This window comes from Streptomyces sp. NPDC017991, from assembly GCF_044328075.1.
In the GTDB taxonomy this organism is placed as follows: domain Bacteria; phylum Actinomycetota; class Actinomycetes; order Streptomycetales; family Streptomycetaceae; genus Streptomyces.
Genome location: NZ_JBIRGP010000003.1, coordinates 146,097 through 261,439 on the forward strand (window position 1 = coordinate 146,097; position 115,343 = coordinate 261,439).

Sequence of the window (115,343 nt, forward strand, 5' to 3'; positions counted from 1 at the left end):
GCCGTCGTTCCCGGAACCGCCGTCCCCGTCGCCCGAGTTCGCCGACACCGCGCCGATGACGACGACGCTCACGACGATCCCCAGCGCGATCTTTCCCTTGGCGCCCATGGCAGTCCCCTCCCCAGAGGTTGACGACCGCCTTCACCCGGCGGCCGTTCATCCGATGGGTCAATCACAGCAGAGGTTGTGAACCGAGTCAACACGGTTCACAGGGATGGTTGTGTACACGGCCGTGAATGGGTAGACCTTGCCTACGTCGTTATGCTCGACGCCACACATGACGCCCCACACCAGACGGACGTCACACCGGACGAGGGGAGCCGAGCGGGTGCAGGAGAACGGGACAGAGGTCACCGCGGCCGGGATCGCCCGGCTCGCCGGAGTCGGCCGCGCCGCCGTCAGCAACTGGCGCCGCCGGCACGCCGACTTCCCCAGGCCCGTCGGCGGCACCGAGACCAGCCCCTCCTTCGCGCTCACCGAGATCGAGGACTGGCTGCGCGCCCAGGGCAAGCTGGCCGAGGTCCCCCTGCGCGAGCGCGTCTGGCAGCAGATCGCCGGACACCCGCAGGGCGCCGTCACCGCCCTGATCCACGTCGGCTGCGCTCTCCTGCTGGTCCACGACCGGCCGACGGTCTGGCTTGAGGTGAGCGCCGGCTCCGACGACCGCCTCGCCGACCTGCTGCCCGCGTCCCTCGACCAGGTCCTCACCCCGCGCTTCGGCGCCATCCGCGAACGGGCCGTCGCCACGCCGACCGCCGACCGACTGCGGCCGTCCGCACCCCTGTTGCGCGCGGCTGCCGAACTCGCCGCCGAACTGGACGCGCGCAAGGCGTACGAGTTCCTGCTCGGCAGGCACCTCGACGCGAACCCCCGCCAGTACACGCTCACGCCGACCGGCCTCGCCGCCCTGATGGCCGACCTCGCCGGACCGGCCACCACCGTCCTCGACCCGGCCTGCGGCACCGGCGCCCTGCTGCGCGCGGTGGCGGCCGCACAGAGCACGCCCCCCACCGGGGAGCAGCATCTCAACGGCCAGGACAGCGCACCCGAGCTGGCGGCCCTGACGGCACTGCGCCTCGCCCTCCACACCCGCGCCGTCGTGCGCACCGCCGCGGCCGACACCCTGCGCGAGGACGCGTACGGAAGCCTCAGGGCGGACGCCGTCGTGTGCCACCCGCCGTTCAACGAGCGCAACTGGGGGCACGACGAGCTGGCCTACGACCCCCGCTGGGAGTACGGCTTCCCGGCCCGCACCGAGTCGGAACTGGCGTGGGTGCAGCACGCGTTGGCCCGCCTCAGGGAAGGCGGTGTCGCCGTCCTCCTGATGCCGCCCGCCGCCGCGTCCCGCCGTTCCGGCCGCCGTATCCGCGCCGACCTGCTGCGCCGCGGCGCCCTGCGCGCGGTGATCGCCCTGCCGCCGGGCGCGGCACCCCCGTACAACCTGCCCCTGCACCTGTGGGTGCTGCGCAAGCCCGCCGTCGCCGCACAGGTCGCGCAGCCCGAGGTGCTCCTCGCCGACACGGGAGTGTTCACCGCGGACAGCCGCGGCGGCCTCGACTGGCAGGCCGTGCGCAGCGCCGTCCTCGACGCGTGGCGGCCCTTCGACCGGACCGGCACCGTGCCGGAGCAGCCGGGCCTCAGCCGCTGCGTGCCGGTCATCGAACTCCTCGACGACGACGTCGACCTGGCCCCGGCCCGACATCTGCCGCCCCTCGCGTCCGGCGGCGGCGCCGAACAGCTGGCCGACGTGCGCGACAGCCTGGGCGCGACCCTGCGTCTGACCGACCGCCTCACCCCGCCCCCCGCCGCTCCGCGCCTGCCCGTCCGCTGGCCGCTCACCACGATCGGCGAACTCGCGCGCGGGGGCGCGCTCCAACTGCGTACGGGAGGCAGCGGCGGGCACGCGCGCGTGCCCGTCCTCACCGACCATGACGTCCTGGCCGGTGCGGCGCCGTCCGGGACGCTGCCCGAGAGCGACGAGGAGGCCGTGCTCACCGAGGCGGGGGACGTCGTCGTGCCCGTGCTCGGCGGCGGCTCCATCGCGCGCGTGGTCGACGAGGCGACCGCGGGCGCCGCCCTCGGCCGCAACCTCGCGCTGCTGCGGCCCGACCCGGCCGCGCTCGACCCGTGGTTCCTCGCCGGTTTCCTGCGGGGCACCGCCAACAACCGCCAGGCCAGCAGCTATGCGTCCACCGCGACCCGGCTCGACGTGCGCCGGCTCCAACTGCCCCGGCTGCCCCTGGAACAACAGCGCGTCTACGGCGAACGGTTCCGCGCGCTCGCCGAGTTCGAGGAGACCCTGCGCCTCGCGGGGCGCCTTGGCGAGCAACTGGTCCGCGGCATGTACGACGGCCTGACGGACGGCACGGTCGAGCCCGGCTGAGGCCCCTGGGACGGACACGGTGACCAGCGCGACAACGGTTCGGTACAACCCTGGACCAGTTGTCCTTGTCGGCCTATACGCTCGGACTCCGCACTCGTACGTCCGTACCTCCGTCCGTCCTCATCAGGCCTCCAGGAGCAACCATGCAAGGCCACGGCCAGGCGCAGCCGGTGAAGCCGCCACCCCCGACCGGGCTGCTGGTCTTCCTGCGCGTGCTCTTCGTGGCGATCTCCGTGTGCAGCTTCGGCCTTCTCGGCTGGGTGATGATGCTGCGCCTGGCGCTCGTGACCCGCAGATCGCTCGACTGGGGCCTCCTGGTGGCCACGTTCGCGGCCGAGGCCCTCGGTCTCGTCCTGCTCGGCACCGAGCCCGGCGACGAGATCCACACGCCGGGCGGCTGGACCGGCCTGGCCCTGCTCGTGGGCTCCCTCGTCCCCGCGATCTCGTACTACCTCGCGGTGGAGGTCCGCCACTTCCACACCCTGGGGTACGCGCATCAGGCGTACGCCGGCGGCGGGCAGCCCCCGGCGCACTCCTACGGCTATCCGCAGCCCCCGTACGCCGCCGCGACCGGTCCGCACACGCCGGTCCCGCACACGCCGGTTCCGCAGATGGCTCCGATACCCCGGCCCCCGTCCTCCGCGCCGACCCCGCCGCCGCAGCGTCCCGCGCCCGCCCGTATCGACCAGGTGCGCGCCGAGCTCGACGAGCTGAGCGACTACCTCCGCAAGCACGAGGACGGCAGGTGAGCGTGGCGTCGGGACGGGTGATCACCGGCCGCTACGAACTGTCCACGCTCATCGGACAGGGCGGCATGGGCCAGGTGTGGACGGCGTACGACCAGCGCCTCGACCGGCGCGTCGCCGTCAAGCTGCTGCGGCCCGACAAGGTCGCGGGCCAGGAGGCCGACGAGCTGCGCCGCCGTTTCGTGCGCGAGTGCCGCGTCACCGCGCAGGTCGACCACCCCGGCCTGGTCACGGTCCACGACGCGGGCAGCGAGGGCGAGGAACTGTTCCTCGTCATGCAGTACGTCGACGGGGCCGACCTCTCCGACCACCTCGCCGAGCACGACCCCTACCCCTGGCAGTGGGCCGTCTCGGTCGCCGCGCAACTGTGCGCCGTGCTCTCCGCCGTGCACGCCGTGCCGATCGTCCACCGCGACCTCAAGCCGCGGAACGTGATGATCAAGCAGGACGGCACGGTCACCGTGCTCGACCTCGGTGTCGCGTCCGTGATGGACACCGACACCACCCGCCTCACGCACACCGGCTCACCCATCGGATCGCCCGCCTACATGGCCCCCGAGCAGGCGATGGGCGGCGCGGTCGGCCCGTACACCGACCTGTACGCGCTCGGGGTGCTGCTGCACGAACTCCTCAGCGGGGACGTGCCGTTCTCGGGTTCCACCGCCCTCGGAGTGCTGCACCGCCACCTCTACGAACCGCCGCTGCCGGTCCGCCGGCTGCGCCCCGAGGTGCCCGAGGCGCTCGAAGCCCTCGTACTGCGGCTGCTCTCCAAGGACCCGCAGCACCGCCCGGACTCCGCGCAGGAGACGTACGAGCAGTTGCTGCCGCTGCTTCCCGCGCGCGGGATCCCGTCCGGCGGGCCGCTCGACCCCACACGCCCCTTCCTGCGCCCGCACGCCCCCTGGCCGGACCGCGCCCGCACCCCCGCGGCGCAGCCGCAGGCCGCGCCCGCCGTCGACAAGCCCGATGTCGCGGGAGCGGTCGACGAGGTCAAGCGGCTCCTCGGCGAGGGCCGCATCACCCAGGCCGTCGACATCCTCGGCCAGATCCTCCCGGCCGCCGCCGCCCAGCACGGCGAGCACTCACCGGTCGTGCGCACCCTGCGCAAGCAGTACGCGGCCACGCTGATGGACGACGGCCAGTACCGCCGCGCCCTGCCCGAACTGCGCCGCCTCGCCGACGAACGGGCCACCGAGGCGGGCCAGGCCGACCCGCAGTCCCTGCGCTTCCGCTACGAGGCCGCCCAGTGCCTCGAACAGCTCGGCGAACCGGCGGCGGCACTCGCCGAGTACCGCGCGCTGCTGCCGTACTACGAGAACCAGTACGTCGCCCAGGACGCCGAACTGTCCTTCGAGGTGCGCCGCCGCATCGGCCATCTGCTCCTCGCGCTCGGCGACCGGGCCGCCGCCCACGACACGCTGGTCCGGCTCCGGTACGACGTCGAACGGCTGCGGGGCCCCGGCCATCCGCTGGTCGGCGACATCGGCCGGACGCTGCAGTGGCTGGGGCAGGTCCGCGGCTGAACCGGACACCCGAGGGACGGTGCCCGAAGTCCTGGCGAATCGTTGGGTCGAATGGGTGGCCGAGAGCCGGTCCCCTGCCTAACATCGATCACCGCAAGACTTTGTGCACCGTCGCACAATCTCCTACAGGAGGTCTTCCTTGCACCGCCGCCGTCGCACCGCGTTCCTCCTCACCGCCGCTCTCGTCACCGCGGCCCCCCTCCTGACCGCCTGTGGCAGCGACGCGCATCCCGGTGCCGCGGCCGTCGTCGGCGACGACCGCATCACGGTCTCCCAGCTGGAGAACCGGGTGAACGAGGTACGGACCGCACAGCGGGCCGCCACCACGGGCGAGGCGCAGTACGAGCAGGCCATCGCCAAGTCCGGCGGCCTCACCCGCGACACCCTGCACGGCATGGTCCTCGACCGGGTGCTGCACCGGGCCGCCGACGACGCGGGCGTGACCGTCACCCGCAAGGAGATCCAGCAGGCCCGCGCCGGCCTGGAACAGCAGGCCGGGGGCGCGAAGGCCCTGGAAGTGAGCTGGCTCCAGCAGTACGGAGTGCCGCCCGAGCGGCTCGACGACAACCTCCGCGTCCAGATCGAGGCCCAGAAGCTCGCCGCCGCACTCGGCACGGACACCAGCCAGCCGGCCTTCTGGAAGGCGCTGTCCGAGGCCTCGAAGAAGCTGGACGTCGACCTGAACCCCCGGTACGGCAACTGGGACGTCGAGAAGAGCAGCCGCGTCGACGCCAAGCTCCCGTGGGTACGCGACGTCACGTCGGCGGCAAGCCAGAAACCGGCGTAAGCGCCGGAAGTCTTTGAAGGCCCGTACCGTCCGGCGCACGTGACCTTGATGTCGGTGGCGTGGGTTACGTTCGAGGGGTGAACGCATCCAGCCCCGGGCGCATCGTCCTGCTCACCACCAGCCACCGGGTCGCGCCCGGACTCCTGTCCTGGCCCGCCTGGCAGGCGCTGCACGGCGCCGACCGCGTCCTGTGCGCGGACGGCGCCCACCCGCAGCTGCCGTACCTGCGCGAGGCGGGCATCCAGGTCGAGGAGGCCGCGCCCGGCGCCCAGGAGCTGATCGACGCCTGCGCCGGGGGACGCACGGTCACCGTCGTCGCCACCGGCGAGGGCGAACCGCACCTGACCGACGGGCTGTCCCGGCTGGCCGGCACGGGGCGCGTGCGGATGCCGGACCTCGAACTGCTCCCCGCCTCGTACGACCTCCCGGGCGCCCGCCTCCTCGACCTCGTCCAGGTGATGGACCGCATCCGCCTCGAATGCCCCTGGTCGTCGCAGCAGACCCACAAGGGCCTCGCCAAGTACGGCATCGAGGAGGCGTACGAACTCGTCGAGGCCATCGAGGAGGGCGACCGGCACGAACTGCGCGAGGAGCTCGGTGACGTCCTGCTCCAGGTCGTCTTCCACTCCCGGATCGCCGAGGAGGGCAGCCCTGAGGACGGGTCGGAGCCCTTCTCCATCGACGACGTCGCGGCCGGCATCGTCACCAAGCTGATCCACCGCCATCCGCACGTGTTCGGCGACGAGACGGCCTCCACACCCGAGGAGGTCAAGGAGCACTGGCTGCGCACCAAGGCCGAGGAGAAACAGCGGACGTCCGTCACGGAGGGCGTCCCCCTCGGCCAGCCCGCCCTGGCACTGGCCGCGAAACTGGCCTCCCGCGCGCGTACGGCGGGCCTGGACGCCCCCCTGCCCCAGGGCGAGGGCATCGGCTACGAACTCCTGGCCCTGGCCGCCCGGGCGGAGGAGTCCGGCGTGGACCCGGAAGCAGCCCTCAGAGCAGCCGCCCGCTCCTACCGCGACGCCATACGGGCAACGGAGTCCTGACAGCCCTTTTCCCACCCCGTCCAGGGCAGCGCCCCAAAGGGGCGCGGGGAACTGCGCGCCCGACCCCCACCGAACCCGCACCCGACGTATCAGGCCGGGGCGCAGCCCCGCCGTTCAGGGGCGCGGGGAACTACGCGACCAGCCACGACGAACCCGCAGACAACACACCACCACCCCCGGCGGAGCGTCACCGCGGCTGGGGCCGCCGCAGCAGCCAGGCCCCAGGCCCCGCCACCCGCTCCCGGCCCCGGTCCCGCCCCGTGCACGGGAGTTCGTCACAGAAGACCCGTTCCCGCTCCGCACCGAGCCCCGGAAGCACCGCGGAGATCTCCGCGACCAACCCCGGCGGCCCCGCCAGATAGACATCGTGCCGCGCCCAGTTCGCCCGGTTCCCCAGCGCCGTCAGCAGCCGCTCCGTGGCCTGGGCCTTCGGGCGCCCCGGCGCGGGCGTGAGCACGGTGACGTCCAGCCAGGGCAGCCGCGTGCGCAACCCGTCGAGCATGGCCCGGTCGTAGAGGTACGCGACATCGCGGGCGACGACGAAGAGCCGGGCCTCGTCGTACGCGCCGGGCGCCCGCCCCAGCTGCTCCAGCAGCGCCTTCACCGGGGCCCAGCCGGTACCGGCCGCGATGAAGGTGAGGGGCCGCTCCACGGGCGTACGCAGGGTCAGCCGGCCGCCCGGCGCGCCGAGCCGCAGGACATCGCCCTCCCGGGCGCGCCGGACCAGTTCGGGCGACAGGGCGCCGCCCCGGACGAGGCTGATGTGCAGATCGAGCGTGCCGTCGCAGCGGGGCGCGTTGCCGACGGAGTACGGGCGCCAGACCCCCGGGACCCGGGGGCTGCCGACGCTCACGTACTGGCCCGGCAGGTGGGGGAGGGGCCGGTCCGGACGGAGCGTCAGCACGGCGAGGTCGTCCCCGTGCCCGGTGCGGCCGACGACCTCGGCGTCCCACCAGGACGGCTGTCCCTGGCTCTCCGCCTCACCCGCGCCGTCCAGCATGGCGTCCGCGATCACCGCGTACGCCTCGTCCCAGGCCTTCTCCACCTCCGTGCTCCACGCCGACCCGGACACGGCGGCGAACGCGGCGATCAGGCTGTCCCCCACGGCCGTGTAGTGCTCGGGGCGCGCCAGATACTTCCGGTGGTCCCGCCCCAGCTCCCGGAGGTACTCGTGCAGTCCCGGCCCTTCCAGGCGGGCGACGACGAGCGCCAGAGCGGTGAACAGCCGGTCCCGCTGGCGTTCCTTGTCCGCCGGGGAGTCCAGCGGGAACAGGGCGCGGACATCGGGGTGGTGCCAGAACAGATGCGAGTAGAAGTACTTGAGCGCGAACTCGGCCCGCCTTTCGACGACCGCGAAACTGGTCCGGAGTATCTCGGGGTCCACGCTCGCGAATGTAGGTAGCCGGAGAGCCGCGCAGTCAAGAGGCGGCACCTTTCGGGACAGCCCGGGGTGAACACCGTAAGCCGGTCATTCTCGCGGTCGGCGCGGCAGGGCGACCGCGGGCCGCCAGGACGCCGGGCCGGCCCGGGCCGGCCCTCCCGATACCGTCGAGGAGTGACCGAAACACCTGCACAGCCGCCCGCGCCGGCCACGGGGCAGCCCGTCCCCGCCCTCTTCAACTGGGAGTTCGCCACCGATCCCTACCCGGCGTACGCCTGGCTCCGTGAGCACGCTCCCGTGCATCGGACGAAACTGCCCAGCGGAGTGGAGGCGTGGCTCGTCACCCGTTACGCGGACGCCAAGCAGGCCCTCGCCGACGGCCGGCTCAGCAAGAACTCCGCCCATCACGACGAGCCCGCGCACGCGAAGGGCAAGACCGGCATTCCGGGCGAGCGCAAGGCCGAGCTGATGACCCACCTGCTCAATATCGACCCGCCGGACCACACCCGGCTGCGGCGGCTCGTCAGCAAGGCGTTCACGCCCCGGCGGGTGGCCGAATTCTCCTCCCGGGTACAGGAGTTGACGGACCAGCTGATCGACGGGTTCGCCGAGAAGGGGGAGGCGGACCTCATCCACGACTTCGCCTTCCCGCTCCCCATCCACGCCATCTGCGATCTCCTCGGCGTCCCGCGCGAGGACCAGGACGACTTCCGCGACTGGGCCGGGATGATGATCCGGCACGGGGGCGGCCCCAGGGGCGGTGTCGCCCGGTCGGTCAAGAAGATGCGCGGCTACCTCGCCGAGCTGATCCACCGCAAGCGCCAGGAACTGACGGACGAGCCCGCCCCCGGCGAGGACCTGATCTCCGCTCTCATCCGGGCCTCCGACCACGGCGAGCACCTCAGTGAGAACGAGGCCGCGGCGATGGCCTTCATCCTCCTGTTCGCCGGTTTCGAGACAACCGTGAACCTCATCGGGAACGGCACCTACGCCCTGCTCACCCACCCGGGGCAACGGCGGCGGCTGCAGGACTCCCTCGCGGCCGGCCACACGGACCTGCTCGCGACCGGCGTGGAGGAACTGCTCCGCTACGACGGGCCCGTGGAGCTGGCCACCTGGCGGTTCGCCACCGAACCGCTCAGCGTCGGCGGGCAGGACATCGCCGCCGGTGACCCCGTACTCGTCGTGCTGGCGGCGGCCGACCGCGATCCCGACCGGTTCGAGAACCCGGACACGCTCGACCTCTCCCGCCGTGACAACCAACACCTCGGTTACGGCCACGGCATCCACTACTGCCTCGGCGCGCCCCTCGCCCGACTGGAGGGGCAGACCGCGCTGGCGACCCTGCTGACCCGCCTGCCCGACCTGCGACTCGCGGGAGATTCAGCCGATTTGAGGTGGCGCGGGGGGCTCATCATGCGTGGGTTGCGCACGCTTCCGGTGGAGTTCACCCCGGTCGCGAAGTCTTGACGGAAGTGCTGACGGCCGTAGCACCGAAGGCGGCGAAAGGTGAGACTCCGTCAACTCTGTGATCTTCACGTTATCTACGCTGCATCGACTTGTGACAAGAGTTCGAGTGCCGCTACGTTCACCCATCAATGCGGCAGGTCCGCCCGTCGCAGCAGTCACGAGCACGGCTTTCCGCTGTGTTCCGTGCGTATTCCTTGCTGTCACGCGAAAGGCAATCGCATGCTCTCCGGGAACGGCCGCCATCGTCGCCCCCGCCAGGCTCCGGCGCTCCTCGTCGCCGCCGGCGTGGCCGGATCGGCCATCGCGATCCCCCTGCTCGGTGCGAGCGGCGCGAGTGCCGCCAGCGGTACGACCTGGGACGCGGTCGCCGAGTGCGAGAGCGGTGGCTCATGGAGCGCCGACACCGGCAACGGGCTCTACGGCGGACTCCAGATGACCCAGGAGACCTGGGAGGAGCACGGCGGCCTCGACTACGCGCCGAGCGCCGACCAGGCCAGCCGTTCGCAGCAGATAGCCGTCGCCGAGAAGATCCTCGCGGACCAGGGGACGAGCGCCTGGGTGACCTGTGGCCTCGTCGCCGGTCTGACACAGGACTCCGACTCCGCCGACGTCGACACGGGCCTCGCCGAGGACTCTCCGAGCCCGTCGGCCGACGCGGACGCGGACGCGGACGCGACCAAGGGGAGCGACAGCGGGAAGTCCGACGAGTCCGCGGACGGCGGTTCGAAGTCCGCCGACGACTCCGCCCCGGAGTCACAGAGAACGGACAGCTCGGCCGCCGGCACCAAGGCGAAGAGTGACGACTCGGACAAGTCGTCCCAGAACGACGACGCTTCGGCCGACGCCGCCGCGGACAGCTCCGGCCGTCACCGGGGCGGCAGCGCCGAAGAGGTCGACATGGCCCCCCGCGCGGACGACTACGCCGGCCGGCACGCCTCGCGCAGCGACAGCACCTCACGCGTCCTCGCCGACGAGGGCTCGTACGCGGTCCGTTCCGGGGACAGTCTCTCCAGCATCGCCGACTCCCTTGGCATCGACGGCGGGTGGAGCGAGCTCTACGCCGCGAACAAGGACAGCATCGGCGCCGATCCGGACTTCATCATCCCCGGTCAGCGCATCGCCGTCGACGGCTGAGCGGCATCGAGCAAGTAGTGATCAAGGCGCCGAATCGGGCGAAAACCAGCGGTAGTTCGCGCTGAATGTCCGATTTGGCGAATTGAGACATGGATCTCAACACCCCTGATCGTCTTTGAAATTCGGCGCGGCCCGTGTCTACGGTCGTGACCGCTCGCCATTGGTGAGCCCCGACGGTCGCACGCCGAATCCTGCCAACGGCCGTACGGGAACAGTCGTCGCGTAAAGCGCCGTAGGCAGGAGCGGGGGACCCAAGGTAAGTGCCGGAACCGGTCTTCGAGACCGGGTACGGCTTGGGGTTAAGCCGCGTGACAGCAGTGTCGCGCGGCCGGGCAACTCACTCGGCCCGAACCCGACAGCTCACCTCGCAGGCGTCGGTGAGGGGATCACTTCATGCTGCTTTCGAGCAAGGGCAAGCACCGTCGCCCGTCCAAGGCCACCCGTATCGCCACGCTGGCCGGTGTCACCACCGCCGCCGTCGCCGTCCCGCTGATGGGCGCCACGGGCGCCTCCGCCGCCACCGCCTCCGAGTGGGACACCGTCGCCCAGTGCGAGTCCGGTGGCAACTGGTCGATCAACACCGGCAACGGCTACTACGGCGGCCTGCAGTTCTCGTCCTCCACCTGGGCCGCGTACGGCGGCAGCTCGTACGCCTCCACCGCCGACCAGGCGTCCAAGTCCCAGCAGATAGCCGTCGCCGAGAAGGTTCTCGCGAGCCAGGGCAAGGGTGCCTGGCCGAGCTGCGGCGTGGGCCTGTCCGGCGCCTCGACCGGTGGCTCCACCACCCCGTCGGGCTCCGGCAGCTCCGGCCAGAGCACCTCGCAGCCGCAGCAGCAGCAGAACTCGCAGTCCTCCGAGGAGCGCGCCTCGCGTTCGCAGGAGCGTCCGGCGGCGAAGAAGACCGTCGAGACCCCGACCGGCAAGAAGGTCGAGAAGGGCGACGGCGAGTACAAGGTCGTCAAGGGCGACACCCTCAGCGAGATCGCCGACAAGAAGAACGTCAAGGGCGGCTGGGCGAAGCTGTACAAGCTGAACGACGACATCGTCGACGACGCCGACTTCATCTTCCCCGGTCAGCAGCTGCACCTCAGCTGACCTCAGCTGACGGTGGCCGCTGGATGTCCGGTCGAGGCACTGGCCGCTCGGCCTCGACCGGAAGTCCGGCCCACATCGGAATCGTGACTGAACCACAGCGCTCTCACATCCGTGTCCTTCATAGTGGAGGCCTCGTGAGGGCCACCCCCGTCCCCCACGGGCTCCCCGCTCCGGTGCGTGTTCCCCCGTACGCACCGGAGCGGGGCTTTTTCTGTCCGGGCCTTTCCGCCCGCGTCTTTGTTCCGTTCGGAAACAATTTCCTCTCGGTTCTGTCCAGGAGGCGGTCGAGGGCTGGCCGATCCCCGGCAGCCGGTTAGGCTCATCCCGCGGGGCCACCACGGCCTGCGCGCAACCGGGCCTCCGGCCCGGCACAGCTTGTGTCACATCCCAGAAGGAGATGCTCGTGCCGTCCATCGACGTCGTCGTAGCCCGGGAAATCCTGGACTCCCGAGGCAACCCCACGGTCGAGGTCGAGGTCGGCCTTGACGACGGCAGCACGGGTCGTGCCGCCGTTCCGTCCGGCGCCTCCACCGGTGCCTTCGAAGCAGTCGAGCTCCGTGACGGAGACCCCAACCGCTACCTCGGCAAGGGTGTCGAGAAGGCCGTCCTCGCCGTCATCGAGCAGATCGGCCCGGAGCTCGTCGGCTACGACGCCACCGAGCAGCGCCTCATCGACCAGGCGATGATCGACCTGGACGCCACCGACAACAAGGGCTCGCTCGGCGCCAACGCCATCCTCGGCGTCTCCCTCGCCGTCGCGCACGCCGCCTCCGAGGCCAGCGACCTGCCGCTCTTCCGCTACCTGGGCGGACCGAACGCGCACCTGCTGCCCGTCCCGATGATGAACATCCTGAACGGCGGGTCGCACGCCGACTCCAACGTCGACATCCAGGAGTTCATGATCGCGCCCATCGGCGCGGAGTCCTTCTCCGAGGCCGTGCGCTGGGGCGCCGAGGTCTACCACACCCTCAAGAAGGTCCTGAAGAGCCGCGGTCTGTCCACCGGCCTCGGCGACGAGGGCGGCTTCGCCCCGAACCTCGGCTCCAACCGCGAGGCCCTCGACCTCATCGTCGAAGCCATCAAGGAAGCCGGCTACACCCCCGGCGAGCAGGTCGCCCTCGCGCTGGACGTCGCCGCGTCCGAGTTCTACAAGGACGGCAAGTACGAGTTCGAGGGCAAGTCCCGCTCGGCCGCCGAGATGACCGAGTACTACGAGGAGCTCGTCTCCGCGTACCCGCTGGTCTCCATCGAGGACCCGCTGTACGAGGACGACTGGGCCGGCTGGAACGTCATCACCGAGAAGCTGGGCGCCAAGGTCCAGATCGTCGGCGACGACCTCTTCGTCACCAACCCCGAGCGCCTCGCCCGCGGCATCGAGGAGGGCTCCGCCAACGCCCTGCTGGTCAAGGTCAACCAGATCGGTTCGCTGACCGAGACCCTGGACGCCGTCGAGATGGCCCAGCGCAACGGCTTCAAGTGCATGATGTCCCACCGCTCCGGCGAGACCGAGGACGTCACCATCGCCGACCTCGCGGTCGCGGTGAACTGCGGCCAGATCAAGACCGGCGCCCCGGCCCGCTCGGACCGCGTCGCCAAGTACAACCAGCTGCTGCGCATCGAGGAGATCCTCGACGACGCCGCGGTGTACGCGGGCCGCTCGGCCTTCCCCCGCTTCAAGGGCTGACCCCTTCAAGGGCTGACGCCCTCGTAGGCAGCGTCGTACGTACGTCCCCGTACCCGGTCCCGTACCGTGTGCGGGGACGTACGTACGTATCGGGGAGGCGGACAGATGGCTGTGAAGGACCGTGACCGGTTCTCCACCGCGACCAGGCTGCGGGCGCTCGGCGAGCAGACCGCCGCCCGTGTCTACCGCTCCCAGACCAAACGCCAGGCGCGCCGCTCGCGGCTGACCGGCCGTGCGGCGCTTCTCGCCCTCGTCCTGTGCTCGCTCGTCGTGGCCCTCGCCTATCCCATAAGGCAGTACGTCTCCCAGCGTGCCGAGGTCGCCGATCTGCAGCGTGAGCGCGAGCAGGCCCGTGAGCGCGTCGAGGAGCTGCGTGACCTGAAGGCGCGCTGGCAGGACGACGCGTACGCCGAGCAGCGCATCCGGGAACGGCTGCACTACGTGATGCCGGGCGAGACCGGCTTCATCGTGATCGACCCCGACGCGGCGAAGAAGACGCGTACGGACCGGACGGCCGCCGACCGGGCCTGGTACGTCAACGTCTGGGACGGCGTCGACAAGGCCGACGCCTCCGACCAGTGAACTGAACCAGAAGGACACAGAGCCAAGGCATGGAAACGCCCCCGCCGCCCACTGGGCGCACCGAGCCCACCGACGCCGACGTCGAGGCCTTCAAGCAGCAGCTCGGGCGCCCGCCGCGCGGGCTGCGCGCGATCGCGCACCGCTGTCCGTGCGGACAGCCGGACGTCGTCGAGACGGCCCCCCGGCTTCCCGACGGGACGCCGTTCCCGACGACGTACTACCTGACGTGCCCGCGTGCGGCCTCCGCCATCGGCACGCTGGAGGCGAACGGCGTCATGAAGGAGATGACGGACCGTCTCGCCACGGACCCCGAGCTGGCCGAGGCGTACCGGGCCGCGCACGAGGACTACATCGCGCGGCGTGACTCCATCGACGTGCTCGAAGGCTTTCCGAGCGCGGGCGGGATGCCGGACCGGGTGAAGTGCCTGCACGTCCTGGTCGCGCACTCGCTGGCCGCGGGGCCGGGGGTGAACCCCCTGGGCGACGAGGCGATCGCGATGCTGCCGCAGTGGTGGCGCAAGGGGGCGTGCGTCGTGCCGACGGCGGGGTGAACCGGGCGGCTCGGGGCGCGTTGTCGGCTGCGGGCCGGTGGGGGCCGATCGCGCAGTTCCCCGCGCCCCTGACGGGGCGCAGCTCCTCTTGGGGGCGCGGGGAACTGCGCGATCGGGGGTTCGGGGGCGGAGCCCCTGAGCGGGACGAACGACTGCAACAGGAGATCTCACCAAAATGACTCGCGTCGCCGCCGTCGACTGCGGCACCAACTCCATCCGCCTCCTCGTCGCGGACGCGGACCCCGGGACCGGCGAACTCGTCGACCTGGACCGCCGCATGACGATCGTGCGCCTGGGACAGGGCGTGGACCGCACGGGCCGCCTCGCCCCCGAGGCCCTGGAGCGCACCTTCGCGGCCTGCCGGGAGTACGCCGGGGTCATCAAGGAGCACGGCGCCGAACGTCTGCGCTTCGTGGCCACCTCCGCCTCCCGCGACGCCGAGAACCGGGACGACTTCGTCCGCGGTGTCCTCGACATCCTGGGGGTGGAGCCCGAGGTCATCTCCGGCGGCCAGGAGGCCGAGTTCTCGTTCACGGGCGCCACGAAGGAGCTGACGGGCCGTGACGACCTGGCCAAGCCCTATCTCGTGGTGGACATCGGCGGCGGCTCCACGGAGTTCGTCGTGGGCGACGACCACGTGCGGGGCGCCCGCTCGGTGGACATCGGCTGCGTACGGATGACGGAACGGCACCTCGTCCGGGACGGCGTGGTCACGGACCCGCCGACCGAGGAGCAGGTCCGGGCGATCCGCGCCGACATCGAGGCGGCCCTCAACCTCGCCGAGGAGTCCGTGCCCCTGCGGGAGGCGCGCACGCTCGTCGGGCTCGCCGGCTCCGTCACCACCGTCGCGGCGATCGCCCTGGACCTTCCGGAGTACGACTCCGAGGCCATCCACCACTCCCGGGTCTCCGTGGACCGGGTCCGCGGGATCACCGAGCGGCTGCTCGCCGCCACGCACGCGGAGCGGGCGGCGATCCCCTCCATGCATCCGGGGCGGGTCGACGTCATCGGCGCCGGCGCCCTCGTACTCCTCGCGATCATGGAGCGGACCGGCGCGCGGGAGGTCGTCGTGAGCGAGCACGACATCCTCGACGGCATCGCGTGGTCCGTGGCCTGAGCCGGCGTGGTCCGCGACCTGGACCGGGCCCGGTCCACCGGCCCCCTCTCACCGCGTTTCGGCGGCCTCGGCTGAGCAGGTCCGACACCGTATGAGCGCACTTGAGGGGCCCGGAGAGGGCTTGGAAACGACCTGCCCGGCAGCCCTGCGGAAAACTTCGTGAAGTTCTTCACAAGAGAATCGGCCCTGTTGAGGGAGGTTTTGCTCCCTCCGGGTACTCCTGGGCCTTCCACGGGGTCCTAAGCATGATCAACGGGCTGTTTCGCGCGTGCTGCGATCGTATGAAGCGGAGGACTGGTCCAGGAGGCCGGAGGGGCCGGAGTGGCAGCTCAGGCGGCATTGACAACGGGTCACGGCACGCGCTGGTTCCCCTGCCGGAACATGACCTGGGTCACGTGGGCCGCGCAGTGTAGCAGAGGGTGTGAAGAAGCTTGTGAAGGGGCGCACGAGCGACCCCCCTGGGACAGGTGGATACTCGATGGCATGAGCACCACGGAGCGTCCCAGGATCCTCGTAGTAGGCGGTGGGTACGTAGGCCTGTACGCAGCTCGGCGCATCCTCAAGAAGATGCGCTACGGCGAGGCGACCGTCACGGTCGTCGACCCCCGGTCGTACATGACCTACCAGCCCTTCCTCCCCGAAGCAGCCGCAGGCAGCATTTCGCCTCGGCACGTCGTCGTCCCGCTGCGACGCGTGCTGCCCAAGGCGGAAGTCCTCACCGGCCGGGTCACGACCATCGACCAGGACCGGAAGGCCGCCACGATCGCCCCCCTCGTGGGCGAGGCGTACGAGCTGCCCTTCGACTACCTCGTCATCGCGATGGGCGCGGTCTCCCGCACCTTCCCGATCCCCGGCCTCGCCGAGCAGGGCATCGGCATGAAGGGCATCGAGGAGGCCATCGGCCTGCGCAACCACGTCCTTGAGCAGCTCGACAAGGCCGACTCCACGACCGACGAGGATGTCCGCCGCAAGGCGCTGACCTTCGTCTTCGTCGGCGGTGGCTTCGCAGGCGCGGAGACCATCGGCGAGGTCGAGGACATGGCCCGGGACGCCTCGAAGTACTACACCAACGTGTCCCGCGAGGACATGCGCTTCATCCTCGTCGACGCCGCGGACAAGATCCTTCCCGAGGTCGGCCCCAAGCTCGGCCAGTACGGCAAGGAGCACCTCGAAGGACGTGGGGTCGAGGTCTACCTCTCCACCTCCATGGACTCCTGCGTCGACGGCCACGTGGTCCTGAAGAACGGCCTTGAGGTCGACTCCAGCACGATCGTGTGGACGGCCGGCGTCAAGCCCAACCCGGTGCTCTCCCGCTTCGGCCTGCCGCTCGGCCCCCGTGGTCACGTGGACACCGGGACCACCCTCCAGGTGCAGGGCACGGACTACATCTGGTCCGCCGGCGACAACGCCCAGGTGCCCGACCTCGTCGGCCGCAAGGCCGGCAACGAGAACGCCTGGTGCCCGCCGAACGCCCAGCACGCGCTGCGCCAGGCGCGGGTCCTCGGCGACAACGTGATCTCCGGTATGCGGGGCTTCCCGCAGAAGGAGTACAGCCACGCCAACAAGGGTGCGGTCGCCGGGCTCGGGCTGCACAAGGGCGTCGCGTTCATCGTCGTGGGCAAGATGAAGATCAAGCTCAAGGGGCGGCTGGCCTGGTACATGCACCGTGGGTACCACGGGCTGGCCATGCCGACCTGGAACCGGAAGATCCGGGTCTTCGCGGACTGGACGCTGGCCGTGTTCCTGAAGCGTGAGGTCGTCTCGCTCGGCGCGATGGAGACTCCTCGCGAGGAGTTCTACGAGGCGGCGAAGCCCGCGCCCGCGCCGGCCGCTGTCGCGAAGACGGAGGAGAAGGCGAAGGCCTCCTGACCTCCGGTCACCGCCGTACCCGCTTGCTCTGAAGGGGTCTTCCGCCATCCGTGGTGCGGGAGGCCCCTTCGGCGTTTCCCGGGGGCTCCGCCCCCGAACCCCCGGTCCTCAAACGCCGGACGGGCTGAAAGACATCTTTCAGCCCGTCCGGCGTTCGAGGACGAGCGCGTCAGCGCGACGGGGGTCTGAGGGCGCAGCCCCCAGGAATACGCCGGACACCCACCGCCTAGTACATGGTGTCTGCATGTATTTTGCTCGAACATGACGCTTTCGCGGGACTGCGCTCCGGCCCCGTTGGTGTTTACGTGGTGTTGGAGTTTGTGGAATTCCTCGTCACGGAGGTGTGCGTCATGCAGGACGCGGCGCTTCGGCTCAAGGCGCTGATGGAACAGCTGCTGGGAGCCCCGCTCCCGGTGCGGATTCGTGCCTGGGACGGTTCGGAAGCGGGACCGCCGGGCACACCCGTGCTCGTCGTACGGAACCGGCGGGCGCTGCGCCGACTCCTGTGGAAGCCGGGGGAATTGGGCCTGGCGAGGGCCTGGGTCGCCGGTGACCTCACGGTGGACGGCGACCTGTACGCCGTACTGGACGCGGTGGCCGAGATGGTCTGGGAGCGCGGGGAGGACGCCAGGACCCTGGCCCAGGCCCTGCGGGACCCCGACGTGCGGTCCGCCGTGCGCGGGCTCGTACGGATGGCGGGCTCGCCCCTGCCGCCCGCCCCGCCCCACGAGGAGGTGCGCAGACGGTCCCGGCTCTCCCATCTGCACACCAAGCGCAGCGACCGGCGGGCGATCAGCCACCACTACGACGTCGGCAACGACTTCTACGAGATCGTCCTCGGGCCGTCCATGGTCTACTCGTGCGCCTACTGGGAGGCCCCGGACGGCACTCTGGAGGACGCTCAGCGCGACAAGCTCGGGCTCATCGCCCGCAAGCTGGACCTGAAGCCGGGCATGCGGCTGCTCGACGTCGGCTGCGGCTGGGGCTCGATGGCCATCCACGCGGCCCGCGAGCACGGCGTGAGCGTCGTCGGCGTGACGCTGTCCCAGGAGCAGGCCGCGTACGCCCGTAAGCGCGTCGCGGAGGAAGGGCTCACCGACCGGATCGAGATCCGCGTCCAGGACTACCGGGACGTCGGCGACGGGCCGTACGACGCCATTTCCTCCATCGGGATGGCCGAACACGTCGGCAGCGAACGCTATCTGGAGTACGCGCAGGATCTGTTCGCCCTCCTCAAGCCGGGCGGACGGCTGCTGAACCACCAGATCGGGCGCCGGCCGTGGCGCGACGAGGCGGCGTACGAGATCGACGAGTTCATCGACGCGTACGTCTTCCCCGACGGCGAGCTCGCGCCGATCGGCGAGACCGTGACCCAGCTGGAGAGTGCCGGGTTCGAGGTGCGTGACGTCGAGTCGATCCGGGAGCACTACGCGCTCACCCTGCGCCGCTGGGTGGCCAACCTGGAGGCGGACTGGACCCGGGCCGTCAAGCTCACCAGCCCCGGCCGGGCCCGCGTCTGGCGCCTCTACATGGCCGCCTCGGCGCTCGCCTTCGAACGCAACCGCATCGGCGTCAACCAGGTGCTGGCGGTGCGCACGCCGGGCTCCGGCGCGTCGGGCATGCCGCTGCGGGCCCGTACCTGGAACTGAGCGGATCCTGGTGGGCCGATGGGGCCCGTTCCTGACGGAACGGGCCCCATCGGCCTACCGGCGGTCGTGCGGCGCCGGCTACTCGGACTTGATCGCCGACAGCATGTTCAGGCGCGCCGCCCGGCGGGCCGGCCACAGGGCCGCGAGGACACCGACGGCCGCCGCCAGGAGCAGGAAGACGGCCATCCGCTCCCAGGGCAGCACCAGCTCGTACGTCGGCATCTTGGCGCCCGCGAGTTCACCCGCGGCCCAGCCGAAGAACACGCCCAGGCTCACCCCGAGCACTCCGCCGAAGAGAGAGATGACCAGGGACTCCAGGCGGACCATCCGCTTGATCCCCTTGCGGTCGAGGCCGATCGCCCGGAGCATGCCGATCTCCTGCGAACGCTCGAAGACGGACATGGCGAGGGTGTTGATCACGCCGAGGACGGCGACGAGGACGGCCATCGCGAGCAGGCCGTAGAGCATGTTCAGCATCAGCGTGAACATCTGGGCGATCTCGTTGGAGACGTCCTGCTTGTCCTGGACCTTGACGGCCGGGTTGTTGCCGAGCGCCTTCTCCAGCCTGTCCTTGGTCGCGTCGGACGTGCCGCCGGAGGTCTTCAGCATGACCTGCGCGTCGCCCGGGTTCGTCTGGTTCGGGGCGAGGGTCGCGATGTCGACCATGATGCCCCGGATCATCTCGTTGCCCTCATAGACACCGGCGACCGTCAGCTGCCGCTTCTTGCCGTCCTCGTACGAGACGGAGAACGTCGAACCGGCCTTCCAGCCGTGGTTCTCGGCGGTGTCGTCGTCCACCACCGCCTGGGTGCCGCTGACCTCGAAGGAGCCGTTGTCGACCTTCAGATCGGTCAGTTCGCCGATCGCGGAGCCCTTCACACCGGTCACGTAATCGGTGTCGCCGTCGATACGCGCGGGCGCGTCGCGCAGGGCGCTGATGGTCGTGACGCCGTCGGTCTTCGCGAGCTTCTTCTCGACGTCCGGCGAGAGGTCGTTGAAGTTCGCCATCGAGACCACGTAGTCCGCCTTCAGCGCGGACGTGGCCATCTTGTCGATGCCCCTCTGGAGGCTGCCCGCCATCACCGTCATACCGGTGATGAGGGTCAGCCCGATCATCAGGGCGGAGGCGGTGGCGGCGGTGCGGCGGGGGTTGCGTACGGAGTTCTGGCGGGCCAGCTTGCCCGAGACGCCGAAGATCCGCAGGACCGGGGCCGCGCTCGCGATCAGCGGGCGGGAGAGGAGCGGCGTGAGGATGAAGACGCCGATGATCAGCAGGACAGCGCCGAAGCCCATCGGGGCCTGGCCGTCCGTGCCGTTCAGCGTCGTGGCGTAGAGGACGACGGTGACGCCCGCCGCCGCGATCAGGGCGCCGAGGGTGTTGCGCAGCACCAGTGACTTGGTGGTCGCCGTGGCGTGCACGCTGCTCATCGCCGCGACCGGCGGGATCTTCGCGGCGCGGCGGCCCGGGAGCCAGGCGGCCAGCATCGTGATCAGGATGCCGACGGCGAACGACGTGCCGACCGTGCCCGGGGTGATGACCAGCGGTCCGGCCGGGACCGTGGCGTCCAGCAGGCCCATGAGGGCGCGCAGGCCCGCGCCGATGCCGATACCGGCGAGCAGGCCCGTGACGGCGGCGACCGTGCCGACCAGGAAGGCTTCGAGGAGCACCGAGCGGGTGACCTGCTTGCGGGAGGCGCCCACCGCGCGCAGCAGCGCCAGTTCCTTGGTGCGCTGGGCGACCAGCATGGTGAAGGTGTTGGCGATGATGAACGTGCCGACGAACAGGGCGATGCCGGCGAAGACCAGCAGGCCGGTCTTGAGGCCGCTCATCTCGGCCTCGATCATCTCGGCCTGGTCGTCGGCGAGCTTCTGACCGGTCGTGGTGGAGGTGAGGTCCTGCGGGAGGACCTTTTCGAGGCTCGCCCGGAGCGCGGTCTGGCTGGTGCCCGGGGCCGCCTTCACGTCGATCTCGCCGTACGCGCCGGTCTTGTGGAAGAGCCGCTGCGCGGTGGCCGTGTCGAAGAGGGCGAGGCTGCCGCCGGCGGCGACGTTGCCGTCGTCCGTGGTGAAGACGGCGGTGACGGTGGGGGTGAGGACCGGGCCGTCGACCGAGAGCCGCACGGTGTCGCCGACCTTGTAGCCGGCCCGCTTCGCCGTCTCCGCGTCGATGGCGACCTCGTCCTCGCCGGACGGGGCCTTGCCGCTCTTCAGGGGGTAGCGGGGGTCCTTGTCGCCCCAGTAGTTGCCGCCCTGCGACTGGAAGCCGCCGCCGACGAGCTTGCCGTCCTTGCCGGCGATGGCGGTGAAGCCGGTGACCACGCCGATGGCGGACTCGGCGCCGGGGGCCTCGGCGGCCTTGTCCAGCAGCGCCTGGGGCAGGTCGGGCTCCTTGCCGAGGTCGTCGCTCCCGTCGTCCGGGTAGTCCGGCTCGACGGCCACGTCGACCTGGTCGAAGCCCTTCGCCGAACTCTTCTGGTACGCGTCCGAGATGGTGTTGGTGAAGACCAGGGTGCCGGAGACGAACGCCACGCCCAGCATTACGGCGAGCACGGTCATCAGGAGCCTGGCCTTGTGCGCTAGCACGTTGCGCAGGGCGGTACGGAGCATGTCTTCTCAGTCCAGGTGGGATGGGTGAATGCGTGATGTCGGCTGACGGCCGGTGGGGGCCTGTTGCGCCGTTCCCCGCGCCCCTGAAGGTGGGAGCCGGCGGGGGTGGTGTGTCGGGTGCGGCCCGGTGGGGGCTTGTCGCGCAGTTCCCCGCGCCCCTAAAAGCGGGCGGTGAGGGCTTGTTGCGCAGTTCCCCGCGCCCCTGAAGCCGGTTACGCGCTCCCGGAAACGTGCCCCGTCAGGGGCGCGGGGCCGGTCGGGCGTGCCCCTTCAGGGGCGCGGGGAACTGCGCGGCCCGCCCCCACCGGGCCGCGGGAGGGTGTCGGGCTCAGGCAGCCGCCCCCGCCGGGCCGCGGGAGGGGGCCGGGCTCAGGCACGGGGTTGTAGGGGGGCGCCCCAGTCAACTGGTGCGGCCCTTCGCGTCGAAGCGCTTCATGCGGTCCAGCACCGCGTCAGCCGTCGGCGCGTGCACCTCGTCCACCACCCGCCCGTCGGCCAGGAAGATCACCCGGTCCGCGTACGCCGCCGCCACCGGGTCATGGGTGACCATCACGACCGTCTGCCCCATCTCCCGGACGGAGTTGCGCAGGAAGCCCAGTACCTCCGCACCCGAGCGCGAGTCCAGGTTCCCGGTCGGCTCGTCGCCGAAGATGATGTCCGGGCGGGACGCCAGCGCACGCGCCACGGCCACACGCTGCTGCTGACCACCGGAGAGCTCCGAGGGCCGGTGGGAGAGCCGGTCGGCCAGACCCACCATCTCGATCACCTTGTGCAGCCACTCCTTGTCCGGCTTGCGGCCGGCGATGTCCATGGGGAGCGTGATGTTCTCCAGCGCGGTGAGGGTCGGCAGCAGGTTGAACGCCTGGAAGATGAAGCCGATCTTGTCCCGGCGCAACTTCGTCAGCTGCTTGTCCTTGAGGGAGCCCAGCTCGGTCTCCCCGATGCGGACCGAGCCGGAGGAGAAACTGTCCAGCCCCGCCACGCAGTGCATCAGCGTGGACTTGCCGGAGCCGGAGGGGCCCATGATCGCGGTGAACTCGGCCTGCCGGAAGTCGACGGAGACCCGGTCCAGAGCGACCACCTGGGTCTCCCCCTGTCCGTAGACCTTCGACAGTTCCGTGGCACGGGCGGCCACCGCGGTGGACCGTTCGGCGAGGGGAGTGGTGGTCACGGAAGGGTGCTCCTTGTCGGTACGACGACGAGTGGACGACCGTTCCATCGTCGGCGCCGGCCGCCGCCGTGTAGTCACCCCCTGTTCCGGTTCCGAGGGGGGACTCGGGTCGGACCCCGCGGCCCCGGGTCATACCTGGGGATGACACCCGCCCCCGAGAGGAAGCCGAGAGGAAGCCGGGAGCAAGCCGAGGAGCAACCCGATGAGCAAAACGGCGACGGTTCGTCAGGTTCCGCTCGTTCGGGCGGTGAAATCACGTCATTCCCCGGGCGCGGTCCCGTGCACGTCGAAAGGCACGTGGCATGTGCGGATGGCGCATACCGTGGGCTGATGCACCCTCAGACGCCAATAAAATAAGACAACATCGGGTCGCCCCACCGCTGTTCGGGGGATCTGTCCCGATAGGCTCGGGACACTCGAAGCGGAGTCCATGGCCTGCCCGGATGGTGGAATGCAGACACGGCGAGCTTAAACCTCGCTGCCCTTAACGGGCGTACCGGTTCAAGTCCGGTTCCGGGCACCACCGACACTTTCACCCTTCCCCGGTCTTCCCCGCCCTTCCCGGCGTATCGCGACGAAGGGTGCATCCTTCATTGAAGACTTCACCACTCGACCGTTGACAGCGGGTTGCGCCCGTCGGAGACTCTCATGAGCGGAAAGTGGTGAATAAAACTTCACCCAGCGAACAAAGGCTCACGACGGCGGACGGCGGCGAACTACGCTGACGGCGCTCACGGGAGTCGTCGGAGCGCGAAGGGGCGTGTCGATGCGTACCACCGTCGGGATCATCGGGGCCGGACCGGCCGGCCTGCTGCTGGCGAGGCTGCTGCACAACGCGGGGATCGACTCCGTCGTACTGGAGAGCCGGGACCGCGGTTACGTGGAGCAGCGCCAGCGCGCCGGAATCCTGGAGCAGGGGACCGTGGACGTGCTGCGGGCCGCGGGCGCCGGCGCCCGTATGGACCGCGAGGGGCTGCGCCACGACGGCATCGAGCTGCGGTTCGCGCGCAGGCGCCACCGGATCGACTTCCCCGCCCTCACCGGCGGGCGGTCCGTGACGGTCTACGCCCAGACCGAGGTGTGCAAGGACCTCATCGCGCTCCAGCTCAAGGAGGGCGGCCCGCTGCTCTTCGAGGCGGAGGCGCTGGCCGTGGAGGGGGCCGGCACCGACAGCCCCCGGGTGCGCTTCCGGCACGAGGGGCGGGAGGACGTCCTGGAGTGCGCGTACGTCGTCGGGTGCGACGGCTTCTGGGGCGTGGCCCGCAAGGCGATCCCCGAGGAACTCACCCAGGTCTTCGAGCGGACGTACCCCTTCGGATGGCTGGGGATCCTCGCCGACGTGCCCCCGTCGCACGACGAGCTCGTCTACGCCCGTCACGACCGCGGTTTCGCCCTGCTGTCCATGCGCTCGCCCGTCGTCTCCCGGCTCTACCTCCAGGTGCCAGAGGGCACGGACGCCGAGTCGTGGAGCGACGAGGAGATCTGGGACGAGCTGGAGCGCCGCTTCGAGACGGACGACGACTGGCGGCTGGCGAGGGGGCCCGTCACCGCCAAGTCCGTCACTCCCATGCGCAGCCATGTCCACGAGCCGATGCGCCACGGGCGGCTCTTCCTGGCCGGGGACGCCGCCCACATCGTGCCGCCGACCGGCGCCAAGGGCCTGAACCTCGCGGTCGGTGACGTCGTCACCTTCGCGCGGGCGCTGGCCCACCGCGAGGAGACCGGATCGGACGCACTGCTCGACGCCTACTCGGAGACCTGCCTGCGCCGCGTGTGGCAGGCCGAGCGGTTCTCGTACGAGATGACGACGCTGCTGCACCGCTCACCCGGGGCGACGCCCTTCGAGGACCGGATCCAGCTGGCCCGGCTGGAGCGGCTCGCCTCCGCGCGCGCCGCCGAGCAGGACCTCGCGGAGGGGTACACCGGCTTCGCCCTGGAGTGAAAGACCCCTGGCGGGGGAACCGGACGGGTACGTACCGGCGTTCTACCGGTACGGGGGAATGCGGGGGTGAGACCCGGTGTTCCCGGTCACAAGAGGGGAAAGATCCTCTCAGGCACTGGATGCATTCTTTTGCCTACCCATTACTCTTGAGCCAAGGCCGCGCAAGGTGGCCATGGAGGAGTGAAATGAGGAGCAGCAACCCGGTCTTCTCGCGACGGGGGTTCAGCCGCGACAACGGCTACGCGGGCTTCAACGCGGCGCCGCAGGCCGGGGGCCCCGCTGTCGGAACGCAGGGGAACCCGTACGCACAGGGTGCCCCCGGTGCCCCGCAGAGCGGCGACCCGTACGCGCAGAATCCTTACGCTCAGAACCCGTACGCACAGCAGGACCTGCAGCACGGCGCGCCGCCGCAGGCCCCGCCCGCCGCCGGCCGCATGACGATGGACGACGTCGTCGCGCGGACGGCCATGACCCTCGGTACCGTCACCGTCGGTGCCGTGCTCGCCTGGGTCCTGCTGCCGGTCACGTCGAGCAGCTTCGGCCTGGCCATCGGCTCGGCGCTCATCGCGATGGTCTTCGCGCTGGTCCAGGCCTTCAAGCGCAAGGCCTCACCCCTGCTGATCCTGGCGTACGCCGCCTTCGAGGGCGTGTTCCTCGGCGTGATCAGCGAGATGTACAACAGCAGGTGGTCCGGCGCGCCCTTCCAGGCCGTGCTCGGCACCATGGCCGTCTCCGGCGCCACCCTGCTGATCTACAAGGCGGGCTGGATCCGGGTCACCGCGAGGTACGCGCGCATCGGTATGGCCATCGCGATCGCCTTCGTGCTGGTCATGGCGGTCAACCTGCTGCTGGTCGTCTTCGGTGTCGCCGACGACGGCGGGCTGCGCAGCATGGGCCCGCTCGGCGCGATCGTCGGCATCCTGGCGATCGTCCTGGGCGCGTTCTTCCTGACGCTCGATTTCAAGCAGATCGAGGACGGCATCGCCTACGGCGCGCCGCGTGACGAGGCCTGGCTGGCCGCGTTCGGTCTGACCATGAGCCTCGTCTGGATCTACCTGGAGATGCTGCGGCTGGTGGCGATCTTCAGTGGCAACGACTAGCTCGGCCTAGGCGCCTGCGCTCCGCGTGAGCGAGGGACACGACGAAGGGCCCCGCGAACCTCGGTTCGCGGGGCCCTTCATTCTTTTTCGGCGCAGGGCCTTTTGGTGCGGGAGCGGAGTGAAGGCGCGCTCAACGCAGGTTGCGCGCGGCTCTCCTCAGGTCGTACTCGTGGATGATCGCCTTGGCGTGGCCGTACGCGAGGTCGTGCTCGGCACGGAGCCAGCTGACCTTCTCCTCGAAGCGGTGGAGTGCGGGGCCTTCGTCGACGGTGCGCAGCCAGTCGGAGATCTCACGACCGGTGCAATGGGGGATGCGGGCGAGCAGATTGCGATGGGTCTCCGCGGAGAAGACTTGGGACATCGGCGCCTCCGGACGCAAAGGGGATGTAAGCCGGTCCTTCACGCCACCGTGCCTGAGCGTTCGGTCGTTGGCAACAGTCCGGTTGCGACGCGTAGTCTCGCGACGTGCTTGATACGACGCCGTTGACACGTGCCGTGGACCACTTCGCCGACCGGCTGCGGGCCGCGCCGCAGAGCCGGCTGCAACGGGGGGCCGCGGCCGAGGCACTGGGCCTGGCCAGGGAGTTGGCCCTGCGCGCCCAGCGGCTTGAGAACCCCGGGCAGGCCCCCCGGGAGATGCCGGACGCGGGCATGTTCGCGTCGGCGGATCAGATCACGGTGGCCGTGCACGACCTCGCACTCGTACTGAGGACCGAGGCGGAACTGGCGGAGGCGCTGGTGCTCGTGGAGGAGGCGCAGAAGAGGGCGGGTGTGTGACGCGGACGGTTACAACGACGCTATGACGCGGTCCGCCAGGACGTAGACGTTCTCCTGGCCGCACTCGAAGGTGAGCGCGTAGGCGCCCGAGACTCCCGAGCCGCCGAGCAGGACCGGCGGGTGCCCGGTGCGCAGGGACTCGGCAAGGCGTTCGGCGGTCTCGCGGTGGCCAGGGGTCATGCAGAGGGTGGTGCCGTCGGCGAAGACGTACACGTCGAGAGTGCCGAGGGGGCCGGGGCGGACGTCCGCCAACTCCGTACGGGAGTCGGCCAGTTCCTCAAGGCAGGACACCGTGCGCTCGTGGTCGTTCACCATGGGCGACTGGACCGGGACGAAGTCCGGGTGCGAGGGGTGGCGCCGGCGGGCCGCGGCCAGCTCGGCGGAGTCGCCGGAGAACTCGTCGGTGTCGGCGGCCGGTTCGGTCACCGGCTCCAGGTGTTCGAGGCCGATGAAGTCGGCCTGGCGCGGCAGGAACAGCTCGCTGTCGGGCAGACCGAGCAGCGTCGGCGCGTCGCCTGCGTCGCGTGCCTCCTGGGCGGCCCAGAACGCGCGTGCCTCGGCGAGCTCACGCTCGCGCTCCTCGGCGAGGGCCTCGGCCACGGCGGCCCGTATCTCGTCCGCGTCGGCGGCTCCGCGGGCGGCCGGTACGAGGCCGCTGAGGGCCGTGGAGCGGCTTCTGGCGAGTTCGGTGTGCAGGTCCGCCACCTGTCGGCGCAGGGCCAGCAGGGTGCGCAGAACGGCGACGCCCACGGCCGTGGTGGTGGCTGTGGCGAGCAGCAGAGCGAGAAACGTGGTGCTCACTGACGTACTCCCGGTTCAAAGTCGACCCCCGACTTCCTACATCAGCTTGAAGGGTGGACTAACCAGCTGTCAGTGCGTAACGTCACGAAAAGGACAGGACTTTAGCCCCGACGTTTCCCTGTGGACCGGCTCTGACCTGCATAAATCCCTCCCCGAAGGGAGTTAGGTCACATCCTGGGGGAGATTCGATCACAAAACGACCCAGAGCCCCGTCGGGTGCGGGACTCCGGGTCGCTTCGTTCACCCTGCGTTCAACTGCGGTTACGGCGCGCGTGCTTGTGCGTCAGCTCAGGCGCTCGATGACCATCGCCATGCCCTGGCCGCCGCCCACGCACATCGTCTCCAGGCCGAACTGCTTGTCGTGGAACTGGAGGGAGTTGATGAGCGTGCCGGTGATGCGGGCGCCGGTCATGCCGAAGGGGTGGCCCACCGCGATCGCGCCGCCGTTCACGTTCAGCTTCTCCAGCGGGATCTCCAGGTCGCGGTAGGAGGGGATCACCTGGGCGGCGAACGCCTCGTTGATCTCGAACAGGTCGATGTCGTCGACCGTCAGGCCGGCGCGGGAGAGGGCCTGCTTCGACGCCTCCACCGGGCCCAGGCCCATGATCTCGGGGGAGAGGCCCGTGACGCCGGTCGAGACGATCCGGGCCAGCGGGGTCAGGCCGAGCTCGCGGGCCTTCGTGTCGGACATGATCACGAGGGCGGCGGCGCCGTCGTTCAGTGGGCAGCAGTTGGCCGCCGTGACCATGCCGTCGGGGCGGAAGACGGGCTTGAGGCCCGCGACGCCGTCCAGCGTGACGCCGGCGCGGGGGCCGTCGTCCTTGCTGACGACCGTGCCGTCCGGGGTGGTCACCGGGGTGATCTCGCGCTCCCAGAAGCCGTTCTTGACGGCTTCCTCGGCGAGGTTCTGCGAGCGGACACCGAACTCGTCCATGTCCTGGCGGGTGACGCCCTTGATCCGGGCGAGGTTCTCCGCGGTCTGGCCCATCGCGATGTACGCGTCCGGGACGAGGCCGTCCTCACGCGGGTCGTGCCAGGACGCGCCCTCGCTCGCGGCGACCTCGGCGGTGCGGGCCTCCGCGTCCGCGAAGAGCGGGTTGTGGGTGTCCGGGAGGCTGTCGGAGTTGCCCTTCGTGAAGCGCGACACCAGCTCGACGCCCGCCGAGATGAAGACGTCGCCCTCGCCGGCCTTGATGGCGTGCAGGGCCATGCGGGTCGTCTGGAGCGAGGAGGAACAGTAACGGGTGATCGTGCAGCCGGGGAGGTGGTCCATGCCCATCTGCACGGCCACGATGCGGCCGAGGTTGTTGCCCTGCTCGCCGCCGGGGAGGCCGCAGCCGAGCATCAGGTCCTCGATGTCCTTCGGGTCGAGCTCCGGGACCTTGGCGAGGGCCGCCTGGATGATGGTGGCGGTGAGGTCGTCGGGGCGCAGGTCCTTGAGGGAGCCCTTGAATGCGCGGCCGATGGGGGAGCGGGCGGTCGAGACGATCACGGCTTCGGGCATCTACGGCTCCATTGGCGTCGCGGGTGGATCGGGCGGACCTGCTTGGGAAGCTACCCGTCCGTATGGGTGAGGTCACGGGTGTCACGGTGTGACTCCGGCCGCACTTTCCAAGCGCTTGCTTTTTCCTTCGGATTCGGCTGCGGGTCCGGTGGGGGCGGGCCGCGCAGTTCCCCGCGCCCCTGGGTGCCCAGGGGCGCGGGGAACTGCGCAGAAGGGGGCGAGGGGGCGGAGCCCCCATGCGGTGACGGTCAGGGGGACGTCGGGGCCGGGTCGGACGCCGGGACGCGCCGACGGCGGCGCCGCTTGAGGAGGGCCCATGGCCCCCGCGGCCCCGTCGGCATGGCCGCCGCCACCTCCGTACCCGGCTCCGACGCCGCCTCCGCAGCCGCGCGTGCCACCGGCAGGAACCCCTCCCGACGGGACACGTCAGGCCGCTCCTCCTCCGCGGGCCACAACCCCAGCGCGGCGCACACCGTCGGCAGCACGGCCATCGCCGCCGTCGCGTACCCCTCCGCCGAAGGGTGGTAACTGTCGGGCCCGAACAGCTCGCGCGGGTTCTCCGCGAACTCCGGTCCCAGCAGGTCGCCCAGCGACACCGTCCGTCCGCCCTGCTCGACCGTGCCGATCGTCTGTGCCGCCGCCAGCTGACGCGAGGCCCGCCGCGCGAACCACCGCAGCGGCCGGTGGACCGGCTCGATCGTGCCCAGGTCGGGACAGGTGCCGACGATCACCTCCGCACCGGCCGTACGCAGTCGGCGTACCGCGGCCGACAGGTGACGGACCGACCGCGTCGCCGGCATCCGGTGCGTCACGTCGTTCGCGCCGACCATGATCACGCACACCTCGGGCAACCCGTCCGGATCCGCGAGGACCAGCCGGACCTGGCGGTCCAGGTCGTCGGACTGGGCGCCGGGCAGTGCCACGTTCCGCAGCCGCACCGGCCGTTCCGCCACCGCCGCGAGCCCGGACGCCAGCAGCGCGCCCGGAGTCTGCCGGGCCCGGTACACGCCCTGCCCCGCCGCCGTCGAGTCACCGAGCATCGTCAGGCGCAGCGGTTCCTCCCCACCGGCGTACACATACCCGTACAGGCCGTCCGCGCTCGGCGGGTGGGGACTGCGCCCATGACCCACCTGCCGTTTCGCCAGCTGCACCTCGGCCAGCACCACTCCGACCGCCGCCGCGCCCAACAGCCCGATCCCGCCGCCGCCGTACGCCGCGCCCGCCGCGATCCGCCGTGCCACCCTCGCCCTCGACAAGCTCGACATGCGAAGCCGCCACCTCCTTCTAGCCGTACACCCACTCCTTGCCCCGTACAGACCGTCGGCCAATCTCAACGCGGTGTGAACGCCCAGGAGGGGCTTAGGCTGACGGAACCACCCCGACCATTTCTTTTCAGCTCCGGAGACAACGGTGCAATTCCACGACTCGATGATCAGTCTCGTCGGCAACACCCCGCTGGTGAGGCTCAACAGCGTGACCGCCGGCATCCAGGCGACCGTCCTCGCGAAGGTCGAGTACTTCAACCCCGGCGGCTCCGTGAAGGACCGCATCGCCCTGCGCATGATCGAGGCCGCGGAGAAGAGCGGCGCACTGCAGCCGGGTGGCACGATCGTCGAGCCGACCAGCGGCAACACGGGTGTGGGCCTTGCCATCGTGGCCCAGACGAAGGGCTACAAATGCATCTTCGTGTGCCCCGACAAGGTGAGCACCGACAAGATCAACGTGCTGCGCGCGTACGGGGCCGAGGTCGTCGTCTGCCCGACCGCGGTCGACCCGGAGCACCCCGACTCGTACTACAACGTCTCCGACCGGCTGGTGCGGGAGACGCCCGGAGCCTGGAAGCCCGACCAGTACTCGAACGCCGACAATCCCGCCTCGCACTATCACTCCACCGGCCCTGAGCTGTGGACGCAGACGGAGGGGCGGATCACCCACTTCGTCACGGGCGTCGGCACCGGCGGCACGATCTCCGGCACCGGCCGCTACCTGAAGGACGTCAGCGAGGGCAGGGTCCAGGTCGTGGGGGCCGACCCCGAGGGGTCGGTCTACTCCGGCGGCTCCGGGCGCCCGTATCTGGTCGAGGGCGTCGGCGAGGACTTCTGGCCGACCGCGTACGACCGGACCGTCGCCGACGAGATCGTCGCCGTGTCCGACAAGGACTCCTTCCAGATGACCCGGCGCCTCGCCAAGGAGGAGGGCCTGCTCGTCGGCGGCTCCTGCGGGATGGCCGTCGTGGCCGCGCTGCGGGTCGCGGAGCGGCTCGGCCCGGACGACGTGGTCGTCGTCCTCCTCCCCGACAGCGGGCGCGGCTACCTCAGCAAGATCTTCAACGACGAGTGGATGGCCGACTACGGCTTCCTGGAGGACGAGGGCCCCAGCGCCCGCGTCGCCGACGTCCTCAGCGACAAGGCGCACGGCGCGATGCCGCACCTCGTCCACATGCACCCCGACGAGACGGTCGGCGAGGCGATCGAGGTGCTGCGCGAGTACGGCGTCTCGCAGATGCCCATCGTGAAGCCGGGCGCCGGACACCCGGACGTGATGGCCGCCGAGGTCGTGGGCTCCGTCGTCGAACGGGAGCTGCTCGACGCGCTGTTCACCCAGCGGGCCTCGCTCACCGACCCGCTGGAGAAGCACATGTCGGCGCCGCTGCCGCAGGTCGGCTCCGGTGAACCGGTCGGCGACCTGATGACCGTGCTCGGCGCGGCCGACGCCGCGATCGTCCTGGTCGAGGGCAAGCCCACCGGGGTCGTCAGCCGGCAGGACCTGCTGTCCTTCCTGGCCAAGGGTGGACGGCAGTAGAACGTCCGGTGAACCGCGCGCGCCGGAGCGGGACTTCCGGTGTGGGCGGTCACGGCGGAACTTCGTGGAAGTGGTACGAGCGCGTCACGTCCGCGCAGCACACGCTTAACACGGGTACGGCACATTGGTGGATGTCGGCAAGGGCGAGGGAAGTACCTCCCAGGCGTACAGCACTGGGGGAGGCTCCCCGCCCCGGCCGGCACCGAAACGGCGCCAAGGACCTCCGGAGCGGCTCCCGGACCTCCATGGACGCCACGGACGCGCAGCTCGGCCCTGACCCGGCTCGCGTCCCTCGCGGGGACCGCCGTCGTCCCGCCCCCCGGCAACGGGGGTGCGGCGGTCCCCGCGCAAGCTTCACGAAGGGCCCGGTACCTGCTCAGGTACCGGGCCCTTCGGCGTTCCCGTGCTGTCCTGCTTCCCGTCTGTGCTGCTTCCCGTGCCGCTCTGTTCGCCGTGCTGTCCTGTTCCCCGTGTCTCTTCGTCACCCGTCCCAGTCCGAGGTCGGCTTGGTCCTGCGCCGCCCGAAGAGGTTCGGTGAGAAGCGCGCGGCCTGGACCACGTTGACGCCGACGATGCCCGCCCAGGCGACCAGCAGGCCGGGCAGGTGGGCGACGCCGCCGCCGATGGCGGACAGGGGGACCGCGAGAACGAGGGAGACGATCCCGAATCCGAAGCGCTCGCCCCAGGAGTCCGAGGACCCCTGCGGGGAACGCGCGTCCCGGGCCACCACCATCTGCTGTTCCGCGAACTGGCGGCGCACCTGGCGGTCGACGGCGCCGTCCAGGCGCTGTTCGATCTTCTCCAGGAACGAGTCGACCAGCGCGGACTCGTAGTCGGCGCCCAGTTCCTTGCGCGCGTGCAAGGTGGCGTCGAGTTCCTTCTTGAGTTCGGGGTCGCGGGCTTCCATTCCGGTCATGCGTTCCACGGTAGGGAGCCGACACGGGCTTGGCACGGGGGTTAGCCCCCCTGTCCGCAGGCGTTTCCCGCCCGGCTGTATATAGTCATGCAGAGTTCTCTCTGTTTGAATAGCTCGTCACCGGTGCGCTGTTGATCGCGGGCTGATCGCGGGTCTCTCGTGACCGATGGGTAAGACCGAATGCCCGGTGTGAGGGGAGTCTGCGCTCTATGTCGTCTCGGGATGTGGACACGCCGAGTGCGGTGACGTACGGCCTCGTGGTGCTGGACGGTTACAGCACGGGTGTCGCCGACGTCGTACGCCTCGCCGAGGGGACCGCCCGGCCCGTTCCCGGCACCGACGCGATGAAGCGGGTCGAGGAGTCCTGGGACGCGGCCCGGCGCATCGCCGCGACCGGCCGCGTGTACGGCCGCTCCACCGGGGTCGGCGCGAACCGGAACGAGGACGTGCCCACCGAGGCCGCCGCCGAGCACGGTCTGCGCCTGCTGCGCAGCCACGCCGGAGCCATCGGGGCGGAGCTGCCCGCACGGGAGGTCCGGGCGATGCTCGCCGTGCGGGCGAACCAGCTCCTCGCGGGCGGCGCCGGCCTGCGCCCCACCGTCGTCACGGCGCTGTGCGAGGCGCTGGAGAGCGGCGCGTACCCCGTCGTGAACGAGTTCGGCTCGGTGGGGACCGGTGACATCGCGGCCCTCGCACAGGTGGGACTGGCGCTGGCGGGGGAGCACCCCTGGCGCGACGGGGCGGGGGCCGACCCGTCGGCGAGGGCGGGCGCGAGGGTCATCGAGCAGACGCGCCCGCCCGAACCGCAGCCGCTCGACAACAACGACGCCCTCGCGCTCATCAGCAGCAACGCCCTCACCCTCGGCCAGTCGGCGCTCGCCCTGCACGAACTGCGCGGGCTCATCGGCGCCACCCAGGTCGTCGCCGCGCTGTCACTGGTAGCGGTGGACGGCTCGTACGAGGCCTACGCGGCGCCCGTCCACGCCGCCCGGCCGCACCGCGGATCGACCGAAGTGGCCCGGCGGATGCGGGAGATGATCGGCGCCCCCGACCGGCCGACCCCGCCGCTCGGACGGATCCAGGACCCGTACGGCTTCCGGTGCGTGCCGCAGATCCACGGCCCCGCGCACGACGCGGCCGACGCGCTGGAGGAGGTCCTCGCCGTCGAGATCAACGCGGCGGCCGAGAACCCGCTGATCTGCGCCGCCGACATGGCCGCCTACCACCACGGAGGCTTCTACCAGGCCCAACTCGCCCTCGCCCTCGACCACTTCAGGCTCTCCCTCACCCAGGTCGCCCGCCTCTCGACCTCACGCCTGTCGACCCTCAACGAACCCGCCTACACCCGGCTGCGCCCCTTCCTCGCCGACCACGAGCCCGCCTCCTCCGGCGTGATGATCCTGGAGTACGCCGCCGGGGCCGCCCTCGGTGACCTGCGGGCCTTCTCCGCGCCCGCCTCGCTCGGCCACGCTGTACTCTCCCGGGGCGTCGAGGAGCAGGCGAGTTTCGCCTCGCTCGCCGCACGTCAGACCCTGCGCGCGTGCAGCGCGTACCGTCTCGTGGTCGGCTGCGAACTCGTGGCCGCCGTACGGGCGTTGCGCCAGCGCGGCCTGCGTCCCGACCCGGATCTGCCGGTGGGCAGGGCACTGGAGATCGCCGAGTCGGTGCTCGACGCGGACGCGACCGACCGGCCGCTCACGGACGACGTGACGGCGGCGGCCGGGCTGCTCGACCGGTTCACGGACATCTGGAGTGGGGGCACGGCATGAGCGTGGACGGGAACACGGGCGTGAATATGGGCATGGACAGGGACAGGGACACGGGCCCGGACCGCGGCGATGCGCACGACGCCGGCGATGCGCACGATGCGAGCGATGCGGGGACGGATGACCGGAGCGCGGGCGCGGGCGCGGGCGGGGGCAGGGACGGGGACGGGGGCAGCGGGGGCGCCGGGGTGACCGACGCTCCCGCCGGGCGGTTGCAGGCCCTCTTCGAGGGGCACCGGCTGACGCCCACCCAGCGGCGCATCGCCCACAGCATGGTGCGCCGGGCCGCCGACGTGCCGTTCCTGTCGAGCGTGGAGCTGGCCGAACTCGCCGGCGTCAGCCAGCCGTCCGTCACCCGCTTCGCCGTCGCCCTCGGCTTCGACGGCTACCCGGCGCTGCGCAAGCACCTGCGGGAGGTCGCTCCGGCCGAACCCGCCCCGGACACCGGCTCGTACAACGAGTACCAGCAGGCCGTCGAGGCCGAGATCGAGAACCTCCGCCATCTCGCCTCCGTGCTCGCGGACCCGCGCCCCGTCGAACGGGCCGGCCGGCTGCTCGCCGCCTCCCGCCCCCTGCCGGTGCTCGGGCTGCGGGCCGCCGCGTCCCAGGCGTACGGCTTCGCGTACTTCGCGGCCAAGGTCCATCCGGACGTCCGGCTGCTGCACGAGGGCGGCACGATGCTCCACGACCGCATCGACGCGGCGGTACGGGCCGGGGCCCGCACGCTGCTGTGCTTCGCGCTGCCCCGCCACCCACGGGAGGTCGTGGACACCCTCGCCTACGCGAAGGAGGCCGGGCTGACCGTCGTCACCGTCGCGGACTCCGCGTTCGCGCCGGTCGCCAAGGTGTCCGACCTGCTGCTGCCCGCCGCCGTCGGAACGGGCCTCGCCTTCGACACCGCCTGCGCGCCGATGCTGCTCGGACGGGTGCTGCTGGAGGCGATGTGCGACGGACTGCCGGACGCCCAGGCACGCCTTGAGGAGTTCGACGCGCGGGCCGCGGCGCGGGGCCTGTTCGTCGAGTAGCGGCACCCGGGAAGCGGAGTACCGGCGCCCGGCCTCTTTTTCGGAACTCTCTCAGGTGTGTCTCACGTTCGGCCGCTACTCTGCCCGCCACAACAGGCGTCTGGTGAGGAGGCGGATCGTGGCGCGCGGAGGGCAGGGACTTGCTCGGGTGGCCGTCGTCGTACGGGCCGGAGCGGCACCGCTGGGCTGGCTCGGGGTCGTGGCGGCGGGAGTGGGCGTACTGGTGCCCGGGATCACGGGACGGCGGATCGGGGTGCTGGCGGGAGCCGCGCTCTTCCTGATCACCGCGGCCGTCGTCCTGCTGACGCGCCGGAAACGGTACGTGGCGCTGGCCCGCGGCGCCGACCGCGCGAGCAAACACGACGTGCTGCAGGACCGGGCGGTGTCCGTACGGAACTGGCGCCGGGGGCACCGCTGGTGGGTGCTCCTCGCCTTCGCCGTGGCACTGGGCTCCGCGTTCGCCGTGCCGGCCGCCGGCGGGATGCTGCTCGCCGGCGCCGGAGTGGGCCTCCGTCTCAAGGCGGCCTGGATCGGCCGGCTCGAACGGGCGGCCGAGTCGCTCCTGTGGGTGCGGGTCGACTGGCTCGGCCGTGGTGCGGGCGTCCCGGCGGGCAAGCGCGTCAAGGGCTACCGGGCCACCGGAATCGCCGCGGGCGACGCCGCGCCCGGTGGGGCGCGGCGTCGGGGCGGGGTACTGGTCTGATCCCCTCGGATCTCGCCCCGCCGGTTCTCCGCTGGATCCGTCGGACCTCTCAGACCTCTTGGCCTGTCAGACCTCCAGGTCGCCTTCGATCTTCTTCAACTGGTGCCGTGCCATGGCCAGGTTGGCGCGTTTGGCGTCGAGCACCAGGTAGAGGAAGAGCCCGTTGCCGCCGCGGCCCTTGATCAGCCGGATCAGGTGGTACTGGTCGGACAGCGTGATCAGGATGTCCTCGATCTCGCCCTTCAGACCCAGGTGCTCCATGGTGCGGATCTTGGCGCGGACGACGTCGGTGTTGCCGGCCGCGGCGACCGTGAGGTCGAAGCTCTTGCTGCCGCCGATCGTGCCCAGCGCCATACCGGTGGTGTAGTCGACGAGGGCGGCTCCGGTCGCGCCCTCGATGGAGGCCAGGGTCTCTTTCAATGCGGTCTCGGTGTTGGCCATGGTTGTGCCGGTCCTTTCGGTTCGGGTTGGTTCGGGTCGGTTCATGTTGGTTCGGGTTTGTTCGGGTTGGCTCATAGCGGTTTTGGTCGGGCTGGGGCTGGGCTGGGGCGGGGCGGCCGGGTTCAGCGGCTCTCACCGGTCGGCCCGGGAAGCGGGCGTGGGGTGCGCGCGGTCCTGGTGCGGGGTGTGAGGGCCTTCGGGGCGGGCCGTGCCGGCTGGGCCTCGGCGGCGGCCTCGACGAGTTCGCCGATCCGGGTGCCGGAGCGGCGCCCTTCGAGGTGCAGCCGGCCGACGTTCGCCCGGTCGCCCGCCAGCAGCGTCAGTACGGCGGAGGGTCCCGCCGCGTAGGTCGCCACATAGCCGTGCTCGCCGCGTACCAGCAGTTCGCGGAAGTCGCCCCGTCCGGTCGCGTCCGCCACGCGGAGGGCGACCCCCAGTGCGGCGGCGGTGAGGGCGGCCAGCCCCTCCGGCTCCACGCCCGGAGTGTCCTGGGCCAGTACCAGGCCGTCGACGCTGGCCGCGAGCGCGCCCGTCAGCTGGGGCACCCGGGCCCGTAACCGGTGCAGTTCGTCGAGGACTTCGGCCTCCGCCGCCATCAGTTGTCTCCTCTCGGCACGCTGTCGGAGCGCGCGGATCACAAGGCCTCCAATGCGTCTCTGAGCCGGCGCAGCAGGGCCACGTCGGGATCCGCCGACGCCTGCGCGGCCTGCGCCGCCTCGGCGGTCACAGTGGAGACGGGGGACTCGGGGGACTCGGGGGACACGGGGTGTACGGGAGGTACGGCTGTTTCCGGTGTCCGGCACTCGACCGTCCGCGCGCGGGTCGTCACGATCCCGGCTGCCGCCAGCCGGCGGACGTCGACCAGCGTGTGGAATCCCGGTCGGCCGAGGACCCGTGAGATGTCCGAGACCGTGCGCTCCCCGTCGACCTGGTCGAGAACCGTGCGCTGACGCGGCGGAAGGGCCACGTCGACGGCACGGGCGGTCCGGACGAGTTCCGCGGTGTCCGTGTCCGCGTCCGGCCAGATGCGGTGCAGCAGCGCGCGGCGCCGCAGCGTCTCGCGCTCCACCGCGTCCACGGTCACCGGCCGTACGGGGCCTATCCAGTGCGCGACCCCGTACCTGAACCGCGCCGGGTTGCTGCTCGCGCCGAGCGTGAAGAACGCGGCGTCGTACAGCGCCCCCAGATGGCACAGCTCCAGGGCGCCCGCGGCCAGCCGCCCGCTGTCCACCAGGAACCGTCCGACGCGGCGTTCGGCGCCCGCCTCCGAGACCGCCTCCCACCAACCGTCGGACCCCAGTGCCCCGCGCCTGGTGAGCAGGATGTCCAGCCCGGGGGTCGCGGGGCTCTCGGCGTGCACCACCTGGCCCTCGACCAGGTACAGCACGCCACGATCCCGTGTCAGTACGCCGGTGGCGCGCTCCTCCGCGAGCCGGCTGAGCATGGGACTGAGCACGGGCGGGACCGAGGACTGCCGATCCGCGCCGTCCAGGTCGGCGGGTGGGTCGGCGGGCGGGCCGGGGTCGGGTCTGCCCAGTCCCGGCAGCGGGCCTGCTTCCATCGTGGTCACCCCACCACCAGCCGTTCCGCCATCTCGCCCAGGCGTATTCGGGCCAGCGCGAGATTGCCGTCCGAACGTCCCAGCCACAGATGCAGGAACACACTGCTGTCGAAGGTCGTCCGGACGAAACGCAGGACGTGATAGCTGTCCCTGTTGCTGATGATGAGGTCCTCCACCGGCGGCTGCCCGCCGGACCAGTCGGCTCCTTCCTCGGGTGCGAAGGCCTTGTGTTCCGCGGCGAGCCGGGCGAGTTCCGCCGACTCGGCCGCGGTGGCCTCGTGATCCCCGTTCGGTGAGTCCCCGACCGTGCCCAGAGCCAGTCCGCTGGTCCAGTCGACCACCGAGGCTCCCCGGGCTCCGGGCAGTCTCATGGCCTCCAGCAGGCACTCGTCGATTCCGGGCACGGTGCTTCCCTCCCGCCCGTCGGTTCAGCTGAGTGACGCAGAAGCTACGCAACGTGTGCGTGACGAGTGAGAGATAGGGCATTTTCCTGTGGAACATGCCAGTTGCTGGCTAGTGTGGGTCGATTGCCCTGAAGATAATCAGACCTCAGATCTCAGGCCTTCGGGCTTTTCCCGGTCCGCGGATTCAATCCGGTCGCACCGGGGCCCCGTCGGTCAACGCCTCCGTGTACGCCCCTCCCGACTCCGCCACGAGTTCGTCGATCGTCTGTGCCGCGCGGACCGTCGCGAACCGCACCCCGCCTGCCCCGTCCGGACCGAAGCCGTGAACGGCGGGCCGCGCGAGCGAGTTGTACCCGTAGTGGTGTGCGAAGTAGTACGCCCCCGTGTCCAGCGCGGCCGCGTAGTCGCCCTGTTCGAGCAGCGGCATCGACCGGCCCTCCGCCAGCAGGTCACCCGCGAAGCACGCGGGTCCCGCCACGTCCTGCACCACGTCGGGCCCCGACTTCGGCCGTCCCTTGGCGTCGTACGCGGCCACCCGCAGCGGCCAGGACTCCGGGGCGTACACCGTGCGGGCCGCCACCTGAACTCCCGCGTGCGTCACCGCGATGGCCCGCCCGCCCGCCGACTTCGCGTACTCGACGCGCGCCAGCACCACGCCGTGCTTGGCGAGCAGCGAGCGCCCGAACTCCGTGACCAGCCCGTACCGTCCGTCGAACAGCCCCGGCACGGTCGAGGCGAGGAGCCGTGCGTACTCCTCGTAGGTCGGGGTGTGGGCGTCCGAGCCGAAGTTCACCGGCAGGCCGCCGCCGATGTCGAGCGTGTCGATCCGCCTGTGCCCGGCCCGCTCGTTGATCTCCTCCGCGAGCGCGTACACCTCGGCCACCCCGCGTGCCATCAGCTCCAGCGGCATTCCCTGCGAACCCGAGTGCGTGTGCAGCCGGGTCAGCCACGGCCGGTCCAGGTAGGCGCGAACGACCCACTCGCGCGCCCCCTCGTCCCGCAGCGCGACCCCGAACTTCGAGGTCGCCGTCGCCGTGGACAGTGCCCCGATCGAACCCCCGCCGACCTGCGGGTTCACCCGCAGCCCCAGAGGTGAGCGGGTCGACGCCGAGCCGACCAGCGCGTCGATCCGCGTCAGCTCCTGGGGGTTGTCCGCGTTGACCGCGATGCCCAGTGCGAGCGCCTCGCGCAGCTCCGAGGGGGTCTTCGCGGGCGAGTCGAGGACCGTACGGGACGGGGGCGCCCCGGCCGCACGGGCGAGGGCCAGTTCGCCGGGGCTCGCGACCTCCATGCCGATGCCCTCCCGGTGCAGCAGCCGCAGCACGGGGACGAGCGGGGTCGCCTTCACCGCGAACGCGTGCAGTACGGGCGTACCCGGTGCGGTCACCGCGTCGAAGGCCCCCCGCAGGGCCGCCACGGAGGCCCGGATTCCGGTGGTGTCGAGGAGCGCGACGAGGGGAGTGGACGGGCCGACGAGTCCCTGTTCAACGGCGGCGCGAACGGCCTCGTGGCGCCGCGCGGCCCCCTCCGTCCGTTCGCCGGTCGTGTCTGTGCCCGTGTCCCTGCTCGTGTCGCTGTCCCTGTCCGCGTCCCCTGAGCCTGTGTATGCAGCCATGCATCCAGCCAAACACCCGTACGGCGCCCCTGCTGGCCCACGAGGGTATTGACTAGTTCTATTCAGGAGATCAGGATGTGAATATCCGCTGTGCCGCTGTACCGCTGTATGAACGGCATCACCCGGAGCACTCACCCGTCGCCAGGAGGCAGACCATGTCAGGACCCCGCCCCGTCCGAGCGCCGCGCGGAACGGAACTGAGCGCCCTGGGATGGCAGCAGGAAGCCGCTCTGCGGATGCTGCAGAACAACCTCGACCCCGAGGTCGCCGAGCACCCCGACAAGCTCGTCGTCTACGGCGGCACCGGCAAGGCCGCCCGCGACTGGCGCTCCTACGACGCCATGGTCCGTACGCTGCGGACGCTGAAGCAGGACGAGACGATGCTCGTCCAGTCCGGCCGCCCGGTGGGTGTCATGCAGACCCACGAGTGGGCGCCGCGCGTCCTCATCGCCAACTCCAACCTGGTCGGCGACTGGGCGAACTGGGAGGAGTTCCGGCGCCTCGAAGCCCTCGGCCTCACCATGTACGGCCAGATGACCGCCGGGTCGTGGATCTACATCGGCACGCAGGGCATCCTCCAGGGCACCTACGAGACCTTCTCCGCCGTCGCCGCGAAGAAGTTCGGCGGGACGCTCGCCGGGACCATCACCCTGACGGCCGGCCTCGGCGGCATGGGCGGCGCCCAGCCGCTCGCCGTGACGATGAACGACGGCGTCGCGATCTGTGTCGACGTCGACCCGCGCGCCATCGAGCGCCGCATCGAGCACCGGTACCTGGACGTACGGGCCGACTCCCTGGAGCACGCCCTCCAGCTCGCCGTGGAGGCGCGGGACGCCCGCCGCCCGCTCTCCATCGGCCTGCTCGGCAACGCAGCCGAACTGCTGCCGAGGATGCTCGCCGAGGGCGCCCCGATCGACATCGTGACCGACCAGACCTCGGCCCACGACCCGCTGGCCTACCTGCCCGTGGGCGTCGAACTCGACGACATGGCCGCGTACGCCGCGAAGGACCCGGCCGGCTTCACCACCCGGGCCCGTGAGTCCATGGCGCGGCACGTGGAGGCCATGGTGGGCTTCATGGACGCCGGCGCCGAGGTCTTCGACTACGGCAACTCCATCCGGGGTGAGGCCCAACTCGCCGGATACGAGCGGGCGTTCGCCTTCCCCGGCTTCGTGCCCGCCTACATCCGGCCGCTGTTCTCCGAGGGCAGGGGCCCCTTCCGCTGGGCGGCGCTGTCCGGTGAGGCGTCCGACATCCACAAGACGGACAAGGCGATCCTCGATCTCTTCCCGGCGGCCGAGTCCGTTCAGAACGCGTCCCTCCACCGCTGGATCAAGCTGGCCGGCGAACGCGTCCACTTCCAGGGCCTGCCCGCCCGGATCTGCTGGCTCGGCTACGGCGAGCGGGACATGGCGGGCGAGCGCTTCAACGACATGGTCGCCTCGGGTGAGCTGGCCGCTCCCCTGGCCATCGGCCGCGACCACCTCGACTGCGGTTCCGTCGCCTCCCCGTACCGCGAGACCGAGGCCATGCTCGACGGCTCGGACGCGATCGCTGACTGGCCTTTGCTGAACGCGATGGTGAACGTGGCTTCCGGCGCGTCCTGGGTGTCCATCCACCACGGTGGCGGTGTGGGCATGGGGCGCTCCATCCACGCGGGGCAGGTGTCGGTGGCCGACGGCACGAAGCTGGCCGGCGAGAAGCTTCGCCGTGTCCTGACGAACGACCCCGGGATGGGTGTCATCCGGCATGTCGACGCCGGGTACGACATCGCGGAGACGGTCGCTGTTGAGCGTGGCGTGCGGGTTCCCATGCGGGAGGGCGAGTGAGTCCGCAGTCGCGTGACGGGGGCGGAGCCCCCGGGCCCGGCCAGGGGCTCCGCCCCCGGACCCCCGATCGGCCTGAACGGCCTCGTCCTCAAGCGCCGGACGGGCTGGTGGGGCCTGAGCGGTCTCGTCGGCAGGCGGCGGGTGGGATGGATGTGCCTGAGCGACCGCGTTCTCAAACGGCGGACGGGCCGAAGGGTTCCTCCTTTCTGTCTATGTGGCGGGAGTTGGAGTCCATCGGGCGGCATACCGGGTCCGGTGGGTACCGGCGGTTCGCCTGGACCGGGGCCGACGCCGACTGCCGGGCCTGGTTCCGGGCGCAGGCCGAGGCACGCGGGCTCGTTCTCGAACTGGACCGGAACGGGAACCAGTGGGCCTGGCTCGGCGACCCCTCGGCGGGGGACGCCGTCGTCACCGGGTCCCACCTCGACTCGGTGCCCGACGGCGGTGCCTTCGACGGGCCCCTCGGCGTCGTGTCCTCCTTCGCCGCGCTGGACGAACTGCGCGGCCGGAACGCGCGGTTCACCAAGCCCCTCGCCATCGTGAACTTCGGTGACGAGGAAGGCGCCCGCTTCGGGCTGGCCTGTGTGGGCTCGCGGCTCACGGCCGGGGAACTCACCGTCGAGCAGGCACACCGGCTCACCGACGCCGACGGGATCACCCTCCCGCAGGCCATGGAGGCGGCGGGCCACGACCCGGACGCCATCGGGGCGGACCCCGAACGCCTGGGCTGTATCGGCGCGTTCGTCGAGCTGCACGTCGAGCAGGGGCGCGTCCTCGAACTGACCGGCGACCGGGTCGGTGTCGCCAGCGCCATCTGGCCGCACGGGCGGTGGCGGTTCGACTTCCGGGGCGAGGCCAACCACGCGGGCACCACCCGCCTCGTGGACCGCCGCGACCCCATGCTGTCGTACGCGGAGACCGTGCTCGCGGCCCGCCGGGAGGCCCAGCTCGCGGGCGCCGTGGCCACCTTCGGCAAGATCTCGGTCGAGCCGAACGGCGTCAACGCCATCCCCTCCCTCGTACGCGGCTGGCTCGACTCCCGCGCCGCCGACCAGGCGACCCTCGACACGGTCGTCCACGGCGTCGAGAAGGCGGCCCGCGAGTACGCCGACGCGCACGGCATCCACCTCGATGTCGTCCGGGAGTCGTTCACCCCGGTCGTCGAGTTCGAGCACGCCCTGCGGGACGAGATCGCCGGCCTCCTGGGCGGGGAGACGGGCAGGGACCCCGCGGACTTGAGGGTTCCAGTCCTGGGAACCGGTGCGGGACACGACGCCGGAATCCTCTCCGGTTCGATTCCCACCGCCATGCTGTTCGTACGCAACCCCACCGGGGTCTCGCACTCGCCGGCCGAGTACGCCGCCGAGGACGACTGCGCGGCCGGGGTGACCGCACTCGCCGACGTACTGGAAGGGCTGGCCTGCAAGTGAGTGAGCCGCACGTGAGCGCGCGAGGCACGACGTACTGGCTGGAGCACGCCTGGCTCGACTCCTACGTGGAGCCGGGCGTGGCCCTCGACGTGGGCGCGGACGGCCGGATCGCCGCCGTCCGCACGGGCGTCGACAGTCCACCGCCCGGAGCGGAGATCCTGCGCGGCCTGACGCTCCCCGGCCTCGCCAACACCCACAGCCACGCCTTCCACCGGGCCCTGCGCGGCACCGTCCAGGTCGGCTCCGGGACCTTCTGGACCTGGCGCGAGATCATGTACTCCGTCGCGGACCGGCTCACCCCGGACACGTACCACGCGCTCGCCCGCGCGGTGTACGCGGAGATGGCCCTCGCCGGGGTCACGGCCGTGGGCGAGTTCCACTACGTGCACCACGCACCCGGCGGCACCCCCTACGCCGACCCGAACGCCATGGGTGAGGCGCTCGTCCAGGCCGCCGCCGACGCGGGCATCCGCATCACCCTCCTCGACACCGTCTACCTCGCCGCCGGCCTGGTCGACGCGCGCAGGGGACAGCCCCCGAACCGGCACCAGCTCCGCTTCTCCGACGGCACGGCGGAAGCCTGGGCAGCACGCTGTTCAGTTCTCAAGGACCGGGATCACGCGCGGATCGGGGCCGCCATCCACTCCGTACGGGCCGTGCCCGCGGGGCAGTTGGCGACGGTGGCGCGGTGGGCCGAGGAGCGGCGTTCGCCGCTCCATGTGCACCTGTCCGAGCAGACGGCGGAGAACGACGCCTGCCTGGCGGCCCACGGCCGTACGCCCGCGCAGCTGCTCGCCGACCACGGGGTGCTCGGCCCGCGCACCACGGGCGTGCACAACACCCACCTCACCGGCGAGGACATCTCGCTGCTCGGCCGCTCGGGGACCGGCACGTGCATGTGCCCGACCACCGAGCGCGACCTCGCCGACGGCATCGGACCGGCCGTCGCCCTCCAGCAGGCGGGTTCCCCGCTGTCCCTCGGCTCCGACAGCCACGCCGTCGTCGACCTGCTCGAAGAGGCACGCGCGATGGAGCTGAACGAGCGCCTGCGCAGCCGCACCCGGGGCCACTGGACCGCGGCGGCGCTCCTTCGCGCCGCCTCCGCGGACGGCCACGCGGCCCTCGGCTGGGCCGACGCGGGCACGCTCGAAGCGGGTGCGCTCGCCGACTTCACGACGGTCGCGCTCGACTCCGTCAGGACAGCGGGAACGCTGCCGCGGCTCGGGGCCGAGACAGCCGTATTCGCCGCGACAGCGGCGGACGTGCGGCACACCGTCGTGGGCGGCCGGCACGTCGTACGAGACGGGGCGCACGCCCTTGTCCCGGACGTGCCCCGCGCCCTCGCGGACGCCATCGAAGCGCTACGAGCCTGAACGTCGGCCCCGACCGGGCTCCCTTCGCCCCGACAGCCCCCGAGGACGCCATGAGCAGCACGACCGGCACCACCAGCGGCAGCAATACCGGCAGTACGACCCTCATCACCAACATCGCCAGTCTGGTCACCAACGACTCCTCTCTCGGTGACGGCTCCCCGCTCGGTCTGATCCAGGACGCGGCCGTCGTCATCGACGGCGACCGCATCGCGTGGACCGGTGACTCAAGAAAAGCACCCGCCACTGACAATCGGGTCGACGCCGGTGGCCGCGCGGTGATCCCCGGCTTCGTGGACTCCCACTCGCACCTCGTCTTCGCGGGCGACCGCACACAGGAGTTCAACGCCCGTATGTCCGGCCGGGCCTACAGCGCAGGCGGCATCCGGACGACCGTCGCCGCCACCCGCGCGGCGACGGACGCGGAACTGGAGCGGAACCTCACCCGTTACCTCGCCGAGGCCCTGTGCCAGGGCACGACCACGTTCGAGACGAAGTCCGGCTACGGGCTGACGGTCGAGGACGAGGCGCGGGCCCTGCGCATCGCGTCCGCGCACACCGACGAGGTCACCTACCTCGGCGCGCACATCGTCTCCCCGGACCACGCGGACGACCCCGCCGCGTACGTCGCGCTCGTCACCGGCGCGATGCTGGACGCGTGTGCCCCGTACGCGCGTTGGATCGACGTCTTCTGCGAGAAGGGCGCCTTCGACGGGGAACAGGCCCGCGCGATCCTCACGGCGGGCAGGGCGAAGGGGCTGCACCCGCGCATCCACGCCAACCAGCTCTCGTACGGCCCCGGGGTGCAACTGGCGGTCGAACTGGACGCGGCCAGCGCGGACCACTGCACGCACCTCACCGACGCGGACGTGGACGCCCTCGCGAACGGCGACACGGTGGCGACGCTGCTGCCCGGCGCGGAGTTCTCCACCCGGGCGGAGTGGCCGGACGCCCGGCGCCTCCTCGACGCGGGCGTCACGGTCGCCCTGTCGACGGACTGCAACCCGGGCTCGTCCTTCACGTCGTCCGTGCCGTTCTGCATCGCGCTCGCGGTACGGGACATGGGCATGACGCCGGACGAGGCGCTGTGGTCGGCCACGGCGGGCGGTGCGGCGGCGCTCCGCCGCACCGACATCGGCCGCGTGGTCCCGGGTGCGTACGCCGACCTGGCGTTCCTCGACGCCCCGAGCCACGTGCACCTGGCGTACCGGCCGGGAGTGCCGCTGGTGCGGGAGGTCTGGCGCCGGGGCGCGCGGGTGTGACCGACGCCGAGATCCTGTGCACCCCGGCCCGCGGGGCCCGGCGGGGCAGGATGTTCCGCCGATACATCATCCGCCGACACATCATCCGGCGGAACAAGAACGCCGCCTGACCCACGACCCGCGACCCGCGCCGCCGGCCCCTGTCCTAGGTCGTCAGGTCTGGGTCGTCAGGTCTGAGTCGGCAGGTCCGGTTCGTCAGGTCCGGGTCGGTGGCGCACTCATCGCTGCCGTCAGGAACGTGATCGCCCATCGCCGGGCCGCGTCGCCCGCCATCGGGGACGCGCAGCCGGGGGAGGGCTGCTGGTGTACCTCAAGGCGGTCGACGGCCGTCACGGCAAGGATCCCCCGCATCCGGAAGCGCAGTTCCTCGGGGGAAAGGCCGGGCAGTGCGCGCGTGAAGGCCGCGAGGTAGCGCTCGCGGACCGAGTCCTCGGCCGGGCCGGTCCAGCTGCGTGCCTCCTCGGCCGGGTCGCTGAGGACCGTCACGATCAGCCGGGACGTCCGGGCGCCGCCCTCGTCGCCGGCCGGCATCCCGTCGAACAGCGGCCCCGCGAACGCCTCCACCAGTTCGCTGACCTGTGGGTCGGGGGTCCGGGCGAGCAGACGGTCGAGTCCGGCGCACTGGGCGGCGTTGAGGGGCTCGATCACGCGGCGGGCGACTGCGGCCATCAGCTCCGCCTTCGAGCCGAAGTGGTAGCCGACGGCGGCCAGGTTCGCTCCGGCGCGTGTGGTGATCGCGCGGACCGAGGTGCCGCGGTATCCGTGCTCGGCGAAGAGGTACTCGGCCGCGTCGAGGATCTGGGTGCGGGTGTCTGGGGTGGCCACATGAGGGACTTTACATATGCTTGAATGAAACGAACGTATGATTCATATGGTCGTTTGAAAGAGTCGCTGGAAGAGGTCCGACGTGAAGTTGCTCGTGTACGGCGCCGGAGTGCTCGGCAGCCAGTTCGCCGCCCGTATGCATGAGGCGGGTCACGATGTCTCGCTCCTCGCCCGGGGCGGGCGCCTGACCGCCCTGCGCCGGCACGGAGTGCAGCTCGCCGAGGAAGACAGCCCGGCTGTCAGGCGGGTGCCGGTACCGGTGGTCGAGCGCCCGGACGGCGGGTACGACCTGATCACCGTCTTCGTACGCACCCACCAGGTGGACGCGGTGCTGGAGTCGCTCGCCGGCCTCGAAGGTGACGTGCTGTTCCTCCACAACTGGGCGGCCGGCGCGCAGCCGCTGGGCGCGGTGATCGGCCATGAGCGGGTGCTGCTCGGTTTCCCCGCGAACGGCGGCACGATGGACGGCGACGTGGTCCGCTACCGCAGGAGCAGCTTCGTCACCCGCCGGGTCGCGATGCCGATCGGTGAGCCCGACGGCCGTACCACCCCGCGACTGGAACGGATCGTGGAGACGTTCCGTACCGCCGGGATCAACGCCAGGGCCGAGCCGCGGATGGGCGCCTGGCTCAGGACGCACGCCGCGTTCGAGGTCCCGCTCGGGCAGGCGGTGTACGCGGCGGGCGGCCCGATGGCGCTGGCCGACGACCCGGACGCGGTCCGCGGCATGCTGCACCTCATGCGGCAGAACCTCGCCGCGATGGGGACGCCGCCGGTACCTCGCGCGTTCGCCGTGTTGCGGGCGCTGCCGCAAGGGCTTCTCGTGGCCGTGTTCCGGCGCTTCCTGAAGAGCCCGACGGCCGTGCACAGCGGACTCAGTGACCTCTCGCCCGCCATGGCGGCGGAACTCGCGCGGCTGTCCGAACAGCTCGGTGCCCCTGCGGGAGCCCGCTGAGCGACTGTCCGTGCGCACGGGCGGGCCGCGCCACTGTTCGGGACCGCTCGACGGCCTCCGCTCAGTGCAGGAACGGCGTCGAAGCGGGGCGGAAGACGGTCTCGGCGGCCCCGCTGCCGACGGAGCCGGCTGGTCCGACGGCAGCGGGACGACCGCACTTACGGCAGCTGGTCCAGGAACCAGGTGGAGAGTTCCTCGGTGACCAGGGTGTGCGTCTCGTTCTGCGAGGCGAATTTGACGGCGTGGAAGGGCGTCTCCTCCAGCTCCTCATCGCTGATCGGGGTGTAGAGATCGTCGTGGGTGGCCGGCTCCCGCAGGGCGACGGCGCTGACGGCCGGGACGAAGCAGTGCTCGCGGATCGGGTTGTCGACGCCGAAGCCCAGGGTCTCGTTCAACGCGTCGGCCAGGATGCCAAAGCCGTGAAGGGCCCCGCCGGGCGCGCCGTCGATGTCCGGCAGTCCGCTGGTGCGGATCTCACGGGTGGGGACGGTGACCACCCGCAGCTTGGCCACCAGCTGGTCGTCGCCCTCGGACTGGGTCCGCAGCTCGGTGCCGGTGACGGCCAGCCCCCTGCCGGTGACGGCTTCGGCCCCCGGAGCCACGCCGTTGCCGGCGCCGGTGTCCGGACCGTTGGCCAGGGCGATCAGCCGTGTCTGCCTCGACCTGGGCCAGTTGCCGACTTCCTCCAGCGCGCGCAGGAGCGAGAAGCGCAGCTCGCTGGTGGCGGGCTTGTCCTCCCAGCTCGCGATGTGCTGCCAGAGCAGTTCCTGGGCGGCCGGGCTGTTGATCTGGTCCGAGAAGCGGGGGTCGAGCTTCTTGGTGTAGTGCGCGAACGCCTGGAGGGCGAGGGGAATCCAGGCGCCGGTGTGCGGTGTGTCGTAGGAGTAGTAGAGCTGCGTCTGGTGCTCGATGCCGACCGTCTCCATTTTGGCGAGGGCGTAGCGAGCGACCAGACCGCCCATGCTGAAGCCGCCGACGGTCAGCGGGTGGTCGCCGACACGGCGGTCGATCGCCTCGATGACGGCGGCGATCACCGCCTCGGCGTTCTGCAGGATCGACGCGCTGCGCTCGTGGTAGCCGATGAGGACGACGTCGCGGCCCCGGCGGCGCAGTTCGCTCAGGAGCGGGTACGGGCCGTACTCCAGGTTCTCCCAGGTGAAGCCGAGGTCGCTGGGGCCGGTGCTGAAGCCGTCCGCCATCAGGACAGGGCGGGTGAGCCGGCCGTTGCCCTCGCCGTGGTAGACCCAGGCGGTGCCGTGGGGGAGGTCCCAGACGTCGTTGGGCGGGGGCGGGATGCGGTCGGTCGTGCGCGGACCGGGCGCCAGGACGATCGGGGGACCGGACCGGAAGGCTTCAGCGGCCTGCTCTTCGGTGGTGCTCAAGGCATTCCCTTCCTGAAGGTAGGGGCGGGGCCCCTCCTTACGGATCGAATGCCGGGTCGGGGGCTCTGCGGGGTCGCGTCCGTTCCCGGCAGGACAACGACAACACGGCCATCACTCTCCGCACTAGATCGATTACAGACAGTCATGATCTTTTGACGTGCAAGGGGATGGCCGCAGGTTGATCAGCAGTGGCCGCATTCCCTGCGCGAATGCGGCCACTTCCGGCCGGGGATGGCCGCAAGGGTGGGAAAAGGCCGATCGCGCAGTCGGCTGACCGCCCTTGCGCAGCCCGAGGCGGTTGGCTTGATCGCGCGCCGCTTGATCGCGCGCCGCGGAACGGGACTGTGTCGAGCTTGTCCGTTCGCATGGCCGGACTTCATCCCGCGCCATCCCGGCCCGCTTCGCGGAAAGGGTTCGGCGCTGGTTGGTCCATCGGCGATCGCCGATCGCGGACCGGATCGGCGGGCATGGGCGGCTCGACCCGGTTCCACATCGCATCAGTGATGACTAGTCGGACGGGCATGCCCGATCAACCGATGAGCGGATCAAAGGGACGCGCTCTAGAGGGCGGTAGGGGCCGCGCCCGCTTTCATTCCGCGTATCAGGTGGGCCAACGGGCCGGGGGAGATGGTGAGTTCGGTGCCGGGGCTTTCGCTCTCGCGGAGGTGGAGGGTTCCGGGAGAACTGGCGATCTCGACGCAGGTGTTGCCGTCGCCGCCGTCCGAGAAGGTGGACTTCTGCCAGCGCAGGATGTGGTTCATGGTGCGGGTCACATCTCCTTGGTCAGTTGGTGGATGAAGTCCCGCGATGCCACGGGGTCCAACGTCGCCTTCTCCACCTTACGGAAGAGTGTTCGAAGTTGAGCCAGCTGCGGTTCGGCGCTGATGAACGCGGTTCCAGTGGGGGCGTCCCGTAGGCCGGTGTCCAGCCGGGGAACCGGGCCACCCGTGTACATCATCGAGGCCCCGGCGCCGGCGAAACCGTCCTGGTCGGTCGGGATGATGCGGACGGTTACGTGACCCTGCTCGATTTCGTCGAGGATCTGCTGGAGTTGTACGCGGGACGCCTGGCGGTCGGCCACGCGGATGCGCAGGGCGAACTCGTGTATCAGCGTTTCGTACGGCGTGGGGTTGTCGCTCTCGATGACGGCGCGCCGTCTCATCCGGTGTTCCACCCGAGGAGTCAGCTTGCTCTTGGGCAGGCCGGGGACCATGTACGTGTAGACCGCGCGGGCGTAGTCGGCCGTCTGCAGGAGTCCCGGCACGTGGGTGATCACCACCTCACGGAGGAGCGTCGCGTGGTGTTCGACCTCGGCGACGTCTGCGAATACCGGAGGCAGTGCACCTCGGTACTCCTCCCACCAGCCACGCGTGCGGTCGGTCGCCATCGCGGTGAGGGCCTCGATCAACGCCTCGTCCGTGCAGGCGTAGTGGCCTGCGAGGCGTCGTACGCGCTCAGCGCTCACGCCTGCGACGCCGGACTCGATCTGGCTCATCTGGACCGCGTCGGCCCCGAGCAGCGTGGCGGCTTCCCGGGATTTCATGCCGGTCGCCTCGCGCAGTTTCCGCAGTTCAGCCCCTAGTCGCAGCCTGCGGGCCGTGAGGTGCCTCTTTGGTGGCAACCGGCGCCTCCTCGTCTCAACTGTGCGGTGGACGTACCTCGTTCGAGGGTCAGAATACGCCAGCCGCTTGCGCCTTCCTAATGTTAGGAAATACCGTCGGTGACGTCAGAGTCACGCTGCGGAAGCGCACCGCTCCGTCCTGCCATGACGGTTGCGGCCCTGCCACCGCCCTCGTTGACCACCCCGTACCCCACCCCTGGAGCTGACGCATGTCCGAAAACGGAACCGGCACCGAGAGCGAACCCTGGGAGTACTCCCTCTCCATCCCCAACGACCTCCGTGGCGTCACCATCTGCCGCCGCACCCTCCGCATGATCCTGACCATGCACGGGCTGATCCGACTCGTCGATGTCGCCGAACTCCTCGCGGCCGAGCTGGTCGCCAACGCCGTACTGCACACGAAGGAGCCCGCGACGCTCCGGGTCTGCTGGTCGGTCGGGGTTCTGCAGATCGGGGCGTGGGACGCGGACCCCGAACCGCCCGAGCCGCCGGGAGAGTTGGCGGGCCTCACGGACGCCGAGAGCGGCAGAGGTCTCGCCCTGGTCCGCGCGTGCTCCGACGCCTGGGGCTGGCAGCCGCTGTGCAGATACGGCAACCGAGGCAAGTACGTCTGGTGCGACCTGGCCGCCGTATAGCTCGTTGATCAAGTCCGACAGAAAGGAGAGCTCATGGTCGGCTCGTCACACGAGGCCCTGCACCGGATCTTCCAGAAGGACCCCGCGCTGCTGACCCGTACCCTGCAGAGCGTCTTACGCGTCCCATTCCCCGAGCCGCGCGAGTTCGCCGCGATGAACGTGGACCTCACCGAGATCGAACCGATCGAGCGGCGAGTGGACACTCTGCTGCGGGCGGAGACCGACGAGGGGGCCTACCTCCTGGTCGTCGAGTCACAGGGAAAGCCGGACGAGAGGAAACGCGGCAGCTGGCCGTACTACCTCAGCTATCTGTACGAGAAGTACCGCTGCGAGCCCGTGCTCATCGTCACCACCCAGAGCAGCGCCACAGCCCGCTGGGCGTCGCAGCCGATCCATCTCGGCGTGCGGGGATGCCCTTCGCTGACGGTACGTCCGTTCGTCCTGGGGCCGGACAACGTGCCGGTGATCACAGACGAACGGGAGGCCGCACGGGACGTACCCCTTGCGGTGCTGTCGGCGATGACACATGGCAAAGGCCCGCAGACCGCGCCCATACTGGAGTCCCTGGCAGCCGCCCTGCGGACCATCGACCCGGACAGCGCCGCGGTCTTCGTGCAATTCGTCGACTCATGCCTGGCAGACCCCCGGGCGCAGCAGATGTGGAGGGACCTGATGACGGCGATCCAGTACTTCTGGCGACACCCGCTTGCCGAGCAGGTGCGTGAAGAAGGGCGCGAAGAGGGGCGCGAGGAAGGGCGGGCGCAGGAGAGGGCGGAGAGTGTTCTGCGCACTCTTCAGTGGCGGGGCATCGTCGTGCCGGATGTCGTCCGTAAGCGTGTTCTCTCCTCCACCGACATGGACGAACTCGGCTCCTGGCTCGACCGTTCCTACCGGGTCGCCGACGCCGGAGAACTGTTCGGCGAGGGTTCCTGAAGCGTCGTACGGCCGCGCCCGCGCTGACGGTCGCGGAGTGACCTGGTCCGCGGCGCGGCCTGTGGGCAGAACGCGCGGGGCCGAGCCGGTCAGGTCGGCTCGGCCCCGCGCGTGTCGGGTCGCGACGAAGGTGTCGCTCCTCGGCGGCTACTCCTCGACGGTCAGACCCCTGCGCAGGCGCACCAGCGTCCGCGACAGCAGTCGCGACACGTGCATCTGCGAGATGCCCAGTTCCTCGCCGATCTCCGACTGGGTCAGATTGGCGACGAAGCGCAGCGACAGGATCTGCCGGTCGCGCTGCGGAAGTTCTGCGATCAGCGGCTTCAACGACTCCACGTACTCGATGCCTTCGAGCCCGTGGTCCTCGTAGCCGATCCGGTCCGCCAGCGCGCCCTCGGAGTCGTCCTCCTCGGGCTGGGCGTCCAGTGAGCTGGCCGTGTAGGCGTTGGACGCCGCCATGCCCTCGACGACCTCGTCGTTCGACAGTCCCAGACGCTCCGCCAGCTCTCCCACCGTCGGAGCGCGGTCCAGTTGCTGGGCGAGTTCGTCGCCCGCCTTGGCCAGGTCGAGGCGGAGCTCCTGCAGCCTTCGCGGTACGCGCACGGACCATGACGTGTCACGGAAGAAGCGCTTGATCTCGCCGACGATGGTCGGCATCGCGAAAGTGGGGAACTCGACGCCACGGCTGAGTTCGAAGCGGTCGATCGCCTTGATCAGGCCTATCGTGCCGACCTGGATGATGTCTTCCATCGGCTCACTGCGGGAGCGGAACCGGGAGGCGGCGAACTTGACCAGGGCGAGGTTGAGTTCGACCAGCGTGTTGCGGACGTACGAGTACTCGGAGGTGCCTTCCTCCAGCGACTCAAGCCGCCCGAAGAGAGTCTTGGAGAGCGCCCGTGCGTCCACCGGGCCCACCTCGGCAAAAGGGGGGATCTCCGGAAGCCCGGCGAGGCCGGCGTTCTCGTCGGCGGACTCTTCTTCCAGATCGTCCAGAGGGCGTGTCGACGTCGCCCTCTGGGCCTGCGATGCGTCGAGCCGGGGTGACATGATGTCCTCCATCGTTCTCGGCATATGGCTGCCGATGCCAATACGTGCACTGCGGTGTGCGGCGCCTCCAAAGCCGGCCGTGTCGAAAACTGTCTCTACTAGCCCTACCCGCTTTCGTGACCCTCTCGCAAGTGAGTTTTGCGGTGAAATGTCCGATTCTTGGCGGTTGTTCGGGTGTCAGAGTGTGCAGGGAAGGCGTAGGGTTCGAGTGCGTCAACGAACAACCACATCGGTCGGAAGAGAGAGACGGCATGGACCGCGGGACGGTCGGCAGCGCACAGTCGGGCCGGCTTCTGGTCGAGGTGCGAGAAGAGGGCACTAGTGCCGTCGTCACCCCGGCGGGTGAGCTGGATCACCATACGGCGGATCTTCTGCGCGAACCGGTCGAGGACTGCCTCGACCGCGGGTTCGTGCGTCTCGTCGTGGACTGTTCACGGTTGGAGTTCTGCGACTCCACCGGACTGAACGTCCTTCTCGGTGCTCGGCTGCGCGCCGAGGCCGCCGGCGGCGGGGTCCACCTGGCAGGAATGCTGCCGGTGGTGGCCCGGGTCTTCGAGATCACCGGGGCGGAGGCCGTCTTCACCGTGCACGACACGCTGGAAGCGGCATTGGACGACAAGAGCGGGGCAGGCGACTCCGCGGCGGACGGCTCCGCGGCGGCGGGCGGAGCCGGGGCCGCGGGGTCCGAGGGCGGTGCGGCCGACGGCCGTGCGTCCGGGGCCGACCGGCCCGCGGCCGATCGGGGTGACTAGTCGCCCCGAGGCGCTGTCCTGCGGCACAGTTGTGTCCAGGTCGCCTTCGACGTGATCAACGCGATATCGGAGTCTCGTCATCCGTACCGGACAAGTGGGTGTTCCGACGGTTCGGTCGGGCAGGAGACCTCCTGAATATGTCAACGGACGAACGGCAAGTGCGCGGCAGTCCCGGACCACTCCCGGAGCCCGAGTGTCCCGAGCTTTCCGAGTGCGCCGCACGTGCTGAATGTGCTGAGAACTGAGTCTTGAATCGTGAACTGGTGAATCGGTGAGGTGAAGCGCTGATGAGCACCACCCGGCCTTACTCGCCGGGCGACCGCGGCCCTGAATCGGGCGACGGCGGCGCTTCCGGGGCGTCTCCGGGCGGTACGCCCCCCGGGCGTCATGCCCGCCGGCTCGACTTCGACGGCGAGAGCGGAGTCGTCCCGCTCGCCCGTGATTTCGCCCGGCAGGCGCTGTACGAGTGGGGGTGGCTGCCCGCGGCCACCGCCGATCGGCGGGCCGCCGCGGAGGACGTGCTGCTGGTCGTGTCCGAACTCGTCACCAACGCCTGTCTGCACGCCGAGGGGCCGGACGAGCTCTGGATCTCCTGCGAGAACAAGGTGCTGCGGATCGAGGTCTCCGACCGCGGGGCCGGTCAGCCCGCGCCGCGGACGCCGCATCGGGCCGGGCGGCCCGGCGGGCACGGGATGTTCATCGTGCAGCGGCTGTGTCTGGACTGGGGTGTGATCCGGGCGGAGGGGGTCGCCGGGAAGACGGTCTGGGCGGAGTTGGGTGCCCCCGCGTAGCGCTCCGCTGTGGTGTGGCGTTGTCCTCTGTGAGGTGCGCTGACCGTTCGGTTCTCGGGTACGGGTCCGGTGGGGGCCGGTCGCGCAGTTCCCCGCGCCCCTGTCGGGGCGCCTCCCCCACCCACGGGCGCGGCCTCCCGCTCGCCCGTCGCTCGCCCCGTGCGCATTGGATCCTCATGGATCCGGTGCGCATTTTGTCTTCCCTCGGCAAGGGGCCGGGCGTACCTTGACGGCCGATCTGATGTTCCGTCAGGAACTGTGCCAGGAATGGTGTCAGGAACGCCTTCGGGAATGAGGGGACCGTGTCATACCGGACGTACCAGAAACGAACCGCAGTGCTCGCGTCCGCCGCGGCCCTGGCGGGCTCGGCGGTGCTGATGGCCGCCCCCGCAGCCCGGGCCGACGTGGTGGACGTCAACTACCAGTGCAAAACCCCTATCGGTGACAAGTCCGCCGTCTCGCCCATCGACATCAAGAGCGTCAAGAGCGGCAGCGGCTACCGGCTCACGATGACCTTCGAGAAAGGTGTCTCGTCCAGCCCCGTAGAGCTGGGCAAGGGCGCGATGAATCCGAGCGCGGTCATCAAGCTCGGCGGCGCCGACAGCGGGACCGTGGCGGTCAAGGGTCCCGCCAACCCCGACGCGATCCCCGCCAACACCCCCATCAAGATCACCGACTTGACCGGCACGTACACCCCGAAGGGCAGCGGCAAGGTCACCTTCACCGCGGGTGTGCTGACCATCAAGGCCCTCGGTACGACGACCACGTGCACGCCCGGCAACAGCCCGAAGCCCTCGCTGACCCTGACCGTCGCGGCGTCCGGCGGCGGCGGTTCCACGGGCGGCTCGGGCACCACCGGTTCCGCGCAGGACGCTCCGGCGGGCGGTGAGGATCTGCCGCAGACCGGCCCCGAGGACTCCGCGATCGCCCTCGGCACGCTCGGCGGCACGGTCCTGCTGGCAGGCGCGGCCGGCGTGCTGTGGCTGAGCCGGCGCCACCAGGCCCGCGGCTGAACCGCCCCGCACCAGCCCTTCTGCTTCCCCCTGGTTCGTACGGCGTGTACGGCCCGTACGAGGTCGGAGGCGGTCCGGGTGGGCCGGGGGCGCCGGACGGCCGCGTACGGAAGTCGAGTCGACGGGAGCGGTGATGTGAGCGGCACGGCTGAAGGGGTGTGTCGGTGGCGGGCGGCCGTCGTGGCGGTGGTCGGGGTGCTCGCGCTCGGGCTGTTCCCGGTGACCGGGGAGACCGCCTTCGCGGCTGAGAAACCGCAGGTGAAGCTCTCCAAGTCCCAGGCGGGGACGGGCGGTTCCCTCACGGTGAGCGGCAGCGGATGGCGGGCGAACGCCCTGCTGATGATGCTCATCTGCGGTCGGTCCTCGACCGACCGGGGCGTGATCGGCGGGACCAACTCCTGCGCCAACGCGGACGGACGGGCCGTCACCACCGACGCGAAGGGCCGGTTCAGCAAGAAACTGCCGGTCACCGAACCGCCCGTACCGTGCCCCTGCGTGGTCCATGTCGCGACGGTCACCGGCACGAAGGCGGAGGCCGACGCGCCCTTCCTGGTCGCGGGACACGAGGTCGAGCCGCTGCCCAAGGAGGACAGCGCCGGGCGGCTCTCGGTGCTCACCGACACCCGGCTCGACGGGTCGGACGGTCTGCTCACCTGGTTCGGGGCGCCGCCGGCCCGCAAACTCGTCCTCACCGTCGGCAACGTCGGTACCACCGCCGTGAAGAACCCGGTCTTCCAGGTCGGTACCTCGCACGGCGTGTTCGCCCCGCAGTGGGAGGAACACCAGTGGCGCGGCACCATCGGCCCCGGCAAGAAGGCACGGATCACCCTGCCGGTGGAACTGACCGCCGGTGCGCACGGCGACTACACGGTCTCCCTGAAGTTCGGCGGCAAGGTGCTCGCGGAGCAGCCGTGGGGCGTGGGCCGCCCCTGGGGGGTGACGCTCTTCTGGATCCTGGTCTGCGTCGTCGTACCGGCCGCGCTGTTCCGGACCGGGATGGCCGTGGTGGACCGGGTGCGGCCGAGCGGGCCCGGCGCGCGTGCCGGACGGTCCCGGAGCAGCGGGGGTGGCGGGGGTGGCAGGGGCGGACGGCGTGTGCGGCCCGGCCGTGGGGCGCACGGCGTGCGGCGCGGGGGGCTGCGGCTGCCCGACGTCACCCTGCGGATGCCGAAGCTGAATCCTTCGCCGGCCTCCAAGGGCTCCGGTGACAAGGGCTCAGGTGTCAACGGCTCCGGTGACACAGGCTCCGCGGACAAGGACTCCGGCGACCGGGAATCCGCCGGCGCCGACACAGCTACGCGTACGCGGGCCCGTACGCAGTCCGCTCTGCCCTGGTTCACCCCGGACACCGATCCCGGGGCCGCCTCCGAGGCCGATCCGCTCTCCGCACCGCACGAGAACACTCCGACGACCCCCACCAGGAAGGGAAACACGTGAGCACGCAACGGAGAGTCCGGCCCGGGCCGAGGAAGCCCGGAGGCGGCCGGAGAGCGAGTGCGGCCGGAGTCGCGATGATGCTCGGCGGTGCGGGAGTCCTGCTGGGTGTGGCGGCGGCGCCCGCCCAGGCCGCCGAGGTGTCCTACGCGACCGACTGCGTACCCCCTCCGGTCTCCGGGCTGCCGACGGTCAAGGGCACCACCGAGGTGGAGGTCAGCGCACCCGCCACGGCGAAGGTCGGTGACGAGGTCGAGGTGGTGTGGAAGTTCACGCAGGCCGCGTCCAGGAACCCCGACCTCATCGACCTGCCCGCCGACTCGGTGCAGCCGTCCGGCACTCTCAAGGCGGCCGGTGCGCAGACCGCGTCCGTCGCGATGCAGGGGCCGCGGGAGAACCCGGCGATACCCAAGGGCGGGGCGATGGTCCTGTCCGACATGAAGGGCAAGCTGAAACTGACGACGGTCGGCGAGGTGACGCTGACGCCGGACGCGTACGCCATCAACGTCATGTCCACGGACACCAAGTGCGCGCCGACGGAGACGGTGAAGCCCGCCGCGACGATCGACGTCAAGGCGGGGGAGGGCGATCCGCCTCCCGAGTCGCCCGATCCGACCAGCCCGACACCCACGCCGCCAGGGGGCACGACCGGTGGTACGGCCGGGGGCGGGACCGGGGGCGGTGACACGGGCGGCAGCACTGGCGGCGGTGGGGAACAGACCGACTTCACCGGCAAGGCGGTCGACATCGCCTACGCGTGCAAGACGCCGATCGGGGACAAGAACGCGACCTCGCCGGTGCAGATCAACGCCAAGAAGAACGGCGGGAGTTACGACCTCACCGTCCAGTTCAAGGGGTCCGTGATGGACAGCCCCGCCGACATCCCGGCCGACTCGGTCAAGCCGTCGATGGAGGTCGTGCTGGGCGGCGCCGACAAGGGCACGGTCGCGGTCGAGGGGCCGACGAACGCCGAGCCCATCAAGTCCGGGGACCCCATGGTGATCTCCGACATGACCGGCACGTACAAGCCGGGCGCGGACGGGGAGTCGACGTTGTCGCCGGGCGTGCTGACGGTGCAGGCGCTCGGGACGACGACCACGTGTACGCCGACGAAGTCCGCGGTGTCCTTGACGCTGGACACGGCTGCCCAGCCGGGGGGTGCGGCCGGGGGGAGTGGCTCCGCCGGTGGTAGCGCCTCCGGGGCCGGGGGGAGCGGCTCCGCGGGGAGTGGCTCTGCCGGGGGTGGGCTCGCGGACACCGGTGGTGATGGCGGTGGGACGTTGCGGGCGCTCGGGCTTGTCGCCGGGACGGCGGTGCTGCTGGGTGGGGCCGTGTTCACCTTTGTGCCCCGTGGGCGGCGGGGGTGAGCCGCGTGGGTCGTCTGCGGGTCCGCTGTGGCCGGTCGCGCAGTTCCCCGCGCCCCTAAAGGATTTGCGCCGTTCCCCGCGCCCCTAAATACCCAGGGGCGCGGGGGAGCGGCTAGTTGACGGTGCCCATCAAGGACTTGACCTTGTTGCGGTACATGAAGATCGCCGCGCCCGCGACCACCGCGAGGGCGGCCTCCAGGGCCACGATGCCCATGCCGTTCAGGTCGACGCCCGCGATGGAGAGCAGGGCGGTCGTGGCGTCACCGGCGGTGACGGCCAGGAACCAGACGCCCATCATCTGCGAGGCGTACTTCGCGGGGGCCATCTTCGTGGTGACGGAGAGGCCGACCGGGGAGACGGCCAGTTCGCCGACGGTCTGTACGAAGTAGATGGCGACCAGCCACATCGCGGCGGCCTTGTGACCGCCCTCGGCGATCGACAGCGGGGCCAGGAAGAGGAAGAACGAGGCACCGACCAGGACCAGACCCGACGCGAACTTCACGATCGTGCTCGGCTCCCGGCCGGCCCGGTTCAGCGCCAGCCACGCCCAGGCGAAGACCGGGGCGAGCGCCATGATCATGACCGGGTTGACCGACTGGTACCAGGAGACCGGGAACGTCCAGCCGAAGACGCTGTTCTCGGCCGACGACTCGGCGAAGATCGACAGCGTGGAGCCGCCCTGGTCGTAGATCATCCAGAAGACGGCCGCGGCGACGAAGAACCAGATGTACGCCGACATCCTCGACTGCTCGACCCGGTCCAGCGACTTGTCGCGCTTGATCCTGGCGATCACCCAGACGGGGATGATCAGGCCGATGAGCGCGAGCGGGACCATGATCCAGTTCAGCGTGTAGTGGCCGGAGAAGCCGACGACGGCGTAGAAGACCGCGGCGACGGCCAGCCACAGCAGACCCTTGCGCAGGGTCGAGGCCTTCTCCTCGGCGGACATCGGCGTCGGGACGACGTCGGAACGCGCGTCGAGGTGGCGGCGGCCCATCAGGAACTGCGCCAGGCCCAGCGCCATGCCGAGCGCGGCGAGCGCGAAGCCCAGGTGCCAGTTCACCTTCTCGCCGATGGTGCCGATCACCAGTGGGGCGGCGAAGGCGCCCAGGTTGATGCCGATGTAGAAGACGGTGAAACCGCCGTCGCGGCGCGGGTCGTCCGGGCCCTTGTAGAGGTGGCCGACCATCGTCGAGATGTTGGCCTTCAGCAGACCTGAGCCGATCGCGACCAGGCCGAGGCCCGCGAAGAAGGTGCCGGACGAGGGCAGCGCCAGCGTCAGGTGGCCCAGCATGATGACCAGTCCCGCGACGGCGACGGTCTTGCGGGGGCCGAGCACCCGGTCCGCGAACCAGCCGCCGGGGAGGGCGAGCAGGTACACGAGCGACAGGTAGACCGAGTAGATCGCGGTCGCGGTGCTCGCGCTCAGGTGCAGGCCGCCGGGGGCGACCAGGTAGAGCGGGAGAAGTGCCCTCATGCCGTAGTAGGAGAACCTCTCCCACATCTCGGTCATGAAGAGTGTGGCCAGTCCGCGGGGGTGGCCGAAGAAGGTCTTCTCGTATCCGGAACCGGGGGTGCCCGGAGAGGCCGAGTCCTTCGTCAGGCTGGACGCCATGGTCGTTCCTTGCTGGTCGGGACGCGCCGCCGAGGCGGACACCGCCGGAGCGGAGGCCGCTGTGAGCGGAATGGGGTTGCGCGCCCGGTGGGGGAGGCGGCCGGCACCGGCGGGTCGGCCGTCCCGCCCCACGCCCACGGGGAGTCCGCTCCGTCCTCGGTCGGCGAGGTCGGAGCGGTGGACGACGACCACCGGGATCCACGCCCGTCGCGCGTTCTCGCGCGCCGGGCCCGGCCACAGGTCATTCCTTTCAAGGCTGGTAGACACCAGCCCGCACACAAAAGAGACCTTCAGCGTGAAGCTTCCGCCAAAGGTCCCTGTGTGGTGCTACAGGCGTCTGGTCACCATAAGGCCCTACGCCACATCAATGCCGCATATGGCATGACTTGAGAGATGGATCACAGGTGTGGATGGAACCATGCGCCTGAATCGAAGGCCGTTCACAGATTTACATCCTGAACCCCAGGGTCGCCTGGTCCGGAGGGGTCCGGAGCAACACAGATGTCGATCACCCTCACTGCGCCGCTCCGTAGCGGACTACCATCAGTTCATGACCCGAGTACTGCTCGCCGAGGACGACGCGTCCATCTCGGAACCCCTGGCTCGCGCCCTGCGCCGCGAGGGGTACGAGGTTGAGGTACGCGAGGACGGACCCACCGCGCTCGACGCGGGCATCCAGGGCGGTATCGATCTGGTCGTGCTCGACCTCGGGCTGCCCGGTATGGACGGACTGGAAGTGGCCAGGCGGCTGCGCGCCGAGGGGATGACCGTGCCGGTCCTCATCCTGACCGCGCGCGCCGACGAGGTGGACACCGTCGTGGGCCTGGACGCGGGCGCCGACGACTACGTGACCAAGCCCTTCCGGCTCGCCGAACTGCTGGCCCGGGTACGGGCCCTGCTGCGGCGCGGCGCGGCCGAACCCCAGCAGCCGCCCGCCACGCACGGGGTGCGCATCGACGTCGAGTCGCACCGGGCGTGGATGGGCGACGAGGAGCTGCAGCTGACGGCCAAGGAGTTCGACCTGCTCCGGGTGCTCGTCAGGGACGCCGGCCGGGTCGTCACGCGCGACCAGCTGATGCGCGAGGTCTGGGACACCACGTGGTGGTCGTCCACCAAGACGCTCGACATGCACATTTCCTGGCTGCGGAAGAAGCTGGGGGACGACGCGGCGAATCCGCGGTACATCGCGACGGTACGGGGAGTGGGCTTCCGCTTCGAGAAGAGTTAGCCGGTCCGCTCCGCTGAGGTTTTGCCGGGGCGCCTTTCGCCGGGGTGCCTCGTTCGGGAGGCGGGGCGGCTGCGGGCCGGTGGGGGCTTGTCGCGCAGTTCCCCGCGCCCCTGGAGGGGCGTCCCCAGGCGCCCGGGGCCACACTGGTTCGTCTAGTCGTCTGCCCGGAGGGACCTGTGCGTCGCCGTCTCATCAACTCCACGCTGGCCGTCGTGCTGGTGGTGATCGCCGTGTTCGGGGTCTCGCTCGTCATCGTCGAGACCCGCACGATCAGCAACAGCGCCCAGGAACGGGTGGACTCCGAGGCGGTACGGCTGGTCAGCATCGTCGACAGCCGCATCCTCGGCGACGAGCAGGTCAACGCCCGGGTCCTCAAGGACCAGGTCACGGGCGACCGGTACGCGCGCATCGAGATCCCGGGCCGCGACACCATCCACATCGGCACGGCGCCCACCGGTGACGTCATCACCTCCACCCGCAAGGGTGAGGAGGGCGAGACCGTCACGGTGGAGGAGGCGCGCTCGGCGGTCACCCGTGAGGTCGGCCGGACGCTGCTGATCATCGCCGCGGTGGCCCTGCTCGCGGTGATCGCCGCCGTCCTCCTCGCGGTGCGCCAGGCCAACCGGCTCACCTCCCCGCTGACCGACCTCGCGGAGACCGCGGAACGGCTCGGATCGGGGGACCCGCGCCCGCGCCACAAGCGGTACGGGGTGCCGGAGCTGGACCGGGTCGCCGATGTGCTGGACGGCTCGGCCGAGCGCATCGCCCGCATGCTGACGGCCGAGCGGCGCCTCGCGGCCGACGCCTCCCACCAGCTGCGTACGCCGCTGACAGCGCTGTCCATGCGGCTGGAGGAGATCACCCTCACCGACGACCCGAGCACGGTCAAGGAGGAGGCGACCATCGCGCTGGCGCAGGTCGAGCGCCTCACCGACGTGGTGGAGCGGCTGCTGACGAACGCCCGCGACCCGCGTACCGGCTCCGCCGTCACGTTCGACCTCGACGAGGTCATCAAGCAGCAGCTCGCCGAGTGGCGCCCGGCCTACCGCAACGCGGGCCGCGCGATCGTCAGCTCGGGCAAGCACCATCTGCAGGCCGTCGGGACGCCGGGGGCCGTGGCCCAGGTCCTGGCCGCGCTGATCGAGAACTCGCTGATGCACGGCGGTGGCACGGTCGCGCTGCGTACGCGGGTCACCGGCAACCAGGCCGTGATCGAGGTCACCGACGAGGGGGCGGGGGTGCCGGCCGACCTGGGTGCGCGGATCTTCGAGCGGGCCATCAGCGGGCGCAACTCCACCGGGATCGGGCTCGCTGTGGCGCGTGACCTCGCGGAGGCGGACGGGGGGCGGCTGGAGATGCTGCAGGCTCAGCCGCCCGTGTTCGGGTTGTTCCTGTCGCGTACGCCGTTGAAGCGGCGGGAAGGTGACGAACCCACCGTGCGCTAGTGCGTGGCGCGCCGCTGGGGTGGCGTTGGGAATGTCTGCGGCGCCGTCGGGGCTGGTCGCGCCGTTCCCCGCGCCCCTAGAGGCTCAAAGCCAAGGATTGCGCCGTTCCCCGCGCCCCTGAAAGGCCCCGTGCCGCTCGTGGGGGTCAGCGGACTTGTTGGACCTGGCGGGTGTTCTGGGGTGGGAGGTCCTCGTCCAGGTAGGGGGACCGGTTCTCCAGGAACGATTCCGCGTCGGTCACCGGGTCGTGGGCCGGGGCGACCCGGAAGACCCACGTGCGGTAGGACCAGAAGCGGAAGAGGGTCGCGATGCCGATGCCGACGAACTTGAAGACGTTGCTGGCCAGCGGGCTGTCGAAGCCCAGTCCGTACGTCGCGGCGAAGAGGAAACCGTTCTCGATCACCAGGCCGATCGCGCTGAACAGCATGAACAGCGTCAGTTCCTTGGTACGGCCACTCTTGTCGCGATCGCGGTACGTGAAGTAGCGGAAACCGATGTAGTTCGAGACGATGGCGACGACCGTGGCGATCACACTGGCCCGGACCACCTGGAGATCGGTGGTACTGCGCACCAGGTTGAAGGTGATCAGGTTGACGAGGAGACCCGCTCCGCCGACCGCGCCGAACTTGGCGATCTCCCTGGTCAGGCGCTCGATCCGAAGGCGAACAGCGCTGGCCTGCCTGGCATGAGCCCCGCGTTTACCAGCTGTGCCCATGGTGTCGCCCAGCCCCCGTCTCGTCGGATACGTCATTTTCGTCAACCTTCGTCGACTCAGCCATGCTAACCAGCGGTTCCCCGCGCTGCCCGGCCCGGACTCGAAGATGTGGCCGGGATGTGATGAACCCGCACAATGTCCGATGATCGTGCGGGCGACAGGAGTGGCTCGAAACGGCCGATACCCTGGGGGTGTGACGTTCCCGGTAGTCGGCATGGTCGGCGGCGGTCAGCTCGCTCGTATGACGCACGAGGCTGGCATCCCGCTCGGCATCAGGTTCAAGCTCCTCAGTGACACCCCCCAGGACTCTGCGGCGCAGGTGGTCAGCGAGGTCGTCGTCGGCGACTCTCGCGACCTCGGCACGTTGCGGGCCTTCGCGCGGGGCTGCGACGTGATCACTTTCGATCACGAACACGTACCCACCGAGCATCTGCGGGCACTGGAGGCGGACGGCATCCCCGTGCGCCCCGGCCCCGACGCGCTCGTGCACGCCCAGGACAAGGGCGTGATGCGCGCGAAGCTCGTCGGGATCGGGGTGCCGTGCCCACGGCACCGGATCGTGAGCGATCCCGCCGACGTGGTGGCCTTCGCGGCGGAGGGGCTCCCCGAAGGGGCCGAGGGGGACGGTTTCCCCGTCGTCCTCAAGACCGTCCGCGGCGGCTACGACGGCAAGGGCGTGTGGATCGTCCGGTCCGCGGCCGACGCCGAGGACCCCTTCCGGGCCGGCGTCCCGGTCCTCGCGGAGGAGAAGGTCGACTTCGTACGCGAGCTGGCCGCCAACGTCGTACGGTCGCCGCACGGCCAGGCCGTGGCGTACCCGGTGGTCGAGTCCCAGCAGGTCGACGGGGTCTGCGACACGGTGATCGCGCCCGCGCCCGGCATCTCCGAGGAACTGGCGCTCCGGGCGGAGGAACTGGCCCTGCGCATCGCGAAGGAACTCGGCGTCGTCGGCCACCTCGCCGTCGAACTGTTCGAGACCCGTGGACCCGACGGGAAGAACGACATCCTCGTCAACGAACTGGCCATGCGCCCGCACAACTCCGGCCACTGGACCCAGGACGGCGCGATCACCTCCCAGTTCGCCAACCACGTCCGCGCGGTCCTGGACCTGCCCCTGGGCGACCCGCGCCCGCGCGCGAAGTGGACGGTCATGGTGAACGTCCTGGGGGGCGACTACCCCGACATGTACTCCGCGTACCTGCACTGCATGGCACGCGACCCCCAGCTCAAGATCCACATGTACGGAAAGGACGTGAAGCCCGGCCGCAAGGTGGGCCACGTCAACACCTACGGCGACGACCTCGACGACGTGCTGGAGCGCGCCCGTCACGCAGCCGGCTACCTCAGAGGAACGATCACCGAATGAGCCCTGTCGTAGGCATTGTCATGGGGTCCGACTCCGACTGGCCCGTCATGGAGGCCGCCGCGAAGGCCCTCGACGAGTTCGAGATCGCGTACGAGGTCGACGTGGTCTCCGCCCACCGGATGCCGCGCGAGATGATCACGTACGGCGAGGAGGCCGCCGGGCGTGGCCTGAAGGCGATCATCGCGGGCGCGGGCGGCGCGGCCCATCTGCCCGGCATGCTCGCCTCGGTCAGCCCGCTGCCCGTGATCGGCGTACCGGTCCCGCTGAAGTACCTCGACGGCATGGACTCGCTGCTGTCGATCGTCCAGATGCCGGCCGGTGTCCCGGTCGCCACGGTCTCGGTGGGCGGCGCGCGCAACGCGGGCCTGCTCGCCGCCCGCATCCTGGCCACGCACGACGAGGAACTCCTCGCCAGGATGCGTGACTTCCAGCAGGAGCTGAACGACCAGGCCACGGAGAAGGGCAAACGGCTGCGCTCCAAGGTGGAGAGCGGCGCGGGTACGGGCAGCGGCTTCGGCTTCGGGAAGTGACGGACGTGACCACCATGAGTTCTCTGGAAGAAGCCCGCGCGTTCCTCGCCGACTTTCCCGTGGTCGACGGGCACAACGACCTTCCCTGGGCGCTGCGCGAGCAGGTCCGCTACGACCTCGGTGCCCGCGACATCGCCGCCGACCAGAGCGCCCACCTGCACACCGACCTGGCGCGGCTGCGCGCGGGCGGCGTCGGCGCGCAGTACTGGTCGGTGTACGTGCGCTCGGACCTGCCCGGCGCGGTCACGGCGACCCTCGAACAGATCGACTGCGTACGGCAGCTGATCGAGCGCCACCCGGCGGACCTGCGGAGTGCCCTGACCGCCGCCGACATGGAGGCGGCGCGCGCCGAGGGCCGGATCGCCTCGCTGATGGGCGCCGAGGGCGGCCACTCGATCGACAACTCCCTCGCCACGCTGCGCGGCCTGTTCGAGCTGGGGGTCCGCTACATGACCCTCACCCACAACGACAACATCGCGTGGGCGGACTCGGCGACCGACGAGCCGGTGGTCGACGGCCTGTCGCCGTTCGGCCACGAGGTCGTACGCGAGATGAACCGCCTGGGCATGCTGGTGGACCTCTCCCACGTGGCCGCCACGACCATGCGGGACGCGCTGGACACGTCCACCGCGCCGGTGATCTTCTCGCACTCGTCCTCGCGCGCGATCTGCGACCACCCGCGCAACATCCCGGACGACGTGCTGGAGCGGCTGCCCGCCAACGGCGGTGTGGCGATGGTGACGTTCGTGCCGAAGTTCGTCCTCCAGGCCGCCGTCGACTGGACGGTCGCCGCCGACGAGAACATGCGCGAGCACGGCTTCCACCACCTCGACACGACGGCCGACGGGATGAAGGTCCACCACGCCTTCGAGGAGTCCCGCCCCCGGCCCGTCGCGACCGTTTCGACGGTCGCCGACCACCTCGACCACATGCGCGAGGTGGCGGGCGTCGATCACCTCGGCATCGGCGGCGACTACGACGGCACGCCCTTCACCCCCGAGGGCCTCGGCGACGTCTCCGGTTACCCGAACCTCATCGCGGAGCTGCTGGACCGCGGCTGGTCGAAGACCGACCTCGCCAAGCTGACCTGGCAGAACTCGGTACGGGTCCTGGCCGCGGCGGAGGACGTGGCCCGCGACGAACAGTCCCGCAGGGGCCCGTCGAACGCGACCCTGGAGCAGCTGGACGGTTAGTCGTCCTTCGCGACCGTCTCAGCCGTCGAGCGTGGCGGGGTGCCCCAGGAGCATGGCCGGGGCGCCCTGCACGCGCGTCAGGAACACGGTCGCGGAGTGCGGCCCCTGCGGCTTCACCTTGCGCCGCAACTCCTCCGGCTCGACCGCCGACCCGCGCTTCTTCACGGTCAGGATGCCCACCTCGCGCTGCCGCAACAGCGCCTTGAGCTTCTTGACGCCGAAGGGGAGCTGGTCGGTGATCTCGTAGGCGGTGGCGTACGGCGTGGCCGTCGCGGAGTCCGCGGTGACGTAGGCGATGGTCTCGTCGACCAGCCCTCCGCCGTCCAGGCCGGCGGCCACCTCGGCGACCAGATGCGCGCGGATGACGGCGCCGTCGGGCTCGTACAGGAAACGTCCCACGGGCCGCACCGCGGGATCGGGCAGTCCGCGGCCGAGGAGGGTGCGCGTGCCGGGCAGCAGGGTCGCGCGGACCGAGCCCGCCTCCCCGGTGCCGAACCACAGCACGGCCTCCTTCACGTCCCCGGCGTCCGAGATCCACTCCGCTCCGGCCTCGGCGGGGACGGCTTCGTGCGGAATGCCGGGGGCGACCTTCAGCGCGGCGACAGGCGCCGCGCGGGCTGCCCGGATCGCCCACGACAGCGGCGGTGAGTAGGCCTCGGGGTCGAAGATCCGGCCGCGCCCGCCCCGGCGCCCCGGATCCACGAACACGGCGTCGTACCCGGCGGTGTCGACGTCGGTGACATCGGCCTCGCGCACCTCGATCAGCTCCGCCAGCCCGAGCGCCTCGGCGTTCGCGCGGGCCACGGCGGCGGTCAGCGGGTCCCGGTCGACCGCGAGGACCCGGATCCCGGCGCGGGCGAGCGCGATCGCGTCACCGCCGATGCCGCAGCACAGGTCGGCCACGGACCGCACCCCGAGTTCCCCGAAGCGCGCGGCACGGTACGCGGCGACGCTCGCCCGGGTCGACTGCTCGACCCCGTTCGGCGTGAAGAACATCTCCGCCGCGTCCGCCGCACCGAACTTCGCGACGGCCCGCTGCCGCAGCCGCGCCTGCCCTAGCGCGGCCGACACGAGCCCGACGGAATGCCCGCGTCGCAGCCGTGTCGCCACGGCCAGCTCCTGGGCCGGTTCGGTACCGCGTACCTCGTCGAGAAGGGCACGCCCCTCGGATGTGCGCAGAGCGGCGAAGGAGGCGAGCGGGGAGTCCGGCGGATCGAGGTCGTTCACCGCCCCATTGTGGGCCAGTCGGTGGACGGCACGCGCGCGACGGCGGTGTCGGGCCGGGGAAGGGCTCTTGACCTGGGAGTATCCGGCCCCATGCGACTTGTACGACAATCCCACATTGGCGTTTCAAACCGGGATCAGGTGGGCGCCCCAAAAGGGGCGCGGGGAACTGCGCGACCAGCCCCCACCGGCCCGCGGCCGACCGCCCACCCGTCCCGAGCGGCGGCCCGCACGGCCCTGACCCTGCTGGCAGCCACCGCGCTGGCGACGGGCTGCATGGGTCCGGCCCCCAAGGACATCAAGCCGGCCGCAGGCCAACAGGCAGCCGCCGAACTCCGCCAGGAGCAACGCGCCCACGCCGCCGCGGTGAGGAGATGGGGCCTGGCCAAGGCCCCCCTGCCCGCACCGCCCGCCCCGGCGAAGAAGCCGCACATCACCACCCGTGACGGCTTCGAGGTGGACGACCACGACGGACTGCCGCCCGTCTTCACGACGATCCCCACCAAGGACAAGGTCGTCTTCCTCACCATCGACGACGGCGCCGAGAAGGACCCGGCGTTCCTGCGGATGATGAGCGAGCTGAAGATCCCGTACACCGCGTTCCTCAGTGACTACCTGGTCAAGGAGGACTACGGATACTTCAAGAAGATGCAGGCCGGCGGGGCGGCCCTGAACAACCACACCCTCCACCACCGCTACATGCCGGGCCTGTCGTACGCCGCGCAGAAGCGTGAGATCTGCGGGATGCAGGACGTGATCGAGAAGCGGTACGGGAAGCGCCCGACGCTCTTCCGCCCGCCTTTCGGCAACTACAACGAGGACACCCTGCGGGCCGCCAGGGCCTGCGGCATCAAGGCGGCCCCCCTCTGGAACGAGGAGGTCTTCGTCGACCACTGGGAGTACCGGGAGTGGGACCGCGACCTGCGCCCCGGAGACATCGTTCTCAGCCATTTCCGCGGCAAGGAGGACTGGGAGGGCACGATGCCCGACATGGTCCGCCGCTTCCTGAAGCTGATCACCGACAAGGGGTACGCGGTGGCGCGCCTGGAGGACTACCTGTGAGGCGCCGGGGGGCCACCGCCGCACTGCTGGCAGGCGCGCTCTGCCTCACCGGCTGCGCCCAGTCCGTCGACCCCATCGAGCGGCTGGGCAAGAAGGCCGCGCAGAAGGTACGCACACACGGGCCCCCGGTGGACGCGTACCGCCGCTGGGGCCTGAGCGCCCCGCTCGCCGCGGCGCCGGACCCGGCCGCCCGGCGGCCCGCCTTACGGGCCGCGGGGCCCGGCCTGCCGCCCGTGGTGGACCGTGTCCCGACCCGCGACAAGGTCGTCTTCCTGACCTTCGACGACGGCGCGGAGAAGGATCCGCGGTTCGTCGACATGGTCCGGGAACTGCGGCTGCCGGTCAGCGTGTTCCTCACCGACAGCGTCGTCGGGCCGGGGTACGCCCACTTCGGGCGGCTGCGCGCGGTCGGTGCGAGTGTGCAGAACCACACGCTCGATCATCCGTATCTGCCGGGGCTGCCGTACGAGGGGCAGCGGGCCGAGATCTGCGGTCAGCAGGAGAAGCTGAAGCAGCGGTTCGGGATCCGGCCTCGGCTGTTCCGGCCGCCGTACGGCGACTACGACGGCGACACGCTGCGGGCGGCGGGGGATTGCGGGATCGCTGCGGTGGTTCTTTGGCGGGACCCTGGGCGGTTGCGGGCCGGTGACATTCTTCATTGTCCGGAGGGGGTGGGGGCGGGGGAGGGGGGTGGGAGTGGTGCGTTGACGGGTGCGGCTGTCGGGATGCTGCGGCGGATCCAGGAGCAGGGGTTCGCTGTGGCGCGGCTGGAGGATTACCTGTAGGGGGTGCAGGAGGGTTTTTCCGCCCCCGCCGCCCCTACCCTTCCCGTCACTGCATGGGGGCTTCGCCCCCTCGCCCCCGTTTGCGCAGTTCCCCGCGCCCCTGAGGGGCTGGGGCAGGAGCAAGGTGGCAAGGGGGCCGGGGGTCTGAAAGGCCGGGCGCAGCCCGGCTTTCAGGGGCGCGGGGAACTGCGCGGCCCGCCCCCACCGGGCCGCAGGCGACAGCGCTTCAGCCCGTCCGGCGCTTGAGGACAACGGGGGACGAGGGGCGCGGCAATCAGGGGCGTACACCCCCGTTCCGAGCCGCCGAGATGCCGCCAACCGCCGGAGGCAACTGGCACTCCGCTTGACCGAGTGCTAATCGCAGTCATAGTCTCGGCTCTGGCACTCACCGCAGGAGAGTGCCAATAGCGACGGGCAGGTCCGGCACCCGCGACGACGGATCCACCTGGTCGCCACCTCAGACAGTTAACCCCGTGAGATCTCCGAAGGGGGAGGTCGGATCGTGACGACCACCAGCTCCAAGGTTGCCATCAAGCCGCTTGAGGACCGCATTGTGGTCCAGCCGCTCGAAGCCGAGCAGACCACGGCCTCTGGCCTGGTCATTCCGGACACCGCGAAGGAGAAGCCCCAGGAGGGCGTCGTCCTGGCCGTCGGTCCGGGCCGCTTCGAGAACGGCGAGCGTCTTCCGCTCGACGTGAAGACCGGCGACATCGTGCTGTACAGCAAGTACGGCGGCACCGAAGTGAAGTACAACGGCGAGGAGTACCTCGTCCTCTCGGCCCGCGACGTACTCGCGATCATCGAGAAGTAATTCACCCAGGTTTGCTTTGAACTGCGCCCCTGGCCCCAGCGAGTACTGAACGCGAGTACTAAGAAGCCGGGTGCTGGGGGCGCTGTTCGTTTTTTCGAGAGGACTGAATCAGCTCCATGGCGAAGATCCTGAAGTTCGACGAGGACGCCCGTCGCGCCCTTGAGCGCGGCGTCAACAAGCTTGCCGACACCGTGAAGGTGACGATCGGCCCCAAGGGCCGCAACGTCGTCATCGACAAGAAGTTCGGCGCCCCCACCATCACCAACGACGGCGTCACCATCGCCCGCGAGGTCGAGCTCGACGACCCGTACGAGAACCTCGGCGCCCAGCTGGTGAAGGAGGTGGCGACCAAGACCAACGACATCGCGGGTGACGGTACGACCACCGCCACCGTGCTGGCCCAGGCGCTCGTACGCGAGGGCCTGAAGAACGTCGCCGCCGGCGCGTCCCCCGCCCTCCTGAAGAAGGGCATCGACGCGGCCGTCGCCGCGGTCTCCGAGGAGCTCCTCGCGACCGCGCGCCCGATCGAGGAGAAGTCCGACATCGCGGCCGTCGCCGGTCTGTCCGCCCAGGACAGCCAGGTCGGCGAGCTCATCGCCGAGGCGATGGACAAGGTCGGCAAGGACGGTGTCATCACCGTCGAGGAGTCCAACACCTTCGGTCTTGAGCTTGAGTTCACCGAGGGCATGGCCTTCGACAAGGGCTACCTGTCCCCGTACATGGTGTCCGACCAGGAGCGTATGGAGGCCGTCCTCGACGACCCGTACATCCTGATCCACCAGGGCAAGGTCTCCTCCATCCAGGACCTGCTGCCCCTCCTTGAGAAGGTCATCCAGACCAACGCGTCGAAGCCGCTGCTGATCATCGCCGAGGACGTCGAGGGCGAAGCCCTGTCGACCCTGGTCGTGAACAAGATCCGCGGCACCTTCAACGCGGTGGCCGTCAAGGCCCCCGGCTTCGGCGACCGCCGCAAGGCCATGCTCGGTGACATCGCCACGCTCACCGGCGCCACGGTCATCGCCGAGGAGGTCGGCCTCAAGCTCGACCAGGTCGGCCTGGACGTGCTGGGCACCGCCCGCCGCGTGACCGTCACCAAGGACGACACGACCATCGTCGACGGCGGCGGCAACAGCGCCGACGTGGCCGGCCGTGTCAACCAGATCAAGGCCGAGATCGAGTCCACGGACTCCGACTGGGACCGCGAGAAGCTCCAGGAGCGCCTCGCGAAGCTGGCCGGCGGCGTGTGCGTCATCAAGGTCGGCGCCGCCACGGAGGTGGAGCTGAAGGAGAAGAAGCACCGTCTGGAGGACGCCATCTCCGCGACCCGCGCCGCGGTCGAGGAGGGCATCGTCTCCGGTGGTGGCTCCGCGCTCGTCCACGCCGTGAAGGTCCTCGAAGGCAACCTCGGCAAGACCGGCGACGAGGCGACCGGTGTCGCCGTCGTCCGCAAGGCCGCCGTCGAGCCGCTGCGCTGGATCGCCGAGAACGCCGGCCTGGAGGGTTACGTCATCACCTCCAAGGTCGCCGACCTCGACAAGGGCCAGGGCTTCAACGCCGCGACCGGCGAGTACGGCGACCTGGTCAAGGCCGGCGTCATCGACCCGGTCAAGGTCACCCGTTCCGCCCTGGAGAACGCCGCCTCCATCGCCTCCCTGCTCCTCACGACCGAGACCCTGGTCGTCGAGAAGCCGGCCGAGGAAGAGGGCGACGCCGGCCACGGCGGCCACGGCCACTCGCACTAGGCGCTTCGCCGAGCACGCGGTGCGTTGACTGCGGGCTCGGTGGGGCTGGTCGCGCCCAGGCGGCCAAGCCGCACATGGATACAGCCCCGCGCCCCTTCGGGGGCGCAGCACGAAGGTCCGGTACCCGTTTCGGCGGGGCCGGACCTTCGTGCTGTCGCCGACCGACGGCTAACGGCACCGACGCACTCACTTCGGGCCGTACTTGCGGCCCGTCTTCGAGCTGATGCCGCTGAGCAGGCCCCGCGGGGTCACCTTCGCCACGCCCATCAGGGCCTTGTAGCGCGGGTCCGGGATGGACAGCGACTTGTCCCGGGCCAGGTCGGCCAGCGCGGACGCGACCACCTTGTCGGCGTCCAGCCACATCCAGTTGGGGATGTTGTCCGTGCCCATCCCGGCCCGCTCGTGGAACTCGGTCCGCACGAACCCGGGGCACAGCGCCATCAGCCGGACACCGCTGCCCGCCAGGTCCTTCGCCACACCTTGCGTGAACTGCACGACCCACGCCTTCGACGCCCCGTACGTACCGCGCGGCAGGAACGCGGCCGTCGACGCCACGTTGACGACACCGCCGCGCCCGCGCTCGCGCATGGCCTCGGCCGCCGCCGACGTCAGCCGGAGCACCGCCTCGCAGTGCACCTTGAGCATCTTCAGCTCGTCCGCCATCGGTACGTCCAGATAGAGGCCCTTGTTGCCGAAGCCCGCGTTGTTGACGAGCAGGTCGACCGCGTGTTTGCGGTCCGAGACGCGGGCGGCCACCGCCTCGATGCCCTCGTCCGTCGCCAGATCCGCCGTCAGCACCTCCGCCTCGATGCCGTGGCGGTCGTGCAGTTCCGTCGCCTGCTCGCCGAGCCGCTTGCTGTCACGCGCGACCAGCACGAGGTTGTGTCCGTCGGCGGCCAGCCGCCGTGCGAAGGCGGCACCGATGCCCGCTGTCGATCCCGTAATCAGAGCCGTTGTCATGGCCCAAGGTTAGTGACCGCCGTACTTCTCGACGTACCTCAGCGCCGTCTCCCGTGCTTCCGTGTGCAGGGCGTCGCCCGCCGCCAGTGTCCGCGGCAGCAGCGTCCGTTCGAGCGTGGCCGCGCGGAACTGGAAGGCGGCGGTCACCTCGTGGTCCGGCCGGTGCACGATCTCGATCGGATCGCCCGCCCGTATCTCGCCGGGCTCGATCACCCGCAGGTACGCGCCGGACGCACCCTTCCGCGTGAACCGCCTGACCCACCCCTTCTCGCCCAGGTGGCCCTGGAAGGTGAGACACGGGATCCGCCCGGACGTCACTTCGAGCACGACCTCGGAGCCGATGCGCCAGCGCTCCCCGATCTTCGCCCCGGACACGTCGACGCCCTGGGTCGTGAGGTTCTCCCCGAACATCCCGCCGGCCAGCGGGCGTCCCAGCTCGCGTTCCCAGTCGTCGAGGTCCTTGCGCGCGAAGGCGTACACGGCCTGGTCGTCGCCGCCGTGGTGCCGCAGCTCGCACACGGCGTCCCCGGCGAGACCGCTCCCGCCGACGCCCTTGGGCCCGGGCGCGGCGACCCGCACCGGTCCGTCCACCGGCCGCTTGTCGATCCCGGTCACGCCCTCGGCCTGGTCCGTGTAGTCGACGGCCTTGGGCCGCCCCAGATTCAGAGACAGAAGCTTCATGACGGCACGCTAGGCGATCGGGGCCAAAAGCGTCGATGCGATATTCGTCGCCGTATCCAAGATTCGCTTATGCTTCGAGGGTGATCGAGGCCCGCCATCTGCGCGTCCTGCGCGCCGTCTCCGCCACCGGTTCCTTCTCGGCGGCGGGGCGCGAGCTGGGCTGCACCCAGCCCGCCGTCAGCCAGCAGATGAAGGCCCTCGAAGCCTCCGTCGGTACACCGCTGCTCATCCGCACCGGCCGCGAGATGCGGCTGACCCAGGCCGGCGAGGCCCTCGCGCGGCACGCGGCGGGCATCATCGCCGGGCTGACCGCCGCGGAGGAGGAGGTCGCAGCGATCGCCGGGCTGCGGGCGGGCCGGGTGCGCCTGGTCTCGTTCCCCAGCGGAAGCTCCACGCTCGTACCGACGGCGCTCGCCGCCCTGCGCGCCGCGCACCCCGGCACCCGGGTCTCCCTGGAGGAGGCCGAACCGCCGCGCTCCGTCGAGATGCTGCGCGAGGGCGACTGCGACGTGACCCTCGCCTTCCGTTACGAGGGCGCGGCCACGGCGGCGGGCGTGGCGGGTGCTGAGGAGTGGGACGACCTGGTGATCCGGCCGCTGCTCACGGACCGGCTCGTCGGGCTGGTTCCCGAAGGGCACCGGCTGGCCCGGGCGGGCACGGTCGCCATCGGCGACCTCGCCGACGAGCCGTGGATCGCCGGCTGCCCGCGCTGCCGGGCCCAGCTGGTCGAGGTCTGCGAGAGCGCGGGCTTCACCCCGCGCATCGACTTCGCGACCGACGACTATCCGGCGGTGGTCGGCCTGGTCGGGGCGGGCCTCGGGGTCGCGGTCCTGCCGGAGCTCGCCATCGAGTCCGTACGCCCCAAGGGTGCACGCACAGTGACGGTGGAACCGGCGCTGCGACGGGAGATCGTCGCGCTCACCCTGCCGGATCTGGCCCAGGTGCCCGCAGTGGCGGCCACACTGGACCAACTGGCCAGGGCCGCCACCCGCTGAACCCGGTTCCTCGGGGTCCGTTTTCGCGGGGGCCCGGTCCTATGGGGCGCGAGGTATGCCGTGGGGGACGTGAAGAAGGGGCACGCACGCGCGTGTCGGTTCGGAGAAACGTTCCTTCAGTGGTGTGACGGGTCGCCCCCGCTCGACGCCGAGACCAGGCGGTTGCGCGCCCGTCCCATGAGTTCCTCGCGCTCGTCCTCGGTCAGGCCGCCCCACACGCCGTACGGCTCGCGCACCGCCAGCGCGTGCGCGGCGCACTCCGCTCGCACCGGGCACCTCATGCAGACCTCTTTGGCCGAGTTCTCACGAGCGCTCCGTGCCGCACCGCGCTCGCCCTCGGGGTGGAAGAAGAGCGAGCTGTCGACCCCGCGGCACGCCGCGAGGAGCTGCCAGTCCCACAGATCCGCGTTCGGTCCGGGAAGGCGGGAGAAATCTGCCATTGCTTTGTCCCCTTGTAGCCGTTTTGGTCGGTTACGTGCCCATCACCGTACATCTACGATCTAAGGAGATGAAAATATGACTCATTGCGAATCTAGCCTCAGACACCAACAAATGGAACGAAAAGCGGCTGAATGGGGCATAGCTTGTGATGAAACCTTGAGGGTCTGCCGCACGTGTCTGCACCGTGTCCGCGCCCTCACGTAGAGTGCCGAACGTGGCTCACCGCCCCGTAACTCTTTCGAGTGACCGTCGTTGAGTGTGCGAGGCGGTTGAAGGAACAAACGCTCGGGCAAGCGTCCGAGTCGGTCGACCGCACAGGTGACGATTTCGTACCAGCCTGGAGGCCCAAGGTGACGCGCATCAGCTGCGGAGGACGGCCATGACATCCGTCCTCGTCTGCGACGACTCCCCGCTTGCCCGAGAGGCGCTCCGCCGTGCGGTGGCGACCGTGCCCGGCGTAGAGCGCGTGACCACGGCGGCCAACGGCGAGGAAGTCCTCCGCCGCTGGGGTGCCGACCGTTCGGACCTGATTCTGATGGACGTACGCATGCCCGGTCTGGGCGGCGTGGAGACGGTCCGGCGGCTGCTGTCCGCCGACCCCGGTGCGCGCATCATCATGCTCACCGTGGCCGAGGACCTGGACGGTGTCGCACTCGCGGTCGCCGCCGGTGCCCGCGGCTATCTCCACAAGGACGCCTCCCGCGCGGAGCTGCGGGCGACCGTCACTCAGGCCCTCGCCGACCCGACCTGGCGGCTCGCCCCGCGCAGACTGCGGTCGGCCGAGATGGGTGCGGCGCCGACGCTCACCGCGCGTGAGATCCAGGTCCTGGAGGGCATGAGCCACGGCCGGTCGAACGCGGAGATCGGCCGTGAGCTGTTCCTCTCCGAGGACACGGTCAAGACGCACGCCCGCCGGCTCTTCAAGAAGCTCGGCGCCTCGGACCGCGCGCACGCGGTCGCGCTCGGGTTCCGATGGGGCCTGGTCCGTTAGGTGAACCGCCGCGGGGGTACGGGTGTCCCCGCCTGCCGTGAGGCGGGCGGGGCCGGGCCCGACAGGGGATCGAATGACGCCGTTCGGGCACCCGATCCCCGTTTCCCGGCGGATGCCGCATCCTTGAGGTGTGGAGTTCCTCGGGAACAAGTCGGTCGAGCGGGAGGGGAGGGCGCAGGAGATGAGTTCCGGCGCACCTGCTCATAACGCTTCGGTGCACAACTACGGACGCGGTGCCACGGAACGAACGACGCCAAGGCACCATGGACCGATGCGTGACGACGAGGCGCCTCATGCCCAAGGGGCTATCGGTGGGCTCGTCCATCGCGCGGTCGACGGCGACGAGCAGGCCACGCACGACCTGCTCGCCCATGTCCACCCGCTCGCCATCCGCTACTGCCGCACGCGTCTGTCCCGACTTCCGGGGGACGCGCGGCACTTCGTGGAGGACCTGGCGCAGGAGGTCTGCGTAGCGGTGCTGCTCGCACTGCCGCGCTACAAGGACACCGGGCGCCCCTTCGAGGCTTTCGTCTTCGCGATCGCCGCCCACAAGGTGGCCGACCTGCAGCGGGCCGCGATGCGTCATCCCGGTTCGACGGCCGTGCCGTCGGACGAGATGCCCGAGCGGCCGGACGACTCGCTCGGCCCCGAGGAGCGCGCCCTCCTCAGCAGCGACGCCGAGTGGGCGAAGAAGCTCATGGCCAACCTCCCCGAGAACCAGCGGGAACTTCTGCTGCTGCGGATCGCGGTCGGCCTCACGGCCGAGGAGACCGGACAGATGTTGGGAATGTCACCCGGCGCGGTCCGGGTGGCCCAGCACCGGGCGCTCAGCCGCCTGCGGGCACTGGCCGAGCAGTAGGCGGTTCCCCTCACGAGGGCGGCTTCCGGCGGGCCAGGGACCGGGCCCGGAGGCGTGCGGATCGCGGTGGGGCGGGCTTTCTCGCCGGTACGCGCCGGTACGTGTCGGTACTCATCGGTGCGCATCGCTGTGGGCCGGCGCGCTGAACGGGGCGGCCGTCCGGCCCGTAGGAACCTACGAGCCCCAGGGGCGCTCCCGACCGTGGAATGAGAGAGCCATGCTTCCCGTTAGCATGGACATCCGCACCGATCAAGGCCATTTGGGGAAGGTGTCATGACTGCAAACGTCGACGGAGTGCCCGAGAAATTCGCGACGCTCGGGCTGACCTACGACGACGTGCTGCTGCTGCCGGGCGCATCGGAAGTGCTGCCCAACGCGGTCGACACCTCGTCCCGCATCTCCCGCAACGTACGCGTGAACATTCCGCTGCTCTCGGCGGCGATGGACAAGGTCACCGAGTCCCGGATGGCGATCGCCATGGCCCGTCAGGGCGGCGTCGGCGTACTGCACCGGAACCTCTCCATCGCGGACCAGGTCAACCAGGTCGACCTCGTGAAGCGCTCCGAGTCCGGCATGGTCACCGACCCGATCACGGTCCACCCGGACGCGACGCTGGGCGAGGCCGACGCGCTGTGCGCCAAGTTCCGTATCAGCGGTGTCCCCGTCACCGACGGCAACGGCAAGCTGCTCGGCATCGTCACCAACCGCGACATGGCCTTTGAGACCGACCGCTCCCGTCAGGTGCGCGAGGTCATGACCCCGATGCCGCTCGTCACCGGCAAGGTCGGCATCTCCGGGACCGACGCCATGGAGCTGCTGCGCCGCCACAAGATCGAGAAGCTTCCGCTGGTCGACGACGCGGGCATCCTCAAGGGCCTCATCACGGTCAAGGACTTCGTCAAGGCCGAGAAGTACCCGAACGCGGCGAAGGACGCCGAGGGCCGCCTCCTCGTGGGCGCCGCCGTGGGCGCGAGCCCCGAGGCCCTTGAGCGGGCCCAGGCGCTCGCCGAGGCGGGGGTGGACTTCCTGATCGTCGACACCTCGCACGGGCACAACAGCAACGCCCTGAACTGGATGGCGAAGATCAAGTCGAGCGTCGGCGTCGACGTGATCGGCGGCAACGTGGCCACCCGTGACGGCGCCCAGGCGCTGATCGACGCCGGTGTCGACGGCGTCAAGGTGGGTGTGGGCCCCGGTTCGATCTGTACGACCCGCGTGGTCGCCGGTATCGGCGTGCCGCAGGTCACCGCCATCTACGAAGCGGCCCTCGCGGCGCGCTCCGCCGGTGTCCCGGTGATCGGGGACGGCGGTCTGCAGTACTCCGGAGACATCGGCAAGGCGCTGGCCGCCGGCGCCGACACGGTGATGCTCGGCAGCCTCCTCGCCGGCTGCGAGGAGTCGCCCGGCGAGCTGCTCTTCATCAACGGCAAGCAGTTCAAGTCGTACCGCGGCATGGGTTCGCTCGGTGCCATGCAGTCCCGTGGCCAGGGCAAGTCGTACTCGAAGGACCGCTACTTCCAGGCCGAGGTGGCCTCCGACGACAAGCTCGTGCCCGAGGGCATCGAGGGCCAGGTGCCCTACCGCGGCCCGCTCGGGAACGTGCTGCACCAGCTCGTCGGCGGTCTGCGCCAGACCATGGGCTATGTCGGCGCCGCGTCCATCGACGAGATGGAGACCAAGGGCCGCTTCGTACGGATCACGTCGGCGGGCCTCAAGGAGAGCCACCCGCACGACATCCAGATGACGGTCGAGGCACCGAACTACAGCCGCGGCCAGTAGCAGCAACACGTTCGAGGGCGGTCTCGGAGACTCCGGGACCGCCCTCGCCGTATGTGTCGGGGATACTGGAACGCGCAGAACCGAAGAGGGAAAGGCCACACACGTGACTGAGATCGAGATCGGGCGCGGCAAGCGCGGCCGCCGGGCGTACGCCTTCGACGACATCGCCGTCGTCCCGAGCCGCCGTACGCGCGACCCGAAGGAGGTCTCGATCGCCTGGCAGATCGACGCCTACCGCTTCGAGCTGCCGTTCCTGGCGGCTCCCATGGACTCCGTGGTCTCCCCGGCGACCGCCATCCGCATAGGGGAGCTGGGCGGCCTGGGCGTCCTCAACCTCGAAGGCCTGTGGACACGGCACGAGGACCCGCAGTCGCTCCTCGACGAGATCGTGGAGCTGGACGCGGAGACCGCGACCCGCCGCCTCCAGGAGATCTACGCGGCTCCCATCCAGGAGGAGCTGATCGGGCAGCGCATCAAGGAGGTGCGCGACTCGGGAGTGATCACCGCGGCGGCGCTCTCCCCGCAGCGCACCGCCGAGTTCTCCAAGGCCGTCGTGGACGCGGGCGTCGACATCTTCGTCATCCGCGGTACGACGGTCTCGGCGGAGCACGTCTCCGGCGCCTCCGAGCCGCTGAACCTGAAGCAGTTCATCTACGAGCTGGACGTCCCGGTCATCGTCGGCGGCTGCGCCACGTACACGGCGGCGCTGCACCTGATGCGTACCGGCGCGGCCGGTGTCCTGGTGGGCTTCGGCGGCGGTGCCGCGCACACCACGCGCAACGTCCTGGGCATCCAGGTCCCGATGGCCACCGCCGTCGCCGACGTGGCCGCCGCCCGCCGCGACTACATGGACGAGTCCGGCGGCCGGTACGTGCACGTGATCGCGGACGGCGGTGTCGGCTGGTCCGGCGACCTGCCCAAGGCCATCGCCTGCGGCGCCGACTCGGTGATGATGGGCTCCCCGCTCGCCCGCGCGACGGACGCGCCCGGCCGGGGCCACCACTGGGGCATGGAGGCCGTCAACGAAGAGCTGCCGCGCGGCAAGAAGGTCGACCTCGGTACCGTCGGCACCATCGAGGAGGTCCTGCTGGGCCCCTCGCACACGCCCGACGGCTCCATGAACTTCTTCGGCGCCCTGCGCCGCGCGATGGCCACGACCGGCTACAGCGAACTGAAGGAGTTCCAGCGGGTCGAGGTCACGGTGGCGGACGCCCAGCACAAGCGCTGACGCCACGCTGGGCTTGAGCGAACCGAAGGGGCCCGGCCACTCGACGGCCGGGCCCCTTCGGTGTGCGTCACGGCACCCGTGCGTCACAACCTGTGCGCCGCCCCCGTGGGGGTCGCCCCCCGGGTGTCCAGGAGGAGTTGGGCCTTTACCGAGAGGCCCTGCAGGTCGTAGGTGCGGTGTTGCTGGAGCAGGATCGTCAGGTCCGCGTCCGCCGCTGCCTCGTACAGGGAGTCCACTCGGGGGACCGGGCGGTCGAGGACGGACCAGGACGGGACGTGCGGGTCGTGGTAGCTGACGGCGGCGCCCAGTTCCATCAGGCGGGTGGCGATCTCCTGGGCGGGTGAGCCCTGCTGGTCGGCGTGGTCGGACTTGTAGGTGACGCCGAGGAGCAGCACGCGCGCGCCGCGGGCCGACTTGCCGTGTTCGTTGAGGAGCGTGGCCGCGCGCTGGATGACGTACCGGGGCATGTGGTCGTTGACCTGCTGGGCCAGTTCGACCATGCGCAGGGCCCGGGTCCGCGGGCCCGCGAGGTCGCGGGGGACGGCGTGGCCGCCCACTCCGGGGCCCGGGCGGAAGGCCTGGAAGCCGAACGGCTTGGTCTCGGCGCAGCGGATGACGTCCCACAGGTCGACGCCCAGGTCGTGGCAGAGGACGGCCATCTCGTTGACCAGGGCGATGTTGACGTGCCGGTAGTTGGTCTCCAGGAGCTGCACGGTCTCCGCCTCGCGGGGTCCACGCGCGCGTACGACCTTGTCGGTGAGCCGGCCGTAGAACGCGGCGGCCGACTCCGTGCAGGCCGGGGTGAGCCCGCCGATCACCTTCGGGGTGTTGGCGGGACCGTGGTCGCGATTGCCCGGATCCACCCGGCTGGGTGAGTACGCGAGGTGGAAGTCGCGACCCGCCCGGAGCCCGGAGCCCTCTTCGAGGAGCGGACGAAGGAATTCCTCGGTCGTCCCCGGGTACACGGGGGACTCCAGGATCACCGTGGTGTGCGGGCGCAGGTGCGCGGCCAGGGTGCGGGCGGCGGAGGCCACCTGCCCCAGGTCGAGCGTTCCGTCCGCGCCGCGCGGGGTCGGAGCGCAGATGACGGCGGTGCGTACGCGGCCCAGCTCGGCCGGGTCCGTGGCCCGCCGGAATCCCGTGGACAGCATCCGGCGCAGATCGGCCGCGGCCAGTGGCGCCGGGTCGCCGCACTCGTAGCCGAGGGTGGGGATGCCGGTGGAGGTGGCGGCCCGGGCCAGGGGCAGGCCGAGCTGGCCGAGGCCGATGACGGCGAGGTCTGCGGGCATGGCGGTGGGCCGTCCTTCCCTGTAGCCGGAGTGGCAATAGCCGGAGTGGGGCGAGGGCGCAAGCCCTGTGGACAGAACGGGCGAGCGCAATGTCAGACTAGGAGTAAATATGACCGATATGCGGGATTGTTCGGTTGTGTTGCTCCGCAAGTCGCCGAGCGGATCGCCGGAAGTTGTCCACAGGCGGACCGCCGGTAGTGGCCGATGGCGGGCATCACGGTCAGAATTTGGGCATGGGGGATGTGAGCAGGGCCTCGCCGTACGGGTGAGCCCGGCGCGACAGACAGCTGGAGGCAACTGTGCGGACAGCGACACTGGGACCGGCGGAGCGCGCCGAGTCACTCGCGGCGATGGCCGAGCGCGAGCTGGACGTGCTCGTCGTAGGAGCGGGCGTGGTGGGCGCGGGCACCGCGTTGGACGCCGTGACCCGCGGACTGTCCACCGGACTGGTCGAGGCGCGTGACTGGGCGTCGGGCACATCGAGCCGGTCGAGCAAGCTGATCCATGGCGGCCTGCGCTATCTGGAGATGCTCGACTTCGCGCTCGTACGGGAGGCGCTGAAGGAGCGCGGGCTGCTGCTTGAGCGGCTCGCACCGCATCTCGTGAAGCCCGTGCCGTTCCTGTACCCCCTGCAGCACAAGGGCTGGGAGCGGCTGTACGCCGGCTCGGGCGTCGCGCTCTACGACGCGATGTCGATGGCGCGCGGCCACGGGCGCGGTCTGCCGATGCACCGCCACCTCTCCCGGCGGCACGCGCTGCGCGTCGCCCCCGCCCTGAAGAAGGACGCCCTGGTCGGGGCGCTGCAGTACTACGACGCGCAGATGGACGACGCCCGCTATGTGGCGACCCTGGTGCGCACCTCGGCGGCGTACGGGGCGAAGGTCGCCAACCGGGCGCGCGTGACCGGCTTCCTGCGCGAGGGCGAACGTGTCGTCGGCGCCAAGGTGCGGGACGTCGAGGGCGGCGGGGAGTACGAGATCCGCGCCAAGCAGGTCGTGAACGCCACCGGGGTGTGGACGGACGACACCCAGGCGATGGTCGGGGAGCGGGGCCAGTTCCACGTCCGGGCCTCCAAGGGCATCCATCTGGTCGTACCGAAGGACCGGATCACCTCGACGACCGGACTGATCCTGCGCACCGAGAAGTCCGTGCTGTTCGTGATCCCGTGGGGACGGCACTGGATCGTCGGGACGACGGACACCGAGTGGGACCTGGACAAGGCGCACCCGGCGGCGTCCAGCGCCGACATCGACTACCTGCTGGAGCATGTGAACTCGGTCCTCGCGGTGCCACTGACGCGTGACGACGTACAGGGGGTGTACGCGGGACTGCGGCCGCTGCTCGCCGGCGAGTCGGAGGCCACGAGCAAGCTGTCGCGCGAGCACACCGTGGCGCATCCGGCCCCCGGGCTCGTGGTGGTGGCGGGCGGCAAGTACACGACCTACCGGGTGATGGCCAAGGACGCGGTGGACGAGGCGGTGCACGGCCTCGACCAGCGGGTCGCCGAGTGCGTCACGGAGGACATCCCGCTGGTCGGCGCCGAGGGCTACCGCGCACTGTGGAACGCGCGGGCGCGGATCGCCGCGCGGACCGGCCTGCACGTGGTGCGCGTGGAGCACCTGCTGAACCGGTACGGGGCACTCGCCGAGGAAGTGCTCGATCTCATCGCCGCGGACGCCACGCTGGGCGACCCGCTGCCGGCGGCCGACGACTACCTGCGCGCCGAGATCGTCTACGCCGCCTCGCACGAGGGGGCGCGGCATCTGGACGACGTGCTGACGCGGCGCACCCGCATCTCGATCGAGACCTTCGACCGGGGCACGCGCAGCGCACGGGAGGCCGCCGAGCTGATGGCGCCGGTGCTCGGCTGGGACAAGGACCAGATCGAGCGCGAGATCGAGCACTACCAGAAGCGGGTGGAGGCGGAGCGGGAGTCGCAGCGCCAGCCGGACGACCTGACGGCCGACGCGGCGCGCCTGGGAGCGCCTGACATCGTGCCGCTTTAGGGGCGTAACTCGGCGGCGGGCAGGGGCTGTTGTCCGCCGGTGCCCGCCGCCGGAAGCGGCCGTGTACGCGGCCCTTGTGCGGGGCCGTGTCCGCGACCGGGCATCTCGTGGTGGCTTTCGCGTGGACGAAGTGGGTACCCGACTCGGAGATGTCCAAGGAGGCAGAACCCTCGGCGGTGGCCGCGAAATCCTTCCTTGTCGCAGCTCATGAAGGGGGAGGGGCCGGGCCGAGGGGCAGTTGGGGAACGGATGGGAGGCGGTTCGGGGAAGCATTGCTTCCAGGAGGGGCACCCGGGGCATCGGACGGTGGCCGGGTGGGGGACAATGGAGGCTCTGTCAGGGCGGGTTGCATGAGGGGACGCATGTCGGAGGCGGAGCAGGCGGGAGCATCCCGTCAGGACGATAGTGAGCGTCTCCTCGCCGGGCGGTACCGGTTGGGAGGAGTTCTCGGCCGCGGCGGCATGGGCACCGTGTGGCGGGCCGAGGACGAGACGCTGGGCCGCACGGTCGCCGTGAAGGAACTACGGCTGCCGCCGCGTATCGACGAGGACGAGAAGCGTCGACTGATCACACGGACCTTCCGCGAGGCCAAGGCCATCGCACGGATCCGCAACAACAGCGCGGTGACGGTCTTCGACGTGGTCGACGAGGACAACCGGCCGTGGATCGTGATGGAACTCGTCGAGGGCAAGTCCCTCGCCGAGGTGATCCGCGAGGACGGACTGCTCACGCCGAAGCGCGCGGCCGAGGTGGGTCTCGCCATTCTCGACGTGCTGCGCTCGGCGCACCGAGAGGGCATCCTGCACCGCGATGTGAAGCCGTCCAACGTGCTCATCGCCGAGGACGGCCGGGTCGTGCTCACGGACTTCGGTATCGCCCAGGTCGAGGGCGACCCGTCCATCACCTCGACCGGCATGCTGGTCGGCGCGCCCTCGTACATCTCGCCGGAGCGGGCGCGCGGCCACAAGCCGGGCCCCGCGGCCGACCTGTGGTCGCTGGGCGGCCTGTTGTACGCGGCGGTGGAAGGCGTGCCGCCGTACGACAAGGGATCCGCCATCGCGACGCTCACCGCGGTGATGACGGAACCGGTGGAGCAGCCGAAGAACGCGGGCCCGCTGGAGAACGTCATCTACGGGCTCCTCGTCAAGGACCCCGAGCAGCGCCTCGACGACGCCGGGGCACGGACGATGCTCACCGAGATCATCAGCACGCCCGAGCCCAAGGACGAGCCGGAGGCGGTGGACGCGACGAAGGTCGTGCCGTTGCCGGACCTCCCCTCCGGCCCCGGCAAGAAGGGGACTTCGGGCGGCAGGAAGAGTGAGGAGCCGGGCGACCGGCTGCGCGGGGCGCTGCGTTCCGTGCGCAAGGGCAAGGGTGCCGGGGCGGCCGGAGCCGCCGCCGCGGCCGGTACCGGAGTGGCCGCGGACCGGTCCGCGGAGTCTTCGGGCGGGAAGGCCGCCGCCTCGGCGTCGGCTCCCGCGGGTTCCGCGTCGCCCGCCGTGCCGCCGTCGTCCGCCTCGCCCTCCGGGTCGGGCGCCGCTTCCGGTACGAGGTCCGGGTCCACGGCCGCTGCCGCCGGTACCGCCGCGGGCGCCGGTGTGCCCGCTTCCGCGAAGAACCGGGACGCTGTCGCTTCGGGACTGAACTCCAGTGCGGAGGGCGGAAATCCGGGCGATTCCCGGGGCGGGTACTCGCGGGGCACGACGTCCAGGGCCCCGCTCACCGATGTGGTGTCCCGGCGGACGCTGGTCGTCATCGCCGTCGTCGTGGCGCTGGCCGTGCTCGGCACGATCCTCGCCGTCACGCTGGGTGGCGACGACGGGTCGGGCTCCAAGGAGAACAAGGGCGGCGACGACAAGTCGACGTCCAGTGGCGCGAACGCGGGAAGCGACACCAAACAGGACGAGAACAGCGGCACCGATTCGGACGACGACGACAAGGCGGACTCCTCCGGCGGGAGCGCGACGAAGGAGAGTTCGCCGAGCGCGAGCGCTTCCGGCGAGTCGAGCGGATCGGGTGGCTCGGGAGACGGCTCCAACAGCGGTTCGGGCAGCGGGGTCGAGTCGACGCACAAGGACGGGCAGGGGTTCTCGATCGGCCTGCCCAAGGGCTGGGCTTACCAGTCCACGAGTGCGGCCGGCGCCCGGTTCGCCGGACCCGACGGGCAGAAGCTGCTGGTCGGCTGGACCACGACGCCCAAGGACGACCCGGTGGCCGACTGGAAGAACCAGGAGGGGTTCATGCAGCGGTCGCAGTATCAGCGGATCCGAATAGAGAAGGTGGACTACCGCGGCTGGAACACGGCCGACTGGGAATTCACCTATGTGGACGGCGGTACGGAATACCGTTCCATAGACCGCGGCTTCGTCGTCAATGACAGTCAGGGATATGCGCTCATGTACACCGCGAAGGGCTCGAAATGGGACACCGGGCTTCGTAAAGACACGTGGCGCACGCTGACGAAGTCGTTCGAACCGAAGTCCTGAGGGGCACGGGACAACTGAGATCTCGTATCTCCTCATGATGGGTTGCCTCCGGCACGTATCGTGAGTGGTTGCGGACCGTACGCAGCCACAACTGCAGCCACAACGGGACGCATGGCGAACGGATTTGACCAACCGGGCGGCCGGGGGAGGCATCGTGGAGGACTATGCGGGACGGGTGCTCGCCGACCGCTACCGCCTGCCGCTCCCGCCGACGGACGAGTACGAGCTCGCCGAGTCCCGGGCCTGGGACACCTACAGCGGACAGGAAGTCCTGGTCCGGCAGGTGCCGTTGCCCGAGGTCGTCGAGGCGGAGGTGCTCGACGCGGACGGGCTGCCCGACGGGTTCGTGGCGCGGGACGGCGGCATGCGGGACCCCGGGACGCGGGACGGCGGGGTGCGGCGGCCGTCCGCGCGGACCACACGGCGGCCCACCGAGCCGGCCGTGCGACGGGCCATCGAGGCCGCCCAGGCCGCGGCGCAGATACCCGACCACCCCCGGCTCGACCAGGTCTTCGACGTGTTCGCCGAGGGCGGCTCGCTGTGGATAGTGAGCGAGCTGGTGCCCGCGCGGCAGCTCGCCGCGCTGCTCGCCGAGGGGCCGCTGAGCCCCTACCGGGCCGCCGAGGTGGCCGCCGACGTGCTGACCGCCCTGCGGGTGCTGCACGCGCACGGATGGGTGCACCGGAACATCACCGCGCGCACGGTGCTCGTCTGCGACGACGGCCGGGTGATGCTCACCGGACTTGCCTCGGGGGCCGCGGAGGAGGCGCTGTGCGGGTACGACCCGGTGCCGGCCGCCGAAGGCGAAGCCGGCACGGGCCGACCGGGTGGGCCCGGAACGGCGGGCGGCCCGGCAGGACAGGTGGGCCGGGCGGGACATACAGGTCAGACCGGTCCGACGGGTGCGGGCGGTTCGTCCGGGCAGGTGGATCGGCACGGGGGCGCGGTCGGACAGCTCGGCCGGTCAGGCACCCCGGGCCGCGCCGTCGGACAGGCGGTGCCCGGAGCGCGTGGGCCGGACGGCGGCCGTGCCGCGGTCGAGGCCGCGCGCGGCGGCGGCGCGGGCGCGCTGTCCGTGCCCCAAACACATGCTCAAGCGCATGCCCAAGCGCAGACACAGGCACAGGCCCAGACTCAGGCCCAGGGCCGCACACAGGCTCAGGCGCACGCCTCCGACATGGCGCAGCGGGCGCTGGACGCGGGTGGAGACGTACGGGCCGCGCGGGCCGGCGCCATCGCGGCCTACCGTGCGGGCGCGCGCGCGGCGGCCCGGGTGCAGGAGGAGGAGCGGGGCGGCGGGAACGCGGCGTTGCCCGCTCCGCGGTCGCTCCCCAGTGGGAGCGACCCGGAGGCCGGTCAGACCTCGGGGCCGATCTCGGGCCGGATAACCGGGCAAGGGGTGGAGCACACGTCGCCGCCGGGGCAGATCGCCGACCCGTACGGGGTGGGCGGGGTGGGGTTGCCGGGCGCGTGGCACGGTGCGGCGCCGCGCAGCGGGGGGCCGGCCGTCGGAAGCCCTGGACAGGACCGGACTCCCGCGCTCCCCGACAGCCGAACCGGCGGTCATGGCGGCAACGGCGGGATCGGTGGTACGACCGACGGCCGGGCGGCGGAGACCGTCGCGTACGGCGCCGGACACGCGCCGTCGGCCGACCACACCTCCGCGGCCCCCGGCGCGGGCGCGGAGTCCGGCACGGGTACGGGTACTGGTACTGGTACGGGCGGGGCTTCCACGCAGTGGAGCCAACCCGTCTCCGCCGCTGCCGCCACCCGGCGGGGCCCGGCGACCGCGCTGGCGGCGGAGCGGGCCCGGCAAACCCGGATGGCCGTCGTGGGACCCGTCACCGAGCGCTGGGCGCCCGAGCAGGCCGGACCCGTGCACGAGAACTGGCAGCTGGCGGCGCCGATCGGGCCCGCGACCGACCTGTGGGCGCTGGGCGCGCTGCTCTTCCGCGCCGTGCAGGGCCACGCGCCCTACCCCGAGGAGAGCACCGCCGAGCTGGTGCAGCTGGTGTGCGCGGAGCCGCCCGCGTTCGCGGAGGAGTGCGGTCCGCTGCGGCCGGTCGTGGAGTCACTGCTGCGCCAGGACCCCACCGAGCGACTGGACTTCGAGGAACTGCGGGGCTGGCTGCGCTCGCTGGTGCGGTCGGCGCCCGAGCCGGAGGCGGGCACCTTCGTCATAGCGGCCCCGCCGGTGGACCCCACCCGGCTTCCGGTCGTACGCCGTCGGGGCGAGCTGGTCCGCAGGCGTCGTGCGGGGCTGCCCGCGACCACCCCCCACGGCCGGCACAAGCGGGGCAAGCGGGGCAGGGAGGCCAAGCCCCGCCGGCTCGGCAGGACACTTCTCCTGCTGATCCTGCTCGCCATGGCCGCCGCCGTCGCGTACGCCGTGGCGTTCATGCCCAGGACCGGATCCGGCGGTGAGCGCACCGGTTCCGCGGGGGACGTCGTCGCCCCCACCCCTGGTCACTCCGGGGACACCGGCGCGGGGTCGGACGGGAACGCGAGCTCCGATCCGCAGGGCGAGAACGAGCCGAGTGGGAAGAACCCGAGCGGGAAGAGCAGCCCGACGCGCTCGTCCAGTTCGACGACCCAGACCACCGGCCCCGAGCTTCCGCAGGGGTTCACCCTGCGCAAGGACTCCGAGGGGTTCCGGGTGGCGGTCGCCAACGGCTGGGACCGGACGGGCAGGAACGGCCGCGGCCAGGTCGTCTACTCGCACGGAAAGTTCGAGCTGCTGGTCGTGCCCGGACGCGACACGACCGAGGAGTTCGGCAGCGATCCGATGACCTACCAGCGTGAGGACGAGCGCGAGTTGCAGCCGTTCCGCGACTCGACCTGGGCCACGTCCAGCGGGATGCGGCGGATCGACGTGGGCGGACGGGCCATGGCCGAGGGGCAGTTCACCTGGCAGGACTCCACGGGGAGCGAGGTCTACGTACGGAACCTCGTGGTCATCGCCGGCGGGAAGTACCACGTGCTGCAGTTGCGCGGTCCGGAGGCCGAGCGGGACGAGGTGACGCGGCTCTACGAGCAGGCGTCGTCGACGTACCAGATCACCGGTTGACGCCGTACCGGGTCACCGGTGACGACGTACCAGATCATCGGTGATGCCGTACCGGGTCACCGGTTGATGTGGTGTCATCACACCCTGCAGCGAGGGGCCTTGTGCGGCCGTGACACCGGTTCGCCGCCAACGCCCCATCACCGGGCGGCAACCGCTCGTTCATACCCGTGGGGTCCGTCACAGTGCTGTCCCCGTAGCACCCCGCCGGTTCCCTGGGTGCGTGTCGGTCCTTAGTCTGACCCTGTCAAGAGCATTGCGGGGAAACGTGAATCAGATGCAGGGCCTGCTTCTCGCAGGCCGCTACCGGCTCGCCGACTCCATCGGCAGTGGCGGCATGGGCCGGGTATGGCGTGCGCGCGACGAAGTGCTGCACCGCGCCGTCGCGATCAAGGAGCTGACGGCCGCGCTCTACGTGTCCGAGAGCGAGCAGGCCGTCCTCCTCGCGAGAACCCGGGCCGAGGCCAGGGCCGCCGCGCGCATCAACCACTCGGCCGTCGTCACCGTGCACGACGTACTGGAACACGACGGCCGCCCGTGGATCGTCATGGAACTGGTCGAGGGCGGCTCGCTCGCCGACGCCGTCAAGGACGCGGGACGCATCGAGCCCAGGGAGGCGGCCCGGGTCGGGCTGTGGGTCCTGCGCGCTCTGCGGGCCGCGCACTCCGCCGGCGTACTGCACCGCGACGTCAAACCCGGCAACGTACTGATCTCCCACGACCGGCGCGTGCTGCTCACCGACTTCGGGATCGCCCAGGTCGAGGGGGATACGACGATCACCCGTACCGGCGAGATAGTCGGGTCGGTCGACTATCTGGCGCCGGAACGCATCCGCGGCCAGGACCCGGGACCGTCCGCCGACCTGTGGGCGCTCGGCGCGACGCTCTACACGGCCGTCGAGGGCAGGTCGCCGTTCCGGCGGACGACACCGCTGACGACCATGCAGGCCGTCGTCGGCGAGGACCCCGACGCCCCGGAGCACGCGGGCCCGCTCACCCCCGTCATCACCGCCCTGCTGCGCAAGGACCCCGCCGAGCGGCCCGGTCCCGAAGAGGCCGAGCAGATGCTCGCCGAGGCCGCGGAGGGGCGGACGCCCCATGCGGCGCATGCCTATGTGCCGACGCAACATGGGGACAACGCGCGGGACCCCCGGGGGACGTACGGCCAGGGACTGCCGGGCGCGTACGGACCCGCGCAGGCCGCCGCCGCTCCCGGGTCCGAGGACGCCACCCACGCCGTCGCCCATGGGTCGCACGGCCCCAACGGGCCCGAGAGCGGCCAGTATCCGCAGGGACCCTACGGCGGCCCGGACGGCCGCGAGACCTACGGCGGTCACGGTCGGCCCGCTCCCGACCCGGCCGTCGCCACCGCGAACCAGCCGGCGGTGGTGGGCGGACCCCGGCGGAGACGGTTCCGTACCGTCGCCGCGGTCGTGCTGGCGGCGGCGCTCGTCGGCGGCGGTGGTGTCGCGGCGATGCTGCTGGCTGACGGCTGGGGGGACGACGACGCGTCGAAGTCCTCGAACCACTCCACGTCTCCTGAGACTCCGTCCCCCTCGGGCACGGGCGGTGAGGACGACGGAAAGCAGACCGAGGCGGCCCAGACCGGTGACGTACCCGACGGCTGGGCGCGTGTCGACGACCCCGAGGGTTTCAGCCTCGTACTGCCCGAGGGCTGGAAGCGGCAGGTCGAGGGCACGCAGGTCGACTACACGCCCGACGCCGGCGAGCACTTCGTACGCATCGCCGTGGACGAGTCGCCGGACTTCGACAACCCGTACCGGCATCTCGTCGACCTCGAACAGCAGATTTCGGGGCGGCTGAGCGAGTATCAGCAGGTCGGTCTGGAGTCCAACACCTTCCGTGACCGCCCGGGGGCGCTGTGGGACTTCACCTGGACCGCGCTGGGCAAGGACACGGAGTTTCCCGGGCCGCGCCGGGCCATCGAACAGTCGTATCTCGGCCGTGACGGTGTCGAGTACGTGATCTACATGTCCGCGCCTGCGGCTGACTGGGAGACTGCGCGGGAGCAGTTCGACACGGTTTTGCGGGGGTGGCGGCCGCCGGTCTCGTAGTGCGGGCGCGCCCCTGCGGGGTGGCCTCCGGGGCGGCCTGCAGGGTGTCCTGCGGGGGGTTCGTCGGCTGCGGGTCGGTGGGGGCTGGTCGCGCCGTTCCCCGCGCCCCTGAAAGATTGCGCAGTTCCCCGCGCCCCCAAGAAGGCTGCGCAGTTCCCCGCGCCCCCATGAAGGCTGCGCCGTTCCCTGTGCGGACTAGGGCGTGTCCTGCACGCCCCAGCTCGGTCCGGCTCAGCTTCCGGTCATGGTGATGACCAGTTTGCCGCCCTTCGGGCGCTGCTCGCGTTCCAGCTCCGTCAGGGCGGAGATCGCCTCGGCCAACGGGACCGTACGGGCGATGGGCAGGCGCAGGGTCCGGGCCACCTCCTCCATGTCGGCGGTCACCGGCCGGCCCATCATCGCCCGGAACGGTCCGGGCAGTGCGCTCCTGATCATTTTGACCGCGGTCGGGACGATGTCGACGATGGTTCCGCCGGGCCTCAGCAGCGTTCGGGCCGCGGCGAAGGGAAGCATGCCGGGCGTGTCGAAAACGAGGTCGAACCGTCCCGCGAGGGCGGCCGGGTCGAAGCCGAAACCCACAACCGGCTCGACGCCGAGCTCGTGGGCCTCGTCGGCCGCAGGGTTGCGGCAGCTGCCGGCGACCGAGGCTCCCCGCGCCCGGGCGAACTGGACGGCGGCCCGGCCCACCCCGCCCAGGCACCCGTTGACGAAGACCGCCTGCCCGGGCCGGACCTCCGCCGTGGCCTGGTAGGCGGTCACGCCCACGGTCGGCAGGGCGGCGGCCTGCTCGTACGAAAGGTCCACCGGTTTGAGCACGACCGACTTCTCCGGGGCCGTCACCATCTCGGCGAACGCCCCCGCCTGCCGGAACCGAGCCCCGCCGAGTACCGCGTCGCCGGCCTTCAGGCGGGTGACGCCGGCGCCGACCGCCTCGACGACTCCGGCGAAGTCGTGCCCCATCGCCCGGGGGAAGGAGCGGCCGGTCATCAGCTTCATCTCGCCGTTGCGCATCTTCCAGTCCAGCGGGTTGGAAGCCGCCGCCCGGACGCGGACGAGAACCTCATCCGGACCCGGGCGCGGTGGCTCGAACTCAGCGAGCCGCATCATCTCCGGGCCGCCGTAGCGGTCGTACTGAAGGCGCTTCACGAGGCGTACTCGTTCGAGATCTCGGTGGCGTAGTTCTTCCAGAGCGGTTGCATGGTCTCGGCGTTGACCGGCTGCCCGGAATCGATCATGGCCTTGAAGTCGCGGAAGTACTGCACATACAGGTCCGGCGTGAAGGTGTTCAGCATGACCGCGTTCTCGTCGCCGACGTTGGCGAACGTGTGCGGCGCCCCGGTCGGCACGATGACCCAGGTGCCCGGCCCGGCGTCGTACTGGTCCTCGCCGACGGTGAACCGGAAAGTTCCCGCCAGCACGTAGAAGCCCTCGTCATGCTGGGCGTGGCGATGCTGCAACGGGCTCGGGGTGCCCGGCGGAATGGTGACCTCGGCGAACCCCAGCCGGTGGTCGGTGTGCTCACCGTTCTCCAGGATGCGGATCTGCTGCGCTCCGCTGCCGAGGATCTCGCCCTCACCGGGGCGGACGATGTTTACCTTCGCCACGACTTCTCCTCTTGCTACTGCTTGCCTTGGTCATCACCATCCTTGTCCGGGCCGGCTGTGCGCGTCTTGGCCGTCCGTGCGCGGTTGCTGGTTACCAGCGCACGGGCGTTGTAGCCGTACGTCGCCTTGAAGAGCTTGCTGAAATGGGTGGGATCGGAGAATCCCCACCGGGCGGCCACGGCGGTGACCGTACGTCCGCTTCCGGTCAGCTCGGCCCGGCAGCGCTCCAGGCGGCGACGGCGGATCAGGGCCGCGACGGTGAGCGGCTGGTCCTCGAACAGCTTGTGCAGCCGGCGTACGGACATGTGGTGGGCGGCGGCGATGCCGGGCGGGGACAGATCGCGATCGGCCAGCCGGGCCTCGATGTAGCCGGCGACCCGGCTCCGCAGCCATTCGTCCGGGGCCGGTTGTTCGTCGCCGAGCCGGGCCTCCAGTGCGACCGCGATCAGCTCGACGACGGCCGCCGCCGACCGCAGCGCCTCCGCCTCGCGGAAGTCGGTCGCCGACCGCGCCGACTCCCGGGCCAGCACGGAGACGAGCGCGCCCGGGCCGTGGCTGCCGTCGATGCGTACGCCGATGAGCCGGTCGATCTGCGCGGGCCGGATCCGAAGCTCCCGGCGCGGAACCAGGATGGTGACGTGCGCCGCGGCGGTGCTCTCGAACCGGAGCGTACGCGTGGGATCGAGCAGTACCAGGTCGGTCGGCCCGAGTTCGGCGTCGCCGCGCCCTTGCTCGATCCGCGTCCGGCCCCGGGTCATCACCTTGATCGCCAGGTTCTCGCCGTCGGAGGCGTCGCGCTCCCGCCCGATGCAGGCGCTCTCGGGCGTGTCGAGGGAGACCAGCCGCAGCGGCCCGAGGTCACGGATGGCGATCCCGCCCCGGAAGCCGGCCCCGGCCAGCTTGTTGACCAGCGGCGGAAACCCGCTGGCGGCCAGCTCGTCCTGGAACGACTCAAGGTTGCCGATCACCGGTCGATGATAACGGCGACACTTCTGATCAGGCACGGTGCTCGGCGGGGGTCACAGCGGCGATGGACTTCGAGAGGTGTTCACGCTCGTCGGCGATCAACTGGTGTCCGCTGATCGACATCCACGCCGTTTGAACGGAGTCCCGGCTTCACCCACCTACCCACCTCGCCAGGCCGCGCGGACCACCGCTCGGAAATCGTCATCGCCGCCATCGTGGTACGGCTGCGTGCCGACCTACAGGACACGCCCTAGTCGGTTGTCGGCCAAGTGCTGTTGCGTGGGTCCGGAAGGGTTCCGTCCGTTGCGGCATGATGGGACGCATGGCGACCGAAGGGGAAAGACCGGAGGACAACGCCCGTGTCATCGCCGGGCGTTACCGCCTGGAAGCCAGAATCGGCCGCGGAGGCATGGGTGTCGTGTGGCGGGCCACGGACCAGTTGCTCGCCCGGCAGGTCGCGGTCAAGGAACTCGCCGTCGACAGTTCGCTCTCGGCGGCGGAGTCCCGGCTGCAGCGTGAACGCACCCTGCGCGAGGCACGCGCGATCGCGCAGTTGCGCCATCCGCACATCATCGTCGTGCACGACGTCGTCGAGCAGGACGAACGCCCGTACATCGTCATGGACCTCCTGGAAGGAGGTTCGCTCGCCGAGCGCATCTCCCGGTCCGGGCCCGTCGGCCCCGTCGAGGCGGCCCGGATGGGCATCGACCTTCTCAGCGCGCTGAGCAAGGCGCACGACGCCGGTGTCCTGCACCGCGACCTGAAGCCCGCGAACGTGCTCCTCAACCTGGACGGCATAGTCGTCCTCACCGACTTCGGCGTGGCGCAGGTCGCGGGCTCGACGACGCTCACCGAGAGCGGGTCGTTCGTGGGTTCGCCCGAGTACACCGCACCCGAGCGGATGTCGGGCGTCAGGACCGGTCCCGAGTCCGACCTGTGGTCGCTCGGCGCGCTGCTCTGCACGGCCCTGAGCGGCGAATCGCCGTTCCGCCGCGACTCGTTGGGCGGCACCCTGCACGCGGTGGTCGTCGACGACATACTTCCGCCCGCCGCCGCCGGGCCCCTGCTCCCCGTCGTACGGGGCCTGCTCGAACGCGATCCGGAGCGGCGGCTCGACGCGGTCGAGGCGGAGCGGCTGTTACGGGTCTTTCTGGACACGGGCCGTATGCCGCAGGTCCCGTCCGGCTACACGCCCTCGCGCCGGGACGTGTCGGGGCGGGACCCCGGCGCCTCGGTGCCGACGGTTCCGGAACCGGCCGTGCCGCACCCGCTGAGAGTCCCCTTCGCCGTCTCCTCGTCGATGCGCAACGTGCTGATCGCGGCGGCCCTCGTCGCGGCGATGGCGGTGGCGGGCGTGTCGGCTGCCGCGCTGCTGATGGGCGACGGCGACCACGTGCCGACACCGCCGGGAGGTTCGGTCTCCTCGTCCCGTACGGCCACCGGTCCCACGCCGAGTTCCGGTGCCACCGGGTCCCGGCCCACGGCCTCCGCCGACCGCACGGTGCCCACGGGATACCGTCTCGTCCGCGACGCGGCGGGCTTCTCGCTCGCCGTTCCCGTGGGTTTCACACGCGAGGCGCAGGGCGAGCGCGTCTACTACATGTCGGCCGGGAAGACCTTCCGCATCGGCGTCGAGGTGTCCGCACCGGAACAGGGCGGCCCGCTCGCGGTGATGGAACGCGCGGCCGAAAAGGGGCCCGACACCTACCCCGGGTACCGCGACGGCCGGGTCACCGGGACCACCCGCTCCGGGCGCCCCGCCGCGCTCTGGGAGTTCACCTGGGACGGCTTCAGCACGGCGGAGGGCGCGCGGCACATCTACGAACTGTGCTGGGAGGAGGGCGGCCGGATGTACGACGTACTGGTGTCGTCGCCGGTCGGCCAGGCGCGGGAGGCGCGGGAGTACTTCGACGTCGCGGTGGACACCGTGGCCCGTACGGGCTCATGAGCCGCATTTCACCGTAAAGCGTGCGCCGTGCGTCACGGGTCTGTGACTGGAAAGCGCCCAGGGTGGAGCGGAGGCGCCCGCCGCGATAAGGATGGACCCCATGAGCAGCAACGGGGGAGCCCCTTACGGACCCGACGAGCCGACGAGTTTCGGTCTGCAACCGCCAAGACCACCGGTCGCCGTGCCACACCCAGGGAATCCGTACGCCACGCCCACCGAGGTCGTGCCCGACGCCGTGCCCGACGCCGTACCCGAGGCTGTGCCGCAGCAGCAGGCGCATCCGGCACAGCAGGCGCACGCGGCGCAGCAGCCGCAAGCTGTGCGGCAGGCGCCGCACGATCCGGGCTCGGGTCGGCTCATCGCGGACCGGTACCGGCTGCTCGACAAGCTCGGCCACGGGGGCATGGGGACCGTGTGGCGGGCCAAGGACGAGACGGTGGACCGGGAGGTCGCGGTCAAGGAGCCGCGCATCCCCGATCATCTTCCCGAACGTGAACGAGCCAATGTCTCGGAGCGGATGCGCCGCGAGGCGCGCGCCGCGGCCCGGCTCGACCACCCGGCCGTCGTCAACGTCCACGACGTCGCCGTGGTCGACGGCCGGCCGTGGATCGTGATGGAACTGGTCCGGGGGCGCTCGCTCGGCGCCGCGCTCCAGGAGGGCACGCTCGGCGCGCGTGAGGCGGCGAGAATCGGCCTGGAGGTGCTCGGCGCGCTGGAGTCCGCGCACGCGGCGGGCATCCTGCACCGTGACGTCAAGCCGGACAACGTCCTGCTCGGCACGGGTGACCGGGTCGTCCTCACCGACTTCGGCATCGCCCAGATCGAGGGCGAGACGAATCTGACCGACACGGGCGGCTTCGTCGGCTCGCCCGAGTTCATCGCGCCCGAGAGAGTGCTGGGGCAGCGCCCGGGTCCGGCCTCCGACCTCTGGTCGCTTGGCGTGGTCCTGTACGCGGCCACGGAGGGCGTGTCGCCGTTCCGCCGCAGCAACACGCCCGCGACGCTCCAGTCCGTCCTCAACGCCACGCCGGCCCCGCCCAACGCGGCCACGGGACCGCTCGCCGAGGCCATCAACGGCCTCCTCGACAAGGACCCGAACCGCCGCCCGGACGCCGCGCGGGTGCGCGCCCTGCTGGAGCAGACCGTGCGACCGCCCCAGCCCGCGCCCACCCAGGTCGTCCAGGTGCCGGCGCCCGGCGGGGCGGGACCGGGTGGCAGGCCGCTCCGCGTCGGCCGCAAGGGATGGATCGGCCTCGGGGCCGTGGTCGTCGCGGCGGCGGTGGCCGCGTACCTGCTGGTCGCGGACCCGTTCGCCGGGCCGCTGCCGGACGGCTGGAGGAAGACCGACGTGAAGGCGCTGGGCGCGACGCTGGCGGTGCCGAAGGGCTACCGGAAGACCGTGCCCAAGCCCGACGCGCCCAAGGACGAGCACTGGGTGCGGTTCACCGACCTGAGCGGCACGCTGTGGATCAGCCTGTCGCTGGACAAGAAGGCCGAGGACACCTCGGGGAAGATCGCCGGGACCGCGTCGGCGGAGATGTACGAGGACGACGCGACGTACAAGCAGAGCGGCGAGTACGGGCTCGGTATGGACTCCGACCCCGTGCCCCGGAGCGATCCCAACGACGTCAAGTACAAGGACCGCAAGGCTGCCCGGAACACTGTCGTCTACTCCAGCACGGACACCGAGAATCCGCGTCCGCGGGAGATCCAGGTCCTGTACTACAGGACGACGTCGGGCGACATGTACAAGCTCATGATCGGTTACCCGGGCAAGGGTGATTTCACCGAGCGCGGACGGGCGGTCGCGGAGACGGCCATCGCGAACCTCGCCGTCGACAGGCTGTGACCCCCGCCGACGCCTTGCCGGTGCCGTGCCGGTGCCGGTGCCGTGCCGAGGCGTCAAGTGGGCGTCGGTAACGGCATACTGCTGCCTCGGGCCGTCGTCCGCCGGGTGCGGCCCGGTGGGGCCCGCCCGCGCAGTTCCCCGCGCCCCTGAAACCCTCCCGGGCCCCAGGCGCGCGAGGACCGGCGCAGGCTTCAGCGCTCAGGGGCGCGGGGAACGGCGCAGTCTTTCGTCTTTAGGGGCGCGGGGAACGGCGCAGTCTTTCGTCTTTAGGGGCGCGGGGAACGGCGCAATCCTTTGGCTTTAGGGGCGCAGGGACGGCGCGGACTTCCGCCCTCAGGGGCGCGGGGAACGGCGCAGTCTTGTGGCTTTTGGGGCGCGGGGAACTGCGCGGGCTTTTGAAAAGAGAGGCGGCAGGCGTGGGCCTGGATCTTGACGGGCGGGCGCATGCCCGACAGCGCTGGGCGGCACGCGGCGCCCTGACCGCCGCAGGCGCCGCGCTACTGCTGCCGCTCGCGTTCGGGGGAGTCGCAAGCCTCCTGCTCGTCGCGGTGGGCATCGTCGGCACAGCGGTGACCGTGGCCGCCCTGTGGTGGGTACTGACCCTCCGCGGACCGTCCCGCGCCGCAGCCGTGGCGCTGGCCGTCACGACACCCGCCGCCGTCGTCTGGTTCTTCGCCGCGGAGAACCTGCTCTGGGTCGTCATCGTGTCCCTGACCCTGTGGGCATTCGCCGTCTGGGCCGGGAAGTTCGCGCTCAGCAGCACCAAGTCGCACACGGTGAGCGTGCGGGAGCACCGGACGCCCGCCCCCACCAGCCCCTTCCTCATCATGAACCCGCGGTCCGGGGGCGGAAAGGTCGAGCGGTTCGGGCTGAGGGAGAAGGCCGAGAAGCTCGGGGCGCGGGTCCACCTCCTCGACCCCGAACGGCACGAGGACGTGACCGAACTCGCCCGGCGCGCCGTGGCGGACGGCGCCGATCTGCTCGGTGTCGCGGGCGGGGACGGTACGCAGGCGCTGGTCGCCGCCGTGGCCGCGGAGCACGGGATCCCGTTCCTCGTGGTCTGCGCCGGAACGCGGAACCACTTCGCCATGGACCTCGGGCTCGACCGGACCGATCCGGCGGCGAGCCTCGACGCCCTCACGGACGACGGCGTCGAACTCCACGTCGACCTCGGCTTCGTCGACACGTACCCCTTCGTCAACAACGCCTCGTTCGGGGCGTACGCGGTCGTCGTGCAGAGCCCCGAGTACCGGGACGACAAGGTCCGTACGACGCTGGAGCTGCTGCCCGAACTGCTCACGCACCAGCGGGGGCCGCGGCTGACCGCCCGCCTGGAGGAGCCGAGCACGGCGGCAGGTCCGGAGACGGGGGGTGCCACGGCGGCGACCGTCGTCGACGGGCCCCAGGCCCTCCTGGTGAGCAACAACCCCTACCGCATGGACGATCCGGCGGGCCTCGGCTACCGCGAGCGGCTGGAGTCCGGTGTGCTGGGTGTCCTGGGCGTCAGGGTCGAGAACGCCGCCGAGGCCGCCGGGCTGCTGCTGGGCAAGCACTCCACCGGGCTCACGGTGCTGACGGCCCGCGAGGTGGTCGTGGACGCCGACCGCCCCGAGATCGAGGTCGGCGTGGACGGCGAGGCCCTCATGCTGCCCACGCCGGTACGGTGCCGGATCGAGCCCGGTGCCCTGCGCGTACGCGTCCCGGGGAACCGGCCGGGCGTGCCGGAGACCAAGCCGCCCATGGACTGGCGCCGGCTGCGCAAACTCGCGGCGGCGGTGGGGCGTACGGCCCTGCCCAGACACCGGGCCCTGCCCCGCGAGGAGCCCCTGCCCGCGAACCGGACACCTCCCACGGCCTGACCCGCGGTGTACACGGCCCGAACATCGGCAAGCTCCGTCCCAGCGCGGTACTGAACATCGGCAAGCTCCGTCCCAGCCCGGTACTGAGGGGACACGAGCGATGATGGGGGGCGCCTGGTCGGTGGCCGCTACCGGCTGACCGAGCGCATCGGCTCGGGCGGCCTGGGCACCGCACGGCGGGCCACGGACGAACCCGTGGGGCGGGACGTCGCGGTCAAGGAGCCCCGGCTGCGTCCCGAGATCGATCCGTGACCCTCGGCTCCCCCTCCCCGGCACCGCGGGTCGGATTCCCGGACGCCCTGATCGTTGCCGGACAACCCCCTGATCAGGCCATTTACTGCCAGTGATCACTGGCGCCTTGTGTGTACTCGGTGAAACCCTGTTACCGACGGGTACCCAAAGAGCTCGGGCGGGCATACCCTGCGGCTCATGACGGACTCGCAGGCCCCGGCACAGGCCCCGGAAAAGACCGGTACCAACCCTCTCGCGCCCGCCCCCGAAGGCGCCCGCACGGCCGCTGACGTGGTCACGCCGGAGCTGATCGCCCAGCTCACCCGTGGCGTGGTCGGCTCGGGCCGCACCGCCAACCACACGCCGTTCACCGGCGAGAAGCTGGCCGACCTGCCCGAGTCCACCCCACAGGACGTGGAAGCGGCCTACGAGCGGGCGCGCGCCGCCCAGTTCCTCTGGGGCCAGACCCCGGTCAGGGAACGCGCCGCCGTCCTCCTCCGCTTCCACGACCTCGTGCTCGCCCGCCAGGCCGAAGTGCTGGACCTGATCCAGCTGGAGACCGGCAAGGCCCGCCTGCACGCCCACGAGGAGGTCCAGGCGGTCGCCGTCGCGGCCCGCCACTACGGCCGCCGCGCCCCCTTCTACCTGCGCCCCAAGCGGCACGCGGGCGCCATGCCGGCCCTCACCAAGGTCACCGAGCTGCGCCACCCGCGAGGTGTCGTCGGCCAGATCGCCCCCTGGAACTACCCGCTGGAGCTCTCCGTCGGCGACGCGCTGCCCGCCTTCGTCGCGGGCAACGCCGTGGTGATGAAGCCCGACACCGAGACCTGCCTGACCGCACTGTGGGCCCGTGACCTGCTCATCGAGGCGGGCCTTCCCGCCGACGTCTTCCAGGTCGTCCTCGGCGAGGGACCGGTCATCGGCCCGGAGGTCGTCAAGCACGCCGACTACGTCTCCTTCACCGGCTCCACCCGCACCGGCCGCGAGGTCGCCCAGGGCGCGGCGGCCCGGCTGGTCGGCGTCTCCCTCGAACTCGGCGGCAAGAACGCCATGCTGGTCCTTCAGGACGCCGACATCGACCGGGCGGCGGCCGGCGCGGTCCGCGCCTGCTTCTCGTCGGCCGGGCAGCTGTGCATCAGCATCGAGCGGCTGTACGTCCACGAGTCGGTCGCGGACACGTTCCTGGAGCGGTTCGCCGCACGCACCAGGGCGATGCGCCTCGGCACGTCCCTCGCGTACGGCGCCGAGATGGGCTCGCTGGTCGGCGAACGCCAGCTGGAGACCGTGACCCGGCACGTCGAGGAGGCCGTCGCCAAGGGTGCGACCGTCGTCGCCGGCGGTGTCGCGCGCCCGGACATCGGCCCGTACTTCTTCGAGCCGACCATCCTCGACGGCGTCGAGGCGCCGATGGCGGTCTGCGGCGAGGAGACCTTCGGCCCGGTCGTCTCGATCTACCGGTTCAAGGACGAGGACGAGGTGATCGCCTCCGCCAACGCGACGGCGTACGGCCTCAACTCGTCGGTCTGGACGAAGGACGGCCGTCGCGGCGCCGAGATCGCGGCCCGGCTGCGCACCGGAACGGTCAACATCAACGAGGGCTACGGGCCCGCGTACGGCAGCGTCCAGTCGCCGATGGGCGGCATGAAGGACTCCGGCCTCGGCCGCCGCCACGGCTCCGAGGGCATCCTCAAGTACACGGAGGCCCAGACGGTGGCCCGGCAACGCCTGCTGCCGATGGGCCCGTCCCTGGGCATGGACGACGAGAAGTACGCCCAGTTCATGAGCCGCAGCCTGAGGCTCATGAAGGCCCTCCGGTTCCGCTAGGAGCGCCTCGTCAGGAGCGCCCCGTCAAGGGGCGCGGGGAACTGCGCGAGCAACCACACACGACCCGCACGGACACTCAACGAGGAGCACACGTGCCTCAGGAAACGTACGACTACGACGTGATCGTTGTCGGATCGGGCTTCGGCGGATCCGTCACAGCCCTGCGCCTTACAGAAAAGGGCTACAACGTCGGCGTCCTGGAAGCCGGCCGCCGCTTCACCCGAGGCACACTGCCCAAGAACTCCTGGGACCTCAAGAACTACCTCTGGGCGCCGAAGCTCGGCATGTACGGCCTCCAGCGCATCCACCTGCTCGGCAACGTCATGGTGCTCGCCGGCGCCGGCGTGGGCGGCGGCTCCCTCAACTACGCCAACACCCTCTACGTACCCCCGAAGCCGTTCTTCGAGGATCCGCAGTGGAAGGACATCACCGACTGGCAGGCGGAGTTGAAGCCGTACTACGACCAGGCGCAGCGCATGCTCGGCGTACGGCTCAACCCGACCATGACCCCCTCGGACGTCCATCTGAAGGCGGCGGCCCAGCGGATGGGCGTGGGCGACACCTTCCACATGGCGCCGGTCGGTGTCTTCTTCGGTGACGGCGAGGACGCCGACAAGACCGTGAAGGCGCGGCCGGGGGAGACGGTCGACGACCCGTACTTCGGCGGCGCGGGCCCCGCCCGCAGCGCGTGCGCCGAGTGCGGCGAGTGCATGACGGGCTGCCGGCACGGCGCGAAGAACACCCTCAACGAGAACTACCTGTACCTCGCCGAGAAGGCGGGCGCGGTCGTCCACCCCCTGACGACCGTCGTGTCCGTCACGGACGACTCGCAGGGCGGCTTCGCCGTCTCGACGCTTCCCACGGACCGCGGGCGCAAGGGCGAGGGGCGCAAGGGACGTGTCCTCAAGGCCCGCCGAGTGGTCCTCGCCGCCGGCACGTACGGTACGCAGACCCTGCTGCACCGGATGAAGGACGGCGGCCAGCTGCCGTACCTGTCGAAGCGGCTGGGCGAGCTGACCCGTACGAACTCCGAGGCGCTGGTGGGCGCGCAGACCAGCGACCGCCGCTACCGCAAGGCCACCGGCGAGGCGAAGGTGGACTTCACCCGCGGTGTCGCCATCACGTCCTCGATCCACCCGGACGCCAACACGCACATCGAGCCCGTCCGTTACGGCAAGGGCTCCAACTCGATGGGCAGCCTGTCGATCCTCCAGGTTCCGTACACGGAGGGTTCGTCACGGGCGTTCGCCTGGCTGGTCAACGCGGTGAAGCACCCCACCCTCGTGGCGCGCTCGCTCTCCAACCGCCGCTGGTCGGAGCGGACCATCATCGGTCTGGTGATGCAGTCCCTCGACAACTCCCTGACGACCTACCTGAAGCCGAAGGGCGCGGGCAAGGGCCTGCTGACGGCACGCCAGGGGCACGGGGCCCCCAACCCGAAGCAGATCAGGACCGCTTCGGAGGGGGCCTCCGCGATAGCCGCCGAGATCAACGGCTTCGCGGGCTCGAACGTCGGCGAGCTGATGGGTACCCCGCTGACCGCCCACTTCCTGGGCGGCTGCCCGATCGGTGCCTCCGCCGACGAGGGCGTCATCGACCCCTACCACCGGTTGTACGGGCACCCGGGCATCTCCGTCGTCGACGGCGCCGCGGTCTCGGCGAACCTGGGCGTGAACCCGTCGCTGACCATCACCGCACAGGCCGAGCGCGCGATGTCGTACTGGCCCAACAAGGGGGAGGCGGACCCGCGTCCGGCGCCGGGTGCCGCGTACGAGCGCCTGAAACCGGTCGAGCCGCTCACCCCCGCGGTCCCGGCGGACGCTTTCGGCGCCCTGAAACTCCCGTTCCTCGGCATGCCGACGATCCCACCGAAGAAGTAACCGGGAAAAAGCAGTCAGGAAAAGACGAAGGACCTGCGCCCCCCTCCGAGCGCAGGTCCTTCGTCTTGTTGTGCATAGGGCAAGTCGGTCGAGCGTCACGCGCAGTAAGTCCTACGCGCTGTCAACGGGCCCGTCAGGGCCCCGTCGACGGGCGCGGGGAACTGCGCGACAAGCCCCCACCGGACCCGCAGCCCAATCCCCCCACACCCAGCGGCAGCTCTACGCGTCGGAGCCGGCCTTACGGCGACGAGCGACGACAACGGCCCCCACACCAGCGGCCAGCGCGACCCCGCCCACGAGCCCGATGGTCGGCAGCGCGGAGCTGGACCCGGTCTCGGCGAGGTTGCCGGTCACCTGCGGCGTGTTGGCCTTGTCCGGCGTCCGGTCGCTGACCGGCGCCTTGCCGCCTTCCTGCGGCTTCGTGTCGTTGGTGTCCGTGCCGGCGGCGACGATCCGGAACTTGTACGCGACCTCACCGAAGCCGGTGCACTCCGCGTCGTCGTCACCGTAGATCGTCGCGCCGAGCGAGAAGCCCGCGCCGACCGGCGCGGTGGACTTCACGTTGATACGCAGCGGGACGTGGACCTCGTAGTCGGGCTTGAGCTCGTCGGTGTAGCCGACGAAACCGACCGCGTAACCCTCTTCGTCGAGGTTCTCCCAGACCTTGGCGTCCGGGTTCCAGGCCTGGAGCTGCACCTGCTTGCTCTTGAAGAGGTCCGTGCCGTCCACGTCGGACGAGGCGCCGGCGAGGAAGTCGAGGTCCTGGAGCGTCGAGTCGGAGGAATTCAGGACGTTCAGCGAGAACTTGTGCCAGCCGGTGCCCACGGCGATCTTGCCGGGCAGGCCGGTGATGCTGACGTCGACCTTGGTGTCCTCGCACACGGACGGCTCGGGATCCGGGGTCTCCGACTCCCCGGGCGGGGTGGTGCTCGGCGCCGGGCTGGTCGCCGGCGGGGTCGAGGTCGGCGTACCCGCGGGGGTGGTGGAGGTCGGCGGCGTCGTCGTGGGCGTCGCGGCGGGCGGCGTCGTCCCGGCGGTCTCGGTCTCCGTCGCGCCCGGCGTCGCGGGCGCGGTCGTGGTCTCCGTCCCGGTGGGCGCGGGGTCGGTCGCGAAGGCGGCCGGGGCCGACAGCAGCGCGAGCGGGGCTATGACAGCCGTCGTGGCCGCAGCGGCCATGACACGGCGAAGCTTCATGAAGACCTCGGAAAGTCCGGTGCGCCGCGGTGTCACGGCACGAGATTCGGGAGGCCTCCGCGTGGCGGTCGCGGGTATGGCCGTTGGTTGCGTAAGAGAGACCTGTGACTCCCGTGAAGGGTTGTCCTCGAACTCACAGAATCCTTATGTGGGCTGGGTCACACACCGGGTCGACTTGTGAACTCCCGTGCCCACGCCCTAGAACTGACCCTCGGTCGACTGTCCAGTACGTCGATCAGCACGTCAGCCATGGGGGAGAGGCGCGAGCGTCGTGAGTGAGAAGCCGTCCGGTAAGTCACCCGAGGGCCCCGGGGAGTCCATACCGGACAACGTGTGGGAGCGGTTCGTCCAGGACAGCGAGCGGGACATCCGGATCTCGGAGGCGCCCAAGGAGCCGTCCGCGCGCGCCCGCATGGTGACCGAGCGGCTGCGCCGACAGGAGGCCCGCGGTGAACTGCCCCCGGCCTGGCGCGCGGACCCCGTCGGACAGGGGGCGAACGGGCGCAGAGCCCGGCGCCGCAAGATGTGGACGGTCCTCGGCATCCCGCTCGCCCTCGCGGTGGCCGTGGTGGCCATGAAACCGTCCCTGCTGCCGGGCGACCCCTTCGGCACGGACTCGGGCACGGGCCCGGGGGCGTCCCCGCAGACCGCGTCCACGCTCCCCGCGGAGACCGCGCCCGAGACCGCGGCTCCGGGATCCGCGCCAGGAACGCCCACCCCGGACGAGCCCTTCGCCGGCTCCCCGGCCGCCCGGTACGCCGACGGCGCCGCCGGGATCGTACTGCCGGAGGCGAAGCCGGTCGGCGCGTTCTCGAAGGACCAGGTCGCCGGGGCCCTGGAGCAGAGCAAGACCCTGCTCGTCGAGGCGAACCTCGACCGCGGGACGCTGTTCGGCGACGCCCCCGAGACCGTCCTCGGCAAGGTGCTCGACCCCGAACAGCCCGAACTGGTCGACGACCTGAGGTCCTGGCTGCGCAAGCCCGGCAAGGGGCACGATCCGCTGCGCTTCTTCAGCCGTTTCGACGGGGACGAGGTACGGCTCGTCGGTGACGTGGTCAAGACCCGTGGCCGTACGACGTTCGAGGCGGGCGAGGACGGGGCGCTGGACATCCACACCGACTACACCTTCGTCTACGCGCTGGCCCCGGCCGACCCGGACTCCACCGAGGTGGCCCGCACCATCGTCCGCCGTGTCATCGACCTGCGGCTCCTCGACCCCGCGAAGTACGAGGCCACGCCGGGCAGACTGGCGGTCATCAGGTACGACGACGACATCGCCAACTCCGCCTGCGACGTCCACGACGGTTTCCTGCACCCGCGGCTGACCTCCGGCGGACCGACGGGCGCGCCCCCGAGCGGGGCGGCGGTCGACCCGTACGACCGCAGCCGGGACATCGGAGACGACTCCGATGGCTCCGGTGGTTCCGGTGGCTCCGGCGACTCGGGCGAGGAGCCGTGTGGGACGGTGTCGCGGACATGATGACGAGAATGAGGATGAAGATCGCGCGCCCGCTGGTGGCCGCGTCGGCCGTCGCCGCCCTCGGCTGCGTCGCGGCGTGCGGCGGAGGCGGAGACGGCACCGCTCGGGACGGGAAGTCGTCGCGGTCGGCGGCGAGCGGACGAACGGCCGGCGGGGAGAGGACGAAGGCGCCCGCCGAGGGAAGCCAGGACGCCGAGGACCCGCGGGACACAGGGGCCCCGCAGGACACGCGCGACCCGCAGGACTCCTCGGGCGGCGGCGCGCGGAAGGGCGACGGGCCCCTGACCAAGGCGCAGTTGAAGAAGGCCGCGCTCGCGACGGGTGACGTCAAGGGCTTCGACATCGAGGAGTCGGAAGGGGCGGACCTCCTGGGTCAGACGGTCCCGGCGACCCCGTCGAAGTGCCAGCCGATCGCCGACATGTTCCTGTTCTCCGGCGACCCGGCCTCGCGGGCGGGAGTCAGCCGCGGTGCCGTGCCGAAGGACGAGACGAACGCCTCGGTGATCACGTTCGCCCTCCTCGCCCACAGGTCCGGCGAGGCCGACCAGGTGATCGACGGCCTGCGTACGGCGACCAGGGACTGCGCCGCGTACCGGCACGCCGACTACGACTACAAGGACGTGAAGGCACTGGCCGACCCCGGACTGGGTGACGAGTCCGTCGCGTTCAGGCTGGTCGCCTCGATCGAGGGGGCGCAGGTGCCCGCCGCGTACACGGTCGTCCGCGACGGTACGACGCTGGTGGCCTTCAGTTCGATGAACATGCTGGACGCGGACGAGATCGAGGTCCCGGCCAAGCTGGTCGAGGCACAGCTGGCCAAACTGGCGAAGACGACCGCCTAGCCCGCCGGGAGCCGGGAGCCAGGAGCCGGGACTCGGGACCGGGACGGGCGAAGGGCCCCGTGGGGCGATCCGCGGGGCCCTTCGTGGTCAGCACCGACGTCAGGGCAGCGCCGGTGCCTGGGGAGGCGGCGCCGGGGGGGGTAGCGCCGCTCATTGGCTTGTCCGCCGGTCTGCGTCCGGCGCACTGGGGGAGTGCGCGGTCTCGACCAATGGCGGTGGAGCGAGGGAGTACGGGTGTCGCTCGAGGACTCGGGGTGTTCCAGGCATCGTGCTCGACGGGCCGCGGCCTCCGCAACCGTTTCGACCGCCCTTGCACGGATTCCGCCGGTCGGCTCCGAGCGTCCCCGGAGCCGACCTTTCCTGGGTGACCGGGCTGCTGTCCCCTGCCGTCCGGTCACTTGTCCGGAACGGGGTCCCACGGCGCACGTCCGTACGCCTCCCGCTCCGGCGGAGCCACGCGTGGTTCTTCGGGCCCGCCCCTGGCTGGCACGGACATCGGGAGAACGAAGCCCGCCGGGGGACGGTCACGCGCCGTACGGGTGAGAGGGCATGCGTACGTGCGTGCACCGGACGTCCGTCGTACGCGCATGTCGTACGGAATGCGGTACGCGGCTCCTCGGACGCGGCTCCCCGGACACCGCCCCTCACGTGCTGCCCCTCAGATGCGGCCCCGGCACAGTTCCAGGAGCGTCATCGCGAGCGCGGTGCCGGGCTTGCCCAGGGCCTCCCTGTAGTGGCCGAGCACCTCCATCTCGCGTGACAGGTTCACCCGTCGGCCGCCGGAGGTGATCCGGGCCTCCTGGATGACCGCCGAGACGGCCATGCGTTCCTGGACCAGGCCGATGATGCGGTCGTCGAGGGTGTCGATGCGTTCACGGGCGCCGGTGATCACGTCGGCGGCCTCTTCGGTGCGGGCGCCGGTCCTGTCCGTGGCGGTGGTGGCTGTGGCGGGGGTAGTTGTGCTCATCTCGGGGGCTCCTCTTGGGACGGGACGGGGGCCCCGGAGCGGCAAGGTCCGGAAAACGCAGGCGCCCCGGGCCTTGTCGGCCCGGGGCGCCTGGGAAGTCGCTTGTCAGTTGCTCAAGCAGCACGACCATGGCAGCCGGGGGGCCGGTTGCCATAGGTAAAGACGAAGGTCTGGTGCGTGAACATGGGAGCAGTATGCCTGTGCGCTCCGCGCGGTCCAACCCGGTTCGCATCCTGAGACGTCACTGACTCGGGGGCCGGCCCCCGGAACCCCCGCTCCTCGAACGCCGGAGAGGCTGACCATCAGCCCCTCCGGCGCTTGAGGACGAGCGCGCAGCGCGATACGGGGGCGAGGGAAAACCCGGCGTGGCCCTCCGCCCCCGGACCCCCGTTAGAATCAATCGCACAGCCCCGCTAAACCGCCGGAAGGCAAACCGTGCCAGAAGCGTCCCCCGCCGCCACCCCCGACACCGTCCTGGTCGTCGACTTCGGCGCGCAGTACGCCCAGCTCATCGCCCGCCGAGTCCGTGAGGCCCGGGTCTACAGCGAGATCGTCCCGAGCACCATGCCGGTCGACGAGATCCTCGCCAAGAACCCCGCGGCGATCATCCTCTCCGGCGGCCCCTCGTCGGTGTACGCGGAAGGCGCCCCCCGCCTGGACCGCGCGCTCTTCGAGGCCGGCGTCCCCGTCTTCGGCATGTGCTACGGCTTCCAGCTGATGGCGACCACCCTCGGCGGCACGGTCGACAACACGGGCGCCCGCGAGTACGGCCGTACACAGCTGCACGTCAGCAAGTCCGGCTCGACGCTCTTCGAAGGCACCCCGGACGAGCAGTCGGTGTGGATGTCGCACGGCGACGCCTGCTCCGCGGCCCCCGAGGGCTTCACCGTCACCGGCTCCACGGACGTCGTCCCGGTCGCGGCCTTCGAGAACGACGAGAAGAAGCTGTACGGGGTCCAGTACCATCCCGAGGTCATGCACTCCACGCACGGCCAGCAGGTGCTCGAACACTTCCTCTACCGGGGCGCGGGCCTGAGCCCGGACTGGACCACCGGAAACGTCATCGAGGAGCAGGTCGCGCTGATCCGCGAGCAGGTCGGCGACAAGCGCGCCATCTGCGGCCTCTCCGGCGGCGTGGACTCCGCGGTCGCCGCAGCCCTCGTACAGAAGGCCATCGGCACCCAGCTGACCTGCGTGTACGTCGACCACGGCCTGATGCGCAAGGGCGAGACCGAGCAGGTCGAGAAGGACTTCGTGGCGGCGACCGGCGTACAGCTGAAGGTCGTGGACGCGGAGGAGCGCTTTCTCACCGCCCTCAAGGGCGTCTCGGACCCCGAGGGGAAGCGGAAGATCATCGGCCGCGAGTTCATCCGGGTCTTCGAGCAGGCCCAGGCGGAGATCATCGCGGACGAGGGCCCGGAGGTGGCCTTCCTGGTCCAGGGCACGCTCTACCCCGACGTGGTCGAGTCCGGTGGCGGCACGGGCACCGCCAACATCAAGTCCCACCACAACGTGGGCGGGCTCCCCGAGGATCTTGAGTTCCAGCTGATCGAGCCGCTGCGCCAGCTCTTCAAGGACGAGGTCCGGATGGTCGGCCAGGAGCTCGGCCTGCCGGACGAGATCGTCCAGCGCCAGCCGTTCCCCGGCCCCGGTCTGGGCATCCGGATCGTCGGCGAGGTCGACAAGGAGCGGCTCGACCTGCTCCGCGACGCCGACGCCATCGCCCGCGAGGAGCTGACGGCCGCCGGTCTCGACCGCGACATCTGGCAGTGCCCGGTCGTGCTGCTCGCCGACGTCCGGTCCGTCGGGGTCCAGGGCGACGGCCGCACGTACGGCCACCCGATCGTGCTGCGGCCCGTCTCCTCCGAGGACGCGATGACCGCCGACTGGTCGCGTCTGCCGTACGACGTCCTCGCGAAGATCTCGACCCGCATCACGAACGAGGTCGCTGACGTCAACCGCGTCGTCCTCGACGTGACGTCGAAGCCGCCGGGCACCATCGAGTGGGAGTAGCGGTCCCGGTTCCTCCGGTGCTCAGGTCCGCCTGAGCGTGCGCACCGGCACTCCGGGCCGCCAGATCTGGACGACCAGATACGTGTCGTCCTCGACGCAGGTCCGTACGACCTCCGTCAGTTCGGTGCGGAAGAGGTGGAACGGCTCCGGCGGTTTCACCTCTTCGCTGTACCCGGCCTTCTCCCGCGGGTCGTGGACCTCGACCGCCCGGCCGGCGATCCGTACGTCGCCGCCGGCCATCTCCGTGCCCGGCCCCGGGTTCGCCTGCAGGGCGAACCGAGGGTCCCGGCGCAGGTCAAGCGCCTTGAGGGAGTCCGGCATCATGCCGAGCCACAGCTCCCCGGCCAGGAAGCGGACCTCCAGACCGGAGGTACGGGGCGACCCGTCCTTGCGGAGGGTCGCCACGACGTGGTGCGTGAAGGCCGCGAACCGTTCCTCGACGGTCCTGGCGAGATCCTGTTCCGCGGCGGTGAAGGCCGCCCAGTTCGACGTCGCCCGAGTCACTGGGTCATCCAAGTCATCCGGGTAATCCGGGTCATGCGAGTCATACGACGAGTGTGGCGCCGATACCCGACATCTAGTGGCGCCTTTTCGGCAGCGAGGTGCGCAGGTCGGCCCTGCGGGAGTTGCGGCCCGCCGACCGCAGACGTCGGGCGAGCCGGTCCTTGCGCACCACCTCCAGGCGCAGGAGGAGCGCGAACACGGCGGCCATCATGGCGCCCGCGGCGAGCGAGGCCGTCCAGCCCGCGGGTATCAGCAGCAGTGCCATGAAGGTCGCGCTGGCGGTCATGAACACGGCCTTGCGGCGCCAGTCGAGGTCGTCGTCCAGGGCGTCGAACTCGATACGGGCCTTCAGCAGACCCACCGTCGGTGCCACGTCCGGCAGGGGCTTCAGCGTGCCGGGACGCATACCGGGGGCGCGTCCCGCCGCAAGCCTGCCGAGAGCCGCCGTACTGCGCTCGCGGGCCTCGGGCCGGGAGTCGCGCACCAGCCGGACCTGAAGTGTCTGGCCGACCCGGCTCGTCCGCTCGTACCGGAAGCCGTACTGCACGGCGATATAGGCGAGCGCGGCGAGGCGGCGTGGGGAGCCGCCCCGGTCGTCCAGGACGACCACGTCACGCGTGGCGACCTGTCGGAGCATGTCCGTGATCAGCCGCTCGGCTCTCCTGGTTCTCCTGGCGCCCTTGCTGTTCGTCATGTTCTTCGTCATGTTCTTCATGGGCGGGACGGTGATGCGGTCGCGGGGCGCGGTCCGCACAGCGTGTGGAGAAGGCTGTGCACGGGGGTCCCTCCAGGGGGCGTCGGCGCGGGTGCCCGACGGGTGTGATGGCTCCGGTCAGGCAGACCAGCGATCTCGTACAACGGTTGTGCACTCTCTTCTTCGACATCTCTGTTCTCCCGCGCTGACCGCCGGTAACTTCCGGCCCGTAAACACGTACGGAGTCCGCCCCTCAGGGCTGGAGGACATATGCACGGGCCCACACCGCCCCTGCCCCTTCCCACCGACAGACTGCGGTTCGCGATGCCGCCCATGCACGAGTCGCTCGACGACGAGCGCCGGCACCGCAAGGAACGCCTCGCGGGCGCGCTGCGGCTCTTCGGGCGGCTCGGGTTCGAGGACGGGGTCTCCGGCCACATCACCGCGCGCGACCCGGAGTACAGCGACTGCTTCTGGGTGAACCCGTTCGGAATGCCCTTCAAGCATGTCACCGTCGGCGACCTGGTGATGGCCAACGAGGGCGGGCAGGTGCTGGAGGGCCGCTATCACGTGAACCAGGCCGCCTTCACCGTGCACGCCCAGGTGCACGCGGCCCGGCCCGACGTCGTCGCGGTCGCCCACTGCCACTCGGTGCACGGGCGCGCGCTGTCCGCGCTCGGCGATCTCCTCGACCCGATCACCCAGGAGAGCTGCGCGTTCTACGAGGACCACGCGCTGTACGACGCCTACTCGGGGGTCGCCGTGGACGCCGAGGAGGGGCGCCGGATCGCCTCCGCGCTCGGCTCGTTCAAGGCGCTCGTGCTGCGCAACCACGGGCTGCTGACGGTGGGCGACTCGGTGGACGCGGCGGCCTGGTGGTTCCTGTCCATGGAACGCTCCTGCCAGGTGCAGCTGACCGCCCGCGCGGCGGGGCGGCCGGTGCTGATCGACCACAAGCAGGCGGTCGCGACGCGGGAACAGACCGGCGGGGACCTGGTGGCGTGGATCAACTACCAGCCGCTGTGGCAGGACATCAGCCGCAGCGAGCCGGATCTGCTGTCCTGACGTGTCCCAGGACCCGACGTGTCTCAGGATCTGCCGTGTCTCAGGATCTGCCGTGTCTCAGGACCTGGCGTGTCTCAGGACCTGCCGCGCGAGAGGACGCGCCTCGCCACGAGACGTGCCCCGTCGGGGCGGGCGCGGCTCACCGGAAGTCGCGCAGCACGGCCGCCTTCGTCGTCGCGAACTCCTCGTCGGTGAGCACGCCGTCGCGATGCAACTCGCCCAACTCCCGCAGCCGGCGCAGGAGTATGTCGTGAATGTCTTCCGGGGGCGATGCCTGGGGCGATTCCGGGGGCGATTGGCCTGTCTGGGGTGTCTGGGGTGCTTGGGGTGCTTGGTACGCCCGGGGAGTCCGGGATGCCCGGGGCCGTACGGAGTCGTCGGGGGCGGGGGCCAGGAGGCGGCTCGGATCGCCCCGAACGAACCCGCCCCGTGCAGACCCGCCGGTCGTACGGGCGGACGGGTGCGGGAGGCGGGCCATGACCGCGGTGGCGACGAGTGCCGTGAGCAGATCGCGGCGCGCGCTGCCCCACAGGTCGAGCGCGAACGGATCCTTCTCCGGCGGCAGCTTGGAGAACACCGAGTCGTTCGTCACGAACCGCAGGAAGCCGTCCTCGTAACCGGAGTTGGGCAGCCACTCCACCTGTACGAGATCCGGTACGCCGATGATGCGCGGGCCCGTCGCGCGCTTCACCCGGTCCGAGGTGTCGCTCCAGTCGATACGGACCCTGGCGCCGTCGAAGGAGACCGTGCCGTCGCTGGAGCGGACCGAGACGGGCACGGGCGGGCCGGGCAGGAGATAGGCCCCGGCCGGTTCCTTGGGGATCTGTTCGATGAGCAGGGCGTGCCGGATCTCCTCGGCGACGTACTCGGCGACACCCGAACGGTCGATGTCCACGGACAGCCGGTACGGATCCGCCGCGTCGGGCAGCCGACCCCCCGTCGCCTGGAGGAGAGGGTCGGCGCCCTCGCGAAGTCTCAGCCGCAGCCGACCACGCTTGCGGTCGGGCTCGTAGACGACGCCCGCGACCGCTTCGAGGGGCACGGCGATCTCTCCGTACGTCTGCCGGAACAGCGGCACGGAACGGTGCAGTCCCGGGGTGATCCGGACCGTGCTGCCGTCGAACGCCCAGGTCCCGTCGCGCTGGATGATCTCGGCCATACGGAAATTCTCGCAGCCGGGTCAACACGGGGGTGGCCGGTTCACCCGCGCTGACCGGACCTGGCGGACGCGGGGGGTGTGCGGTACGACACAATGCGCTGTCGTCACACGGCAGTTGTGCGGCTGCGCAGGTGTGCGGTGGGCGGATGTGCGGTGGGCGGGTGTGCGCGGAGGGTGGGCGCACGGCCGGGGAATATTCGACAGAGCGGTGCGGAAGGCGGCAACGGGCGTGGCGGTGCAGGAGACGGGACAGGGCACGGGGCGTGACCCCGGCCGGGGTCCCGGTCGGGGCGGGCACGAGGGCGGCTGTGCCTGCGGGGACTGCCCGCACGGGGCGCGGGAGGGCCATCGGCGGGCCGTCGCCGCGTTCCTCTCCAAGCGGGACGAACTGGCGTCGGGGCACGGACTGCCGGCCGCGGTCGCCCACTCGGCCGGGGCCTCGCGGCAGTGGGTGTCGGACGCGCTGACCCAGTCCGCCGACCTCGTCGCCGAGCGCGGCCGGGCCGAGGGAGAGGTCTGGCTCGGTCTCGTATGGCGGCGAACGGTCGCGTCCGTATGGGGTCTTGTGGTCGTCCTGCTGCTGGTGCAGGCGCTCACCGCGATCGGGGCGGGCTGGACGTCCGCGCGCACCGCGGGGCTGCTCGCGGCGGTCGTCGTGGCCGTGCTGCTGACCGCGGCCTCGTGGTTCCACCGGGCGCGCGGCGGAGTGCTGGCGCCGGTCATCGGTGAGGACAACCGGCTCTCCACCTCCCGTGTGGTGGCCGGCGGCTGGGTGCTGTTCGTCGTCTACGCCGTGCTGGTACTGGCCGGGCGGCTGGCCGGGGCCTCCTCGCACACCGAACGGGACTCCCTGATCGAGGGGCTCGAACTCGCCCGGGGCGCGGGCATCGTGACCGTCCTGGCCGTCGTGTGCGCGATCGCCGTCCTGGTGCGGCGGGTGGTGGGGCTGCGGGTTCTCGGACAGCGGCTGCAGAAGGTACGGGCCGACCGGCCCCGGGCCGCCGACCTGCTGACCGACGACTCCGGACGCGGCAGCTTCGCGGACACGCAGTACGCGGTGCTGGGCGCCGTCGCGCTCGTGTTCGCGGCGGTACGGCTGGCCCGGCGTCCCGAACAACTGCCGGACCTGCCGTGGGGACTCGCGGTCGTGGTGCTGATCTCGGCCGCCACGTACGTCGCCGCGAAGTACGCCGAGGGCGGCCGGCCGGTGATCCTCTCCGTCGTGCGGTCGCGCGAGGCCGGGGACCTGGACGCGCCGATCAGGACCGGCGACGACATCGAGATCCGGGGCGCCGGGTTCGTGCCGCCCGGCGCCCAGAGCGCGGACCGGCTGTCGCGGATGGTGGTGCGGATCGGCACCGTGCATGTGCACGTGCCGCTGGTCCCGGTGCCGGGCGGCTTCAGGAACCCCTCCGACGCGGTCCTCACCGTGCCGGTGCCCGCGGACGTGGAACCGGGACGGGTGGCGGTACAGGTCGTCACCGCGGCGGGCGTGGAGACGAACCGCGTGGAGATCGACGTGACGGACTGAGGACGCCCGGACCTCTGGGGAGGCTCGGACAACTGGGGACGCTCGGACCACTGGGGGACTCCCGCCCTTCCGGAGATCAGGATCAAAGGGGACGATCGGGTGGACGTGGTGAAAATTTATGTGTCCGCCCCTGAGCGAGGACTCGCCCCCGTACGTATTGTCTTGTTGAGGGGTGAACCGTTCGGCGGTTGAGAGGTGGCGGAGGGCTATGGCTCACGGCATGCGCATGGACACGCACTCCGGATACTCGGACGACGGCGGCGGTGGCGACTGGCGGGACACCGCGATGCGGTACGCGCTGCTGCCTCTGCGGGTGTTCCTCGGCGTCACGTTCATCTACGCGGGGCTCGACAAACTCACCGACAG

At 70.9% G+C, this 115,343-nt stretch carries 95 protein-coding genes, 1 tRNA gene, 1 pseudogene and 1 riboswitch (2 of these 98 cut by a window edge); of the genes and pseudogenes, 63 read left to right on the forward strand and 34 right to left on the reverse strand.

Annotated features, from left to right (window positions below; all coding sequences use genetic code 11):
- On the reverse strand, nt 1–108 hold the 5' end (the start) of the coding sequence (locus ACH4DZ_RS09185; protein WP_398286357.1) for a hypothetical protein. 618 nt of this gene lie to the left of the window's left edge; the window shows 108 of its 726 coding nt (coding positions 1–108); its start codon is at nt 106–108; its stop codon lies off the left edge, out of view.
- A 220-nt stretch (nt 109–328) separates the two neighbouring features.
- On the opposite strand from ACH4DZ_RS09185, the gene ACH4DZ_RS09190 reads away from it, so the two are divergent.
- From ACH4DZ_RS09190 to ACH4DZ_RS09210, 5 genes are all read left to right on the forward strand, one after another.
- A complete protein-coding gene (locus ACH4DZ_RS09190; RefSeq protein ID WP_398286358.1) occupies nt 329–2,383 on the forward strand; it encodes an N-6 DNA methylase in 2,055 nt (684 codons plus the stop codon).
- Between the two features lie 143 nt (nt 2,384–2,526).
- Entirely contained in the window at nt 2,527–3,132 is a 606-nt protein-coding gene (locus ACH4DZ_RS09195) for a hypothetical protein (protein ID WP_398286359.1), read from the forward strand.
- A gap of 38 nt (nt 3,133–3,170) precedes the next feature.
- Nucleotides 3,171–4,652 (forward strand): protein kinase, encoded by a 1,482-nt coding sequence (locus ACH4DZ_RS09200; RefSeq protein ID WP_398287051.1) that lies wholly within the window; start codon nt 3,171–3,173, stop codon nt 4,650–4,652.
- A 139-nt stretch (nt 4,653–4,791) separates the two neighbouring features.
- Nucleotides 4,792–5,439, forward strand: coding sequence for a SurA N-terminal domain-containing protein (locus tag ACH4DZ_RS09205; RefSeq protein ID WP_398286360.1), 648 nt, complete (start codon nt 4,792–4,794; stop codon nt 5,437–5,439).
- A gap of 77 nt (nt 5,440–5,516) precedes the next feature.
- Nucleotides 5,517–6,485, forward strand: a complete 969-nt coding sequence (locus ACH4DZ_RS09210; RefSeq protein ID WP_398286361.1) for a nucleoside triphosphate pyrophosphohydrolase — start codon at nt 5,517–5,519, stop codon at nt 6,483–6,485.
- Nucleotides 6,486–6,672: 187 nt separating this feature from the next.
- Here ACH4DZ_RS09210 and ACH4DZ_RS09215 read toward each other — a convergent pair whose 3' ends face one another.
- On the reverse strand, nt 6,673–7,869 hold the full coding sequence (locus tag ACH4DZ_RS09215) for a globin domain-containing protein (RefSeq protein ID WP_398286362.1): 1,197 nt from the start codon (nt 7,867–7,869) through the stop codon (nt 6,673–6,675).
- Between the two features lie 171 nt (nt 7,870–8,040).
- On the opposite strand from ACH4DZ_RS09215, the gene ACH4DZ_RS09220 reads away from it, so the two are divergent.
- From ACH4DZ_RS09220 to ACH4DZ_RS09260, 9 genes are all read left to right on the forward strand, one after another.
- Complete coding sequence (locus tag ACH4DZ_RS09220; protein ID WP_398286363.1) at nt 8,041–9,336, forward strand: cytochrome P450; 1,296 nt, start codon at nt 8,041–8,043, stop codon at nt 9,334–9,336.
- A gap of 219 nt (nt 9,337–9,555) precedes the next feature.
- The gene (locus ACH4DZ_RS09225; protein WP_398286364.1) at nt 9,556–10,470 is read left to right on the forward strand and encodes a transglycosylase family protein; all 915 of its coding nucleotides are present in this window, start codon (nt 9,556–9,558) and stop codon (nt 10,468–10,470) included.
- A gap of 218 nt (nt 10,471–10,688) precedes the next feature.
- Nucleotides 10,689–10,859: riboswitch (cyclic di-AMP (ydaO/yuaA leader) on the forward strand.
- A 4-nt stretch (nt 10,860–10,863) separates the two neighbouring features.
- Nucleotides 10,864–11,565, forward strand: coding sequence for a transglycosylase family protein (locus tag ACH4DZ_RS09230; protein WP_398286365.1), 702 nt, complete (start codon nt 10,864–10,866; stop codon nt 11,563–11,565).
- 397 nt (nt 11,566–11,962) lie between these two features.
- Nucleotides 11,963–13,249, forward strand: coding sequence for a phosphopyruvate hydratase (eno, locus tag ACH4DZ_RS09235; protein WP_398286366.1), 1,287 nt, complete (start codon nt 11,963–11,965; stop codon nt 13,247–13,249).
- A gap of 105 nt (nt 13,250–13,354) precedes the next feature.
- Nucleotides 13,355–13,831: a septum formation initiator family protein gene (locus tag ACH4DZ_RS09240; RefSeq protein WP_398286367.1), complete on the forward strand. Its 477-nt coding sequence runs from the start codon at nt 13,355–13,357 to the stop codon at nt 13,829–13,831.
- 29 nt (nt 13,832–13,860) lie between these two features.
- Nucleotides 13,861–14,382, forward strand: a complete 522-nt coding sequence (locus ACH4DZ_RS09245; protein WP_398286368.1) for a DUF501 domain-containing protein — start codon at nt 13,861–13,863, stop codon at nt 14,380–14,382.
- Nucleotides 14,383–14,557: 175 nt separating this feature from the next.
- On the forward strand, nt 14,558–15,499 hold the full coding sequence (locus tag ACH4DZ_RS09250; RefSeq protein WP_398286369.1) for an exopolyphosphatase: 942 nt from the start codon (nt 14,558–14,560) through the stop codon (nt 15,497–15,499).
- Nucleotides 15,500–15,982: 483 nt separating this feature from the next.
- Entirely contained in the window at nt 15,983–17,368 is a 1,386-nt protein-coding gene (locus ACH4DZ_RS09255; RefSeq protein ID WP_398286370.1) for an NAD(P)/FAD-dependent oxidoreductase, read from the forward strand.
- A gap of 350 nt (nt 17,369–17,718) precedes the next feature.
- Nucleotides 17,719–19,017, forward strand: coding sequence for a class I SAM-dependent methyltransferase (locus ACH4DZ_RS09260; protein ID WP_398286371.1), 1,299 nt, complete (start codon nt 17,719–17,721; stop codon nt 19,015–19,017).
- 78 nt (nt 19,018–19,095) lie between these two features.
- Here the strand turns inward: ACH4DZ_RS09260 and ACH4DZ_RS09265 are convergent, their stop codons facing one another.
- Together ACH4DZ_RS09265 and ACH4DZ_RS09270 are read right to left on the reverse strand one after the other, a co-directional pair.
- Complete coding sequence (locus tag ACH4DZ_RS09265; protein ID WP_398286372.1) at nt 19,096–21,624, reverse strand: ABC transporter permease; 2,529 nt, start codon at nt 21,622–21,624, stop codon at nt 19,096–19,098.
- Between the two features lie 400 nt (nt 21,625–22,024).
- The gene (locus tag ACH4DZ_RS09270) at nt 22,025–22,795 is read right to left on the reverse strand and encodes an ABC transporter ATP-binding protein (RefSeq protein WP_398286373.1); all 771 of its coding nucleotides are present in this window, start codon (nt 22,793–22,795) and stop codon (nt 22,025–22,027) included.
- A 437-nt stretch (nt 22,796–23,232) separates the two neighbouring features.
- Between ACH4DZ_RS09270 and ACH4DZ_RS09275 the strand changes: the two genes are divergently transcribed.
- From ACH4DZ_RS09275 to ACH4DZ_RS09285, 3 genes are all read left to right on the forward strand, one after another.
- A tRNA-Leu gene (locus ACH4DZ_RS09275) sits at nt 23,233–23,318 on the forward strand.
- 243 nt (nt 23,319–23,561) lie between these two features.
- Nucleotides 23,562–24,737 (forward strand): 4-hydroxybenzoate 3-monooxygenase, encoded by a 1,176-nt coding sequence (locus tag ACH4DZ_RS09280; protein ID WP_398286374.1) that lies wholly within the window; start codon nt 23,562–23,564, stop codon nt 24,735–24,737.
- A 185-nt stretch (nt 24,738–24,922) separates the two neighbouring features.
- Nucleotides 24,923–25,837 (forward strand): Bax inhibitor-1/YccA family protein, encoded by a 915-nt coding sequence (locus ACH4DZ_RS09285; protein WP_398286375.1) that lies wholly within the window; start codon nt 24,923–24,925, stop codon nt 25,835–25,837.
- Nucleotides 25,838–25,967: 130 nt separating this feature from the next.
- Here the strand turns inward: ACH4DZ_RS09285 and ACH4DZ_RS09290 are convergent, their stop codons facing one another.
- Nucleotides 25,968–26,198, reverse strand: a complete 231-nt coding sequence (locus ACH4DZ_RS09290; RefSeq protein ID WP_107015651.1) for a DUF4287 domain-containing protein — start codon at nt 26,196–26,198, stop codon at nt 25,968–25,970.
- A gap of 104 nt (nt 26,199–26,302) precedes the next feature.
- Between ACH4DZ_RS09290 and ACH4DZ_RS09295 the strand changes: the two genes are divergently transcribed.
- On the forward strand, nt 26,303–26,614 hold the full coding sequence (locus ACH4DZ_RS09295; RefSeq protein ID WP_398286377.1) for a hypothetical protein: 312 nt from the start codon (nt 26,303–26,305) through the stop codon (nt 26,612–26,614).
- Nucleotides 26,615–26,623: 9 nt separating this feature from the next.
- On the opposite strand, the gene ACH4DZ_RS09300 is transcribed toward ACH4DZ_RS09295, so the two are convergent.
- The 3 genes from ACH4DZ_RS09300 to ACH4DZ_RS09310 form a co-directional block, all read right to left on the reverse strand.
- Nucleotides 26,624–27,415, reverse strand: a complete 792-nt coding sequence (locus tag ACH4DZ_RS09300; RefSeq protein WP_398286378.1) for a hypothetical protein — start codon at nt 27,413–27,415, stop codon at nt 26,624–26,626.
- Between the two features lie 283 nt (nt 27,416–27,698).
- The gene (locus ACH4DZ_RS09305; RefSeq protein ID WP_398286379.1) at nt 27,699–28,919 is read right to left on the reverse strand and encodes an acetyl-CoA C-acetyltransferase; all 1,221 of its coding nucleotides are present in this window, start codon (nt 28,917–28,919) and stop codon (nt 27,699–27,701) included.
- Between the two features lie 248 nt (nt 28,920–29,167).
- Nucleotides 29,168–30,184, reverse strand: a complete 1,017-nt coding sequence (locus ACH4DZ_RS09310; RefSeq protein ID WP_398286380.1) for an SGNH/GDSL hydrolase family protein — start codon at nt 30,182–30,184, stop codon at nt 29,168–29,170.
- A gap of 145 nt (nt 30,185–30,329) precedes the next feature.
- On the opposite strand from ACH4DZ_RS09310, the gene ACH4DZ_RS09315 reads away from it, so the two are divergent.
- Nucleotides 30,330–31,721 carry a cystathionine beta-synthase gene (locus ACH4DZ_RS09315; RefSeq protein ID WP_398286381.1) on the forward strand — a complete coding sequence of 464 codons (1,392 nt, stop codon included), beginning with the start codon at nt 30,330–30,332 and terminating at the stop codon, nt 31,719–31,721.
- Between the two features lie 481 nt (nt 31,722–32,202).
- On the opposite strand, the gene ACH4DZ_RS09320 is transcribed toward ACH4DZ_RS09315, so the two are convergent.
- The gene (locus tag ACH4DZ_RS09320; RefSeq protein WP_398287052.1) at nt 32,203–32,628 is read right to left on the reverse strand and encodes a hypothetical protein; all 426 of its coding nucleotides are present in this window, start codon (nt 32,626–32,628) and stop codon (nt 32,203–32,205) included.
- Nucleotides 32,629–32,846: 218 nt separating this feature from the next.
- Here ACH4DZ_RS09320 and ACH4DZ_RS09325 point away from each other — a divergent pair, with 218 nt between their 5' ends.
- The 3 genes from ACH4DZ_RS09325 (at nt 32,847) to ACH4DZ_RS09335 (ending at nt 36,131) form a co-directional block, all read left to right on the forward strand.
- Entirely contained in the window at nt 32,847–34,406 is a 1,560-nt protein-coding gene (locus ACH4DZ_RS09325; protein ID WP_398286382.1) for an aromatic amino acid ammonia-lyase, read from the forward strand.
- Nucleotides 34,403–35,428 carry a MurR/RpiR family transcriptional regulator gene (locus tag ACH4DZ_RS09330; RefSeq protein ID WP_398286383.1) on the forward strand — a complete coding sequence of 342 codons (1,026 nt, stop codon included), beginning with the start codon at nt 34,403–34,405 and terminating at the stop codon, nt 35,426–35,428. The genes ACH4DZ_RS09325 and ACH4DZ_RS09330 overlap by 4 nt, the downstream gene beginning before the upstream one ends.
- Before the next feature lie 118 nt (nt 35,429–35,546).
- Complete coding sequence (locus ACH4DZ_RS09335; protein ID WP_398286384.1) at nt 35,547–36,131, forward strand: hypothetical protein; 585 nt, start codon at nt 35,547–35,549, stop codon at nt 36,129–36,131.
- A gap of 66 nt (nt 36,132–36,197) precedes the next feature.
- Here the strand turns inward: ACH4DZ_RS09335 and ACH4DZ_RS09340 are convergent, their stop codons facing one another.
- The 5 genes from ACH4DZ_RS09340 to ACH4DZ_RS09360 all read right to left on the reverse strand — a co-directional run bounded on the left by ACH4DZ_RS09340 (nt 36,198) and on the right by ACH4DZ_RS09360 (nt 40,152).
- Nucleotides 36,198–36,572: a hypothetical protein gene (locus ACH4DZ_RS09340; protein WP_398286385.1), complete on the reverse strand. Its 375-nt coding sequence runs from the start codon at nt 36,570–36,572 to the stop codon at nt 36,198–36,200.
- 122 nt (nt 36,573–36,694) lie between these two features.
- On the reverse strand, nt 36,695–37,168 hold the full coding sequence (locus tag ACH4DZ_RS09345; protein ID WP_398286386.1) for a roadblock/LC7 domain-containing protein: 474 nt from the start codon (nt 37,166–37,168) through the stop codon (nt 36,695–36,697).
- A 38-nt stretch (nt 37,169–37,206) separates the two neighbouring features.
- Nucleotides 37,207–38,016 carry a transcriptional regulator gene (locus ACH4DZ_RS09350; RefSeq protein ID WP_398287053.1) on the reverse strand — a complete coding sequence of 270 codons (810 nt, stop codon included), beginning with the start codon at nt 38,014–38,016 and terminating at the stop codon, nt 37,207–37,209.
- A 122-nt stretch (nt 38,017–38,138) separates the two neighbouring features.
- Nucleotides 38,139–38,537 carry a hypothetical protein gene (locus ACH4DZ_RS09355; RefSeq protein ID WP_328494507.1) on the reverse strand — a complete coding sequence of 133 codons (399 nt, stop codon included), beginning with the start codon at nt 38,535–38,537 and terminating at the stop codon, nt 38,139–38,141.
- Nucleotides 38,538–38,721: 184 nt separating this feature from the next.
- Nucleotides 38,722–40,152, reverse strand: a complete 1,431-nt coding sequence (locus ACH4DZ_RS09360) for a diaminopimelate decarboxylase (protein ID WP_398286387.1) — start codon at nt 40,150–40,152, stop codon at nt 38,722–38,724.
- Between the two features lie 155 nt (nt 40,153–40,307).
- On the opposite strand from ACH4DZ_RS09360, the gene hutU reads away from it, so the two are divergent.
- From hutU to hutI, 4 genes are all read left to right on the forward strand, one after another.
- Nucleotides 40,308–41,981: a urocanate hydratase gene (gene hutU, locus ACH4DZ_RS09365; protein ID WP_398286388.1), complete on the forward strand. Its 1,674-nt coding sequence runs from the start codon at nt 40,308–40,310 to the stop codon at nt 41,979–41,981.
- A gap of 146 nt (nt 41,982–42,127) precedes the next feature.
- The gene (locus ACH4DZ_RS09370) at nt 42,128–43,411 is read left to right on the forward strand and encodes an allantoate amidohydrolase (protein WP_398286390.1); all 1,284 of its coding nucleotides are present in this window, start codon (nt 42,128–42,130) and stop codon (nt 43,409–43,411) included.
- A gap of 11 nt (nt 43,412–43,422) precedes the next feature.
- On the forward strand, nt 43,423–44,784 hold the full coding sequence (locus ACH4DZ_RS09375; protein ID WP_398286391.1) for a formimidoylglutamate deiminase: 1,362 nt from the start codon (nt 43,423–43,425) through the stop codon (nt 44,782–44,784).
- A gap of 50 nt (nt 44,785–44,834) precedes the next feature.
- Complete coding sequence (gene hutI, locus ACH4DZ_RS09380; protein ID WP_398286392.1) at nt 44,835–46,043, forward strand: imidazolonepropionase; 1,209 nt, start codon at nt 44,835–44,837, stop codon at nt 46,041–46,043.
- 195 nt (nt 46,044–46,238) lie between these two features.
- On the opposite strand, the gene ACH4DZ_RS09385 is transcribed toward hutI, so the two are convergent.
- Nucleotides 46,239–46,868: a TetR/AcrR family transcriptional regulator gene (locus ACH4DZ_RS09385; protein WP_398286393.1), complete on the reverse strand. Its 630-nt coding sequence runs from the start codon at nt 46,866–46,868 to the stop codon at nt 46,239–46,241.
- Between the two features lie 82 nt (nt 46,869–46,950).
- Between ACH4DZ_RS09385 and ACH4DZ_RS09390 the strand changes: the two genes are divergently transcribed.
- Nucleotides 46,951–47,823: a ketopantoate reductase family protein gene (locus ACH4DZ_RS09390; RefSeq protein WP_398286394.1), complete on the forward strand. Its 873-nt coding sequence runs from the start codon at nt 46,951–46,953 to the stop codon at nt 47,821–47,823.
- Nucleotides 47,824–47,981: 158 nt separating this feature from the next.
- On the opposite strand, the gene ACH4DZ_RS09395 is transcribed toward ACH4DZ_RS09390, so the two are convergent.
- The 3 genes from ACH4DZ_RS09395 to ACH4DZ_RS09405 form a co-directional block, all read right to left on the reverse strand.
- Nucleotides 47,982–49,205 carry an esterase/lipase family protein gene (locus tag ACH4DZ_RS09395; protein ID WP_398286395.1) on the reverse strand — a complete coding sequence of 408 codons (1,224 nt, stop codon included), beginning with the start codon at nt 49,203–49,205 and terminating at the stop codon, nt 47,982–47,984.
- Between the two features lie 560 nt (nt 49,206–49,765).
- Nucleotides 49,766–49,978, reverse strand: coding sequence for a DUF397 domain-containing protein (locus ACH4DZ_RS09400; RefSeq protein WP_398286397.1), 213 nt, complete (start codon nt 49,976–49,978; stop codon nt 49,766–49,768).
- Nucleotides 49,975–50,826, reverse strand: a complete 852-nt coding sequence (locus ACH4DZ_RS09405) for a helix-turn-helix domain-containing protein (RefSeq protein WP_398286399.1) — start codon at nt 50,824–50,826, stop codon at nt 49,975–49,977. Before ACH4DZ_RS09405 ends, ACH4DZ_RS09400 begins: the two co-directional genes overlap by 4 nt.
- A gap of 209 nt (nt 50,827–51,035) precedes the next feature.
- On the opposite strand from ACH4DZ_RS09405, the gene ACH4DZ_RS09410 reads away from it, so the two are divergent.
- Complete coding sequence (locus tag ACH4DZ_RS09410; RefSeq protein ID WP_398286400.1) at nt 51,036–51,461, forward strand: ATP-binding protein; 426 nt, start codon at nt 51,036–51,038, stop codon at nt 51,459–51,461.
- A gap of 33 nt (nt 51,462–51,494) precedes the next feature.
- Nucleotides 51,495–52,394, forward strand: coding sequence for a hypothetical protein (locus tag ACH4DZ_RS09415; RefSeq protein ID WP_398286401.1), 900 nt, complete (start codon nt 51,495–51,497; stop codon nt 52,392–52,394).
- A 147-nt stretch (nt 52,395–52,541) separates the two neighbouring features.
- Here ACH4DZ_RS09415 and ACH4DZ_RS09420 read toward each other — a convergent pair whose 3' ends face one another.
- Nucleotides 52,542–53,453 carry an RNA polymerase sigma factor SigF gene (locus tag ACH4DZ_RS09420; protein ID WP_398286402.1) on the reverse strand — a complete coding sequence of 304 codons (912 nt, stop codon included), beginning with the start codon at nt 53,451–53,453 and terminating at the stop codon, nt 52,542–52,544.
- A gap of 239 nt (nt 53,454–53,692) precedes the next feature.
- Between ACH4DZ_RS09420 and ACH4DZ_RS09425 the strand changes: the two are divergent.
- From ACH4DZ_RS09425 to ACH4DZ_RS09445, 5 genes and pseudogenes are all read left to right on the forward strand, one after another.
- Nucleotides 53,693–54,064 (forward strand): annotated as a pseudogene (locus tag ACH4DZ_RS09425) (STAS domain-containing protein); the annotation flags it as partial.
- A gap of 416 nt (nt 54,065–54,480) precedes the next feature.
- Nucleotides 54,481–54,984 carry an ATP-binding protein gene (locus ACH4DZ_RS09430; RefSeq protein WP_398286403.1) on the forward strand — a complete coding sequence of 168 codons (504 nt, stop codon included), beginning with the start codon at nt 54,481–54,483 and terminating at the stop codon, nt 54,982–54,984.
- Between the two features lie 302 nt (nt 54,985–55,286).
- On the forward strand, nt 55,287–55,997 hold the full coding sequence (locus ACH4DZ_RS09435; protein WP_398286404.1) for an LPXTG cell wall anchor domain-containing protein: 711 nt from the start codon (nt 55,287–55,289) through the stop codon (nt 55,995–55,997).
- A gap of 135 nt (nt 55,998–56,132) precedes the next feature.
- Entirely contained in the window at nt 56,133–57,434 is a 1,302-nt protein-coding gene (locus tag ACH4DZ_RS09440; protein ID WP_398286405.1) for a hypothetical protein, read from the forward strand.
- Between the two features lie 77 nt (nt 57,435–57,511).
- A complete protein-coding gene (locus tag ACH4DZ_RS09445) occupies nt 57,512–58,798 on the forward strand; it encodes a hypothetical protein (protein ID WP_398287054.1) in 1,287 nt (428 codons plus the stop codon).
- Between the two features lie 112 nt (nt 58,799–58,910).
- On the opposite strand, the gene ACH4DZ_RS09450 is transcribed toward ACH4DZ_RS09445, so the two are convergent.
- Complete coding sequence (locus tag ACH4DZ_RS09450; protein ID WP_398286406.1) at nt 58,911–60,413, reverse strand: oligopeptide:H+ symporter; 1,503 nt, start codon at nt 60,411–60,413, stop codon at nt 58,911–58,913.
- A 550-nt stretch (nt 60,414–60,963) separates the two neighbouring features.
- On the opposite strand from ACH4DZ_RS09450, the gene ACH4DZ_RS09455 reads away from it, so the two are divergent.
- Together ACH4DZ_RS09455 and ACH4DZ_RS09460 are read left to right on the forward strand one after the other, a co-directional pair.
- Nucleotides 60,964–61,641: a response regulator transcription factor gene (locus ACH4DZ_RS09455; protein WP_107015675.1), complete on the forward strand. Its 678-nt coding sequence runs from the start codon at nt 60,964–60,966 to the stop codon at nt 61,639–61,641.
- 176 nt (nt 61,642–61,817) lie between these two features.
- Nucleotides 61,818–63,086, forward strand: a complete 1,269-nt coding sequence (locus ACH4DZ_RS09460) for an ATP-binding protein (RefSeq protein WP_398286407.1) — start codon at nt 61,818–61,820, stop codon at nt 63,084–63,086.
- Nucleotides 63,087–63,231: 145 nt separating this feature from the next.
- On the opposite strand, the gene ACH4DZ_RS09465 is transcribed toward ACH4DZ_RS09460, so the two are convergent.
- Nucleotides 63,232–63,801, reverse strand: coding sequence for a GtrA family protein (locus ACH4DZ_RS09465; protein WP_398287055.1), 570 nt, complete (start codon nt 63,799–63,801; stop codon nt 63,232–63,234).
- Between the two features lie 193 nt (nt 63,802–63,994).
- Between ACH4DZ_RS09465 and ACH4DZ_RS09470 the strand changes: the two genes are divergently transcribed.
- From ACH4DZ_RS09470 to ACH4DZ_RS09480, 3 genes are read left to right on the forward strand one after another with little or no spacing between them, the layout of a single operon-like run.
- On the forward strand, nt 63,995–65,167 hold the full coding sequence (locus ACH4DZ_RS09470; RefSeq protein ID WP_398286408.1) for a 5-(carboxyamino)imidazole ribonucleotide synthase: 1,173 nt from the start codon (nt 63,995–63,997) through the stop codon (nt 65,165–65,167).
- Nucleotides 65,164–65,697, forward strand: coding sequence for a 5-(carboxyamino)imidazole ribonucleotide mutase (gene purE / locus ACH4DZ_RS09475; protein ID WP_107015678.1), 534 nt, complete (start codon nt 65,164–65,166; stop codon nt 65,695–65,697). The genes ACH4DZ_RS09470 and purE overlap by 4 nt, the downstream gene beginning before the upstream one ends.
- A gap of 14 nt (nt 65,698–65,711) precedes the next feature.
- A complete protein-coding gene (locus tag ACH4DZ_RS09480) occupies nt 65,712–66,890 on the forward strand; it encodes a dipeptidase (protein WP_398286409.1) in 1,179 nt (392 codons plus the stop codon).
- A gap of 18 nt (nt 66,891–66,908) precedes the next feature.
- Here ACH4DZ_RS09480 and ACH4DZ_RS09485 read toward each other — a convergent pair whose 3' ends face one another.
- Nucleotides 66,909–68,117 carry a methyltransferase domain-containing protein gene (locus ACH4DZ_RS09485; RefSeq protein WP_398286410.1) on the reverse strand — a complete coding sequence of 403 codons (1,209 nt, stop codon included), beginning with the start codon at nt 68,115–68,117 and terminating at the stop codon, nt 66,909–66,911.
- Between the two features lie 273 nt (nt 68,118–68,390).
- On the opposite strand from ACH4DZ_RS09485, the gene ACH4DZ_RS09490 reads away from it, so the two are divergent.
- The 4 genes from ACH4DZ_RS09490 (at nt 68,391) to groL (ending at nt 72,514) form a co-directional block, all read left to right on the forward strand.
- Entirely contained in the window at nt 68,391–69,176 is a 786-nt protein-coding gene (locus tag ACH4DZ_RS09490; protein WP_398286411.1) for a polysaccharide deacetylase family protein, read from the forward strand.
- Nucleotides 69,173–69,961 carry a polysaccharide deacetylase family protein gene (locus tag ACH4DZ_RS09495; RefSeq protein ID WP_398286412.1) on the forward strand — a complete coding sequence of 263 codons (789 nt, stop codon included), beginning with the start codon at nt 69,173–69,175 and terminating at the stop codon, nt 69,959–69,961. The genes ACH4DZ_RS09490 and ACH4DZ_RS09495 overlap by 4 nt, the downstream gene beginning before the upstream one ends.
- Nucleotides 69,962–70,463: 502 nt before the next feature.
- Nucleotides 70,464–70,772, forward strand: coding sequence for a co-chaperone GroES (gene groES, locus ACH4DZ_RS09500; RefSeq protein ID WP_055507210.1), 309 nt, complete (start codon nt 70,464–70,466; stop codon nt 70,770–70,772).
- A 116-nt stretch (nt 70,773–70,888) separates the two neighbouring features.
- Complete coding sequence (groL, locus tag ACH4DZ_RS09505) at nt 70,889–72,514, forward strand: chaperonin GroEL (RefSeq protein ID WP_398286414.1); 1,626 nt, start codon at nt 70,889–70,891, stop codon at nt 72,512–72,514.
- Nucleotides 72,515–72,700: 186 nt separating this feature from the next.
- Here groL and ACH4DZ_RS09510 read toward each other — a convergent pair whose 3' ends face one another.
- Both ACH4DZ_RS09510 and ACH4DZ_RS09515 read right to left on the reverse strand, forming a co-directional pair.
- Nucleotides 72,701–73,474, reverse strand: coding sequence for an SDR family NAD(P)-dependent oxidoreductase (locus ACH4DZ_RS09510; RefSeq protein ID WP_398286415.1), 774 nt, complete (start codon nt 73,472–73,474; stop codon nt 72,701–72,703).
- A 9-nt stretch (nt 73,475–73,483) separates the two neighbouring features.
- A complete protein-coding gene (locus ACH4DZ_RS09515; RefSeq protein WP_398286416.1) occupies nt 73,484–74,155 on the reverse strand; it encodes an MOSC domain-containing protein in 672 nt (223 codons plus the stop codon).
- An 80-nt stretch (nt 74,156–74,235) separates the two neighbouring features.
- On the opposite strand from ACH4DZ_RS09515, the gene ACH4DZ_RS09520 reads away from it, so the two are divergent.
- The gene (locus ACH4DZ_RS09520; protein WP_398286417.1) at nt 74,236–75,150 is read left to right on the forward strand and encodes a LysR family transcriptional regulator; all 915 of its coding nucleotides are present in this window, start codon (nt 74,236–74,238) and stop codon (nt 75,148–75,150) included.
- A gap of 116 nt (nt 75,151–75,266) precedes the next feature.
- Here the strand turns inward: ACH4DZ_RS09520 and ACH4DZ_RS09525 are convergent, their stop codons facing one another.
- On the reverse strand, nt 75,267–75,590 hold the full coding sequence (locus ACH4DZ_RS09525; protein WP_107015686.1) for a WhiB family transcriptional regulator: 324 nt from the start codon (nt 75,588–75,590) through the stop codon (nt 75,267–75,269).
- 380 nt (nt 75,591–75,970) lie between these two features.
- On the opposite strand from ACH4DZ_RS09525, the gene ACH4DZ_RS09530 reads away from it, so the two are divergent.
- From ACH4DZ_RS09530 to ACH4DZ_RS09545, 4 genes are all read left to right on the forward strand, one after another.
- Nucleotides 75,971–76,582: a response regulator transcription factor gene (locus ACH4DZ_RS09530; RefSeq protein WP_003948568.1), complete on the forward strand. Its 612-nt coding sequence runs from the start codon at nt 75,971–75,973 to the stop codon at nt 76,580–76,582.
- Between the two features lie 271 nt (nt 76,583–76,853).
- Nucleotides 76,854–77,441, forward strand: coding sequence for a sigma-70 family RNA polymerase sigma factor (locus ACH4DZ_RS09535; protein ID WP_398286418.1), 588 nt, complete (start codon nt 76,854–76,856; stop codon nt 77,439–77,441).
- Nucleotides 77,442–77,714: 273 nt separating this feature from the next.
- Nucleotides 77,715–79,220 (forward strand): IMP dehydrogenase, encoded by a 1,506-nt coding sequence (gene guaB / locus ACH4DZ_RS09540; protein ID WP_398286419.1) that lies wholly within the window; start codon nt 77,715–77,717, stop codon nt 79,218–79,220.
- A 103-nt stretch (nt 79,221–79,323) separates the two neighbouring features.
- Complete coding sequence (locus tag ACH4DZ_RS09545) at nt 79,324–80,448, forward strand: GuaB3 family IMP dehydrogenase-related protein (protein WP_398286420.1); 1,125 nt, start codon at nt 79,324–79,326, stop codon at nt 80,446–80,448.
- An 83-nt stretch (nt 80,449–80,531) separates the two neighbouring features.
- Here ACH4DZ_RS09545 and ACH4DZ_RS09550 read toward each other — a convergent pair whose 3' ends face one another.
- Nucleotides 80,532–81,737 carry a nucleotide sugar dehydrogenase gene (locus ACH4DZ_RS09550; protein WP_398286421.1) on the reverse strand — a complete coding sequence of 402 codons (1,206 nt, stop codon included), beginning with the start codon at nt 81,735–81,737 and terminating at the stop codon, nt 80,532–80,534.
- A gap of 299 nt (nt 81,738–82,036) precedes the next feature.
- Between ACH4DZ_RS09550 and ACH4DZ_RS09555 the strand changes: the two genes are divergently transcribed.
- The 4 genes from ACH4DZ_RS09555 to ACH4DZ_RS09570 all read left to right on the forward strand — a co-directional run bounded on the left by ACH4DZ_RS09555 (nt 82,037) and on the right by ACH4DZ_RS09570 (nt 91,367).
- Nucleotides 82,037–83,743 carry a glycerol-3-phosphate dehydrogenase/oxidase gene (locus ACH4DZ_RS09555; RefSeq protein WP_398286423.1) on the forward strand — a complete coding sequence of 569 codons (1,707 nt, stop codon included), beginning with the start codon at nt 82,037–82,039 and terminating at the stop codon, nt 83,741–83,743.
- A 362-nt stretch (nt 83,744–84,105) separates the two neighbouring features.
- Nucleotides 84,106–86,229: a serine/threonine-protein kinase gene (locus ACH4DZ_RS09560; RefSeq protein WP_398286424.1), complete on the forward strand. Its 2,124-nt coding sequence runs from the start codon at nt 84,106–84,108 to the stop codon at nt 86,227–86,229.
- Between the two features lie 154 nt (nt 86,230–86,383).
- Nucleotides 86,384–89,296, forward strand: a complete 2,913-nt coding sequence (locus ACH4DZ_RS09565; RefSeq protein WP_398286425.1) for a protein kinase — start codon at nt 86,384–86,386, stop codon at nt 89,294–89,296.
- A 274-nt stretch (nt 89,297–89,570) separates the two neighbouring features.
- Nucleotides 89,571–91,367, forward strand: coding sequence for a serine/threonine-protein kinase (locus tag ACH4DZ_RS09570; protein ID WP_398286426.1), 1,797 nt, complete (start codon nt 89,571–89,573; stop codon nt 91,365–91,367).
- Between the two features lie 231 nt (nt 91,368–91,598).
- Here the strand turns inward: ACH4DZ_RS09570 and ACH4DZ_RS09575 are convergent, their stop codons facing one another.
- From ACH4DZ_RS09575 to ACH4DZ_RS09585, 3 genes are read right to left on the reverse strand one after another with little or no spacing between them, the layout of a single operon-like run.
- Nucleotides 91,599–92,513 (reverse strand): NADP-dependent oxidoreductase, encoded by a 915-nt coding sequence (locus ACH4DZ_RS09575; protein WP_398286427.1) that lies wholly within the window; start codon nt 92,511–92,513, stop codon nt 91,599–91,601.
- On the reverse strand, nt 92,510–92,971 hold the full coding sequence (locus ACH4DZ_RS09580) for a cupin domain-containing protein (protein ID WP_024494953.1): 462 nt from the start codon (nt 92,969–92,971) through the stop codon (nt 92,510–92,512). Before ACH4DZ_RS09580 ends, ACH4DZ_RS09575 begins: the two co-directional genes overlap by 4 nt.
- A gap of 14 nt (nt 92,972–92,985) precedes the next feature.
- On the reverse strand, nt 92,986–93,939 hold the full coding sequence (locus tag ACH4DZ_RS09585; protein ID WP_398286428.1) for a helix-turn-helix domain-containing protein: 954 nt from the start codon (nt 93,937–93,939) through the stop codon (nt 92,986–92,988).
- A gap of 320 nt (nt 93,940–94,259) precedes the next feature.
- Between ACH4DZ_RS09585 and ACH4DZ_RS09590 the strand changes: the two genes are divergently transcribed.
- The 5 genes from ACH4DZ_RS09590 to ACH4DZ_RS09610 all read left to right on the forward strand — a co-directional run bounded on the left by ACH4DZ_RS09590 (nt 94,260) and on the right by ACH4DZ_RS09610 (nt 103,528).
- Nucleotides 94,260–95,885: a serine/threonine-protein kinase gene (locus ACH4DZ_RS09590; RefSeq protein ID WP_398286429.1), complete on the forward strand. Its 1,626-nt coding sequence runs from the start codon at nt 94,260–94,262 to the stop codon at nt 95,883–95,885.
- Nucleotides 95,886–95,985: 100 nt separating this feature from the next.
- A complete protein-coding gene (locus ACH4DZ_RS09595; protein ID WP_398286430.1) occupies nt 95,986–97,734 on the forward strand; it encodes a serine/threonine-protein kinase in 1,749 nt (582 codons plus the stop codon).
- A 416-nt stretch (nt 97,735–98,150) separates the two neighbouring features.
- The gene (locus tag ACH4DZ_RS09600) at nt 98,151–99,593 is read left to right on the forward strand and encodes a diacylglycerol/lipid kinase family protein (RefSeq protein WP_398286431.1); all 1,443 of its coding nucleotides are present in this window, start codon (nt 98,151–98,153) and stop codon (nt 99,591–99,593) included.
- 429 nt (nt 99,594–100,022) lie between these two features.
- Nucleotides 100,023–101,648, forward strand: a complete 1,626-nt coding sequence (locus ACH4DZ_RS09605) for a succinic semialdehyde dehydrogenase (protein ID WP_398286432.1) — start codon at nt 100,023–100,025, stop codon at nt 101,646–101,648.
- Nucleotides 101,649–101,740: 92 nt separating this feature from the next.
- Nucleotides 101,741–103,528, forward strand: a complete 1,788-nt coding sequence (locus tag ACH4DZ_RS09610) for a GMC oxidoreductase (RefSeq protein WP_398286433.1) — start codon at nt 101,741–101,743, stop codon at nt 103,526–103,528.
- Nucleotides 103,529–103,747: 219 nt separating this feature from the next.
- Here ACH4DZ_RS09610 and ACH4DZ_RS09615 read toward each other — a convergent pair whose 3' ends face one another.
- Nucleotides 103,748–104,722, reverse strand: coding sequence for an LAETG motif-containing sortase-dependent surface protein (locus tag ACH4DZ_RS09615; RefSeq protein ID WP_398286434.1), 975 nt, complete (start codon nt 104,720–104,722; stop codon nt 103,748–103,750).
- 271 nt (nt 104,723–104,993) lie between these two features.
- On the opposite strand from ACH4DZ_RS09615, the gene ACH4DZ_RS09620 reads away from it, so the two are divergent.
- Nucleotides 104,994–106,202: a hypothetical protein gene (locus ACH4DZ_RS09620; protein ID WP_398286435.1), complete on the forward strand. Its 1,209-nt coding sequence runs from the start codon at nt 104,994–104,996 to the stop codon at nt 106,200–106,202.
- 8 nt (nt 106,203–106,210) lie between these two features.
- On the forward strand, nt 106,211–107,044 hold the full coding sequence (locus ACH4DZ_RS09625; protein ID WP_398286436.1) for a hypothetical protein: 834 nt from the start codon (nt 106,211–106,213) through the stop codon (nt 107,042–107,044).
- A 658-nt stretch (nt 107,045–107,702) separates the two neighbouring features.
- Here the strand turns inward: ACH4DZ_RS09625 and ACH4DZ_RS09630 are convergent.
- Entirely contained in the window at nt 107,703–108,011 is a 309-nt protein-coding gene (locus ACH4DZ_RS09630; RefSeq protein WP_398286437.1) for a chorismate mutase, read from the reverse strand.
- A gap of 435 nt (nt 108,012–108,446) precedes the next feature.
- On the opposite strand from ACH4DZ_RS09630, the gene guaA reads away from it, so the two are divergent.
- A complete protein-coding gene (gene guaA / locus ACH4DZ_RS09635; protein WP_398286438.1) occupies nt 108,447–110,024 on the forward strand; it encodes a glutamine-hydrolyzing GMP synthase in 1,578 nt (525 codons plus the stop codon).
- Nucleotides 110,025–110,045: 21 nt separating this feature from the next.
- Here guaA and ACH4DZ_RS09640 read toward each other — a convergent pair whose 3' ends face one another.
- Together ACH4DZ_RS09640 and ACH4DZ_RS09645 are read right to left on the reverse strand one after the other, a co-directional pair.
- On the reverse strand, nt 110,046–110,528 hold the full coding sequence (locus ACH4DZ_RS09640) for a pyridoxamine 5'-phosphate oxidase family protein (RefSeq protein ID WP_398286439.1): 483 nt from the start codon (nt 110,526–110,528) through the stop codon (nt 110,046–110,048).
- Between the two features lie 73 nt (nt 110,529–110,601).
- Nucleotides 110,602–111,243 carry a hypothetical protein gene (locus ACH4DZ_RS09645; protein WP_398286440.1) on the reverse strand — a complete coding sequence of 214 codons (642 nt, stop codon included), beginning with the start codon at nt 111,241–111,243 and terminating at the stop codon, nt 110,602–110,604.
- Between the two features lie 249 nt (nt 111,244–111,492).
- Between ACH4DZ_RS09645 and ACH4DZ_RS09650 the strand changes: the two genes are divergently transcribed.
- The gene (locus tag ACH4DZ_RS09650) at nt 111,493–112,287 is read left to right on the forward strand and encodes a class II aldolase/adducin family protein (RefSeq protein WP_398286441.1); all 795 of its coding nucleotides are present in this window, start codon (nt 111,493–111,495) and stop codon (nt 112,285–112,287) included.
- Between the two features lie 139 nt (nt 112,288–112,426).
- On the opposite strand, the gene ACH4DZ_RS09655 is transcribed toward ACH4DZ_RS09650, so the two are convergent.
- Nucleotides 112,427–113,446, reverse strand: a complete 1,020-nt coding sequence (locus ACH4DZ_RS09655) for a DUF4429 domain-containing protein (RefSeq protein ID WP_398286442.1) — start codon at nt 113,444–113,446, stop codon at nt 112,427–112,429.
- 229 nt (nt 113,447–113,675) lie between these two features.
- Between ACH4DZ_RS09655 and ACH4DZ_RS09660 the strand changes: the two genes are divergently transcribed.
- A complete protein-coding gene (locus ACH4DZ_RS09660) occupies nt 113,676–114,977 on the forward strand; it encodes a hypothetical protein (RefSeq protein ID WP_398286443.1) in 1,302 nt (433 codons plus the stop codon).
- Nucleotides 114,978–115,185: 208 nt separating this feature from the next.
- Nucleotides 115,186–115,343: the start of a DoxX family protein gene (locus ACH4DZ_RS09665; protein WP_398286444.1), read on the forward strand. It continues 379 nt past the right edge of the window; 158 of the gene's 537 nt are visible here — the first part of the coding sequence; it begins with the start codon at nt 115,186–115,188; its stop codon lies beyond the right edge, outside the window.

Coding starts and splice junctions, on each gene's coding strand:
- ACH4DZ_RS09530 (WP_003948568.1), top strand. CDS start 75,971: ATGACATCCGTCCTCGTCTGCGACGACTCCCCGCTTGCCCGAGAGGCG.
- ACH4DZ_RS09525 (WP_107015686.1), bottom strand. CDS start 75,590: ATGGCAGATTTCTCCCGCCTTCCCGGACCGAACGCGGATCTGTGGGAC.
- ACH4DZ_RS09645 (WP_398286440.1), bottom strand. CDS start 111,243: ATGAAGAACATGACGAAGAACATGACGAACAGCAAGGGCGCCAGGAGA.
- ACH4DZ_RS09290 (WP_107015651.1), bottom strand. CDS start 26,198: ATGTCCCAAGTCTTCTCCGCGGAGACCCATCGCAATCTGCTCGCCCGC.
- ACH4DZ_RS09305 (WP_398286379.1), bottom strand. CDS start 28,919: ATGCCCGAAGCCGTGATCGTCTCGACCGCCCGCTCCCCCATCGGCCGC.
- ACH4DZ_RS09595 (WP_398286430.1), top strand. CDS start 95,986: ATGAGCAGCAACGGGGGAGCCCCTTACGGACCCGACGAGCCGACGAGT.
- ACH4DZ_RS09285 (WP_398286375.1), top strand. CDS start 24,923: ATGAGGAGCAGCAACCCGGTCTTCTCGCGACGGGGGTTCAGCCGCGAC.
- ACH4DZ_RS09310 (WP_398286380.1), bottom strand. CDS start 30,184: ATGTCGAGCTTGTCGAGGGCGAGGGTGGCACGGCGGATCGCGGCGGGC.
- guaB (WP_398286419.1), top strand. CDS start 77,715: ATGACTGCAAACGTCGACGGAGTGCCCGAGAAATTCGCGACGCTCGGG.
- purE (WP_107015678.1), top strand. CDS start 65,164: ATGAGCCCTGTCGTAGGCATTGTCATGGGGTCCGACTCCGACTGGCCC.
- ACH4DZ_RS09330 (WP_398286383.1), top strand. CDS start 34,403: ATGAGCGTGGACGGGAACACGGGCGTGAATATGGGCATGGACAGGGAC.
- ACH4DZ_RS09410 (WP_398286400.1), top strand. CDS start 51,036: ATGTCCGAAAACGGAACCGGCACCGAGAGCGAACCCTGGGAGTACTCC.
- hutU (WP_398286388.1), top strand. CDS start 40,308: ATGTCAGGACCCCGCCCCGTCCGAGCGCCGCGCGGAACGGAACTGAGC.
- ACH4DZ_RS09550 (WP_398286421.1), bottom strand. CDS start 81,737: ATGCCCGCAGACCTCGCCGTCATCGGCCTCGGCCAGCTCGGCCTGCCC.
- ACH4DZ_RS09445 (WP_398287054.1), top strand. CDS start 57,512: ATGCTCGGCGGTGCGGGAGTCCTGCTGGGTGTGGCGGCGGCGCCCGCC.
- ACH4DZ_RS09570 (WP_398286426.1), top strand. CDS start 89,571: ATGCAGGGCCTGCTTCTCGCAGGCCGCTACCGGCTCGCCGACTCCATC.
- ACH4DZ_RS09510 (WP_398286415.1), bottom strand. CDS start 73,474: ATGACAACGGCTCTGATTACGGGATCGACAGCGGGCATCGGTGCCGCC.
- hutI (WP_398286392.1), top strand. CDS start 44,835: ATGAGCAGCACGACCGGCACCACCAGCGGCAGCAATACCGGCAGTACG.
- ACH4DZ_RS09250 (WP_398286369.1), top strand. CDS start 14,558: ATGACTCGCGTCGCCGCCGTCGACTGCGGCACCAACTCCATCCGCCTC.
- eno (WP_398286366.1), top strand. CDS start 11,963: ATGCTCGTGCCGTCCATCGACGTCGTCGTAGCCCGGGAAATCCTGGAC.
- groL (WP_398286414.1), top strand. CDS start 70,889: ATGGCGAAGATCCTGAAGTTCGACGAGGACGCCCGTCGCGCCCTTGAG.
- ACH4DZ_RS09340 (WP_398286385.1), bottom strand. CDS start 36,572: ATGGCCAACACCGAGACCGCATTGAAAGAGACCCTGGCCTCCATCGAG.
- ACH4DZ_RS09230 (WP_398286365.1), top strand. CDS start 10,864: ATGCTGCTTTCGAGCAAGGGCAAGCACCGTCGCCCGTCCAAGGCCACC.
- ACH4DZ_RS09490 (WP_398286411.1), top strand. CDS start 68,391: ATGGGTCCGGCCCCCAAGGACATCAAGCCGGCCGCAGGCCAACAGGCA.
- ACH4DZ_RS09465 (WP_398287055.1), bottom strand. CDS start 63,801: ATGGGCACAGCTGGTAAACGCGGGGCTCATGCCAGGCAGGCCAGCGCT.
- ACH4DZ_RS09280 (WP_398286374.1), top strand. CDS start 23,562: ATGCGTACCACCGTCGGGATCATCGGGGCCGGACCGGCCGGCCTGCTG.
- ACH4DZ_RS09480 (WP_398286409.1), top strand. CDS start 65,712: ATGAGTTCTCTGGAAGAAGCCCGCGCGTTCCTCGCCGACTTTCCCGTG.
- ACH4DZ_RS09515 (WP_398286416.1), bottom strand. CDS start 74,155: ATGAAGCTTCTGTCTCTGAATCTGGGGCGGCCCAAGGCCGTCGACTAC.
- ACH4DZ_RS09450 (WP_398286406.1), bottom strand. CDS start 60,413: ATGGCGTCCAGCCTGACGAAGGACTCGGCCTCTCCGGGCACCCCCGGT.
- ACH4DZ_RS09370 (WP_398286390.1), top strand. CDS start 42,128: ATGGATGTGCCTGAGCGACCGCGTTCTCAAACGGCGGACGGGCCGAAG.
- ACH4DZ_RS09345 (WP_398286386.1), bottom strand. CDS start 37,168: ATGGCGGCGGAGGCCGAAGTCCTCGACGAACTGCACCGGTTACGGGCC.
- ACH4DZ_RS09225 (WP_398286364.1), top strand. CDS start 9,556: ATGCTCTCCGGGAACGGCCGCCATCGTCGCCCCCGCCAGGCTCCGGCG.
- ACH4DZ_RS09650 (WP_398286441.1), top strand. CDS start 111,493: ATGCACGGGCCCACACCGCCCCTGCCCCTTCCCACCGACAGACTGCGG.
- ACH4DZ_RS09360 (WP_398286387.1), bottom strand. CDS start 40,152: ATGGCTGCATACACAGGCTCAGGGGACGCGGACAGGGACAGCGACACG.
- ACH4DZ_RS09615 (WP_398286434.1), bottom strand. CDS start 104,722: ATGAAGCTTCGCCGTGTCATGGCCGCTGCGGCCACGACGGCTGTCATA.
- ACH4DZ_RS09255 (WP_398286370.1), top strand. CDS start 15,983: ATGAGCACCACGGAGCGTCCCAGGATCCTCGTAGTAGGCGGTGGGTAC.
- ACH4DZ_RS09605 (WP_398286432.1), top strand. CDS start 100,023: ATGACGGACTCGCAGGCCCCGGCACAGGCCCCGGAAAAGACCGGTACC.
- ACH4DZ_RS09590 (WP_398286429.1), top strand. CDS start 94,260: ATGGCGACCGAAGGGGAAAGACCGGAGGACAACGCCCGTGTCATCGCC.
- ACH4DZ_RS09455 (WP_107015675.1), top strand. CDS start 60,964: ATGACCCGAGTACTGCTCGCCGAGGACGACGCGTCCATCTCGGAACCC.
- ACH4DZ_RS09240 (WP_398286367.1), top strand. CDS start 13,355: ATGGCTGTGAAGGACCGTGACCGGTTCTCCACCGCGACCAGGCTGCGG.
- ACH4DZ_RS09265 (WP_398286372.1), bottom strand. CDS start 21,624: ATGCTCCGTACCGCCCTGCGCAACGTGCTAGCGCACAAGGCCAGGCTC.
- ACH4DZ_RS09320 (WP_398287052.1), bottom strand. CDS start 32,628: ATGGAAGCCCGCGACCCCGAACTCAAGAAGGAACTCGACGCCACCTTG.
- ACH4DZ_RS09655 (WP_398286442.1), bottom strand. CDS start 113,446: ATGGCCGAGATCATCCAGCGCGACGGGACCTGGGCGTTCGACGGCAGC.
- ACH4DZ_RS09625 (WP_398286436.1), top strand. CDS start 106,211: ATGAGGATGAAGATCGCGCGCCCGCTGGTGGCCGCGTCGGCCGTCGCC.
- ACH4DZ_RS09245 (WP_398286368.1), top strand. CDS start 13,861: ATGGAAACGCCCCCGCCGCCCACTGGGCGCACCGAGCCCACCGACGCC.
- ACH4DZ_RS09630 (WP_398286437.1), bottom strand. CDS start 108,011: ATGAGCACAACTACCCCCGCCACAGCCACCACCGCCACGGACAGGACC.
- ACH4DZ_RS09325 (WP_398286382.1), top strand. CDS start 32,847: ATGTCGTCTCGGGATGTGGACACGCCGAGTGCGGTGACGTACGGCCTC.
- ACH4DZ_RS09415 (WP_398286401.1), top strand. CDS start 51,495: ATGGTCGGCTCGTCACACGAGGCCCTGCACCGGATCTTCCAGAAGGAC.
- ACH4DZ_RS09420 (WP_398286402.1), bottom strand. CDS start 53,453: ATGGAGGACATCATGTCACCCCGGCTCGACGCATCGCAGGCCCAGAGG.
- ACH4DZ_RS09260 (WP_398286371.1), top strand. CDS start 17,719: ATGCAGGACGCGGCGCTTCGGCTCAAGGCGCTGATGGAACAGCTGCTG.
- ACH4DZ_RS09430 (WP_398286403.1), top strand. CDS start 54,481: ATGAGCACCACCCGGCCTTACTCGCCGGGCGACCGCGGCCCTGAATCG.
- ACH4DZ_RS09535 (WP_398286418.1), top strand. CDS start 76,854: ATGCGTGACGACGAGGCGCCTCATGCCCAAGGGGCTATCGGTGGGCTC.
- ACH4DZ_RS09195 (WP_398286359.1), top strand. CDS start 2,527: ATGCAAGGCCACGGCCAGGCGCAGCCGGTGAAGCCGCCACCCCCGACC.
- ACH4DZ_RS09350 (WP_398287053.1), bottom strand. CDS start 38,016: ATGCTCAGCCGGCTCGCGGAGGAGCGCGCCACCGGCGTACTGACACGG.
- ACH4DZ_RS09560 (WP_398286424.1), top strand. CDS start 84,106: ATGTCGGAGGCGGAGCAGGCGGGAGCATCCCGTCAGGACGATAGTGAG.